The organism is Serratia sp. (in: enterobacteria) (assembly GCF_051654945.1).
In the GTDB taxonomy this organism is placed as follows: domain Bacteria; phylum Pseudomonadota; class Gammaproteobacteria; order Enterobacterales; family Enterobacteriaceae; genus Chania.
In genome coordinates this window covers 57,672-173,014 of the sequence record NZ_JBOFZA010000023.1, presented here as the reverse complement: position 1 = coordinate 173,014, position 115,343 = coordinate 57,672, and the positions used below count along the sequence as shown (strand labels likewise).

The window sequence follows — 115,343 nt, the reverse complement described above, 5'->3', positions numbered from 1 at the left end:
AAATATTCCCGTCCCGAGGTCAACAGGTTTTCCTGTTAATTATTTGATTTAAAAAGAATATATTTTACGCCGCCACGAGGAATGGTCGTTTCGTGAAGAAAGCGTCAGGCCATTGTAAGGAAATTGACAGGAATGTAAATGCAAATGATAACTCATATCATTTGTATATTTATTGGCTAATGGCTTGAAACCAGAAGGAAAGCAGGGGTATTGCCCGGCGCAGCGCAGAGGTGCGCCGGGGTGATCAGCGTTTCTGGATGTAGGTGATCGCCAGTGCCAATGCCAGCACCAGTCCTTTAATGATATCCATCGCGTAGTAGGGCACCGAGAGCATCACCAAGCCGTTTTGCAACACGCCCAGGATGATGGCTCCAACCAAGGTACCCAGCGCGTTAGGTTTGCCGGAGCCAGCCAGCGAGAAGCCGATATAGGCTGCCGCCACCGCATCCATCAGGTAACCGCCACCGGCGTTGACCTGCGAGGAGCCAATACGTGACGCCAGCAAAATACCGCCAAGGCCCGCCAGCAGGGAGGAAAGCACGTAAGCGGTCACCCTGTAACGTACCGTGCGGATACCGGAAAGCCGAGCGGCCTCCGGGTTACCGCCAATGGCATACATTCGGCGGCCGTGCTTGGTCAGCGACAGGAAAAGCTGCATGATCACCGTTACCGCCAGCATAATCAGCACAATCACCGGCACCTGGCCCAGCGTGGAGAATACTTCAGGGATCACGCCTTCGGCCATATCCCCGTTCGGCAGCACCATATTCTGGGTGATGGAGCCACCGTAGCTGTAGGTCATGGCGACGCCCTGGATCACGAACAGGCTGGCGAGCGTGGCCAACATATCGGGGATCTTCAGCACCACGATCAAAAAGGCATTGAACAGGCCGACCAGCGTACACAGCAGCAGGGTCAACACGATGGCACCGGTGGTACCGAAGCCGTACCAGGCAAACAGCGAGATCACCAACGCGTTGGCCAGCGACGCCGTTGAGCCAACGGAGAGATCGAAACCGCCTACCGAAAGCGAGATCGATACGCCAATGGCAATCACCGTCACGATGGCGATCGAACGCAGAATATTGATGATGTTGTTGGGATCAAGGAAGTTGTCGGAGGCCAGACCAAACAGCGCGATCAGGGCGACAACGGTGAGCAACATCCCCCATTTATACAAAAACTCAAACAGTTGGTGACGCCAGGGCAGCGCGTTTTTCAGGGATAATTCTTTACTCACGCAGGAGTTCCTCCGGTGGAATACAGTAACAGGGTTTCTTCATCGATATCGGCGGCGTTCAACTCCGCCACTACGCGGCCATCCCACAGCACGCAAATGCGATCGCACAGGCCCACCAGTTCGGAAAACTCGCCGGAGGCATAGATAATGCCTTTGCCATCACGTGCCAGGCCGTCGATCAGCCGGAACAGATCCTGCTTGGCCTTGATATCTACGCCTTTGGTGGGTTCGTCAAAGATCAGCACGTCGGCGTTGCCCCGCAACCATTTGCCGATCGCCACTTTTTGCTGATTGCCGCCAGACAGGCGAGCCAGCTTTTGCTGTGGGCCGGAAGCCCGCACGCCAAGCCGTTGCATGATCTCTAACGCCCAGCGCAGTTCCTGGCGGCGGCTGAACAGACTCCAGCGGGAGAAGCTGTCATCGGCGCTGACGCTCAGGTTCATCGGGATGGCTTCGTGGATAAAAATGCCTTCCTTGCGGCGCTCTTCCGGCACCAGCGCCAAACCTTGTTCAACCGAGAGATGCGGGGAATGCGGTGCCCAAGGTTTGCCGTGCAACTCTCCTTGCGTCAACTTGCTGGGGGTTGCGCCGAACAGCGCCTTGCATAGCTCGGTCTTGCCCGCGCCTGCCAACCCGGCAATGCCAAGGATCTCCCCTTGATGCAAAGTTAAAGAGACATCGCGCAGCTTATGGCGGTCGTGCAATCCCTTTACCCGCAGCAACGGGCGCAAGCCGTGCTGTGGGCGGGGCGGAGGAAAGATGTCGTCCAGCGTATGGCCCAGCATTTTCTCGACGATCTGCTCACCGCTCAGGCCTTGCATGCTGCCTTCACCGGCATGGCGGCCATCGCGCAGCACCGTCAAATGATCGCAGACGGTTTTCAATTCATGAATGCGGTGGGAAATAAACACGATGCCGATACCCTCGGCGCGCAGGCGGCGCACGATATTGAACAGACGCTCGCTCTCATGGCTGTCTAGCGGGGCAGTCGGTTCATCCAGCACCAGAAAACGGCAGCGATGTGATAGCGCCCGCGCCAGCAACACCTGTTGTTTCTCCGCCAGCGTACAGGCTTCCAGCCGTTGGCGCGGGTTGATATTCAGCCCAAGCTGCTGCAATAGTTCAGCCGCCTGGCGATGCAATTTCCGCCAGTTCAGCAGATGGCCTGGTTCGTTCAGCCAATCCAGCATGATGTTTTCCGCCACGGACAGGGTGGGGATTAGCGCGACATCCACCTCTTGTTGCACCACCTGGATCCCGTGCTGGCGGGCCTGTAACGGCGAGTGGATATCGACCTTCTGACCGTCGATAAAAATATCGCCTTGGTAATGGTTATGCGCGCCGGACAGAATGCCCATCAGCGTGGATTTGCCTGCGCCGTTGGCCCCCACCAGCGCATGGGTCGAACCACCATGCAGGGTGAAATCGACGTTTTGCAGCGCGTTGAACCCGGCAAAGGCGATGGAGATATTGCGCATCTCCAGGCGTGAAGCGGTGTTGGTTGGCATAATATGGTCGAAGACGCTGCGCCCCTTATCTTTCAAATCGCGGCATAGTGGCGGCAACGTGAAATTCATTTGGATGTATAGACGGCTAAAGAAACTCTTTTGTAACACGAAATGCCATTTTTGCAACATGCAAAATGGTATAGCTCAGATAAAAACTGGATCACCGCCCTTACTGCTGGTCAGTCCCCCTCCCAAAGGAAGAGAGGACTGACCGTGCTACAAGTTGCCACCTGTGCCCGCTTGCGGCTCCAGGCAAGCTCCCTCTCCCGCAAACCACGGTTTATAGTGGGAGAGGGCTGGGGTGAGGGGGGATTGGTAACCTAGAATCCTAAACGGTCGCGCAGGGCGTAATAGGCGGCACCCAGAGCGGTAAATGGCACCTGCAAATGACGGCCACCGAAGAAGGGCAGATGGGGGAGTTTGGCAAAAGCATCAAAGCGTTCCGCGTCACCGCGCAGCACTTCGGCAATCAGTTTGCCCGCCAGATGCGTCAGGGTTACGCCGTGGCCGCTGTCGCCTTGCAGGTAATAGACGTTGTTTTCCAGCCTGCCGAACTGCGGCATACGCGAGAGGGTCAGCAGGAAATTGCCGGTCCAGCGGTAATCAATGCGCACCTTTTTCAACTGTGGGAAGGTCTTGAGCATCAAAGGGCGGATCCTGGCGTCGATATCCGCCGGATCCTGTGCGCCATAGATCACACCGCCGCCGTATAGCAGGCGATTGTCAGCCGTCAGGCGGAAGTAATCCAGCAGGTAGTTACAGTCTTCAACGCAGTAATTATCCGGTAACAGGGCAAGGGCCATATCCGCAGATAAAGGCTCGGTGGTGATGATTTGCGAGCCGCAAGGCATGCTCATTCGGCTGAGACGGGGTTCCAGCTTGTCCCCCAGATAGGCGTTGCCTGCCAGGATCACCAGACTGGCGCTGACGCTACCCAGAGCCGTGTGCAGCAAGGCAGGCTGACCATGATCGATATGGGTGACTGCCGATTGTTCAAACAACCGCCCACCGTGACGGCGTATTGCTTCGGCCTCGCCCAGCGCCAGATTTAACGGATGGAGATGACCACCCTGGCGATCCAGCAGCCCACCGACATAGCGTTCGCTGGCAACGGTGCGGCGCATGGTTTCCCCATCCAGCAGTTCCAGCTGTTGGTGGCCATAACGCTGCCAATGCGCCATTTTCTCTGTTAATGAGTTGAATTGTTTGCTGGTTAACGCGGCAGAAACCGCGCCGGGCCGATAGTCGCAGGCGATGGCGTAGCGATCGATACGCTGGCGAATGATCTCCGCGCCTTCAAACATCATGTTGCCGAGCATTGCTGCGGTCTGCTGGCCGTAGCGGGTCTCAATCACATCAATATCGCGGCTGTAGGAGTTGACCACCTGCCCACCGTTGCGCCCACTGGCCCCCCAGCCGATGCGGGCGGCTTCCAGCACCACCACGTCGTAACCGGCCTCGATCAGATGTAAGGCGCTGGAAAGGCCGCTAAAACCGCCGCCGACGATACAGACGTCGCAGCGGATAGCCTCGTTCAACTGGGGATAAGGAGCGTGGGGGTTGGCGCTGGCGGCATAATAGCTGGCAACATGTTCCATCATCACTCCTCCGGCCAATCTTGTCAGAAGGTAGTTGGGGTGTGCGCGCTGACGATCTTGCAAACGCGCGTTGAGGTATTATTGAAACTGTGGGGCATGCCGGTATTGATGGCATAGCTCTGGCCCGCGGTCAGCAGATAGGTTTGGCCGTTGACCGTCAGCATAATTTCCCCTTCGAGCAGCGTACCGATCTCTTCGCCCTGATGCTTGATCTTCTCGCCGGTAGTGGTACCTGGTTGATAGGTCTCCAGCATCATGGCCAGGCTGCGGGTAGGGCTGCCGTTATGCACCAGCTTCATCGAAACGCCCTGGCTGCCGATCTCGATCAGATCCTCTGGTTCGATCACCACTTTGGGTTCATCAGGCCGTTCAGGTTCAGCAAAAAATTCAGACAATGATAGCCCATAGACCTTCAGCAGTTTCTGTAGCGTACTAATGGCAGGGCTGACTTTGTCCTGCTCAATGGTGCTGATGGCACTGTGGGTTAATCCGGACAGTTCGGCGACCCTGCGCTGTGACAGACCCAGATGCTGACGGATCTGCGACAGGCGCTTGCCTGGTGCCAAGCTGACTTCGCTCATAGCGGTAGTTCCTTCTGGTAGGAGCGACAGGTTGGGATCACACCCGGAGCCGGGTACCTGTCTGAGTGATATCGAAACCACATGATATCGGTAGTTGGGTAGTGATTGGAAAATATATTGCCCATGTTTCCCCCTGTTGTGGCGGAAGAAATTCGCTACCAGCAAAGCGCAAACAACGCCTTTTCGGTCAATATTTTATCAATTTAGCAGCCCGTGGCGAATAATCAAACGCCATTGTAACATTTGCAAACTATTTCTGTTAAAGCTATGTTTCATATTATGGATGTTATTTTGAGCGCCCAGCGGCGGCGCAGTCTACAGAGAAATCAAACCATGTGTTGAGTCAATCGGCAAGCGGATGCGAAGGCATTCCCAAGAGCATAACGGCGGGTGATGTATGCAAACCAATAGCGCAGTAGTAGAAGATTTTGCACAGCATAATGAAGAAAGGCGAAGTAGCGCGTTCCAAAGTGAGGTCGCTCACTATCTGGAACGCCATCCTGCCACGCAGTATATCGATATCCTTCTCACCGATCTTAATGGTTCCTTCCGCGGCAAACGTATTCCGGTCTCTGGATTGAAAAAAGTTGAAAAAGGCTGCTATTTCCCCGCCTCGGTATTCGCTATGGATATTTTGGGCAACGTGGTCGAGGAGGCCGGATTGGGCCAGGAGTTGGGCGAGCCGGATCGGATCTGCATGCCGGTGCTGGGAACGCTGACGCCTTCGGCGGCCGATCCTGAACACATTGGTCAGGTGCTGCTGACCATGCTGGATGAAGATGGTACTCCCTTTGACGTTGAACCCCGCAATGTGCTGAACCGAGTATGGCAAGCATTGCGCCAGCGTGGATTATTCCCGGTGGTAGCGGTAGAGCTGGAGTTTTATCTCATTGATCGACAGCGAGACTCGGCAGGTTATCTGCAACCACCGTGCGCACCGGGTACTCAAGAGCGCAACGTACAGAGTCAGGTCTATTCGCTGGATAACCTCAACCATTTTGCCGGGGTACTAAACGACATCGACACGCTGGCACAGATGCAAGGACTGCCGGCGGATGGTGCGGTGGCGGAGGCTTCCCCCGGCCAGTTCGAAGTCAACCTGAATCACACCGATAACGTGCTGCAAGCCTGCGATCATGCTCTGGCGCTGAAAAGGTTGGTGCGTCAGGTGGCAGAACAGCATCAGATGCATGCCACCTTTATGGCGAAGCCTTATGAGGATTATGCGGGTAGCGGCATGCACGTCCATCTCAGTGTCGTAGACAGCGCGGGGAAAAACCTGTTTGCCGAAGCGGATGGCGAAGACTCGGCGCTGCTCAAGCGGGCATTGGCGGGGATGATCACCTTGATGCCCGCATCGATGGCGCTGTTGGCGCCCAACGTCAATGCGTTCCGCCGCTTCCAGCCGGGGATGTATGTGCCGATCCAGGCGTCCTGGGGGCATAACAACCGTACCGTGGCGTTACGTATTCCTTGCGGTGATGCGCAGAACCACCGCGTGGAGTACCGCGTTGCCGGTGCCGATGCCAACCCTTATCTGGTAGTGGCGACGATCCTGGCGGGGATGCTGTACGGGCTGGATACCGAATTGCCGCTGCCTGAACCGGTGACGGGTAACGGACTGGAGCAGGAGGGGCTACCATTGCCAATCCGCCAAAGCGATGCCCTGTACGAATTCGAGCATCAACACGAACTGACGCACTACCTCGGTGAGCGCTTTTCACAGGTTTATCATGCCTGCAAAATGGGCGAACTGATGCAGTTTGAACGCCTGGTGACGGAAACCGAGATTGACTGGATGCTGAAAAATGCCTGATATCTGTACCCCTGATGGCGAGTAAGGGCGTTTTTCCTGATATTCAGCAAAAGAATTTGTATTAGAAGGTTTCAGGATCTTGTCTTTCTGCGATCTTATGGCAAAATACGCGAAATGCAGATAGCCGACGTTTTAACGCGTCGGTTATTTTTTTTTGCATTAGTTTTACCCAATGTGCGTTTCATACATCAAGCGAGGCCGGACATCGAGCCGGATAGATAAATAGGTTCGTCGCGATCAACCAAAACTTTATGGTCGTGACTCATGAGGATAAGAACGATGGGGCAATTTTTCACCTTGGCACCGGTGCCCGCCGGTTTCCGTTGCGGTCGCAGCGATTATGGAGCAACCCAGGCTTTTGCGCCTAGTTATCCAGCTTCCCTCATCCCCCTTTTAGAATTCAGTCGCACGTTGCGAAGTTTCCCCGCAACCTTAAGTCTTGGCGTGTCTATTATCCGCAAGACTGAAGGTAAGGGGGGGCTGCGCGATGTCCGATAACATCATCACCGCCGCACCAACCGGCCAACGCGCCCAACTGCGTAAAACACTGACTTTAGTCCCGGTCGTCATGATGGGTCTGGCCTATTTGCAGCCAATGACCATCTTTGACACCTTTGGCATCGTCTCCGGCCTGACCGATGGTCACGTCGCGACCGCGTACGCCTTTGCTCTGCTGGCGATCCTGTTTACCGCCCTGAGCTATGGCAAGCTGGTGAAGAAATTCCCTTCCGCCGGTTCTGCCTATACTTATGCCCAGAAAGCCATCAGCCCGCATGTCGGCTTTATGGTGGGTTGGTCATCACTGCTGGACTATCTGTTCATGCCGATGATCAACATCCTGCTGGCAAAAATCTACCTGGAAGCGATTTTCCCAGGGGTGCCTTCGTGGATCTTCGTCGCCGCTTTGGTGGGGCTGATGACGGCATTCAACCTGCGTGGCATCAAGCTGGTAGCCAACCTGAACTCCATCATCGTGGTGGTGCAGGTCGCGATCATGATCGTGTTCCTGGGCCTGGTGATTAACGGGATTTCCCATGGTGAAGGTGCCGGTACGTTGGTGAGCAGCCGTCCGTTCTGGTCTGACAACGCGCACGTGGTGCCGATGATCACCGGTGCGACTATCCTGTGCTTCTCGTTCCTCGGCTTTGACGGTATCAGCTCGCTGTCCGAAGAAACCAAAGATGCAGAAAACGTGATCCCGAAAGCCATCTTCCTGACGGCCTTGATCGGCGGCGTGATCTTTATCGTGGTGTCGTACTTCGTACAGCTGTACTTCCCGGATATCTCGCGCTTCAAGGATCCTGACGCCTCACAGCCAGAAATCATGCTGTATGTGGCTGGCAAGTTCTTCCAGTCGGTGATCCTGGTGTTCTCCTGCGTAACCGTACTGGCTTCCGGTATGGCATCTCACGCGGGGGTTTCACGCCTGATGTACGTCATGGGCCGTGATGGCGTGTTCCCGGAGCGTTTCTTCGGTTATGTGCATCCGAAATGGCGTACCCCGGCGCTGAACGTGTTGCTGGTTGGCGTGATTGCGCTGTCTGCCGTGTCGTTCGATCTGGTCACGGCTACCGCGCTGATCAACTTTGGCGCGCTGATTGCGTTTACCTTCGTTAACCTGTCGGTGATCTCGCAGTTCTACATCCGCGAAAAACGTAACCGTACGCTGAAAGACAACTTCAACTACCTGATCCTGCCGGTGATGGGGGCGCTGACCGTCGGTGCACTGTGGGTCAACCTGGAAGTCAGCTCGATGACGCTGGGCCTGGTCTGGGCGGCGATCGGCCTGCTGTATCTGACGTTTGTCACCCGCAGCTTCAGCCTGCCGGTGCCACAGGCAAGCGAAGACGTGGCTTAAACAACTCGTCCACCCCGCGATATCAAAAAGGGTTCCAGCATGCTGGAACCCTTTTTGTTTGCTTGAAAAGTACATGGGGTGAACTATGTGCGGTTTCCCCTCCCCAAGGAGCTGTCTCTTGATCAGGAGATCTGATCAAGAGACAGCTCCTTGGGGAGGGGGGGCTGTGCGGTGTCTTGGTCAAGAGGTGAAGTCGATTTTTGGCATGGTTCAGGCTGGAGTAGAATGGCAACAGGGTTGAGGCCCGGCGCAGGAGCTAAGTCGTGGCACATTCGGTCCCCTCTCCTTGGGGAGAGGGTTAGGGTGAGGGGGCAAATAGCACAGTCTTACCCGACCAACTGCTTCCCATAGTCAAACAACGCCTTCAGCAGCGCCATCTTCTCTTTATCCCCTTCATGCAGGTTATAGAGTGACTCTAACTGCAAGATATAGCTTTGCACCCGCTCGGCACTCAGTACCTCCTGGCGGTGCTGCAACCAGCGGCGCTGCTCGGCATCATCCAACGTATTCGGATAATTACGGGCGCGGTAGCGGAACAGCAGCTCTTTCATCCGGCCATCGCTGAAGGTCAAATCCAGCGCGGGCAGATTATGCGGCTTGGTTTGCTGAATGATCTTCATGGCGGCCTTGTCGGCATCGCTGAAGAAACCGTCGTACAGTTTGGCATCCACATCATCGAGCGGGGTGAACGGTGCGGCTTCGGCAAAGATTGCCACCACTTTTTCTCGGATCTCCGGATGTTGGCGCAGTACCTTCAGATTCTCCAGGCAGGCCTGACGGTCGATACCCAGCCGTTCTGCGTTTTCTGGCAACAGCGTCTTGGCCGGAGCCAGCACCGGGCATTTGTTGATATGCACCAGCTTGAGCGGCACTGGAGCCTGATCGGCAGCCAGTTGATCGCGGCGCGTGTAGAGACGTTCACGCAACTCATCGGCATTCAGCTCCAGCAACGGGGTAATATCCCCCGCTAGATCGCACATAATCACCGCGTTTTTATTGTCTGGGTGCCAGGCCAGCGGCGAAACCCAACTGGTGTTACCGCGTGCCGCACCGAACATGCCAGAAACGTGCATTAACGGCGTCATTTCCGCGATGTCGATCAGCGCGTTGAGTTTGTGCTTGTTGCGGTGCTGCAACAGGTAATCAAACAGCCTTGGCTGCGCCTGTTTGACCAGCTTGGCCATGGCGATGGTGGCATGCACATCGGACATCGCATCGTGCGCGTGTTCGTGTTCCACGCCGTTGGCGCGCGTCAGGTGTTCCAGACGGAAACTGGGGAAGCCGTCTTCGTTTTCTGGCCAGATGATGCCTTCAGGACGCAGGGCGTAGCAGGCGCGCATCACGTCCAGCAGATCCCAGCGCGAATTACCGTTTTGCCAACTGTAAGCATACGGATCGTAGAAACTGCGGTAAAAGATGTTGCGGCTGACTTCATCGTCAAAGCGGATATTGTTGTAACCCAGAATGCAGGTACCAGGGACGCTGAATGCTTGGTGGATGCGGCGGGCAAACTCGGCCTCGTTAACGCCTTTGGCGAGCGCCTCCTGCGGCGTGATGCTGGTGATCATCACCGCCTCGGGATCGGGCAGGTAGTCATCGGCTGGCGCACAGTAAAACACCTGCGGTTCTTCGATAATGTTGAAATCCATATCGGTACGCACCCCGGCAAACTGCGCGGGGCGGTCCATTGACGGGCTTTTGCCGAAGGTTTCGTAGTCGTGGATGTAGAATGTGGCCGGTGCCTTGCTGCTCAAAATCGCATCTCTTGTTGGCGTAGGGAATTGCCCTATTGTAACGGCGTGATAACCGATGCCAAGTATTGCTTGAGGCTAAACGCGAAATTGCGTGGCGCTACGCAGTGCGATAGAAGTTCAGCCGTTGCTGAAAGTAGCCGCGCAGATGTGTGGGGACGTGCACTTCGGCGCTTTCCCATTCAGAGGCGAAGCCGTAACGTTCGCTATAAATAATTCTCAGTGCCAGCAAATCGGTTTGGATCCTTTCACGTTCTTGCTGGGGTAGGCCATCCAGTGGTTGCGACATGTCTTTCTCCCTATTCGATAGCGCATAATAAAAGGCTGATGAGAATTTGTCGCTACCTCATTCAGGGCAGAGCGATCAGAGCGCCTGTGCCAGTGCGGGTTGGTGCTTGGCCGGGAGGGGGCTCATCGCCTGTTCTTGCTGGCCAGGTTCGCGCTGACGATCCTGGGATTTATCATAGCTATTGATAGCGCTAATCAAGGTCAGCCAGAAGAACGCGCAAACGGTTAATACGGCCAACCAGACTTTTTGGTTATAGCTCATGATAGCTCCTGAAAAAAGTATGTCGGATAACTCTGATTAATTAAAACAGGGATAACATAAATGCTATTTAAACAAACGGAATAAAAGGTGCGATAAGTTGTTACCAAATTTCCGCTAATGTTTCAGGGTATTCCTTAAGATTATATTAATAAGACTAACGCGGCATGCAGTGAGTTTCTATTTAATCCTGGTTTATAAATATGGGCATACACTCCACATCATTCAATGCCAATATGGGTGTCAAAAATGAAAACGCTACTGTTGACTGGTGCTACCGGCTTTCTCGGTGGAGCGGTGCTCGAAAAGTTACTCACTGAAAACCAAAACGTTAATTACCTCTTGTTGGTGCGTGCGGCAGATCCCCAGCAGGGTTTACATCGCATTATAACCAATATGGAAAAGTTCAGTATTGATAAAAATATTCTCAATAAACTGACGGTAGACAATATTTTACTGGGCGATTTAAGTGAACCAGAATATTTCTTGTCCGATGCCCGTATTAACACGGTGACGCATGTCGTTAACTGCGCTGCGGTGGCATCCTTTGGTAATAACCCGCTTATTTGGAAGGTTAACGTTGAAGGCACTCTGGCGTTTGCACAGCGAATGGCGCAGGTGGCTGGATTAAAACGGTTCCTGCATGTGGGCACGGCAATGTCTTGTGCCCCGCAGATGGGCTCGCTGGTGGCGGAAAGCGCCGAATTTGAGGAAACCGCCGAGCATTTGGTGGAGTACACCCGCTCCAAATCAACCATAGAACAACTGATGCGGCAAACCTGCCCGCAGTTGCCGCTGGTGATTGCCCGGCCCTCGATCGTGGTGGGGCATACTCAGTTGGGGTGCAAACCGTCCAGCAGCATATTCTGGGTGTTCAGCATGGCGCTGATGCTGCGTAAGTTTATGTGTTCCTTGCAGGATAGTATTGATGTGATCCCGGTGGATTATTGTGCCGATGCGCTAGTGATGCTGCTCAACCGCGAGAGCCTGGATAATGATGTTTATCATATCTCGGCGGGTGAGGAGAGCAGCGTCAGCTTTGCGGACATCGATTATGCTATTGCCGCCGCGCTGGAGGAGCCACCGGTAGGCGATCGTTATGCCCAGGTCAGCTATGAAGCCCTGTTGCAAATGCGCCGACAGCTAAAAGATATCTTCGGGCCGTGTAATGAACGCCTGATGCTGAAAGCCATGCGTCTTTACGGTTCCTTTGCCATGCTGAACGTGCGTTTTAGCAATGAAAAGATCCTCAAGCTGGGGATGCCAAAACCTCCACGCTTTACCGACTATATTGGCCGCTGTGTGCAATCGACCCGTGGGCTGTCGATACCGCAGCAAATGGAGGTGGATTTCAAATAGCGGTTGGCAATCGGCTGGTACTTCCGGGCGCTGCATGCAGCGCCCAACTAGCCTGACCCGGGATGTTACCAGGAGGAGGAAGACCAGAATACGCGGCCCAGCACCACCAACTGGTCTTTGCGCTGTGGATAGCTGAGCTGTTCATCCTGATACTCTTCCCGATTCAGAGAACGGATGACCACGCCACCGTCGGGCTGTTCGATCAGGATCTTGACCCGTAGCAGATTGCCGTGGCGGATCGCATAGGTTTTGCCTTCGCGGATGCGGGTATCCACGGTGTTGATCCCCACCACATCGCCATCCTGTAAGCGTGGCTCCATGCTGGAGCCGGAGATGCGGATAATGCGTGCTGCATTCACCGGCACCCCCATCTTGTGCAGATAATAGCGGCGGAAGATGAGCGAAAACTCTTCGCTATCGACAATTTCGTAACAGCCGTCACCGGCGGAGAAATCGATATCCAGCAACGGGATCTCCACAAACTCTTCCTTGTCCTGCTCGGTATCTTCCCACACCACGGGTTTGAGCCGTGCCGGTTGGAAGTCAGAGCCGGGTGCCACGTTGGCAAACGGCTGTTCCAGCGATTTCTCCTGGAACACATCGAACCAGCCTTTGGGCAAGCCTAGCTTGGCCTCGATGCGTCTGGCGAGGTTATCGCCCAGGTTACGCGAGGATTTTTCCCCGGTGATCTGGCTGAGCGTTGGCGCAGAGGAACCCACCAGCATGGCGAACTCATTCTGGTTGGTGCCTTGGCGGGCATAGCGCGCCATGAGATCGCGCAGGTTGTTGCGCCTGATTTCTTTGGTTTCCATCGGCAGATGGTCTCACTCTTTAGCAAAAAGGTAAATCCTCTGGCGCTGAAATCTTTAGCGCCAATTTAAACCTGCCTGCAACCGGCAGACATCTTTCTACCGCTTATGTTGTACGCCAGCCGGGCTTTTCCACTAAAATAAGGGTTTTACAGCTGGGTCGGTGGGCACAAGCGTGCGTCTAGGCAAAAAAATTTCTTCATTTGAACAACTGATCTACCGTAATTATCGTGTGGTCCACGGAGTGCGGATCGGCTTGGCCTTTATCCTGACCTTCCTGCTGGTCCGCTTGCTGGCTGTGCCGGAAGGGACCTGGCCGTTGATCACGCTGGTGGTGGTGATGGGGCCGATCTCGTTTTGGGGTAACGTGCTGCAACGGGCACTGGAGCGCATTGCCGGCACGGTATTTGGTGCCGCCTCTGGCCTGATTGCGCTCTATCTGGAGCTGTATTCACTGCCGGTGATGCTGGCGTGGTGTGGCGTGGTGATGTTTGTCTGCGGCTATCTGACGCTGGGTAAGCGGCCCTACATGGCGTTGTTGATCGGCATTACGCTGGCGGTGGTCTGTGGTGCCGGGCCGGGCGATATGTCTACCGCACTGTGGCGCAGCGGCGACGTTATTTTTGGTTCGTTGCTGGCGCTGCTGTTTACCAGCATTTATCCGCAGCGAGCCTATATACTGTGGCGTATGCAAATGGCGGATTGCTTGCAGACGGTGGGGAAGGTCTACGGTGCCTATCTTTCGCCTAATATGGTGGAACGGCCACGGCTGGAGCCGCGGCTCAAAAGCTTGTTGGCCGATGTGGTGAAGTTGCGCGGGCTGATCGCTCCCGCCAGCAAAGAGACTCGTATAGCCAAACCGGTCTTTGAGGCGATACAGACCCTGAGCCGCAATCTGGTGTGTACGCTGGAACTGCTGGCCGATGCCTACTGGGCCTCGCGTGAAACCCATTTTCTCATGCTCAATGCCAAAACCCTGCGCAGTTCGCAACTGCTGACGCAACGCGCCATCGAATCGTTGGCCAATATCATGCGAGATGGTGAACCTCTGCATGCACAGGTCGTTGCCGGAGAGTTGGGGGATATCTCCGCAGAGCTGAAGGCGCTCATGCAGGAGGCCAGTGCCACACAGCCCAGTGAAGCCCCGATCTATGGTTATGTCTGGCTGAGTATGGAACTGGCGCAGCAGTTGGAAGAACTGGGCGATCTGCTCAAGGTCTGTACGGCTAACGGGCACGAATAGTGGCTCAGATCATGAAGCAGGCGCATCGGGATAGGGTCAAGGCGCTAAAGTGGGTAAGATAGGGCAATGACAGTTGTGTCTGACGGCCACAACCCTGTATCTTGGTATCATGATGGCCGTAAGCAAATGAATCTGTGTATTACTAAAGCAAGGGTATAAAGATGGAAAATGCAACTAAGCCGAGTTTCCAGGACGTACTGGAGTTTGTGCGTATGTTCCGCCGTAAAAACAAGTTACAGCGTGAAATTGTCGACAACGAAAAGAAAATTCGTGACAACCAGAAGCGTGTGCTGCTGCTCGACAACCTGAGCGAGTACATCAAGCCGGGTATGAGCATTGAAGACATTCAGGGCATCATCGCCAACATGCGCGGTGACTATGAAGATCGCGTTGATGATTACATCATCAAAAATGCCGATCTGTCGAAAGAGCGTCGCGAGCTGTCCAAAAAGCTGAAAGCGATGGGCGAAGTGAAGTAATTCGCGTCAAGCAGGGCTGGGGGATTTCCCGGCCCTGCCTCTTTTCAGAGGCTCAGCGCCTCGCATTTGCCAGCAATAATAACGATATTTTACCGTGCTATAGCAAATCCGTTTAAAGCCGCTACGCTAATGTAATAAATAGAATTTGCCCTAGAGATTGCAAGCTCTGGTTTGCAAGACGACGGGTATCAGATTTCTTTGCCAGCAGAGGCTGTCACCATGGCAGAACAGCAACTCAGCACATTACTCAACTTGGACGAGACGCTTCATCCTCCCCGTATCCTGGCATCTGGGGATTGGGTGCTGGCACATTATCGCCTGTTGGAACCCGCCGTTGGGCAACTGCAAACTCGCCTGCCTGCTGATGTGGTATTCGATCTCAGTCAACTGGGCAGTCTGGATACGGCTGGAGCCACCTTGCTGGTCAACCTGCTGGGTGAGCAACGGGTGGCCGAACTCCAACAGTTAGCTCCCACGCTTCCTGTGGAACGCCGTGTATTGTTGGAAACCGTTGGCCGTGCCTTGCAAGGATATGCGCCTCCACCGGCAGAAAAACCGCCCGGTCTGGCGACTGAACTGTTGGGGAACATCGGCAAGTCGATGGAGGATTTCTGGCATCACATGGTTGCCCTGTTGGGGTTTATCGGCCTGACGCTGCAAACCCTGTTTGCCAATCTCCTTCGCCCAACGCGTTGGCGGATCACCTCGCTGGTGGCCAACCTCCAGCAAATCGGCCTGAACGCTGTGCCGATCATTATGCTGCTGACCTTCCTGGTGGGGGCCGTCATCGCTTTCCTGGGGTCAACCGTCCTGTCGACCTTCGGTGCCAGTATTTTTACCGTGCAACTGGTGGTGTTTTCCTTCCTGCGTGAGTTCGCGGTGCTGCTGACGGCTATCCTGATGGCGGGCCGTACCGCCAGCGCCTTCACCGCCGAAATTGGCCTGATGAAAGCCAATGAGGAAATCGACGCTATTCAGGCGATGGGGCTGAACCCGGTCGAACTGCTGGTGCTACCGCGCGTGTTGGCGCTGCTGTTGGCTCTGCCGATGCTGACCTTTATCGGCATGATCAGCGGCATCTTTGGCGGCATGGTCGTCTGCGCCCTGACGCTGGATATCTCACCGACCATGTTTTTAACCATTACGCAGAGCAGCGGCGGTTTCCAGAACTTCCTGGTGGGGATGAGCAAGGCCCCGGTGTTTGCGTTCCTGATCGCCATTATCGGCTGCCTGGAAGGGTTCAAAGTGACCGGTAGCGCCGAGTCGGTAGGGGCACATACCACCGCCAGCGTCGTACATTCAATCTTTGTGGTGATCCTGCTGGATGCGGTTGCTGCACTGTTCTTTATGGAGATGGGCGTGTGAGCCAGGCGACACCCGAAGCCATTATTCGCATCCGTCAATTGCGCAACTGCTTTGGCACCCAATGCGTGCATGAAAATCTCGATCTGGACGTGCGCCGTGGGGAGATCCTGGGCGTCGTCGGTGGTTCGGGCACGGGCAAATCCGTGCTGTTGCGCAGCATCGTGGGTTTGCGCCGCCCAACCGCTGGCCAGATCCACGTTTTTGGCGAAGATCTGATGGCGCTGTCCGGTACGCGCCGCTCGGTGCTGGAAAGACGCTTTGGCGTGCTGTTTCAGAGTGGAGCCCTGTTCAGCTCGCTGACGGTGACGGAAAACGTGGCTTTACCCCTGATAGAATATGCAGGCTTGCCGCGCCGTGATGCCGAGCAGTTGGCGCAGGTCAAACTGGCGCTGGCCGGTCTGCCTGCCAGTGCCGGCAACAAGTATCCGGCTTCGCTTTCTGGCGGTATGGTCAAGCGTGCCGCGTTGGCCAGGGCGTTGGCGTTGGATCCGGAGATCGTATTTCTGGACGAGCCGACCGCCGGGCTGGATCCCATCGGTGCCGCCGCCTTTGACAGCCTGATCCGCACACTGCGCGATGCCTTGGGGTTGACGGTGTTTCTGGTCACTCACGATCTCGATACGCTGTATACGATCTGTGACCGTGTGGCGGTACTTTCGCAGAAGAAGGTGCTGGTGGTGGATACGCTGGAGGTGGTAGCCGCCACTGACGATGCGTGGATCCATGAGTATTTCCATGGCCCGCGTGGGCGGGCGGCACAGCAGGCCGTAACGAATATCCCAGAGAGGCAATAACAAATGGAAACCCGTGCGCATCATGTCTTGATTGGTTTATTTACTCTCATTATTTTCACCGCCGTGCTGCTGTTCAGCCTGTGGCTCACCAAATCGGGCACCGATCGTCAGTTCAAGCAGTACGATATCGTGTTCAATGAAGCCGTCAGCGGCCTTTCGCAGGGCAGCACGGTGAATTACAGCGGGATCCGCGTGGGCGAAGTGACACTGCTGCGGTTGGATCCCAACGTACCGACCAAGGTCTGGGCGCGCATTCGGGTCGCGGCCTCTGCGCCGATCCGTGAGGATACGCAGGCCCGTCTGGCGATCGCTGGCATTACCGGTACGTCTAATATCCAGCTCAGCGGTGGTAGTGAAAGCAGCCCGATGCTGACCGGCGTGGATGGCGAAATCCCGGTGATTATCGCTACGCCATCGCCGCTGACGCAGTTGCTCTCCAACGGCGAAGATGTGATGAGCAATGTCAACCAGGTGCTGGTGCGATTGAATCAACTGATGACGCCAGATAATCAGCAGCGGTTAGTGAATACGCTGGATAATCTGGAACAGATCACCTCCACCGTGGCCGGGCAGCGTGAAGATATCCGCACCATCTTGCAGCAGTTGGCGCTGGTGACCAAGCAAAGCAATGACACGCTTGCACAGACTAACCGCCTGGTACGCAATGCCAATATATTACTGGATGGGCAGGGCAAGCAACTGGTCAGCAATGCCGCCAATACCATGGCCTCGCTTGAGAAAACCAGTGCGCTACTCAATAAGCTGATCGGCGAGAACCAACAGTCACTCAACAGCGGCATCCAGGGATTCAACGATCTTGGCCCGGCGGTGGATGAACTGCGCAGAACCTTACTGACCTTACGCGGTGCCATGAGCCGCCTGGAAGAGAACCCGTCCGCCTTGCTCAGGGGCCGTGAACGTACCAAGGAGTTTACCCCGAAATGATTAAGTTAAAACTTCGCCAAACGTTACGGTTGCTGGCGTTGGTTGCCGTGATACCGCTGACCGCCTGCACCATTTTGCCGCAAAGCCCGGTACAACAAGTGTATCTGCTGCCTGCTCAGCCAACGGCCATGCCCGGGGGACAGACGTTAGATCGGTCATTACGCATCGTTCAGCCTAATTCCAACCAGTTTTTGAACGGCACGCGCATTGCCGTGCAGCCACAGGGCTCGGAGATCACCTCGTTCAGCGGTTCACGCTGGAGCGATCCGGCCCCGTTGTTGCTGCGTAATCGCCTGATCCAGGAGTTTCGTACCAATGGCCATTTCCGTTCGGTGAGCAGTGACGATGACAATCTGCAGGCGGATCTTGAGTTGGGCGGTGATTTGCCGTCATTCCAGGGGGTGTATAACGGTGACCAAGGTGAAGTGGTGATCCAGTTTGATGCTCGTCTGGTGCGTACCTCAGACCGTCGAGTGATTGCCAACCGCAGCTTTGTGATCCGTGAGCCTATCCATGGCAAATCGATGAATAACGTGGTGCAGGCCTTTGGCCTGGCCAGCGATAAGCTGGCGGCACAGACGCTGGCCTGGACGCACCAGCAGGCGGCGAATTAGGACCCATCGGCCATGGCCTTTAACCACTGAATAAAGGCATTGATTTTGGGCCATTGCCGATCCGAGAGTGTGGAAATGTAGTAGCGTTGGGCGCATTGCATTTCCATGCCGGGGAAGGGAACGATCAGTTCATTATTCTCCAGGCGCTTGCTCACCAACTTTTTACGGCCCATGGCAATTCCAACGTGGTTCATGGCTGCGATCACCGCCAGATCGGAGCGATCAAATCCCATGCCGCGCTGGCCTTCGGCAAATTCCAGCTCAAAGTGCTTGGCCCAGGTATTCCATTCCCCGATATCCGAGTCGTAACTCCATGCCTGACGATCGTGCAATAGCGTGCAGCGCCGCAGGTTGGCGGGGTTGCCAAACAGCTCATGGCGCTCGGCGTACTCCGGGCTGCATACGGGCACTATCGACTCATCCATCAAATGCTCACAGGTAAGTTTCTCCGGCGTTTTGTCATCAAAATAGATCGCCAGATCGATCCCCGCCCCGTGAAAGTTCACCATTTCGTTGCCGGTGAGAATATTCAGGCTGATGGCCGGATATTGGCGATCAAAGTCCGCCAGCTTGGGCACTAGCCAGCACTGCGCAATCGACGGGCGTGAGTAAATGGTCAGGGTGCCGGACAGCTCCTGGCTTTTAATCTCCAGGATTTCCTGATTGAGATAGCTGAGTGATGATTTCAACACCCAAAACAGCCGCTCGCCTTCTGGCGTCAGTTCTATCCGGCGATGAAAGCGTTGGAACAGCTTAAAGCCTAACTCGGCTTCCAGGTTGTTGATCCGATGGCTGACGGCGCTGGGGGTGATCGCCAACTCTTCGGCAGCCAGCACGAAGGAACCTTGCCGCGCGGCAATCTCGAAGGTATGGAGCTTGGCCAACTGATAGCCATTCAGGTGCCTGTTGCGGGCGAGTTGGTGCTTTTCATCGTACATGGTTGTCACCGGTGAATCAGTAGGAGCGCCGCATACTGCGCCCGTTATATAGCATCAATGAATATCACGAAATCGCGGCTTAAAGATGAATCAATCTGAGGCAAAAGGCTAAATAGTGCCAAATGTTGACCTAAATCACCTGATTGATTGAATCTGGTTCATGTGAAAGGCCGTTTTGATCGTTTGTCAGCGCTGGGGCGTTGGTTTCCAATAGAGATGAAATTCATCCTGGAAGGACGCTGAACATGGACTCGCAGATCTGGGTAGTCGCTACGTTATTAAGCAGCATTTTTATCATTATTCTCACGATCGTAAAATTCAAGATCCACCCGTTCCTGGCGCTGCTGCTGGCCAGTTTTTATGTGGGTGCCCTGATGGGTATGAACCCGCTGGAAATGGTGAATGCCATTGAAGGCGGCATCGGCGGGACCTTGGGCTTCCTGGCGGCGGTGATTGGTTTGGGCACCATCCTGGGCAACATGATGGAAGTGTCCGGCGCGGCCGAACGCATCGGCATCACCTTGCAAAAGTGCCGTTGGTTGTCGGCTGACGTGATCATGGTGCTGGTGGGGCTGGTCTGCGGCATTACGCTGTTTGTTGAAGTGGGCGTGGTATTGCTGATCCCGCTGGCTTTCTCGATTGCCAAAAAAACCAATACCTCATTGCTGAAGCTGGCGATCCCGCTGTGTACCGCGCTGATGGCTGTGCACTGTGTCGTTCCTCCTCATCCGGCGGCGCTGTTTGTGACCAACAAACTGGGTGCCGATGTGGGCTCGGTGATTGTTTATGGTCTGATTGTCGGGCTGGCCGCTTCGCTGATCGGCGGGCCGCTGTTCCTCAAGCTGGTGGGCAAACGTCTGCCGTTCAAACCGGTGCCAGCCGAATTCTCCTCCGTACAGGTGCGTAACGAACAGGACTTGCCTTCGCTGGGCGCGACGCTGTTTACCGTGCTGTTACCGATCATCCTGATGCTGGTTAAAACCGCTGCCGAACTCTACATGGCCAAAGACAGCGCGTTGTATACCTTCCTTGAGTTTATCGGCAATCCGATCACTGCGATGTTTATTGCCGCCTTCGTTGCCTACTACGTGCTGGGTCTACGCCGCAATATGAGCATGGGGGCATTGCTGACCAGAACGGAAAACGGCTTCTCTTCCATTGCCAACATCCTGCTGATTATCGGCGCGGGTGGTGCATTCAACGGCATTTTAAAAGCCAGCGGGCTGGCGGATACGTTGGCGGTGATCCTGTCGAATATGGATATGCACCCGATTTTGCTGGCCTGGCTGGTGGCTATCTGCCTGCATGCGGCGGTGGGATCGGCCACCGTTGCCATGATGGGGGCGACGGCAATTGTTGCGCCGGTGCTGCCGCATTATCCCGGTGTCAGCCCTGAAATCATCGCGCTGGCCATCGGCTCGGGTGCCATTGGTTGCACCATCGTGACCGACTCCCTGTTCTGGCTGGTAAAACAATACTGCGGGGCGACGCTCAGCGAGATGTTTAAGTATTATACCTCGGCCACCTTTATCGCTTCGCTGATTGCGCTGGGGACCACGTTCCTGCTTTCTTATGTGATCTGACCAAAAAGAGATGATTTATGAATACGTTAGAAATTGAAAATCTGGTAGTGAAATTTCCTTTGGTGCAACGACTGATCGATTTGGAGGCAGTGACCTGGTTTAACCCTGATACAACCACGCTGGCGGAAGGCTTGCCTTACGTGGGTTTGACGCAGAGTGATGTCAACGATGCCGAAGCGCGTTTGCAACGTTTTGCGCCGTATCTGTGCCTGGCGTTCCCGGAAACGCAGCCAACCAACGGCATTATCGAGTCTGAGGTAGTGGCGATCCCGGCAATGCAGGGCGCACTGGAGCAACGCTATGAGCAGGCTATTGCGGGCAAAATGTGGTTGAAAAAAGACAGCCATTTGCCGATTTCCGGCTCCATCAAGGCCCGCGGTGGCATCTATGAAGTGCTGACCCATGCGGAAAAGCTGGCCATTGAGGCCGGTATGCTGTCGGTGGACGATGATTACAGCATCCTGTTTAGCGACAGGTTCCGCCAGTTCTTCAGCCAGTACAGCATTGCGGTAGGTTCAACCGGTAACCTGGGGATGTCGATTGGCATCATGAGCGCCAAGCTGGGGTTTAGCGTGAGCGTGCATATGTCTGCCGATGCCCGCGCCTGGAAAAAACGCAAGCTGCGTGAGCATGGCGTTAACGTGGTGGAGTACGCACAGGATTATGGCGTGGCGGTGGCGCAAGGGCGTAAACAGGCGGAGTCTGACCCGCGTTGCTTCTTTATCGATGACGAGAACTCTCAAACCCTGTTCCTGGGCTATGCGGTGGCCGGTGGTCGCCTGAAACGCCAGTTTGCACAGATGAATATCCGCGTCGATCAAGAGCATCCGTTATTTGTCTATTTGCCTTGTGGTGTTGGCGGTGGGCCTGGCGGCGTGGCATTTGGTTTGAAGCTGGCTTTTGGCGACCACGTTCACTGTATTTTTGCCGAGCCGACGCACTCACCTTGCATGCTGCTGGGGATACATACCGGGCTGCATGACCATATTGCGGTGCAGGATTTGGGGATTGATAACGTCACGGCGGCGGATGGTTTGGCCGTCGGCAGGGCTTCCGGGTTTGTCGGGCGAGCGATGGAACGCCTGCTGGATGGTTTCTACACCCTGAGCGATCAGGAAATGTACGACCTGCTTGGCTTGCTCGCTCGTGAAGAGGGAATTCAGTTGGAGCCTTCTGCGCTGGCTGGCATGGCGGGGCCGGCTCGAGTCTGCGCCGATCAACACTATCTGGACAGCCAGCAGATTGATGTCCAACGGATCGGTAATGCGACCCATTTGGTTTGGGCAACCGGTGGTGGCATGGTACCTGAAGAGGAAATGGCCAAGTATCTCGCTGCGGCCAAGCTGTAGTCGGCCCCTCACCCTAACCCTCTCCCACAGGGAGAGGGGACCGTTCGAGTTCGTGATTAGTGATAGATAATCACCTGATCACGGTCGATGGTGAGGGATAACAGGACCAACAACGACACCCATTCAGCTCCCTCTCCCTGTGGGTTGGGGGGGATATATCTAAACAAGAGTAACAAATCGTTGCCATAGTTTGACCTCGATCAGGGTATCGCCTTGACGCACTCTGCATAATGAGAATTACTCCCATTATAAGAATGCCTATCATGACCATGCGTATTATTGGACGGATCCTGTTTCTCTGCGCCGGATGGTTTCTTCTCAGCTCTGCTGCCTTGGCAGCCACAGACTACCAACAGCTGAGCGACGACATTCAGTCGCGCCTGGATAAAACCTCGCAGTTCTACCAGCAACAACAGATTGCTGAAGCCCGCAGCGAAGTACAGATGGCCTATTTTGAGGTGTTCGAAAACCTCGAAGGCCCGATCCGCATTAACATTTCCGCGCAAAAAAGTTATCAGATGGAAGCCGCCTTTGGCGAAATCCGCAAGATGATTGGCGACGGCAAGCCGCAGGCCGAGATTGACGCCAAAATCGCCTGGCTGAAAAACGAGTTAAACGGCGTATTGCCGGTGCTGAGTGGTGGGCACAAACTCACGGCGGAACAGCAGCACGGTGCCTACGACAACGAACAAATCGCCCCCTACTGGCAGCAGAGCTTTAAAACCATCGATGACCTGCTGGCCGAAGCCGTTGGCCTGTATCAAAGCAAGAGCTACGGCGAAGCCAGTAAAAAGGTGCAGCAGGCGCAGTATGACGGCTTTAAAAACTCCGAGATGGAAACCTCACTGCGGCAGAATCGCTCCTCACAGCAGGCCGGTGATATTAATCGCCAGTTCTCTGAGCTGATCAAACTGAGCGGCGAGCCGGAGCAGATGAACGAGGTCGGCTACCGTGTTACCGCCTTACTGCAAGATCTTGAAGACCTGTTGCCCGGGTTGCCAACCACTCGTGAAGACCAGATCGTGGCTGCCACGTCTCAGGGCGATGATGCCTCGGCGGATGCCGACTGGCAGCAAGTGACCAACGATATTGATAAAGCGGTGAATGCCGCCCTTGCACAATATGCCAGCGGCGATGCCAAAGGCGCGATGATGGCGATCCAGGATGCTTACTTCGACCTGTTCGAAGCCAGCGGCATGGAGAACAAGATCGGTTCGCGTGATTCGGCGTTTAAAACCCGCATCGAAGGCTATTTCACGCGCATGGTCAGCCAGATTAAGGCCGGGCAGCCGCTTGATACGGTGAAGGCGCAGTCGCAGTCCCTGCAAACCGATTTGGCGACGGCGGTGGAGATGCTGGGCACCGGCGGCCAGACCAACTGGAGCCTGCTGATTTACAGCCTGTTAATCATTGTGCGCGAAGGGTTGGAAGCCTTGCTGATCGTTGCGGCTATCGTGGCGTATCTGGTGAAGAATAATCATCGCGACAAACTGCCGCTCATCCGTCAGTCGGTGTATGTCGCGTTACTGGCCAGCGTAGTGACCGCAGTGATCTTCCAGTGGCTGTTCTCTAACTCCGGTGCCAGCCGTGAACTGCTGGAAGGGTTCACCATGCTGATCGCGGTGGTGATGCTGTTCTCCATGAGCTACTGGCTGCTGTCAAAAGTGGAAGCCAGGCAGTGGAAAGCCTATCTGGAAGGCAAGCTTTCGCACTCATTGAGCAGCGGCTCGATGATTGGTCTGTGGCTGACCAGCTTCCTGGCGGTTTACCGTGAAGGAGCAGAAACCGTCCTGTTCTACTTTGCTCTGATGGGGGATTCCAGCTCGATGGAGGGGCACTTGTCCATCTTGGGCGGGTTCCTGATCGGCTGTGTGATGTTGCTGATCGCTTACCTGATCATGCGCTATAGCGTCGTCAGGTTACCTCTCAAACCGTTCTTTATGTTTACCGGCAGCTTTATGTACCTGATGGCCTTTGTGTTTGCGGGCAAGGGCGTACTGGAGCTGATCGAAGGCAAGCTGTTCGAACCTACCTTGCTGTCAGGCGTGCCAGAAATTTCCTGGCTGGGTATTTACCCCTATGTCGAAACGCTGATACCGCAGGCGATCCTGCTGATTGCCGCCGTGTTTGCGCTGTGGGTTATGAAGCGGGGAACCGAAGCAACAACAAGTCGGGGATAACGCCCCGCAGTATCTCTGGGATGATTTTTTAATCGGATTGATTATTTAGCGAGGATGATAACAACATGGCTATGAACAAAACATTAATCAGTAGCGCCTTGATCGCCGGGATCTTCACCGCACCTGCGGCATTTGCCTTCAAAGAGTATCCTGCTGGCGAGCCGGTAAAAATGAACGAGCTGGAAATCGCCGCCGTTTATTTACAACCGATCGATATGGACCCGCGTGGGATGGGCCTGCCAGCGGCTAAAGCCGACATCCACCTCGAAGCAGATATCCATTCGGTTGAGGGGAATAAAAACGGCTTTGGGGCCGGTGAGTGGATGCCTTACCTGACGATTGCCTACACCCTGACCAACACCGATACCGGTGAGAAGCAGGAAGGCACCTTTATGCCAATGGTCGCCAGCGATGGCCCGCACTACGGTGCCAACATCAAGATGATGGGCGTGGGCAACTACAAGGTGACCTATCATATCGACCCGCCATCCAAAGCCGGTCTGCATCGCCATACCGACAGCGACACTGGCGTTGGCCGCTGGTGGAAACCTTTCGATGTCAGCTTCGACTTTAAATATGTCGGCCTGAACTGATTTAGCGGTAAAGGTATCACCACTACCAGGCCGGGCAAACCTCCAAGGTTCCCCGGCCGTTGGCGTTTAAATCCCCACGCCAGGCGACGTTCTCCGTTGGTTACCATGATTGGACAAGCTCATCATTAACGGATAACGGTGAATAAAAAAATTGCCGCTCAGGCAGAGCTTGTCAGTGAGCGGGGTGCACGGTAATCATGAGCTATTTTCTTATTTCGGTACTGCAATCTTTCCTGCCTGTTGCCCTGCTGCTAGGGCTAAGCTGGACGGCACGCAAAACTCCCCTGGTGCGCCCGATGGTGTTGCTGAGCCTGATCGGTTTTTTTGGCGGCACCTTTTCTGCGGCTCACCTGCCTGATTCACAGCAATGGGGCTTGTGGTTTACCGGCCTGCAAATCGCGCTGATCCTGCTGTTCCTGCTCAACCAGTTCAGTGCCGGTTCGCGCTCGGGATATGTCTGGCAATTTATCCTGGTGCTGGTGGCCGCGCTGCGTTGGGGCAAAACCCCGAATCTGGGAGCGATCACCGCCACCGACGTCGTTAACACCGAGCTGTTGCTCAACATCAGTGCGGTGATTGCTGGCATCATTGTCGTGGCGTTTGCCGGGGCGCTGTTGGCGGCCTGCGTACGTCAGGTGCGCATTCTGCGCTGGCCGCTACTGCTGTTATTGGCATTGCTGCTGCTGGCACCGCTCTCTGGCGAACTGATGCTGGCATTGATGAAGCTTCAGGTGCTGGAACTGACCAAATCGTTGTTGAGCTATGTGGCCAAGGTCACCAATGCCAACGGTTTGATTAATTATTTCTGCGCCGGATTGCTGTTGCTGACGGCTCTGATTTATTTGCTGAAAGTCGTCGTGCCGCGCCGTCAGGCTCAGGCGGAACAGCGGCCCATCGAACATCGTAAGGCCGTCGCCCACTATCAAAACTCGCGGCGTGTGCTGGTGATGACCCTGCTGCTGGCGGCAATCGCTGCCGGTTCCCAACTTTACTGGGACAAGATTGCCTCCCAGCCCCCACGTTTATCCGCAGCTTTGCCGGTAACGTTAAATGCCGATGGGCTGGTGCATATTCCGATCGAACAGGTCAAAGATGGCAAGTTACATCGTTTCGTCTGGGTGGCTGACGACGGTAAAGCCGTGCGTTTCTTTGTGATCAACCGCTACCCAGACAAACTGCGTCTGGGGGTGGTGTTTGATGCCTGCCTGCTGTGTGGCGATCAGGGCTACGTGATGGAAGGCAATCAGGTGATCTGCGTGGCCTGCGATGTACGCATCTTTATTCCGTCGATCGGCAAGCCCGGTGGCTGTAACCCGGTGCCGATCGAGGAGTGGGAAATGACCGCCACGGATTTGGTCATCAGCAAAAAATCGCTGGAATCCGGCCTTAACTATTTCAGCACCATTATTACGCTGGAAGTCACCGACCCGGTTGATGGCAGCAAACTGACCAACACCAAGGCGGAGCACCGTTACAACTACGCGGGTAAAACCTACTTCTTCTCCAACGCGGCCAACTATGAAGCCTTCCGCGACACGCCAGAGAAGTTCATCAAGGAAGGGGAATAACCATGTTATGGCGCATGCTGCAACAGTCGTGGTATCGCAATATCCGCAAAAAGTCGCTGGCGGTGATCACCATTTTTCTGGCGGCGGGCCTGGTTTCTGCCCTGCTGGCGGTCTCGATCGATATTGGCGACAAGATGGCCCGGGAGATGAAATCCTATGGCGCCAACATCCTGATCGAACCGGCCGGGCAGGCAACGTTGCCCTCGCTGTTCGGTGAGAAAAACAACCCGCTGGCCGGCCAGGATTTTCTCGACGAGGCTGAACTGCCGAATATCAAAGACATCTTCTGGCGCAATAACATCATCGGTTTTGCCCCGTTACTGAGCGGTGAGGTTAGCGTACAGCAACGAGTGGTGCCGGTGTTGGGCACCTTCTTTGAGCAAAAGGTCGACGTGCCGGATGAGGAAAATTATCAGACCGGCCAGAAGATTATCAGCCCGTATTGGCAGGTGACCGGCCAGTGGCCAGATGAAAGCGGTACGGCCAATCAGGCGTTGGTTGGCCAACAGCTGGCTCAGCAAAGCGGCTGGAAGATTGGCGACACCATTAACGTCAAAGGCCCAGGCGCGGGGTTGGACGTGACGATCAGCGGCATTCTGGCCAGCGGCGGCGACGAAGAGCAGCAACTGGTGCTGCCATTGGCGCAGGTGCAGAGCCTTCTGGGGTTGAAAGGCAAGGTGCAGGCTATTCGCGTCTCTGCCCTGACGGTGCCGGAGAACGAGCTATCGCGCAAGGCCAGGGCCGATCTGGAATCCCTGGATGCGGAAGAGTATGACCTGTGGTATTGCACCGCGTACGTCTCGTCTATCGCTCATCAGTTGGAAGAGGCGATATCCGGCTCTGGCGTGCGCCCGATCTGGCAGGTGGCCGCCTCAGAAGGGATTGTGATCGAGAAGATCCAACTGCTGTTAGCGGTAGTGACGCTGGCCGCGCTATTGGCCTCCGCCATGGGCATCGCTTCGTTGATGACCAGCAATATTATGGAGCGCACCAAAGAGATTGGCCTGATGAAAGCGCTGGGAGCCAGACAGTGGCAGATCATGATGCTGTTTTACCTGGAGGCGGCAATGAGCGGCGTTATTGGTGGCCTGCTCGGCTGCATTGCCGGTTGGGGATTGGCCAAGGGGATAGGTTTAATGCTGTTCGGAGCACCGCTGAGCTTTGCCTGGATTGTGGTGCCTTGCGTGCTGGTGCTGTCGGTGCTGATTGCGCTGGTGGGGACGTGGTTCCCGGCCCGCCGTATTGCCCATCTCTATCCGGTGGAGGTGCTGTATGGCCGTTAATTCCTCACAAAGTATGTTCTGGCGGCTGGTGTTCCGAGCGCTGCGCTTACGGATGCAACGGGTGGCGGTGGTGTTTGCCGCATTGGCGGTAGGGGCGGCGATCGTTACCGCAATGTCGGCGGTGTATTTTGATATCAACGCCAAAATGAGCCAGGAGCTACGTACCTTCGGCGCCAACTTTTACGTTGGGCCGGGGATGGGCAACTCCATGCAGGAGAAGAGTTATCAGCAGATTGTCGATAATGCCCCTCAAGGGTTGGTGACGGCCAACAGCCCGTATTTGTACGGCATGGCGCGAACCGAGCTGGAAAAGGTGGTAGTGATGGGCGTGTGGTTCGAATCGCTCAAACAGATCGTTCCTTACTGGCAGGTGACCGGCAACTGGATTGGCGTCAGCTTTGACGATCGCAATGCGATGATCGGCTATAAGCTGGCCAACCGCCTTGAACTCAAGGTGGGGGACTCGGTGGTGCTGGTGGATGGGGATCAGAAGAAAAAATTGCAGATCAAAGGCATCGTCGAAGCCGGTGACGCCACGGATAACGTGCTGATTATCAACCTGCCGTTGGCCCAAAGCTGGCTGCATCAGCCGGATCTGATCAGCCATGCCTTGTTCAGCGTTAACAATGAACGCGGGCAGGTCGAGCAATTTGCCGAGCAGTTGCAAAAAAGCTATCCCGACCTGGAAATCCGCCCGATCCGCAAGGTGTCGGCTTCCGAAGGCCAGGTGCTGGACAAGATCAAAGGGCTGATGGGGCTGGTATCGGTGGTGATTCTGGTGCTATCAACGCTGTGCGTAAATACCACCCTGATGGCGATCGTCAGTGAGCGCTCACGAGAGTTTGCCCTACAAAAGGCGCTAGGAGCCAAAAGCAGCGATATCGTGCGGCAGATTATGGCCGAAACCTTGATTATCGCGCTGTTCGCCGTGGTGGTCGGCATTATTGCCGGCTATATCCTGGCTCAGGTTCTGGGGCATACCGTGTTCTCTGCCTCCATCGGGCTGCGGGCGCAGGTTATCCCACTGACGGTCATTCTTTCATTGCTGGTTGCCCTGATTGCAGCCGCACTGCCAACCTATCGCGCCGTGAATATTGAGCCGGCTAAAGTGTTAAAAGGAGAGTAACGGTGACTCAACAGCAACCGACGAACGATCAGCAACTCTCACCCTGGGTGATTGAGACCCGCCATCTCTACAAGCGCTTTGGTCAGGTGGTGGCACTGGAGGATATCAATCTCAAGATCAAGCGCGGGGAATTTGTCGCCATTATGGGGGCTTCGGGTTCCGGCAAAACGACGCTGATGAATATCCTGACCTGCCTGGATACCGTCAGTGACGGCCAGGTGCTGCTGGACGGTGTAGACGCCGCCGGGCTGGATGAAGAAGGGCGCAGAGCCTTCCGCTCTGACAAAATTGGTCTGGTGTTCCAGCAGTTCCACCTGATCCCGTTCCTGACCGCGTTGGAGAACGTGATGCTGGCCCAGCATTATCATAGCGTGGTGGATGAAGTAGCCGCTCGCAAGGTGTTGGATCAGGTTGGCTTGGGCCACCGTTTCGATCACCTGCCGAGCCAGCTTTCCGGTGGTGAGCAGCAGCGGGTCTGTATCGCCCGGGCGTTGGTTAATGAGCCTCCGGTGATCTTTGCCGATGAACCGACTGGCAACCTGGATGAGCAAAACGAACAGATGGTCTTGGGCCTGCTAACCGAGCTGCACAAGCTGGGGCGTACCATCGTGATGGTCACCCACAACCCGGAACTGGGTAAGTTTGCCGATCGCATCGTGCGTTTGCAGCACGGCAAGTATCAGGGTGAGGAGCTTAACGCACAGGATGAGGTGGAGCATGTTAGCTAATGCCAGCAAGATCGGCGGTATCCTGTTAATCGGTGCCGCGTTACTGCTTAGCGGCTGTAAAGAAGAGAAGGCCGAAATCGGCGCTGCGGCCCCTGCGCTGGCCGCCTACGACTTGCAGGGCAATCAGGTGGCGTTGAGTCAGTGGCAAGGCAAGCATATCTTCCTGAACTTCTGGGCCTCGAATTGCGGGGGCTGCCTGGCCGAAATGCCCGCGCTGGAGAAGCTGAGCAAAGAGTTTGGCGACAGCATGGTGGTGGTGGGCATCAACACCGATAAGGATGAGATGAATATCCAGGCGCTGTTGGATGAGCGACAGGTGTCATTCCCTAACGTGCGTGACCAACTGGCAATCACCCAGGAGCGGTATCAGGTGATCGGCACGCCAACCGCCTACCTGATCGATCCGCAGGGCAAGCTGATTGGCCAGTATGTGGGCATGCTGAAAGAACCCGATCTTAAGACGATCTTTGAACAGACCAGACAGAAAGGCTGATTGCTTGCCATTATTTCCCCCTCACCCCAACCCTCTCCCGCAGGGCGAGGGAGCTGTCTGGCGTCGTTGGCAGGTAATGTGATTAAGGTCAGGCGCAGGAGCTAAGTTGTGGCACATTCAGTCCCCTCTCCTGGGGGAGAGGGTTAGGGTGAGGGCGATGAACTCTTCACTTTCGGCAATGACCAAGCATAAAACGGTAGAGTAATTAATTGATGCACAAGCAACGCATAGCGCTACTAGTGACGTTATTGGTAGGTGCCGGTCCGGCGATGGCCCAGACCCCAGACGTGATCTATAAAAACAGCTGCGCCTCCTGCCATGGCCGCTATGGTGAAAAGAACGCGCTGGGTAAAGCCCGGCCCCTAAAAGACTTAAGTCAGCAGGACATCGCAGAAGGTCTGCGGGCGCGCAAGGCGGGCGAAATCGTGGGGGCAGGCAATAAGGCTAAGGCTCGTCTCAGCGACGAGGATATCGCTGCGTTGTCGGCCTATGTGGTGACGCTGAAGAAGTGAAAAGGGCAACAACTCGCTGCCTTTTCGCCCCTTCCAGCAGGAAGGGGATGGTTGGTGCAAGTTTCCGGGGCTTGGCTTATAAAATAACGATCACTCACACTGCCCATGGTTGATTTTGGTCAGAGGGCGGTTGATATCAAATATTTTCAAATGGATATTTTTAGCCCCCATCGCCTCGGCCCGTTTAACATGATGTTCGGCATAGTGTTCGGCAAACGCCCGGCTCTCGAAAAAGTAAATCCCACCCGCCTCGCCGGTAAGCGCATTCTCAGTCCAGATCTTTGAGATGAAGCCCGGTTCCTGGTTGATGCTTTCGGCTAGCGTTACCGCATTTTTCGACAGGGTTGCGCCAAGCTGGTCGGCGGGAAAACTAAAATCAATCTGTAAAATGACACTCATGTCGTTATCCTTTTCTGGTGGATGTTGTTATTGGGCGCCGGGCTATTCCGTGCTGCGTTCTGCATCCTGAGGTAATAGAGCATTGAGACGGTTGAGCAGTGTCTCGGCAGTCACGTAACCCGTGGCGAGCAGAGATATTTCCCCATGCTGTTCCAACAACAGGGTGGGGAAAGCGCGAACCCCCCATTGGCGGCAGTGCGCAAAATCCTGATTTACCGCCTCTCTGGCATGTTGTGAGTTAAAGGTTTGGCAAAACTCGCCGAAGGGCAGGCCAACCTGCTCGCAGATATCACGATAAAACGCCTCGGTTTTGGGATCTTGACCATGGACATAGAACTTATATTGGGTGGCTGCCAGAAACGCCAAGGCCGCTGAGGGAGGCCAACCCCGCTCTGCCAGGAGCTGAGAAGCAGTTACTACCGCCCGGCAGGCCGGTTCAGTATCGTAATTGAATTGCGCTTGTTCCAGTAGGCTGAAGCCAAACGGCTGGCCGGTTGTCGCCTGGATGTGGCTCCATTCCTGCCTTAAGAAGGTTTTGAATGCCGGGTTCCAAGCATCACCACCGCCAGCGCGCAAGCCGCCCATAGTCATCGCAAAATGCAGGCAATGCAGATCGCAAAACTCAGCCAGTTGCTTCACCGCAGGTGAAATGCCCCAGCACCAGGAGCACATCGGATCGCCGACGTAGCGAATGATGACATTGCTGGAAGCGGTTGGCTGCCGTTGTGCAGCAGAGGACTCATCAGGCAGCAGACAACTGCCGGTTACGGGATCGCATTGCATCATGATGAAAACTCCAGGCTCCGTTGTGATCGCGATCCCTATGATATTTGACAGCGAAAATTAATAAATAGACTATAAAAGCTAACTCTGTTCAATATTTGCGAACAAATGGACAAACTTGCAGCCATGGCCACTTTTGTCAAAGTGGTTGAAACCGGGAGTTTCACCCGCGCGGCGATCGCCATGGGGCTTCCCAAAGCGCGGATCTCCCAGCGTATTAGCGATCTTGAGCGCGTCCTGAGCGTGCGTCTGTTACATCGAACCACCCGGGCGTTAAGCATGACGGAGGATGGCAGCGCCTATTTTGAACGCTGCCAGCAAATTCTTGCGGAAATTGATGCGTTGGAAGGAGGGCTCGTTGGTGGGGTGGCCACGCCGAGCGGTAAGATCCGTATTGAGGCTTTGGCCTCGATTGCACGCTGGATCCTTGCGCCCAGGTTGCATGACTTTCAGGCACGGTTTCCGGGGATCGTAGTGCGGCTTGGCAGCAGCGATCGCATCAGTAATTTATTCGAAGAAGGTATCGATTGTGCTATCCGCGGCGGGGTCTTGGAAGATTCAACGCTGGTGGCCAGGCATGTTTGCGATGTGCAGATGGGGCTTTATGCTTCAGCCGCTTACCTCGGCTCGGTGCCATCTATCCTGCATCCTGAAGATCTTCAGCATCATCGATGGATTGGGGGTTTTGCTACTCAGCGCGGCACGCAACTTAGCTGGCATCTGCAATCCGTAAACCAGAATGTTGCGGTAGCAGGCAACAGCAGTTTGCTGGTCGAGGATCCCGATGTGGCAATTAGTGCCTGTCTCAGCGGAGCGGGCATTTGTTCCGGGGCGCCCTTTGCGGTGGAGAATTATGTGAAGAGTGGCCTCTTGCAGCCAGTCCTGCCCGAATGGCACTTTGCGCCACGGCCCATTCATATTATTTACCCCACGGGTAAGCATTTGTCGGTGCGGGTGAGAAGCTTTGTGGATTGGTCGTTTGAGCTGATGAAAACCCATCCACTGTTGGCGATAACGCCTTTAGAGCTGGCAAAATCACAACGATCTTAGCGGGGATAAAGCGGTGGATGGCATTGTTGCACATCCACCGCATAATCAAACATCAGTGAACTTTTTTACCATCCACAATGATGTGGTGCGTGCTACGTGCCTTCGGATGGATGAAGAAATGTCCTTCCTGAGCCGTTTCCGTGTTGATTGGCACCAGCGTGATGTTCTTCGCTCCAGCGGCTTTATTATGCACAGCGTAAATAATGAAGGGGATAACCAGCACCACCAGGAAGCAAACGACCAGTAAACCGGCATAGACGTCGTTAGCTTCTCCACCCGGTAGCCCCGAAGGAGGGAAGAAGGAGACAACAAAGGCGACCAACGAGGTCAGCAACCCAATGACCGCCACTGCAATTTTAACTCCGTTACCCCCCGGAATATTAAAGGTGCGCTTGTTATTCGGCTGTTTGCGGATCAGCTGGATATAAGCCAGGAATAACAGGAAATAGCTGCAAAGATAAATCACCACCGTCAGTGCCAGCGCAATCAGAAACGACATGTTATTGCCACCGCCGGTATTGGTCAGCACAATCAGTGCCACCGAAGTGATGATTAGCTGCGAAATAACCAGTACCACCGGCACGCCGTTTTTGTTCATTTTAGCAAAGCGGGCAGGCAGGATCCCTTGTTGTGCCGTCACCAACATCCCGCGAGATGGGCCAACTATCCATGCTGCGATCTCAGCCAGTACGCCCAGGAGCAGCAGTGCCGCGATCGCGCGGATAGCCCATTCAAAACCCGTACCCAGGTGATTGATCAGCACCGTAAAGGTTTGCATCACGCCGGCGGAGAGGTTGATTTGCTCATGGGGTATCACAGAGGCAATGGACAGCCCGCCGACTGAACTCAGGCAAATTGCCGCGAACATCAAAAGCAGCATGGCGAGTGGATAATCGCGACCCGGATTTTTCATTTCATTGACGTGGGTGGCAGACGCTTCTACCCCCATATAGCTCAGTATGAAGGCCACAAACACCACTAAGGTGCTCATACTGGTGAAGTCAGGGAAGAAGGTTGCGGCACTTATTTCAATCGCAATAGGCGCACCAGAGCGCAGATAACTGACGGCCAGGATCACCAGAATTGCCGCCGGCAGCAGAATACCGGCAAAAAAACCAATCTTGGCGATGCGCGCGGTATTTTTGGTGCCACCGAACTGAGTCAAGGCCAGGCCCCATAAAATAATCAGCGCGGCGACGGTTTTAACCAGTGGATCGTTGTTCAGCGCCGGCCAGGCAAGAATGTAGGACAGTGCCCCCAACACAAAGTAGAGCATAGGAATAAAGCCTATCGCGATTTGCAAATAGCCAAACGAAATAGCAGCAAAACCCCATCTCTCACCAAGAGTTTTAGAAACCCAGGTAAATACTCCTCCCTCTTCCCAACCTTCGACCGTCGCCATTTCGGCGGCACACAACCCAACCGGAATGAACCAAAGAAAGCCGCCAACAATCAGGAAAAAGATCAGTGAAAAACCAGAGGTTGCAAACGTTGGGTATTCGTAAACCGCCATTACCATTGATGCCGTTATAGCAAAAAAACCCAACAGCGTGAGTTGTTTTGGGGCGGTTAGTGTCTGTGTAGTAGCCATAACAATTCTCCTGGGACAAGCGAAGGTGCTGCCAGTTAATTCTTTATGGATGGAGTGACGTTTAAGGGTCACTCCATTAATAAGCCAGATTCGGATCAGCCGTGGTTAAATCCGGCCGCTTCATCTTCCGAAAGTGGGTTAACGACCGGATGACTTTCGAAATGCTCGAGTGCGCGTTTCAAGTCATCAAGCAGCAGACTGCCCAGGTCAAAACTCACCCCATGACGTACCAGGATGCGCTGGATAACCAGATCCTCCCGATTGGCCGGCATGGAGTACGCAGGTACCTGCCAGCCGCGAGAGCGTAATTTGTCGGCCAGGTCATACAGCGTGTAGCCACCGATGTTGGCACCTTCTTTCAGTTTCCAGGCCAGCGCCGGAATGCCCTTGCTGCTGTCGCCATCAAACAGGATTTCAAACGGACCAAGCTTACCGATCTCGTCTGCAAGATATTGGGCTGTGGCATAACAGGCATTATGAACTTTGGCGTAGCCTTCACGGCCAAGGCGCAAGAAGTTGTAGTATTGAGCGATGATCTGCCCGCCCGGGCGCGAGAAGTTCAGCGCAAAGGTAGGCATATTGCCGCCAAGATAGTTGACGTTGAAAATAAGCTCTTCGGGCAAGTCCGCCGCTTCACGCCATACCACCCAGCCCGCTCCCAGCGGGGCAAGACCAAATTTGTGGCCTGAGGTATTGATGGATTTTACGCGGGGCAAGCTGAAGTCCCATGCCAGATCAGGGGCACAGAATGGGGCGAGAAAGCCGCCGCTGGCACCGTCGACATGAATAGGAATGTCTAGCCCGGTATCTTGCTGGAGCTTATCGAGCGCGTCGCTGACCGCTTTCACCGGCTCATACTGGCAGGTAAAGGTCACGCCCAACGTGGGCACTACACCGATGGTATTTTCATCGACCCGTTTCAGTACCTCTTCCGGAGTCATGATCAGGCGCTCGCCTTCCAGCGGGATCTCTCGCAGTTCCACGTCGAAGTAACGTGCGAATTTATGCCAGCAAATTTGCACAGGCCCGCAGATCATATTGGGCTTATCGGTTGACAGGCCCTGCGCAGCACGCTTTTTGCGCCATTGCCATTTCAACGCCAACCCGCCCAGCATCGCCGCTTCCGACGAACCGATGGTGGAACAACCCAGCGTCGTGCCCGGTGACGGTGATTTCCACAGGTCGGCCAGCATACGTACGCAGCGAGCTTCAATTTCGGCCGTTTGCGGGTACTCGTCTTTATCAATCATATTCTTGTCGATAGAGAGATCCATCAAATCACGAATTTCTTCATCAACCCAGGTCTGGCAAAATGTCGCCAGGTTTTGTCGTGAGTTACCATCCAGCATTAACTCATCGCGAATGGCGCTAAATACGTGGCGAGGATTCCGTTCTTCGGCAGGAAATTCCGATTTTGGCAAGGATAGGGCTAGATCTATAGAGGAATAAACATCATCATTTTCATTGCTGTTATTTAATTGACTATTTTTGCTCATAACAACCCTCATAATATTTATTTTTCAATACGCTAGGCGGGATCATGCCAAACCGCCATCCTGTGCTCTGCAAACGCTTTTGGCCATGATTTCAAGTCTAGGACAGGATGCCGTAAAAATAAAATGCATTCTAAAACAAGCTGTTTGTTAATAAAGGGGGTGGCGTTGTTTTTATTTATGTAATTGAAAATAAACAACAAATTTGATTGATGAATTTTTTTGATGGTTGAGGGAAGGGCGTTGGTATCGACGTTACTCTCGCGGAATTAATCATTATTAATGAGAATTTCCTTTTTAATAGCAAGAAATAGCTTTTAATTTTGCTGGCTAGCGGTTTGTTCATCGGCATATGAAATTATTGTAAATTAACGTATTGTAAGGATTTCGTTCTACAATTACTCTAAACCAGACCTGCAGTTACCCGCTAAATCGGTTTGATTTTGATTAGGAGTGATGTTTTATGCAGTTAAACCCGATAAACCCGCCTGTCTGCGAACATTCTGAGGCTTGCCTATGCCATAGCCCGGCATTTTTACGTATTAATACGGTGCTCACCCGCCAGGCAGCGAAAGCTCCGCCGATAACGGCAGCAGCGGTCGCAGCGGCAATACCGGCAGGGCAATCACCGCATTCCAATGCAACTACCAGCACCGCACAGCTTAAAGCCTTTATCAACGTACGGATTTTTGATGGTGTTTCAGACCAGTTGCGCGAGGGATTGCAGGTTATCGTTGAAGGCCACAAAATCAAATCAATCGAACCCGCGGATACGCCTCTGCCGCCAGAGGCAACCCTGATAGATGGCAATGGCGGCGTGTTGATGCCCGGTCTGATTGACGCGCACTGGCATGCCATTATGGCGCGCCCATCCATGATGACGGCGATGACCGCCGATTTTAACTATATCCAGGCACTGGCGATTGCCGAAGCACAGGCAACGCTGTTGCGTGGGTTTACCACGGTGCGTGATATGGGTGGGCCAGTGTTTGGCTTGAAACGCGCGATTGATGAGCAGATTACGGTGGGGCCGCGCATTTACCCGTCTGGGGCGTTCATTTCCCAGACCGGTGGCCACGGGGATTTTCGCATGCTTAGCGAAGTACCGCGCGCACCTGGCGACTCCCTGAGCTATATCGAGCGGGTGGGAATCACCGCCATTGCCGATGGTGCCGATCAGGTATTGCTGCGCGCCAGAGAACAATTGATGAGGGGCGCTTCCCAGATCAAATTTATGGCCGGCGGTGGCGTCGCTTCGCTCTATGATGGCATCGACGTGACCGAAGGTTCCGTACCCGAAATCCAGGCTGCGGTGACCGCTGCGGAAAATTGGGGGACCTACGTCACCGTTCATGCCTACACGGCCCGTGCCGTTACCATGGCCATCAAGGGCGGAGTGAAATGTATCGAACATGGCCAGCTGGTGGATGAGCAGACCGTCGAGTTAATGGCGCAACAAAATCTTTGGTGGTGCCTGCAACCCTTCCTGGATGATGAAGACGCCGTACCGATGGCCAATCCGGCGTCACGCGCCAAGCAGCTGGTGATGTCCGCCGGAACCGATAACGCCTACCAACTGGCGAAAAAGCACCGGATTAAAACCGCCTGGGGAACCGATACTCTGTTCGATGCCCGGCTTGCTACGCGCCAGGGGGCTCAACTCGCCAAGCTGATCCGCTGGTACACGCCGCTCGAAATTCTCAAGATGGCAACCAGCGTGAATGCTGAACTCTGTGCGCTCTCTGGACCGCGCAATCCCTACCCCGAGAAATTGGGGGTGGTAGAGGCAGGGGCTTTGGCGGATATGATTATTGTCGATGGCGATCCGCTTACGGATATTCAACTGATCGCCCAGCCCGAAGAAGCGTTCCGCATGATCATGAAAAATGGGCAAATTTATAAAAATACGCTGGACAACAGTGCAGCTTAGCATCGCACCGCATTGCGGCTTTGGGGGATAATATGGCAAGCGCAAACACCTTGGGTCAGCGCGGGTGGCCTGCTTTTTTTCGTGTAGGAAACAGGCGTTACGGGGCGTTGGCTTTACTACTGGCAAGCACCTTTGGCCTCATCGGCTGTCGTGACTTTGGTGCCCCAGCCTTCTCTCTGTTCGGCTCCTATTTCCCTGCCTGGCTAGCCTGCGCGGGGATTGGCATTGTTGCCGCGATAGCGGCTCGGGTGCTGCTGATTTTGGCGGGAATTGACGAAGTCCTGCCATGGCGATTATTCGTCTATACGTGCCTGGCGCTCGCCGTAGCATTTATGTCATCGCTGTTATTCTAAGTGCGCTAAAAAATGAACAGGTTAAAACAACAAGGCAATAAACGTCGGATAGCGATTGTCATCGCGGGAGTTATCGTTATTGCTGCCGCGATTTCAGGGTGGCTAACGTTACGTCAACACTCGTTAAATCCTATGTCGGAGGACACGGTCATCGGTGCCAGCGTGGTGAATGTCAGCAGCTCCGTACCTGGGCGTATTCAATCCATTAATGTGACAGAGAACGGCAAGGTGCAGCAGGGTGAGGTGATGTTCACCCTCGATCCCACGATTTACCGTTTGCGGGTCGAGCAGGCGCGGGCGGAATTGCAGATGGCGCAAGCTGCCTGGGACACCCAGCATCGCACGATGATTGCAGAACAGTCGAACGCGGCGATCACCGATGAACAGGTAAACCGCGCGCGGGCCAACCTCAAGCTGGCAACTCAGACGCTGGCGCGCATTCAACCGCTGCTGGGCAAGGGCTATGTCACCGCCCAACAGGTTGACGATGCCCAGACTGCCAAACACGATGCGGAAATCAGCCTGAAACAGGCGCTGAAGCAAACCGTCGCGTCGCAGGCATTAATCAGCAGTGCTGCCGAGTCTGAGGCTCTGCTCAGTGCACGCCGCGCCGCATTGGCCATCGCCGAACAAGAGCTGGCCAATACCCAGATACGCGCGCCGCACAATGGTCTGGTAGTGGGGCTGAATGTTTCGGCGGGGGAATTTGTGGTGCCGGATCAGGCGGTATTTACACTGATTAATAGTGACCATTGGCACGCTTCAGCATTCTTTCGCGAGACTGAGCTGACACACATCAGGCCGGGGGATTGCGCCACGGTGTATGTTATGGCCGATCGCCAGCGTGCGCTTCAGGGCAGAGTGGAGGGTATTGGCTGGGGGATAAGCTCCGAGGATCAGTTTAACATTCCACGTAATCTGCCTTATGTCCCGAAATCACTGAACTGGGTGCGGGTCGAACAGCGTTTCCCGGTGCGGATCAGCCTTAAGGATCCGCCGGCAGAGTTGATGCGTATTGGTGCCAGCGCGGTGGCGATTGTACGAGATGACCATGGCTGCTGACAGTACCTGGGGCAGAATGCTGCATCAGGTAAAGCGTGATTTGGCCTATTTCCCTGGCCGATTGGCGTTGGCCTGGCGGGTCGGTGCTCTGTGCGCATTAATGACGCTGGTGGCTATGCTGTACGGCATTCCCGAATCAGCGATCAGCTGCTATCTGATCTTGTTCGTGATGAAGCCAGATGCCGCCGAAAGTATGGCGATGGGCATTGCGGTAACCCTGCTGGTTTCCGTAGTGGTGGGGCTGATCTTGCTGATCCTGCCCTACACGCTGGAGTCTGCGCCGTTGCGCATGGCGGTGCTGGTGCTTAGCTCTTTCGCTTTTCTCTGGCTAGGCTCGGCGAGCAAGCTCGGGCCAGTGGGCAGCATTATCGCGTTGGTGATCGCTTTTATCATGTCGTTGCTTGGCGATGCTCCGAATGGCGAGTTGGCGGTACGTGCGGTGCTGTATGCCTGGCTGATGGCTGCGTCACCGATGCTGCTGTTGGTGGCTTTTAATCTCTTTATCGGGCGGCCACCCTGGAAACTGTTACGCGCGAGCCTGGCTGAACGTTTAGAGGTTGCCGGTGCGGCATTACGTCAGCCGGATGCCGTCAACCTGCGTAAAGTGGAGGAGTTAATCCGGGAAGGGCAGAGCGAACATCAGCAGCGCGCGATGCTAGTGCGCATTTTCCATCTGCGCTCTGCCGCAGAAGCTGCCTGGTTAACCGCTGCCGTCAACGGGAGCTATCGGTTGCTGTTGGTCATTTCAGCCCTCAATAAAACCGCACCGGTGTTAACTCTCCCTGAACAGGCAGACTGGTGCAGTAGTGCCGCCCAGGCTATTTCCGCAGGCCGGGTGGTTGAAGCCCCAGCGTTTAGTCGGAATGGGGAAAATGACGCAATCAATCGCGCGCTGGTGCAACTCGCTACGCCAGATAGCGCGGTAGACAGCAACGCGCCAAAAGCTGCGTTTTTTGCCTCCGATGCCTTTACCAATCCTGTCCATCAGCAATTTGCCTTAAAGACCACGGCGGCCAGCGTGATCTGTTATCTCGTCTATACCGCACTGGACTGGCAAGATATTCATACCGCCATGATCACCTGTTATGTTGCCGCACTCGGTACGGCGGGGGAGACGGTACACAAATTGACGCTGCGCATAGTGGGCTGCCTGATCGGCGCATTAATGGGCGTGCTTTCGCTGATTTTTATTGTCCCGTCGCTGACCGATATTGGCCAGTTAATGGCGCTGGTCTTCGGCGCGTTGCTGCTCAGTGCCTGGGTATCGAGTGGAAATGAGCGCATTGCCTATGCGGGAATACAAATCGGGCTGGCATTTTTACTGACCGTGCTACATGGCTTCAGTCCGAGTACCGATTTGGGCGTCGCGCTCGACAGGGTGCTCGGGATCCTGCTGGGGAATCTGGTGGTGTATTTGATATTCACTTATCTGTGGCCCGTCGCCATTGCCGATTTTGTCCGCACTCGTATCCGTAGCCTGCTCGCAGGGCTAAGCAGTCTGGCAGCGCTGTCGCCAGCGGACCCGCCAGCAGCGATAAGGCAGGCGGCAGCGGTTGAAGAAGAACTCACTCAGGTGCGGGAGGCGCTAAGGCTGGTGCCTTTTGAGCCAAGGTCGCTACGCCCGTCGCCTGAAGAATACCGGCGTTTGCAGGACATCCTTGGTGAAATGGAAAACCTCTGCCCGGCGCTGTTTTTACCCGTTGAAAAGTCCTCCTCCGATATGGAGCGACTTAGCCGACTCTCGTCGGGTGGGAGGGGGGATAACCCCTCAGTACTTATAGCCGGTCATCACGATTTGTCACCGCAAGCAGCGTTAGCCGTTGAACGTGAGATCCAACAAAGCATCAGGCGACTTGAGGAACTTTTAGGATGAAGCCGCGTACCAAGATTTTCAGGCTAACCACGCTTGGCACCGTGGCGGTGCTGTTTTTATTAGCTGGCTGTGCCACGGACTCGTTGGAGTTGGCTCCGGTGAACCCTTCGTCTCCCTGGTCACCAGACGGCATCCGCAGTAATGAATTTGTGGTTCCGGCCAACCCGGCGGTGGCGGAACTCCCTGCGCCACCTGCGATCAACCAGCAGCAGACCTACCAGTTACCTGAGCTTATCAACATCGCCCAGATGCAAAACCCCGATACCCGCATTGCCTGGCAGCAGGCGCGGCAGGCAGCGCTGGGCGTAGGCATGGCCGAAGCGACTTTTTTACCGATGATTTCAGCCAGCGTGATCGGCGGTTATCAAAGCACGCGAACGCCGTTACCCTATGATATCGGCGACCAACACGATCTGGATACCTCCGGCAGTGCCGTAGTGCCTGCACTGGCATTGCAGTGGTTGATCTTCGATTTTGGCCAGCGTAATGCCTTGCAACAGGCGGCCAAGCACACATCCTATGCCGCCAATGTGGCGTTTAACGGTATGCATCAAAAGATTATCTATGATGTCACCCGCAGCTATTACCAATATGGTGCCGCGCAATCACGCCGCAAAATAGCGCAGGAGACGCTGCGTAATAGCCAGAAAATCCTCGATGCAGCGCTGGCTCGTAACAAAAATGGCGTCGCGACAACGGTGGAAGTGGCACAGGCACGCCAGCAGGTCGCGCAGTCGGAACTGAATCGCGTTGTGGCGCAGGGTACGGAACGTGATGCATGGCAGGCCTTGCTGGCAGCCATGGGTATCTCTGCCTCATCACAAATCAAAGTTGGTTATGCAGAGGATAAATCCCTGCCGCAGACGGCCAGCGCGCCAACTCAGCAGATGATTAAGCTGGCGCTGTCCCAGCGGCCAGACGTGCTGGCAACCTATGCCACGGCTCAGGCCGCCACCGCAGGTATCAAGGCGGCAGAGGCGGACTTTTTGCCCAAAGTCTATCTTGCCAGCGCGATCGCGGGTGGTGATGGGCGCTTTGATATGCAGGGGTTGCCGCCGATTGGTCCGCAAACCTCTTCCTCCAGTATTATCCTGGGCGTTAGCGTACCGCTTTACGATGGCGGATTACGGGCCGCCCGCGTAAAAGAGGCCGAATCACGTGCCGCCGTGGCAAACGAGACCTTCCAAAAGACGCAGGAGGCGGCGGTTCGGGAAATCATAGTGGCTGCCGATACGTTGCAATCCGCGTTAGAAGCCAACCAGGCAGCACTGAACCTGGTAAAAACGGCGTTTATTACCTACGACGCCGCGCTGGAGTCTTATCGCAACGGGGTAGGGACCATCACTGTGGCCAATGAGGCGGCCAATGGCTTGCTCTATGCGCAACAGATGAGTACCGATGCCCATGCCGCTGCATTGATTGCGGCGGCTAATCTGGCTTTTGTGATGGGCAGGATGACTCATGTTGAGTCGGAGTGATACTGGAGAAAACCGATCGCCCTTGAAAAATGTGATGTCCTTGTACTTGGTACCGTTCATCTGTGTGTCACACGGAATAGGTTTCACATTTTCATTGCAGATCTCCAGGTAGTAAAAAGTATTATGCTGTTTCCCTCTTTAGCAGATATTCACGCAATATCTTGCGATCTGAGCTGTCAGCACCTATTACAAGCTACCCGTTATTGAGGCGACGCTGTTTATCGGTAGTAGTGAAAGGGCTAATGAAGTGGAGATCGGCTAGCCTGAGGTACGTAGCGCCGAGGCAGCGGTTAAGCTTAGCCGTTCTCACTAAGGCGTTCAGGAGATGTTTCAGTGCAGAGTATGGCCGTGCTTTTACGGTACGAACACCAGATGCAGGCTAATCCGAGCAAACAAGCGGAAATAATGACAAATCGGCTGTTGATCAACTGCGAAATCGCTCCCCCCAACAGGGCTGCCGGTGGCATGATCCCCCAGGTGATGAAGCGAAAGCTGGCGTTGATCCGGCCAAGCAGGAATTCAGGGCTAACCAATTGCCGGAGGCTGATGATATTGACTACGCCGATAGATGAACCCCAACCAGCGCAAAACAGAAATACGCCGAGTAACAGCTGATTTTGTGGTGTTGCTGGCGCCACGGTGCAAATAGCCAAAGTGAAAAAGCTGTAGATTATCCCTCCCACCATGATGCTTCGCCCGTACCCCAGCCGTTCACTGGCCTTGCCGGCACAAAGCGCGCCGATCAATCCACCAAGCCCCTGTAGCCCAAGAATCAAGCCGACCTGTGTGGTGGCAAAGCCCAGCGTGCGGGTGAGATAAACCATGATTTGCGGAGTTGCAGCGCAGGCGTAGATATTCCACATCGCACCGATGATCACCAGACGACGTAACGGTGGTGAATGGAAAAGGGTGTTGATACCTAGCTTGATTTGGCTGAGGCTTGACGGATAACCACCTTCAGGAAGCATCGGTTTATTTTTGGGTACGGTCAGGATCATGCCAGTGCCAACTAGAAACAGCAGGCTGTTCAATGACAAGGTCCCGAGAATGCCGATAATTTTTAACAGTACGCCACCTACTGCGGGCCCGACCAACTCTGCCGCACCGGCAATGGCCGCCAGAGCGCCGTTGCCTTTGGCAATCAGCCTTCCAGGTACCAGTGCAGGGATATATGTCCAGTAAGCCACTTCAAAATAGACATTTGCTGCACCGATGATAAAAACCATTGCCGCAAGGATCATCACTGACAATGCGCCAGACCATACGATAAACATGATTGCCAGCAGCAACATGACCCGCAGAGAATTAGCGAAAAACAGAATAGACCGGCGCTCCCACTTATCTGCACAAACGCCGGCGATCAGGCTGAAGAGAATAAAAGGCAAACGTTCACTGGCGGCGAGTAAACCTATCTCAAACGGTGTCGCATCAAGAAAGGTTATGGCGATGAGTGGTATGACGATAATGACTATCGCCGTGCCCAACTGAGTCGCAATATCACCCATACAGAAGCGTACGAATGCTGGATAATGAAAAATAGAATCCCGTATCGTCATAACGGCTTCCTTAACTCGCCTGTGTTGATGCAGTAGGCCTTATGCAAAGTATTTTGCTGTTTCCAATCCAATCAACGCATCTATTTCGTTTAGGAAATCATGCCCTTTTTTAGCGACTGCCAGCGGGGTTTCAGCAAGAATAATCACATGCCCCATAATGCTAAAGTTGCCTTCGTAGCGCCCAATCTCTTTGCCAGCAGAGATATTCAACGTATTGTGCGGTATCTCGTAGCGAGCCAGTAGTGTATTGAGCTGTTCTGGTCGGAAGGCGGAGGAGATGGTGCCGCCATGTCTGGCCGCTACAGCAAGAGTAATCCCCGCATGGGTAAAATCATCGTCGTTTACTTTGAGCGGTTCCCCCAGATGCAGACGGATCAAATATTCGAAAGGGTCGTGGCCTGTCTGGATCTGATACATGATTGGCGACACGCTACCCATCATTCGGGCATTGATTTCCACCAGGACCGGGCCATTGTCGGTTAACAGTAACTCAACGTGATACAAACCAATCTGAATGTTCAGGGCTGAAAATACGGCCTGTAGATAAACCTTCATCTCTTCACGCGTTTGTTTCGGCAAGCCGGAAGGCATTACCGCCGCCAGTTCCAACAGGTCGTAATAATGTGCACGGTAACGAGTGGTGGTGGCGTAAAACATGACCTTGCCTTCACGCACGATCACCTCCGCGGAGTGCAGGGTGCCGGTGACGTATTCTTCGATGATATATTCATGGGACACTACGCTGTCAATCAGGGCGCTGTTGGTTCGGTCAGTCTTTAGGGTAGCGACATAATGATCGAAATCACCCTGCGTGCGGCAAATAGCGGAAAATTGTTTGGCAAAGCCACGGATGGGTTTTACTACAAACGGCAACTTGATTTTTTTTGGCCCTTGTAACAGTTCATCTTCATTTAACACCTCAAAATCTGGCGAACGGATACCGTTGTTCTTTAAAATGGTACGCAAGCGATCCTTGAATATCGCGTTGCCCAGACCTTGTGGGCTAGGATAGCGCGTTCCCCATTTTTCAGCCGCACAGGCGGCCGCCATGATGCCTGTCTCCGCCGAACTGATCACCGTGTCGAATGGGGTCTCTTTCACCAAGCGTTCAATCACGGGGAAAAGATGCTCGTTTTCCAAGGTATCTACTTCGATATAACGATCGACATCCCCTAACTGATTAGCCAGTTTTGCTGGGTCTTTCGACATGATACTGACGAAGCTGGAAGACTTGGTGGGATGAATAAAGGTGACCTGATGGCCGAGGCGCTTAGCGCTGCGAAAGGCGTTCAGACCGGTCGGCGTGCTGTCGATAAAGATAACGTGAGCCATAAGCATTTCTCCTTGGAATAAAAAACAGGGGCTAATTTGGCAAACCGCAGATCATCAGATTGATAAAGAACAGCACGCTTAGCGCTGTGATGCAGAAAGTCGTGCTGGGCATGCGAATAGGAACGCAGGCGATTTGCAAAATAGAAATAATGGCTGCAATGAGCAGCACCAGACCGCCGGGTAAATAACCGGCCGTATGCAGCAATAGCATATTGGTGATAATAAAAGCGGCATAAGGTGTTTGCAGACCATAAGCACTCTCATCCCCCAATCCTGCCTGCAGAGTAAAGTGCGACAGGCGTACGCAGCCAAACAGAACTATGGATGCCGAAATAACGCCAGCCAACAGGGGGGTATTGGCAAATTGCTGAAACAGCAATATTGCGCTGACCACGTTGAAATTCAGCATATCGGCCAACGTATCGAACTGTTTGCCAAATGCTCGTTTCTCCTGCTGATGAGCATAAAAACGACGAGCCAGATAGCCATCAAGGTGATCGAGCAAAATCGCGATAAACACCAACAGGATTGCCCATCCCGAACGCTGGATGAAAATCAGCATCAACGCTACGATCCCTGCCAACACATTGATAGCGGTTACCAGATTCGCGCCATCCAGATATTTACCGGGCATCAGCCAATGGTGTGGTGTGGACATCATGGCAATTCCAACTTATGAGTTAATGTGGAGTGGTGGCCGTGGGCTAATCGCTTAAGCGCGGTGTGGAACGTCGGTTCATCACAACACAGAACGGCCCTGATATGGTCGGCGCAGCTTTGCCCGTAAATAATGCCGGGGACCGTAGCAACTTGCGCAACCCGCAATAAGTAATCTGCGACGCTCTCGCCCACGGTGGCAAAACGTTGCTGCTGCGCCAGCGGTAAACGCTGGTACAACCCTCGAACGCAGGGAAACAAGAACATTCCCCCCATTGGTGAACGTGGCCAATTGAACCCCTGTGACGGTGTTAACTGCTGCTTTGCCTGGCGTATGCGTGAGTGAAGCATTTTCTTCCTGTCCGCCAGCCAATCGTCAGCCTGCGCATCCTGAAGTATGCGCAGGGCAATCTGTTCATATTGGCGGTTAACGCCAAGCACCAGATAGTCGTGTATTTTGCTGGCCGTGGCGATAAATTCGGCGCTTCCGACCAACCAACCGATGCGCAGGCCGGGAATGCCGAATTTTTTGGAAAAGCTGTTGGCCAGAACCGTCCTGCTCGCCTGTGGATCAAAGCTGCGTGCAGGATAATGCGGACGCTCAAACGTCATACTGTCATAGACCTCATCGTGAATAAGCCAGGCACCGCAGCGTTCTGCGCATTGCATTAGCCCTCGCCACTCATCAGCCGACAGCACATATCCCGATGGATTTTCCGGGGAATTGACAATCACCGCTTTTGCCCCGCCGAGTTGGTGTCGGAATACGGGGTCGCTGTCAATCAAACTGGTGAATTCTGCATTGCCAACCGGGCGCGAAAAACGCCGAGGTTGACGCCCGAGAGCTAGCAGAGTGCGTTCATATAACATATAAGAGGGATCGGTGATCGCCAGCGTATCACCGGGATCCGAGCAGCACAGAATCGCCAGTGCGACGGCTTCAACGCCACCATGAGTGATTAAAACTTCGGTTGTAGGATTAACCTTGAGGTTATAACGGCGCAGGTACCAATCAGCAATTGCTTGACGTAGTGCCAGGGATCCCAACGAGTGCTCATAACGTTTCGCTGAAGAAAGAAATGCTTCCTGGGTCAAATCGATCTGGGCAATCTCTGCCAGCAAATGGGCTGGCGGGCCAAATGCCGGTTCGCCGATACTCATATTAATGATATCCGGATTGTCACGCGCGGCCTGCGAGATAGCTTTAGACGCGTAAACGCCGATGTTGGACAACGTGCTGTTCAGCCGTGCTGCTTTCACCTGATTTAATGCGTTAGAGTCGCTCATGAGGTTAATATCTCCTCGGCCAGGCGGGCAGCACGTTGTAGGTCGTTTGGATTGTCCACTTCGATCCAGGGGCGGCCAGCAGCGTCAACGTAGGCTGTGGGAAAACGCGAGAATGCTCGTTCGAAAATGTTATAAAGCTGCATTTCCCCCTCAAACGTCAGGACACTCAGCGCATCGACGATAAACTGCCGTGCCGCCTCGCCTAATTTTACGCAGCAGATAAATTCACCGATAGCACCATCGCCTGGTTGGTTTTTTGCTGTTCCGTGCTCAATAAACAACAGATGTTCAACTTTGCCATTTGGCGCAATAACCAGCGTATCGATACTGGGATTTTTGCTATCGGAGTCCAGCGCAATGCAAATTTCGGCTGAATTGTCTTTTATTTGCTGCAGTAGCGACGGTGGGATAAGTAAGTCGCCTTCATAGTAAATCACCGGTCCGGGTTGCTGACTGAGGGCTAGCCAGGCGCTCCAGTCCAGATTACGGGATTTGAACTGTGGGTTGTGTGAAACAATAAAATGGCTGCTACGCAATGATTCAAACAGGATCTGTGCGACTTCTGTGGCACCGTGCCCCAGAATAAACGTTTTATGTCCTATACCAGCGCGCTTAAAGGATTCGAGTTGATAATCCACAATTCGCCGTTTCCCCAGCATCAGACAGGCTTTATGCCGTGATGTGGTCAGTGGCAGTAGCCTGCTGCTTGAACCCGCCATTAAACATGCAAGACGCATTTTAAATCTCCTTGTGTCAGTCAGCCTCCGGGTGGCAGGCTGGATGTTAATCAGCGCGCTCCAGACCGGTTGACCAGCTTGCGCCTTGTGCATGGTTAACCACGACCGCTTCACCGTGATAAGCCTCATCACGAGAGAAGGTACCGGTGTAACAGCCATCAATGATGATTGGGCCAATGCACACCATTCTTGGATTGTTGTGTTGATGTGGCAGGGTATAAGTCCATATATCATCAACAAGCCGCTGCAGGACAAAGCAGCCGCCTTCTGTTAGCTGATGTTCCAGTTGCGCACGCCATTGCAGAGTCGACATTTGTCTGCCAAACATCACCTGGTAACCGCACAGGCCCAACCCTGGTTTTAATACCAGATCGTCCTGCTCACGTATTGCTCTGGCCAAGTTGCCTGGCGTTAAAATAAAGGTGGAGGGAATGTGGGCATCGATCAGCATGCGTTCATGTCCGGTGAACAGTTGGGCATAATCGGGATCGGTGAGAAAGGCCAGGTTTGCTTTGTTGTCGTAAACCGCACAACTGGCTGGTGCGCTGAACAGGTCTATCTGGCCCTGGTTTTCCGCTGCGATCAACTCTGCAATAAACGCGTTGTCGATGTTGTATTGCAGTTGTTCGGCGTATACCAGGTCGGTAAAAACGATGTCGATTTTTACGCCAAAAGCGTAGACACCTGTTGGGGTAAAATGGACGTCCGCCGGTTTGCCGGTCAACAGTCGAAAACCTCCCCGTCGGGCCATGTGACCGAAGTCAGGCCAGCCAAAATTGTCTTCCGGTATCTCGTCCGGGTCGTCCAGTAATTCCAACAATACCGGCTGGCGATCGTCCGCCAGTGGTGTGCGGTGGCGGTGCAATGCTTCGGCCCAAAGGCGGCCCATATCTGGTGCATAGAGCACAATCCCTGCATCTAGCAACCGCTGGTTGAGAGGATCCTCCCGCAAGGCAGTAACATAACGGTCGCAAATGCCTAGCCCGCCGAGTGAAGGGGTCACGTTCATTTCAACCAATTTGAAACCTTCGTGGGTCAGCAACGCGTCTGGCCTGGCAAAGAGCCGCGCGCGCTCTAATAGCGGTGGCGTGCAGAAAGTCAGGATGTCTTCACGTTGTTGCGGTGTTAGGCATTGCGCAGCAAGAAAGCTCGAATAATCCCCGCCGAACAGGCGCTCCGGCAGGCTGAAAACCATGGACAAAAGCCGCGCAGCGTCGGTACCTATGTTTGTCAGATGGCCGGGTGGGAATACCGCCGGTGGGAAGGTGGCACGCCAGTCGCCGGGGTGTATCTTAAACAGTGCCTGGGAAAATGCGTCAGCGGGCTCGCCACCCTTCTGCATGGAGTAAAAGTCTATAATCTGTTGATCAAGAATATTTTTAAGCATCTTTCCCCCCTGGAACCAATCATGAAAGACGAGCCATTGCCAGATGGAAAACCTGCTCGTTGGCGCAGTTGGTTAATCGCAGATATTGCCGACTTTCAGCGCCGTAAACGATCCCCGGTACCGTGGCGATTTGCTGTTCCACCAGAAGGTATTCCGCGACGGCGCTACCGGCATCAGGTGATAAGTCACGCCAGTAGTCGGGTAAGGCCGAATAGAGTTCGGAAACGTCAGGGAACAGGAACATTCCCCCCATGGGTCTGCGTGGCCAATGGAAGCCCCGAGTCTCGACTAATACTGAAAGCGCGAGTTGGTTACGGCTGGCAAGAATGTCCTGCTGCTGTTGTATCCAGCCGTCTACCGTCGGGGTGCTCAGCAGCCTTTCGGCGATAGGTTCGCCAAGAATACTCACGCCCAGGCATAGGCTCTCGTGAACTTTGCTGGCGGCTTCAATCACCTTGGCTGGCCCAATCAACCAGCCTGTGCGCAGGCCGGGAATGCCAAACTTTTTGGAGCAACTGTTAATCAGCACGCTGTGCTCGCGTAGGGCCGGAATACACCAGGCGTTAAGGTGACGGCGGGTGAATGCCAGAGTGTCGTACACTTCATCATGAATGACCCAGCGGTCATCTTTCTGGCAATCATTGGCGAGTGCTTGCCAGTCTGCCTCACTCATAACATAGCCGGTGGGGTTTTCTGGGGAGTTGATCAGTACCGCACGCGCTGAGTCGTGATTATTTGCAGCTAGTGCCGCCACATATTCGTTTCCGCCTTCTGGACGGGGCAACGGATGGCATTTACGATTCAACAAATGAATAGCTCGTTGATAAAGGGTGTACGCTGGTGCCGCCAGCAGGACGCCATCGCCTGGGTTGGTCACCGCTTGCAACGCAAGATTGAGAGCTTCAATCCCTCCATGAGTTACCATTATTTCGCTTTCTGGATCGATATTGATAGCGTAACGGCGCAAATACCACGCCGCTATTGCTCTGCGCAGCGACAGCGAGCCGCGTGAGTGTTCATAGCGCTTGACCGCATCCAAAAACCGTTCTTTGTTAAGATCCTCTCGACAGATCACGTCAACCAACTCAGCGGGCGGACCAAAATCGGGCTCCCCCATGCTGAGATTCAGGATTGCAGGGTTCGCCTTGGCTCGCTGAGCGATCGTCTTTGACGAAAGAGGATCCAGGTGTTCCAAATATGCATTGATGGCAGGCATGGTATCCCTCTTAATCCTGACCCATTGATCGTGGGTCTTCGGCAATAAGGTTACGCATCAGCTGAATCAAACGATCGTAATTCAACATCAGCGTAGCCAGGGTTACGGCGATCAACATACCGGTTTGCCATTCGCCACTGACCAGTGATTGCATCACGAAGGCCAATACCGGTATCAACGAATTCATAAAGGTAAACACGGTGACGCCTACCCACTGCAGGCAGGTTTGCGACAAAAAAGAAGGTAAAACCATATTGGCGACAATGAGGATCAACAGATTGCTTAGGGTTTCCGGGGAAACCCACAACGAGGCGAACTCTTCATGTGCGATCAGGTAAGCTGCGCTGCAGGCCAGAAGCAGATAACAGCGCAAAGAGACGACGGAGACAGGACCCAATTCACTCTGCTTGCTGAAGTGCAGTGAACTGATGTAGTAGAAGTACATCATGGCACCCGCTAACATTGACGTGTAAAGCACCAGCAGCGGGAAGGTGGAGAGAGCGTGAATACACAGGATCACTATCAGGATGAACAGTGACTTCAGCCAGCGCCTTTCCCGTAGGCAACTACACAGTGCTGAAGAAAGGAAAAATACGCCGATGAAGAAATCGGCTGAAGCGTGCGTCACGCTGTAATAAGAGAATATCCAGTTCAATACAAAGGCGACGGAAAGTGCCAGCCACATACGCCAATGACGGCACAGCGCACTGTGATTGCGCCGCAGGCGGCGGAATTCCCACAGGTTAAAGACTATGCAGGCCGCCAGAGCCATATAGAACAGGCTGATTTCAATGGGTATACCGCCCCCGACATGACTTAAAAATACCTGTGAAGCGGAGGTGAGTGCGATATACAGCAAAGTCAGTAATTGCCCACGAGCCAATAGTACCGAGGTTTTCTCATGAGACGGGGAGGGAGAGTTTATCTGCATGCTAGTCCACCTCCAGTGGGTATAGGGCTGAGTACAGCGGCAGAGATTGGCAACCTAAGCGCGCCTTAATTTTGCCATTGGTCCTACCTACTTCAATCCGGCTGATTCCTTGCGAGAATGCATATTGCACGCAGGCCGCAACCATGACGGTGTAAGGGCTGAAGTTCGCAGGCTGATAGTTAACGCCGCCAGCCCAAAGATGCAGACACTGCGGGTCGTTCAGGCAAATAACGGCAGCCACTAACTGGCCTTCATATTCAACCTGAACCACAGTAATCAACTCGCCGCAAGTTTTAAGGAAATGGAGAAACGTCGGTATTGGGTAATAGTGTGGCGTGCCGTTTCGGGAACTGGTGGCGTGGCAAAGTTTGACAGCAGCGGTAAGGTCGGCGTCTCGACCTGAAAGCACGCGGTAGCTGCCGCCATCGTGATCAAATTTACGCAACTGGCGATTCATTTCCTGTCGGCCACCGCGGGGAAGGGCTGCCAGATAGTCATTGAACCGATCAAACGGCATCAGATCGATAAAGAAACGCTCATGCATGAAATGACAACGATAACCCGCCAGCTCTGCAGCTTGTAATGAAGGTCCTGCGCTGAGGTTGAGCAGGCCGCAGCCCGGAATACCTAGCTGGTGGGCTAGCGCAATGAGTTCGGTCATCAAACGTTGCGCCACGTCCTCTGAACCCGGCCGATGCAGGATTTGTGTATCGTAGCAATGGGCAATGTGCCCCAATAGCCCACCGATGGGGGCGGTAAAATGAAAGCCGGTGCTTTTCGCCAGCGTACCAAAGGGGTCGGGCTGCGATTGTTGATAGACCACTAACAAAGCGTCAAGCCGTGCTCCTTGCCATGCGGCCAAGTAATGAGTGGCTAAAATCGGCAGCATGGGGTGACATTCGGCTGCCGTCAGCAGGTCAGGGTGATAAAAGGCTGGCTGTCCGCAGTTAACCCATAAGTCGGCATAGGCTTGGGCGTTAATATCCGCCAATTGTTGATAGCAAGACAGGTGATAATTCATAATATTGGCCTTTGCGAAAGGGTATGCGGGGATGAGTTTACGGGGGCGGCCTGTTGGGTAAATTCAGCAAATGCCGCCAGCAAGTCGTCGATATCCTGGATGCTGAGTTCCCCCATAACCCCAATGCGGAATGAATTTAACGCCCAGTGCTTGGTGGGGTAAATCACCATTCCACGCTGGAATAAAAAGTCGTTCAGCTTGTCAATTTCGCAACGTATTCCCGAACTTGGCGCCAACGTCACAATTAACGGGGCACTGAACTGTGGTTGAATTATTGGGCTGAAATTCAAACGCGCCATACCGTTGAGCAGGTGCAGCATACGCTGACAATACAAACGGTAACGCGATTGCCTTCCGCCCCGTTGACGGTATTCGTCAATAGCTTGTTTCAGCGCCAGCATAATCTGTAGCGGCGGTGTGAAGCGCCACTGCCCATCATCATCCAGCGCTTTGGCCTGTGCCCGGAGATCGAGACTGAGCGTGCGCGGAGTTATGTTGGTTGCAAGCAAAAGTTTTCGCACCAACACGAAGGCGATACCAGGTAGTCCATGCAGGCACTTATTGGCCGAAAGCGCGACGGCGGAAAGCGATGGTGCGCTGTAATCCAACGGCAATACGCCAAAGGTACTGATGGCGTCAATCAGCAACTGGCAGCCATACCTGCTGGCGAGCTGTGTCAGGCCATCAATATCATTGAGCACGCCAAGCGCTGTTTCGAAATGAACGGCGGCGATGTGGGTAACCCAAGGTGTCTGCTTCAGAGTCTGCTCGACCTTTGCGAGGTCAAAACCTTGATCTGGCGGCAGTGTCAGTACCGAATGCGGAATATGGTGGATACGGCAGATCTCCACCATCCGTGCACTGTAGACACCATTTTCGATAATCAACAATTGCTCATTTACCGCAGACAGAGAACAAAGCATTGCTTCGACGGCAAAAGTGCCGCTGCCAGATAACGGCACTGCGCTCCAACTCTCGTCACATCCCGCGATATCCACTATGTCTTCACGCAACTGGGTGCTTAGATGGGTAGCGACCGGGCTGCGTGAGCCCACATCTCTGCCAGCGGCCTCGCGCACTTGCTGCGAAGTATTCAGTGGGCCGGGAGTGAATAAACGAAATTGTTGTGATTGCATCGTTGTCACCGTTCAACGGAATTGGGCACGGTGCTGGCATTGGTTTGCCGGCTACTATGCAGAGTTGGGGTGGAAACGTGAAAGATGGGATTGTCCGGTGTGGCCCATTTACTACGGTAGTAGCTGTGGTAAAAATCACCTTCGCTAGCCAGATTGAAAGTAAAGAACAGGATGCGCCGGGTTGAAGACGAACGGTTTTCACTGGAACGATGGGGAATATAGGAGTCGAATAGGATTATGTCGCCGGGAGCGGCATCTATCCTCTGCCAGCGCATGTCTGCGCAGAGGCTATCGTCGATATCACCGTTACGCGGCCCTCCCTGATAGCTTGGTAACAGGGGCAAAAGCCCGCGAGGGGTCTCCACCAATGGTGCGTCTTTTGGTGTAAGGTTCCAATGGGTGGCGATTTCCAGTGCGCCATTTTCTTCTACTGCGGCATCAAGCAGTACGGCTGCGGTAACCTGGTAATTTGAGGCGAAATGACGATAGGCAGTAATATCCTGATGGGGCGTGAACGCGCCACCGCCGGGATGTTTAAAATTGCATTTATCTTTGAACAGGTTGACGGGGTGGCCGAGATGCTGTTCTATCAATTGCGCCAGACAGGGCACTAGCTCTTGTGCGAAATAAGGTGAACAGCCAGCAAGGTACTCGATACGACACAATTGTTCGGCATTACCCGCTTCAGTGACCACTACCAGACCCGGTGCGCTATCGGTTTGGGTCGATAGTGCGTGTTGGCTGATCTCGGTCAGTGCAGATTCAATACGGCTGAGATTGAGGCTGGTTAGCGATTTTTCCAGATGGACAAAGCCTTTCTGTTGAAAATGGTTACATGAAATGTTCATCACTTTCTCCTTATCCGTTTGACGGCCACTCAGCTGTGGCCGCGGTGTATACAGGGTTACACCATGCGTTTCATAGCAAGTTTAAAAACGTCGTCCGGCGTGCATAGCACCAGTCGGATGTGGTTATTGCCCTGTGGGCCATAAACTGAGCCAGGGACAACGGCTACGTCGCGCTCTTCCAGAAGGTAACTCGCCACTGCGTTGCCGATATGCTGGCCCGGTTGGCGATATTTTTCAGGCATCTGTTGATAGACGCCGCTAACCTCAGGGAACAGGAACATGGCACCGAGCGGTTTACGTGGCCAGCGGTAGCCACGATCTTCCGTAAGAGTGCTTAGCGCTGTGTGACAGCGCTGAGCGAGGGTGGAGGACATTTCCTCCAGCCAGGCAAATTTGCCGCCATCACTAAGTAAACGGTGTGCAATGCCTTCGTATTGGATATTGACGCCGAGATACAGGTAATCATGCGCTTTGGCCGCCTGTTCGATAACCTGGGGGGGCGCTATCATCCAGCCGATGCGCAGGCCTGGTAGACCGAATTTTTTTGAAAAACTATTGATAATAATTGAGTTTTTCTCCAGAGAGGCGATGGCGCGTGCCGGTTGGTGCGGGCGTTCAAAATGCATGGCGTCGTAAACTTCGTCATGAATGATCCAGCAACCGCTACGGGCGGCATGCTCTCCAATTACTGCCCAATCTTCTGGGCTGGCGATGTAGCCGGTCGGATTTTCCGGGGAGTTGACAATCATCGCCTTCACTTCCTCCAGCACGCCATCCTGCGCCAACATTTCAACATATTCATGGTTGCCAGCAGGGCGCGCTATTCGCAGCGGGGTGCGTTCTAACGTCTTCAGCGTGCGGGCATAGAGCATATAGGAGGGATCGCTGATGGCGACTTTATCCTGTGCCGATGTTGTGACCAGCAGGGCCAGGGTGATGGCTTCCACGCCACCATGAGTCACCATGATTTCGCGTTCAGGATCGAAATGCAGACCGTAACGATCGCGATACCAGGCGGCAATAGCCTGACGTAGCGCCAGGCTTCCTCGTGGATCTTCGTAGCGTTTGGAAGCGTTCATAAATGCCGATAATGAAAGATCTTGCTGTTCTATCGCCTTCAACAGATGCTCCGGCGGACCGAAAAACGGCTCGCCAAAACTCAGGTTGGCAATGGAAGGATCGGCCTTCGCTTTCAGCGAAATGGCTTTTGAGGCATAAATATCCATGCCCGTCAGAACAGCGTTTAGGACGTACGGTTGGGTAGTATCATGAATGTTCATGAGTCCGTTCTCAGTGGTAGGAATTAAGTGAGAAATACGACCTTCCTGCGGAGGCTGCACGTTATTGGCCATGATATTTTTGCATGGTGAAGCGGCGGCTATCGTTTTCAGATGGGACTGCAGGCGGCGTGCGACGTGATACGGCGATAACGTCGGGCGGCCCAATGGCGACATCGAACCGATGCTGATAGGAACATGTAACAGCCGGGGACCAGAAATACCCGTTTGGCGCAGTGCGTGGGCGAGGCTGTCCAAATCGTTGCAATGTTGGGCGTCGGCATAGCCTGCCGCATAGGCCATGCCGGCAAAATCTACACTAGGGGACACGGTAGGCTGGCCCCCCGTTGAGTCATAGCTGCCGTTATCCAAAATAATATGTATCAGGTTGTCGGGCTTGCTGGCGCCAATACCGGCAAAATTACCCAAATGCATCAACGCAGCCCCATCCCCGTCGATTACATAGACCGGCAGATTGGCGCAGCCTAAGGCAATGCCGTGAGAAATTGCGCTGGCAAAACCCATGGAGCCGACGCAATAAAAATGTTCAGGGCGGTCAGATAACGTAAACAGCTCCCGGCTGGTTTTGCCGGTAGTAGCGATGAACACACTATCGGGTTTAGCATGAGTCAGCAGCGTTGAGAGTACTTCCTCACGACGTGGGGACATCGGTTGCTGTGCATGCGTTACAGGCGTCGGGGATTGGGCAGCACAAAATTGATTGCCGGTCAGAAGCAATGCATAAGGTCGCTGTTCCGACTGGATATAGTTGCAGGCATGCCTCAGGCTTGCTAACGCTGCGGTTTCATCGTCGGGCAATACGGTCCACTCGACCTCAGCCAGGCCCAGCAACTCAGGCGTGATCTCGCCCATCAACCGATGCTGTGGTTCATCTTTGGTGCCGGGCTGACCGCGCCAGGTCACTAACAGTAAGACGGGTATCGAGAACGGCTCGTTAAGCGATGTCAGTGGGTTTATCAGATTACCTAACCCGGAGTTCTGACACAGGACAACCGCCGTTTTATTGGCAAGCCAAAGCCCAGAGGCCAGAGACAGCGCCTCACCTTCGTTTGAGGTCACTATGTAATGAGTTTCATCCCGAGCAATAACTTCATTGATCAGAGAGGATAAATAAGAGCAGGGAACACCGGTAAAATAGTGTGTCCCTCGTTCAATCAATGCACTGACAAAATTACGGACGTTAATCATTTAATCATCTCCTCGCGGAGTAATAGAAAAACCGGCTAACTAAAGGGGGAGGTATTTTTGCTCCGCCAGTTGTACCTCGTATTCATTGGTGAGTTTGAAAACATCATCCAAAGAGGCAATTTCCCGTTCAATCTGTGCAACGCTATTATGTTGGCGAATATTTCGGGTAATAGCGCGCATCGCGGCGATGGAAGCACGCAGGCTATGATTGGCCCAGATGATTGTAGACACACCGGCTGCACGGAACGCATCGGTAGCAGTGTTATAATACTTCGTCGGTACGATAACGATCGGGCAATCACTTTTCCACTGGTGGCAAAAATCCATGATTTCCGCACCATCTGATTGTCTAGAGTGAATTAATATCGCGTCGGCACCTGCAATGGCGTAGGCATCGGCGCGTTTCAGCGCTTCTGCCATGGGGCAACCGCTGATGAGTGCTTCCACACGAGCAATCACGCAGAAATCACTGTCCAACTGGCTGTCTTTCGCTGCTTTTATTTTGCCGCAAAATTCATTGATTGAAGTTAGATCCTGACCCGCGCCAATAAAGGAGTTTATTTTAGGAAATAGCTTATCTTCCAGACATACTCCGGCGACGCCTCGCTGAGACAGCTTTTTAACCAAACGGCGGACATTATTAAAATTGCCAAAGCCAGTATCCCCATCCAATAAAATAGGGATGGCGGTGTTATCCACCATAAAATCAACAACGTCCATCACCTGAGTCCAGGAAGCTTCATTTCTGTCGCTAAGGCCCATCGAGGCTGAAATAGATAGCCCTGAAGCCCACAATGCTTCAAAACCACTTTCTTCGGCTATTTTGGCGCTCATGGCATTATGAGCCTCCATCAGGAAAGAAAGTTCTTTATTTTGCAGAATGCTTTTTAAAGCTGATGTTTTTTTCATAGCGTTACCTCAATTAGCATTGATATACAGTGATGGCTCAATGGCTGTTCATAGCGGTAGCGTCAGGTACGAATAAAAATAATCAAAACAGGCGTAAGGGCAAATGATGACTCTTGTCATAATCAATGGCGATGAGGGTCATCAGAGCTACCTGAAATCGCTGAGTAACCGTGTATTGAGGAGGCAAGGCTGAGGTAAGGTGAGATTGATTCAGCCTCTGCCTCGGTATGGAGCATTGCTGGCATAGTGGGATGACGGCTAAAAAATGCGTCCAAATCCTCTGTTCGCAACAGGCTTGCTAGATACCTATCCCTGTTGGACCGTAGTTGGCCCTGCGCCTGTTTAGTGTTCAGCAAATCTAAACTATCCATCGCTTGCCTCCATGATTCTGCTGATATAAAAACTAATTTAAAATAGGACGTTTTTTCAACAAAAATTTCACAAAAATGCTTATATTTTTATTATTTAATTGATTTTATTAAATATTTATTTAATTGCATTGTCTTTGTTTATGTGATTTAGATCTGTTTTTATAGCGAAAGGTTCAGATTTGGTACTCGTAAATTATTGTTGATTTATTAAGTATACGATTGGGAGGCACAGATAGGTCACAGCATGAAGATGTCAAAATGCAATAGCATGAGTTCGATGTAGGTGGGAGTTTTAGTATGATGTTTTCGGACTTGAGGATGGATTTAGTTTTTGCCTAAGTGATCAGTGACGGTTGGCTGGCCACTCTAACATCGAACTGAAACAACCCAGTTCAAATTGGCAATCTTTCTTGACGCGAAGAAGGGATTAAAAATAATTGTGAGTTTTTCAAACTAACTAATTGAATATAATCAGTATAAATATTCACAAAGAGGCATGAAAATATAAATATGGCTCCTCTGACTGGACTCGAACCAGTGACATACGGATTAACAGTCCGCCGTTCTACCGACTGAACTACAGAGGAATCGTGTGAACGGGGCGAATAATAGCGAGGCATTTAGAGTTTGTCAAAGCACTAAAGTGAGGAAAAAGTGCGTTTGCTGCCAGATTGAGCAGGTTGGCTCGTTTTTCGGCACTTTGCTCTGATAGTCAACGGATGCCGTATGCAACACCTTTGCAAGATGAGCACTTAAGGAATGCCAGTGGTCCTGATTGCAGTGATGCCCCTGCCTAGTGCGGCAAGCTGCCAAACTCATGATGCTTTAGCGGTAGGCCATCTGGCTATTGTCAACTTTTGCCTGCAATGACAGAACGTTAAGTCGTTCAATCATTAAATGATATCAGTAAAGTCTTGCTCATCGAATATAAACTAACCAGGAAAGAACTTAGTACCATCTGGATGGGGACCACTGAACAAGGCGAAAATATTTGCCTATTTTTCACCAATTTGTGATCGCTATTGGTTTTTTTAGTTCATCATGTTTTTAGCGCGGCAGTGCTTAAAAAAATTGAAATTAATCAATATAATATGCTGTCTCCGTGAGTTCTGGCCGATTTTTTTTAAGATTAATCTATGTTACTCTAGCGGGCAATCTATGCTGAGAGGGGTATTCAGGCCAGCACGGCGCTTGTCAATGCTTGCTTTATTACTCTATGCTACGCCAAGCCATTTTTGTCACGGTAAACCACGCCGTTCCTTTGTTTCCCGGAGTTTTTTAGCAATGAAAAAAACAATCGCAATAGCCACATTGTGTGTGTTGCTGGCAGGGTGCCAGACTGCGAAAACCAAACCGACAACCGCCGCCGGTGTACCTGCTCCAGCACCGGTCGCACCTAGCGCTACCGTTACGCAGCCAGCTCAACCGATGGCTTCCGTCGGTACCGATGACATTATGTACCCATGCATGAAAGAGCTGAACGCTCTGCAACAGGTTAGCCCGCGGCTGTATCAAACCCGCAGCACGGAACTGAACGATATCGTGGCGCAGGCCAAGCTTTATATGCGTATTCGTGACAACGTCAGCACCGAAATCCATCAAATCATGGATGCCGCCTATCAATTCCGCATTGCCAAAACCTGTAACCGCATCAGCACCGACCTGACCAATGCCTTGATCGAGCGTGTGACTGGCGCCTAACGCGCATACCCCGTATTCAGATGTTCCGGGAATACATGGTGTTGTACCAAAAACGCTCTCTTAGGGAGCGTTTTTGTTTTCTGCCCATCCAAAATGCACTCCAGTTGCACCAGCAAGGTGCGCCAGCAATTCTCCTCGTTCTTTTCTAACGCTTGTTGCCCGCTAAAACCAGTGAGCCTCCTCATTTTTACGGCTGAGAGCGCCAGCAAATCGGCTCTATTTTTGTATGCGCCGTCACAATGGCTAGATTTTTGCTTGGATAAACGCGGGTAAATCGGTTGCGCTCTCGCGCAAATTATTTTCCCCGACTACACATAAAGTGACTGCTCCACGTCATTTACCCGTCATCCTGCAACTACCGCCGTTATTGGCCGCAATTTGCAATCTGCCGGGTCTACGGTCTTTCGCTAAAACAGTGCTGAGGAATGCAAAATGTCATTGAGAGTGATAAAAACCCCGCTTGCTGCTCTGCTTATTGGTTGTTTTAGTACAGCTTTTTCTGCTCATGCCGATATCGTGATCGGCGTGGCCGGGCCATTCTCTGGCCCCAATGCCACCTATGGGGATCAATACTGGCGTGGGGCCTCGCAGGCTGCTGCGGATATCAACGCGGCCGGGGGGATTAAAGGGGAAAAAATCAAGCTGGTGCAAGGCGATGATGCTTGCGAACCCAAGCAGGCGGTATCGGTCGCCAACCGGCTGGTCGATCAGGATCACGTCGCGGCCGTGGTCGGGCACTTCTGCTCGTCCTCAACCATGCCCGCCTCCGAGGTGTATGACGAGGCCGGGATTATCGCCATCACTCCCGGTTCCACTAACCCGCAAATTACCGAACGCGGCATGAATAATATGTTCCGCATGTGTGGCCGCGACGATCAGCAAGGGGTGATTGCCACCAACTACATGCTCGATACCCTGAAGGCGAAAAAGATTGCCGTTATCCACGATAAGGATACCTATGGCCAGGGGCTGGCAGACGCCGCCAGGGCAGAGATGAACAAACGTGGTGTGAAGGAAGTGATGTACGAAGGGCTGTCACGCGGTGAGAAAGACTTTAACGCTCTGGTGACCAAGATCGCCTCGGTTAATCCAGACGTGGTGTACTTCGGCGGTTGCCATCCAGAGGCGGGTCCGCTGGTGCGCCAGATGCGTGAGCAGGGCGTCCAGGCCAAGTTCTTCTCCGGTGACTGTATTGTTACCGAGGAGCTGGTAACGGCGGCCGGTGGGCCACAATACACCAAGGGAGTGCTGATGACTTTCGGTAACGATCCCCGTCAGATCCCAGAGGGGAAAGCGGTGATCGCCAAGTTCCGCGCCAGCGGGTTTGAACCGGAAGGCTACACGCTGTACTCCTACGCATCGATCCAGGCTATCGCTGCCGCGTTTAATGCCACCGGGGGTAAAGACAGCGCCAAGGCCAGCGAATGGCTGAAGTCTCACGATGTGGATACCGTGATGGGTAAGAAAGCCTGGGATAAAAAAGGTGACCTGAAAGTATCAGACTACGTGGTCTACCAATGGGATGACAAAGGCAAATATCACCAGCTGTGATGTAAAGATCAGCGGATCCGAGCGTGTGGCGGATCCGTTCCTTAATCCCCTTTGGGCCGCGTGGTGCTGAACTTGCGGCCCGCCCATCAGGTGAGATTGCTTATTATGGATGTATTCTTCCTGCAACAGCTGATTAACGGCCTGACCCTTGGCGCGGTGTATGGCCTGATCGCCATCGGCTACACCATGGTGTACGGCATCATTGGCATGATCAACTTCGCTCACGGCGAGGTGTATATGATTTCTGCCTATCTGTGCGCGATTGGCCTGGCGCTACTCTCTTTCTTTGGCTTGCACTCTTTTCCACTGTTGATTCTGGGCACATTGGTTTTCACCATCGTGGTCACCAGCGTTTATGGTTGGGTGATCGAACGCATTGCTTATAAACCGCTGCGTAACTCCACTCGTCTGGCTCCGCTGATTTCCGCCATCGGCATGTCGCTGATCCTGCAAAACTATGCACAGATCAGCCAAGGGCCGCGCCAGCAGGGGATCCCAACCTTGCTGGACGGCGTTTTTCGTCTCAACTTTGATGGCGGGACGATCCAGATCACCTACACCAAGGTGTTTATTCTGGTGGCCGCGCTAGTGGGCATGGCGGTACTCACCTACGTGATCCAACGCACTCGGCTGGGACGTATCTGCCGGGCGACCCAACAGGATCGCAAGATGGCGTCGATACTCGGCATCAATACCGATCGGGTGATCTCGCTGGTGTTTGTGATTGGTGCGGCGATGGCCGGGCTGGCCGGGGTGCTGGTCACCATGAACTACGGCACCTTCGATTTTTACGTGGGCTTTATTATCGGCGTCAAAGCCTTCACCGCAGCGGTGCTGGGCGGCATTGGCTCATTGCCTGGCGCGATGCTCGGTGGTTTGTTGCTTGGGGTAGCAGAGGCACAGTTTGCCGGCATGGTGAACTCGGATTACAAGGACGTATTTTCATTCGGTCTGCTGGTGGTGATCCTGATTTTCCGCCCTCAGGGCCTGCTGGGGCGGCCAATGGTCGCTAAGGTGTGAGGGAAACTATGTCTCAATCCACAGTTTATCAAGGGCTGAGTATTAAACGCAGCCTGTTGGATGCCGTGCTTGCGGGCCTGATCGCGCTGATTGTATTTGGCCCGATCGTCGGCATCGTGCTGGACGGTTACAGTTTCAACTTTGAGCCACGCCGCCTGGTGTGGATTATTGCGGTCGTCATGGTGGGGCGCTTGCTGCTTAGCCTGTTTTTGCAAACGCAGCTGGGGCGCAAGGTGTCGGCGCGCTTTGAAGGCGGCAATGACGGCGTTTATGTTCGGCCAGTCGGTGCCAGAACCAGTCTACGATGGATCCTGCCGCTGTTGGCGGTATTGGCACTGCTGTTCCCGTTTATCGCGACCAAATACCTGCTGACCGTGGCGATCCTCGGCTTGATATATGTGCTGTTAGGGCTGGGCCTAAACATTGTGGTGGGGCTGGCCGGGTTGCTCGATCTGGGTTACGTGGCGTTTTATGCCATTGGTGCTTATGGTCTGGCGCTTGGCTATCAATATCTCGGTCTGGGTTTCTGGGCGATGTTGCCGCTGGGGGCGCTAATGGCGGCGCTGGCCGGTGCGTTGCTGGGGTTCCCGGTGTTGCGTATGCACGGTGACTATCTGGCGATTGTCACTCTGGGCTTTGGTGAGATCATTCGCCTGGTGCTGAATAACTGGGTGTCGTTGACCGGTGGGCCAAACGGCGTTTCGGTTCCTGCGCCGACCCTGTTCGGCCTGGAGTTTGGCCGCCGGGCCAAGGAAGGGGGCATACCGATCCACGAGTTTCTCGGCATTACCTACAACCCCAACCTGAAGTTTATCTTTATCTACGCCGTATTGTGCCTGGTGGTGTTGCTGGTGCTGTTCGTTAAACACCGTTTGACACATATGCCAATAGGGCGAGCGTGGGAAGCGCTGCGTGAAGATGAAATTGCCTGCCGTTCGCTCGGGCTGAACCATGTGTTGGTCAAACTCTCGGCGTTTATGATGGGGGCTTCTACCGCGGGTATTGCCGGGGTGTTCTTTGCCACCTACCAAGGGTTCGTCAATCCGACCTCGTTTACCTTCTTCGAATCGGCGCTGATCCTGGCGATCGTAGTGTTGGGGGGCATGGGATCGACCATCGGCGTCGTGCTGGCCGCTTTTGTGCTGACGGTGGCCCCGGAACTGCTGCGTAGCTTTGCCGAATATCGGGTATTGCTGTTTGGCGTGCTGATGGTGTTGATGATGATCTGGCGGCCACGCGGTCTGGTGCGTATCAGCCGTACCAGCTTTACGCCACGCAAGGGGGTTGCACCATGAGTGATGCCATTTTGCGCGTTGAACATTTGATGATGCACTTCGGTGGCATCAAGGCGCTGAACGATGTGAACCTGGAAGTGGAGCGTGGATCGATCACTGCGTTGATCGGCCCGAACGGCGCGGGGAAAACCACGGTGTTCAACTGCCTGACGGGGTTTTACCGCGCCAGCGGTGGGGCGATCCTGCTCAATACTCATAAACGGCCCATTGATGTGATCCGTATCCTCGGGCAGAAATTCCGCGCAGGGGATTGGATTAACCCCGCACAGCTGGGGTCGCGCCTGTACTACAAGATGTTTGGTGGCACCCACCTGGTGAACCGTGCCGGGCTGGCCCGCACCTTCCAGAATATCCGCCTGTTCCGTGAAATGTCGGTGGTGGAGAACCTGCTGGTAGCGCAACACCGGTTGAGTAACCGCAACCTGATTTCCGGAGTGCTCAATACGCCGGCCTATCGGCGGGCAGAGAATGAAGCGCTGGATCGGGCATTTTACTGGCTGGAAGTGGTCGAATTGGTGGACTGCGCCAACCGGCTGGCGGGGGAGATGTCCTATGGCCAGCAGCGGCGGCTGGAGATTGCCCGTGCGATGTGTACCACCCCGGAAATGATCTGCCTGGACGAACCTGCCGCCGGGCTAAACCCGGTAGAAACCGCCACGCTGAGCCGGATCATCCGTTTTCTGCGCCAGCACCATGACATTACGGTACTGCTGATCGAACATGATATGGGCATGGTGATGGAGATTTCCGACCGGGTGATCGTGCTGGATCACGGCAACGTGATCGCCGAGGGCACACCACAGGAGATCCAACACAATGACAGCGTGATCGCCGCTTATCTGGGCGCAGACGAAGAGGAGCTGGCGGGATGAGTGAGGTAATGCTGGAGTTTCGTGAGGTCGATGTACATTACGGCCCGATCCAGGCGCTGCAACAGGTTTCATTGCAGGTCAGGCAAGGGGAAACGGTGGCGTTGATTGGGGCCAACGGGGCAGGGAAATCCACCTTGCTGATGTCGATCTTTGGTCAACCTCGTATCAGCGGCGGGCAGATCCTGTTTCAGGGGACCGATATCAGTCAACGTTCGACGCATTTTGTGGCCAGTAGCGGCATTGCGCAGGCCCCGGAGGGGCGGCGGATTTTCCCGGACATGACCGTAGAGGAAAATTTGCTGATGGGCACCATCACTCTCGGCAACCAGTATGCCGCCGAGGATATGCAACGTATGTATGAGCTGTTTCCACGCCTGAAAGAGCGGCGTAACCAGCGGGCGATGACCATGTCCGGCGGTGAGCAGCAAATGCTGGCGATAGCCCGCGCGCTGATGAGCCGGCCCAAGCTGCTGCTGTTGGATGAGCCGAGTCTGGGATTGGCGCCGATCATCGTCAAACAGATCTTCAGCATCCTGCGCGAGCTGACCAAAAGTGGCATGACGATTTTCCTGGTGGAGCAAAATGCCAACCATGCGTTGAAGCTGTCCGATCGCGGCTATGTGATGGTCAATGGGCAAATCCGCCTGAGCGGCAGCGGTGCGGAACTGCTGAGCAATCAGGAGGTGAGAAAGGCGTATTTGGGGGGAGCATAAAGAATATCCTTAGTCCCCTGTATTCAAATTAAATCAACATACGTAGGGGCCGAACATGTTCGGCCCTGACTAATCCACTGAATACTCTGACGGGCGCAGCATCAAGCGCTCCTTCTCGGTGAGACCGACGAAGGCTTGTCAGCAGCCTAAGACTCCTTTTTGGTTAACGATGCTACAGCCTCTATTCGACAGCCCGCCAATGCGGCCAACTGCGGAGCAGGTGTTGCACATCGCACCCGCCATAAAGCCGGATCACGCCTTTCCTGCCCCTGGGCAAAGCCCACAATGTGACTCAAGAGAATTCTGTTCAAAATTGTGACCTCATGCTCATAAAACCAACTTGTCGGTTGTATTCTCACCACTACGGCTTATTGTATTTATATTGTATACAATATGAATACATAGGAGGGGCAATGCGTATTATCGACACCCACAACCACATTTGGCACTGCAAAGGCGAACATTTCAGCTGGATCACGGAGGATCTGGCCATCATTCGCCGTGATTTCCTGATCGGCGACCTGCTGGCGGTGCTTGATGAGCACCAGGTTGCCGGGGGCATGCTGGTACAGGCCGTACCGACGCTGGCCGAAAGCGAATGGCTGCTGGAAATGGCAGAACAGACCGACAAGATCCAAGGGGTGATTGGCTGGGCCGATATCACCAAAGGGAGAGCGGTAACCGCCGATTTACGGCGGCTGAAGGGGAAATCCAGCCGTCTGAAGGGCATTCGCTATATGTCGCAAGGGCTACCTGGCGAACATCTGGTGACACCGGAGTTTATTGAAGGCGTTCGCTGCGTTGGGGAGCAGGGCTTGGTGTACGAACTGCTGATCACCGCGCCGCAACTGGATGATGCCGCTCGGCTGATCGCCGCCTGCCCAGACGTGGTCTTCGTGATCGAGCACATGGCCAAACCGGCAATCAGGGCAGGGGAAATCGAGCCGTGGCGCAGCAGGCTGCAGCAGCTTGGTCAGCGATACCCCAACGTTTTTTGCAAGCTGTCTGGCATGACCACCGAAGCGGATTATCAGCGTTGGAGCGGTTTGGCACAGGCTTACCAGGAAACGGAGCCTTACATCGCCGCGGTATTTTCTGCCTTTGGTGAAGACCGAGTGATGTTTGGTTCCGACTGGCCGGTGTCACTGCTGGCCCTGCCTTACGCAGGCGTACTCGCGCTATGCCAGCGTTATCTGCAAGACAACCCGGCGATATCAGCCGACAAGCTTTTTCATCTCGTGGCCAAAAATGTTTACTCATTAAAATAACAGGGGGCACTAATGGAAGTCGTTAAATACATCTTGGGGTTTGGCCCGGCAGTGGTCATACCCATGATCATGTTTCTGTTTGCGGTGATCTTTGGAGCCAAACTGGCGGATGCCGCCAAGAATGCCATGACGGTTGGCATTGGCTTTCTGGGGTTGTCGCTGCTGATCGGTTTTATGGTCAGCTCGCTGAGCAGTTCCACGGAGGCGATGGTCAAAAACCTGAATCTCCATTACGAAGTGCTGGACCTGGGGTGGCCGTTGATCAGCGCGTTCAGCCTGGCTGCACTCTCGCTGCCCGTGGTGTACGCGCTGTGCTTTATCACCAACCTGATCATGATCTCGACCAACACCACCAAGACGTTGAACGTGGATTTCTGGAACTACTGGCACTTTGTGTTTGCCGGGATCATCGTTGAACAGGTCACGGGTTCATTCTGGATTGGCATCTTTGCCAGTTGGATCACCTTTGTCATCACCCTTAAGATTGCTGATTACATCGCCCCACATGTGCAAAAATTCTGTGACACCCCAAATGTCACCATTACTCAAGCCGAAATCGTGGCCTGGGCGCCGCTGGCATTCCTGATGGATCGCATCATCGATCGTATCCCGGTGATCAATAAGATCGACCTCAACCTGAGCAAGATAGAAGCAAAGTTGGGGTTCTTCGGTAGTCCTCTGGCGATGGGGGCGATCCTGGGGGTAATTATCGGCATGCTGGGGGCGTTGCCTTTCAGTGAAATCATTAAAAGCGGGATGAACTTTGCCGCCGTAATGGTGCTATTGCCCACCATGGCTGGTGTATTGGTGAGCGGCCTGGTACCTATTACCGAGATTGCTTCCGAATGGGTTAAAAAACGTTTTCCGAGTAAATCCCTTTATTTCGGTATCAGTGGTGAAATTGCCTTTAAAAACCCGGCAGTGTTATCGGTAGGTATTTTGATGGTGCCACTGACCATTCTGATTAGCACTATTTTACCGTTTAATACCATGATGCCGTTCGCCGATATTCCCTATCTGCCGATCTTTGTGGTGTTTGGCACCGTGGCCTGTAATGGCAATATGTTCCGCGGGCTGATTAACGGTATCGTGATTGTCTGCGGCATCCTGTGGTTTGGCTCCGATTTGGCGGTGGTGTCGCAAGCGCTGGCAGAACAGGCGCATCTGAACGTACCGAAGGAGATGATGGCTTCATCGATCGACGGCGGTTCGCATGCCATCTCCTACATTTTCTACAAGATGTTTGAAATCTTTAATACCCTCAATCCGTTGGTGTTATGCGGTTTGGCGCTCGTCACCACAGGACTGATTATTATTGTGCTGCGATTGATTTTCAATATTAAACATCAGTCAGCCGAAGCCGTCACGCTGGCGGAAAATAAACAGGATTAATTAGTAACTCTATTATTGGAGAACATCATGATCACCATGAATACGATAAAAAGCGTAGGCCTAAGCGTTCCCAGTTTGACCTTTGGTGCCGCCAGCCTGGCCAACTTGTTTAAATCATTGAGCAATACCGAAGCAATGGCGATTGTCGATAAAGCCATCCAGGTCGGCTGGCGCTATTTCGATACCGCGCCTCACTATGGCAGCGGCCTTGCCGAATTACGCCTGGGGATGGGGTTGCGCGGTTTGGCGCGCGGCGAATATGTGCTATCCACCAAAGTAGGGCGTCTGCTGCAATCGAGAAAACAGCAACCGGGCCTGGAAGCCGGGGAATTTTTCTTTGATGAGAACCCCTTCAACCGCCACGCTGATTATTCCTATGCGGGCATCATGCGCTCCTATGAGGATTCCATACAGCGCCTCGGAACTCGCTATATCGACATTCTGTATGTGCATGATATTGGCACCTATACCTACGGTCAGACACCGCTGGAGCGTAAACACTTCAAAGATTTCTGTGACTCCGGACAAACAGCGTTGGACGAGCTGAAACGTAATGGGGATATCAAAGCCTGGGGCGTGGGAGCCAATGAAGAAGCGATCCTGATGGAGGTGATGGATCACGCCGCACCAGACATTTTTATGCTGGCCAACCGTTATAACCTGCTGGAAACGGATCGGCAGGCGTTCTTTGCCAAATGTGAGCAACACGGTGTCTCGGTCGCCATTGCCGCCCCTTTTGCCACCGGCGTATTGGTCGCCAAGGATAAATCTTCTTCTCTCTATGAATACGGGGCGGTACCGCCTGCCGTGATCGAAAAAATCAACCATATCGAAGCCGTGTGCAACAAACACCATGTGCCGCTTGGCGCAGCGGCCTTGCAGTTCCCGTTAAGAAACAAAAACGTCGTCACGGTCACCTGCGGCGTGCAGTCCGTCGAACAGGCGGTGACTAACTATGAATGGGCTAACTTGGCGATCCCTGCGGCATTGTGGGATGAGTTGGCCGGTTTAGGCATTAAATAATCACTGTGTGCGTTGCGCCCAGGAAACCGCTTTTACATTGAGGATGCTATGAAAATTATTAAAGCCGAAATCTTTATGGTGGATTTAAAGCCAAAGGTTAAACGCGTGGACGCGATCCAGTCTTTTGTCTCGCAGGAAACGCCGATCGTTCGGTTAACGACAGCAAGCGGCGCGGTGGGTGAAGGCTACACCTATACCATTGGCACCGGCGGATCTTCGGTGGTTGCGCTGTTACGCGATCACCTGCTACCTGCGCTGATCGGGCGCGATGCGACAATGATTGAGGCCATCTGGGAATCCTTGTTGTTCTCTACCCATGCGACATCGGTTGGGGCTATTACTTCGCTGGCTCTGGCGGCTATCGATACCGCCCTGTGGGATCTGAAGTGCAAACAGATGAACCTGCCATTGTACAAAGTGGCTGGTGGTGCCAAAGCCCGCATGAAGTTGTATACCACGGAAGGGGGGTGGCTACATTTGAGCACTCAGGAGTTGGTTGATGATGCGCTGGCCGTCCAGGCGCAGGGCTTTTGCGGTTCGAAAATCAAGATTGGCTCGGAAAGCCCGGTACGAGATATCGAACGCTTGGAGGCGGTGCGTAAGGCGGTGGGAAATGAGTATGTGATCATGACCGATTGCAACCAGTCGTTTAAATTTTCGGAGGGTAAGCAACGGGCCGCGTTACTGGAGCATGTGAACCTGTCATGGATTGAGGAGCCTTTCCTGGCGCAAGACGTCGATTCGCATAAAAAACTGTGCGAATCGACGACCATTCCCGTCGCCGTAGGGGAATCGATCTATTCGATCCAGCATTTCAAAGAGTACCTGCAAAATAACGCCGCCGATATCATCCAGGTCGATGTGGCTCGTATCGGTGGTATTACCCCTTGGCTGAAAGTGGCGCATATGGCCGAGTGCTTCAATAAAATCGTCTGCCCGCACTTCTTGATGGAACTGCATATCTCGCTGTGCTGCGCCATCACCAATAGCCGCTGGCTGGAATATATTCCGCAGTTGGACAGCATCACGCTCAGTATAGTTAACATCACCGAGGGCTTCGCCTATCCACCGGAAACGCCCGGGCTGGGAATTCAGTGGGATTGGCAGAAAATAAATCAGCAGACATTGGTGCACCACATTATTGAATAGCTGTTGTGTACGACGGTAGGGCGCAGATTGCCGCGCCTTCAACCATTTTTAAGGGAGAGTTTGGTTATGGCTAACACGATTTTTAACGGTGCCTGGTGTCCGTCGATTACGCCTTTCGACGCGCAGGGGAAGATCGACCTACCGGCATTAAGCCAGCATTTTCAGCGCCTGGCTGCGGCACAAACCAGCGTCATCCTGCTGATGGGCAGCATTGGTGAGTTCACCTCGCTGACGATGGTTGAACGCCTGATGCTGATCCGTGAGGCGCGCAGCATGTCACCTTTACCGATGGTGGCGAATATTTCCACCACCTGCATGAGCGATATGTTCAGCCTGGCGGAAGAGGCGTACGCCTGCGGCTATCAGGCAGTGATGATCCTGCCGCATTATTATTTTCAGCAGACCCGGCAGCAGTTGCTGGCGTATTACCGTGAGCTGGGTCAACGGTTAAGCGGCCAGTGGTTTGCCTATAACTTCCCGGCTCGCACCGGCTGCGATCTGGATGCTGAATTAGTGACACAGTTGGCGGCGGAGTTCCCCAACTTTGCCGGGATCAAAGATACCGTCGATTGCCTTTCCCATACGCGAGCCATCATTCAGGCCGTTGCCCCGGTTCGGCCCGATTTTGCCGTGCTCTCGGGTTTTGACGAGTATCTGATCCCCAACCTGTTGGCCGGCGGTGGCGGGGTTATTTCTGGCTTAAATAACATCTGCCCTGAGTTATTTGTACAGGCCATTGAGGCTTGGCGGGGAAATGATGTGAGCCAGCTCAATAATATTCAACGGGAGATCGGTCAATTTTCGGCCATTTATACCATTGGCAATGATTTTGTGACCACGATAAAAACGACGGTAGCACGCAAGTATCAATACAGTACGCCAACATCACGCAACTTCGCCGGGCAATTGAATGAGGCGGAATGCGCGGCGATTGATCGGTTGTTTGATATTAAATAATAAACAACTGCCGGCGATCGCCGAAGATGTTGGCATCGCGCATTACTTTGGTAGGGGCATATCTATTTACCCCGAAGAATAAACTTGATACGTCGGGCAAAAATCCCAAGGAGCATGAAATGGCTTACAGAATGATTTTAAACGAGACCTCGTATTTTGGGGCCGGTTCGATTAGCTGCATTGTTGATGAAGTGAAAAAACGGGGCTTCCAAAAAGCCCTGATAGTGACCGACGGCGATCTGATCCGTTTCAAGGTTGCCACCAAGGTATTCGATATTCTGGAAAGCGCCGGGCTACCTTATAGCGTCTTTGATCAGGTGATCCCCAACCCGACCATCGAAGTCGTGCAGCAGGGTGTCGAAGCCTTCAGGCAGTCCGGGGCTGATTATCTGATCGCCATCGGTGGTGGCTCGCCACAGGATACCTGCAAAGCGGTTGGCATCATCATCAATAACCCAGAATTTGCCGATGTGCGCAGCCTGGAAGGGGGCGCTGCGACCAAAAATGCCGCCGTGCCGATGATCGCCATCCCAACGACCGCCGGTACCGCAGCAGAAGTGACCATTAACTACGTCATTACCGATGTGCAAAACCGCCGTAAGTTTGTTTGTTATGATCCGCACGATATTCCGATTGTGGCGATTATCGATGCCGAAATGATGGCCAGCATGCCTGCGAGTCTGAAGGCGGCTACCGGCGTTGATGCGCTGACACATGCAATCGAAGGCTATATCACCAAAGGCGCATGGGAACTTACCGATATGCTGCATCTGAAGGCCATCGAAATTATTGGCCGTTCGCTGCGTGCTTCGGTGCAGGGCAATGCCGAAGGGGCTGAAGGCATGGCGCTGGGGCAATATATTGCCGGTATGGGGTTCTCTAACGTCGGGCTGGGATTGGTACACGGTATGGCGCATCCATTGGGGGCGTTCTACGGTACGCCACACGGGGTAGCCAATGCGGTGCTGCTGCCGCATATCATGGCATACAACGCCGAATTCACCGGTGAGAAATACCGCGATATAGCCGTTGCGTTAGGCAACCAACAGGCGGCAACCTTGCCTATTGCTCAGGCCCGGCAGGCAGCGATTGATGCCGTCGCTCAGCTGAATCTGGACGTCAACATTCCGGCCAGGCTGCGTGACATTGGGATGAAAGAACAAGATATCGATGCCTTGGCCGCTGCCGCTATCGCTGATGTTTGCACCGGTGGCAATCCACGCGACACCAACCTCGAAGAGATCAAGGCACTGTATCGCCAAATTTACTAAGCCGGCATGAATGAGCCGTGGCCGGTGGTAACACGGGCCACGGAATTATGGGTTATTTAAAGCTGGAGAACAGACGGTTATAAGAGTTGCCGACATGTAAGGCGATCGCTTCCCGGGTTTGTTCGATATCGCGGGCAATGATGGCATCACAAATTTTAAGGTGCTCGGCGGAAGAGTCGATAATTGACTCATTCTTCATCTTGTCGGAGCGCAGCATGCGTAGCCGATCATAAATAAATGACAGCGTTTTGGTCACAATGGCGTTATGGCAATCCGACAACAACTGCTCATGCAGTTCATTATCGGCCTCTAGCAGCAGAGTTTGGTTTTTATCGCGGAACCCGGCAGCGATTTTATCCCTGATCGCCCTATAGCGCTGCGGATCCTGATTGTCCCATGACAAGTTCAGCACCATGATCTCAATGTCTTTGCGGATCTGAAAAATATCACGGATCTCACTGAGCGTAATGGGCTTGATCATTTTGGTTTTGTTTTTGGATGGTTCGATCCAGCCTTCAGTCATCAAGCGAAAGATGGCCTCCCTCAGCGGAGTGCGGCTGACGCTCAGTTCCTGACATAACTCATTCTCAGATACGGCACCCACCAATTCATTGGCGATGATCTTGGCCTTCAACTGATGATAAGTCTTTTCACTGATGTTCATAGATTGGGTTCAACGATGGCAAATATCGTGATTAATTCCCTACAAAGTATCTGCTTGGCACTATGAAATCAATGGGTAACAGCGGGGCCGAACGCGGGCATCGGCTCCGTACGGCTCCCTCATCCTGCGAGGGATGAGCGGGTTTGACTTCCTTACCTGATATTGGCTCTGTAGTGCTCCTTAGCCCTTTGGGAGAGGATTGGGGTAAGGGCAACCACTGTTGAAAAAAACAGCGCCATAAAAGTGTGATGCAGGTCGCATTCTAGTTAGGGGTTGGTTAAAATAGCGCTACTGCCAGCCCCTGTTCCGGAACACCTTACGATGGATGAAATCAGCACTTCCCGCTCGACCGCCTGGATGCGTGTAGTCGTCTTGGCCATTTCGGCCTTTATCTTCAATACCACCGAATTTATCCCGGTTGGGTTATTGAGTGATATTGCCCAAAGCTTTGAGATGCAAACCGAGCAGGTGGGGCTGATCATTACCATTTATGCCTGGATTGTCGCGACGGCGTCGCTGATTTGTATGCTGCTGACCAGCAAGATCGAACGGCGTAAGCTGCTGATCTGGGTATTTATCCTGTTTATTGCCAGCCATGTGCTGACTGCGGTGTCCTGGAACTTTACCACGCTGGTGATCTCGCGTGCGGGTGTGGCTTTGGCGCACTCGGTATTTTGGTCGATCACCGCGTCATTGGCGATCCGTGTCGCTCCGGCGGGTAAGAAGGCACAGGCACTGAGTATGTTGGCGGGAGGAACCGCGCTGGCCATGGTGCTGGGCTTACCGTTAGGCCGGGTAGTGGGGCAGTTGCTGGGCTGGCGGATGACGTTTATTGGCATTGCCGTGTGCGCCACCCTGGCGTTGGTGATGCTGTGGCGCTTGCTGCCGGTGCTGAAAAGCGAGCATTCCGGTTCACTGGCCAGCGTTCCCCTGCTGTTTAAACGCCCGGAGTTGGTCTGCCTGTATATGTTGACCATCATCGTGGTGACGGCACACTTTACCGCTTACAGCTACATTGAGCCGTTTATCCAGACCGTGGCCGGACTTTCTGCTAACTTCACTACCTTGATGCTATTGCTGTTTGGCGCGGCGGGTATTATCGGTAGCCTGTTGTTCAGCCGCTATAGCGAGCGTTTTCCGTCGGGCTTCTTTATGGGCGCGATTGGTCTATTGGCCATCAGCCTGCTATTGCTGTTGCCCGCTTCTGGTAATGAAACGACCCTGACGTTGCTGTGCGTGATTTGGGGCATGGCCATCATGGCGATTGGCCTTTCCATGCAGGCAAAGGTGTTGAGCCTGGCACCGGATGCGACCGATGTCTCGATGGCGATCTTCTCCGGTTTGTATAACTTTGGCATTGGCGCAGGGGCGTTGCTGGGCAATCAGGTCAGCCTGCATCTGGGGATGCCAAACATTGGCTTTGTCGGTGCGCCGTTGGCACTGATTGCTCTCGGCTGGTGTATCTTGAGTTTCTACCGTAGCGAACGTTTCCAGCAGCATCGGGCTTGAGAACTGCACAAAGGGGCGCTGCATGCGGCGCCCGCTGCCATATTCCCACGTTAATCAACACTCTCCTTTGGTGCCGCCAGCTGTTTCAGCCATCCCAGGCTCCCGCTTAAATCTTCCTGCTGGTTTTTGGCAGTTGCTCTAGCCCTGTGACAATCAGAGTCAGCAGGCCTCTCCTGACTGCTCATGGCACGGCTTGAAGCCAGATCTACCCTCTCAAAAACCTCGCCAAAGTAATTTTACTGCTGCGATTGATTCACTCAGCCAAGTTTTTGCTGAGTGACCTTTCGTGGATTAAGAATGTTCTTACTTTCGATTCGGTGAGAAGTGTTTTCATCTAGGACTATTCTGCATCATCTAAGTAAATTCTTAAATGACATTAACCTCAATCAACCTTAGTTTCCTATCCTACCCAATAGAGCCAATTGGCATTTTTAAATTAAATTCTGGAGAAAACACATTAATTTTAGAATTAAAATCTATTTATTCGAATTTAGATGGTTAATGATTCTATTTTGATTTTTAAGGGTTAAGATAATTCTCGTCAAAGCACAGGCTAGCCAGCAGATGTACCTCGTTCATTTGCTCGGGATTGCCGGCTGGACATGACTAGATCTATCGGAGTTTTCTGGTGGTCGGAAGAAACATCCACCACTCATGGAAAGAAAAGCCGTAGTAACAACAGCGTTTTTGGTGCCTGAGAACATAGGTTTACTCATTCGCCATCAACAACACATGGAAGGTAAGGACGAATATGAAAATGAAAAATATTGCAATTTTGGTATCAGGTCTGGTTTTGTCTACCGCAGCGCTGGCAGATAACACCATTAAATTCCAGGGCGAAGTTGCCGATCAAACTTGTGATATCAGCATCAACGGTAATGCCTCTACGCCACTGATCCTGTTACCTACAGTACCCACTACGTCACTGGCAACCAGCGGTGCTACCGCCGGGCAAACGCCATTTACTATCGGCCTGACCGGTTGCACCGCGTCTGCCAGCAGCACGGCGATCAAAACCATCTTTGTTGGCAACAACCTGACAGCCACTGGCCGCATGGGTAACACCGGTACTGCGGGTAGTGTTGCTTTACAGTTGGTTGACCCAGCAGCGCCAACCGTGCCATTGGATCTGACCGGTCAAACCGGTGCTACAGGTCTGTCACTGGCGGCCAACGCCACTTCTGCGAGCTATGACTTTGCTGTGGAATATTACTCGGAGGGCACCGCCACTCCAGGTTCTGTTCTGGGTAGCGTGCAGTACTCTGTTTCTTACCAATAACAGATAGAACCACCTTTCTTCAAGCTGGCCTAATGGCAACATTGGCCAGCTTATTTGCCCTCAGTTGAGCCAGATTACCCTTCTGTAAGAGCAGGCACTGGAACTGTAGGCAAGTTTTGAGAATGGTGCCTACCAAAATCAATCAATCAATTTTGTTATCCCTGTCCTACCAGTGGCTTTCCTGAACAGGGAAGAGCGTTGTGATGGCAACAAGTGAGGATGTTTAGCGTGAAAACCCAGTGGTCAAATCCTTTCATTGGCACTTTAGCTGTCCTGTTTTTATTACTGGCGGAGCCGGTAATGGCCAGCGTAGTGATGCTCAATACCCGGGTGATTTATCCTGCGGATGCACCCTCGCAGACCGTACAACTGACCAATAATGACACCATTCCCTATGTCGTACAGATGTGGTCGGACATTAACAACCCAACCTCTACTCCAGATAATGCCGATGGGCCTTTTGTGGTGGTGCCTGCACTGTTCCGCGTTGAGCCAAAAACCGGCCAGTCGGTTCGCCTGATGTTTACCGGTAAGGATTTGCCGCAAGATCGTGAATCCGTGTTCTATCTCAATAGCGTACAAATTCCGCCGAAAAACATCGCGGGCGCGGCACAGAACCAGATGACGGTGGTGCTGCGTAACCGGGTCAAAATCTTCTATCGCCCAAAAGGGATTGTGGGGGGGGCCGAAAAAGTTGCCGAGCAAATTCGTTTCTCACTAAAGCAGCAGGGTGGGCAATGGGTGCTGACGGCCAATAACGATTCTGGTTACTACGCCTCGTTTATCAAGGCTGCGGTGATGGTGGGTGATAAAGAAGTGCCCTTCAAGGTCGATATGGTGCCGCCAAAATCTCAGGCTAGCTGGACATTGGAAAAAGGGGCTGTATCGCCAGCCGGAGCGCGCAAGGTCACCTTTACCCTGATCAATGATTACGGTGGTCACAGCCGTGCGGAGGCCGCACTGAACTGATTGGGTATATCTGATTTTGGGACATTTGGTCCCCGCAGCAAACAGACCAGGGAGTGATTAAGATAGCCATGGACGCAAAAATAACACCTCTTCGGCACCATCCCGCTGTCTGCCAGGCAATGGCAGACTCAAAAAATTGCACACGCGTCAATCGCTTAAAACCTCTGGCGCTGTTTCTGTGGCTGGTACTGCCGCAGGCTTTTGCTGCCGACAGCGCCAGCACGTTTGAGTTTGATGACAGCATGTTAGTGGGCAGTGCCAAAGAGCAAAACAGTATTGCGCGCTTTAACCAAGCCAACACCGTTGAACCCGGTACATATCAGGTCGATTTATTTATCAATGGCGTGTTTCTGTCCCGCCAATCGCTGGAATTTGCTGCCGGGGAGCGTGGCCAGGTGTCTGCCTGCCTGACGCGTGAGTTGCTGCTGGGGGCCGGTATTATGGCCGACAGCATCAAGGAACAAAAAGGGGATGCCGCACAGTGCCTGGATCTGGATCAACAGGTTGCAGGGGCTTCCAGCCGCTTCGACTTTGCGCGTCTACGCCTTGATTTGTACGTACCGCAAGCGTTGATGCAGCGTATGGCTCGCGGTGCAGTATCTGCGGGCGATTTGTCCGTGGGTGAAACGGTTGCCTTCGCGAACTATGACACTAACTACTACCGTACGCAGGCTTCCGGCAATACCACGGAATCAACCTACCTGGGGCTTAACTCAGGCCTTAACCTTGGCCTGTGGCAGTTTCGTCAACAGTCGACCTTTACCCGCTTTACCAGCGATGCCAGCCCAAGCAACAGCCAGTGGAACTCGGTGCGCAATTATGTCCAGCGCCCGCTGCCGTCGATCGGCAGCCAGTTGACGTTGGGTGACAGTTTTACCTCCGGCAAGCTGTTCAGCAGCCTGGGGTTCCGTGGTGTGCAGTTGGAAACCGATGACCGCATGCTGCCTGAGTCACAACGAGGCTATGCACCCACCATCCGTGGCGTGGCAGCCACGACGGCCAAAGTCAGCGTCAGCCAGTCTGGCGTGCAGATTTATCAAACCACGGTGGCACCCGGTGCCTTCGTGATTGACGATTTATACCCGACCAGCTACCAGGGCGATCTGGTAGTGGAAGTTCAGGAAGCCGATGGCCGCGTCTCGTCATTTACCGTACCGTTTTCTGCCGTTTCCGATTCCATGCGGCCTGGACAATCACGTGTGAGTTTCTCCGCGGGCCAGGTACGCAATATCGGCAACAGCAATGCGGCATTTAGCGACCTGACCTATCAAGCTGGTCTGACCAACTCCATCACGGCCAACTCGGGTGTACGTATATCCGATGGCTACCAGGCACTGCTGGGCGGGGCGGTCTTTTCCAGCCCGCTAGGTGCGCTTGGGGTCAATGCCACCTATTCACGTGCCGATATGTGGGATACCACCGTGGATGGCTGGCGGGTGGGGGCAACCTACAGCCGTACCTTCACGCCAACATCGACGACGCTGGCTTTGGCCGGTTATCGCTATTCAACCGAAGGTTATCGCGACTTGGGTGATGTATTAGGCGTACGTGAAGCGAGTAATGACAACAACGTCTGGTTATCCAACTCCTACCAACAGAGTAACCAGTTTGTCGCCACCGTCAGCCAGGGGCTGGGGGAATATGGCCAACTTTACTTCTCCGGCTCCACCAGCACCTATCGCGGTGGGCGTGGGCGAGATACTCAATACCAGTTGGCTTATTCGCACAACTATAACAGCGTGAGCTACAACCTGTCGCTTGGCCGCCAACAGACCGGGCGTACCCCAACTGGCGTGGTATCGCAAGGGGATGTTAACAACGGCATGACGCAGAATATCGTCATGTTCTCTGTTTCCGTTCCGTGGGGCGGTGGCCCGCGTGCACCGATTATTACGGCGGGCGTCACCCATCAAACGGGCAACGACGGCAACAGCAATTACCAGGCCGGGATGGCAGGGACGCTGGGTGAAGATCAAACGCTGAGCTATGCGGTTAACGGTGCGTTCAACTCCGGTGGTGAAGGGGGCAGCCTGGGGGCCAATATGACCAAACAGCTACCGGTAGTGACTCTTGGCGGCAGCTTCTCGCAGGGGAAAAATTACACCCAGGGTGGCGCAAGTGCTCGTGGAGCAGCGGTTATACACAGCGGCGGCGTAACCTTGGGGCCTTATCTTGGCGACACCTTTGCGCTGGTAGAGGCCAAAGGGGTAGCAGGTGCGGAAGTGATGAACGGCATGGGGGCGAAAATTAACGACTTCGGTTATGCCGTCGTCCCTTCGCTGGTGCCATACCGTTACAACGATATCAGCCTGGATGCCAAGGGGATTAAAGATCAGAGTGCTGAGCTGACCGAAAACCAGCAACGCATCGCCCCTTATGCCGGCTCTGCGGTGAAGGTGCGTTTCAAAACGCTGGAAGGATATGCGTTGCTGATTAAACTGCCCACCTCGTCCGACAACGCTCTGCCTCTGGGAAGCAACGTTTATGACGCCAATAACGTCGTCGTCGGTCTGGTTGGCCAGGGGAATCAGATTTACGCACGTGCCGCGGGTAAGCAAGGGAAATTGCGTGTGAAATGGGGTGAAAGTGCCGCTGAACAATGCACGCTGAACTATGATTTACGAGGGCAGGATATGAAGCAGTCACTCTATCGCCTGGCGTTGCCATGCAAATGACTTTCAGCGCAAAGCGAGGGATAACTATGCGTAACACGCTTACAGCCACAGTATTGATGCTCACCGGCATGTCGTTGGCTGCGCCAGCCTGGGCGACTTGCTACCGTATAACGACCACCACCACCAATGCCAACTCGAGTTATTTTACCGAGCCGGGCAAAGGAATCGGAGCCAGTTGGAGTGGTGCTACCGACACGTCCGGTTCAGCTGGCACGTTACCGACAGTGGTCAACCTCAATAACAGCACCTTTCAACCTGATGGAACACTGATTGCCAGTGGTACCGTCAGTATTTTGGATGCAGGTGCCCAGGCGTACAGCGCTGACCAGATCCTGTTTCGCTGTACGGCCGATGAGGCCGGCAAGCTGTACGAATTTTATGCCACTAACGGTGATGCCACCTATGCGGGTAATAAAGAGGTCGGTTCTGCCTACGGCCTGCCCGAGTCATACCAGACCTATGCCAACGGAATGGCGCTGCGCGCCACCAATATGGTGACAGGGGAATATTATTCCCGTTACTGGAAGTCTCGTCCGCTGACCAATCTGGATACCGACTCGCAGGGGTGGATCCTGGTCAAGGCCAAAAACTTCAGCGACACCAAAGTCGAATTATTCCGCCTGAGCAGTTCGTCAGGCCCACAGACGGGCACGGGCATTTATCCCCAGTCGCAACCGGCCACCTATATCGCGTTTAAGGGGGGATCGTTCTCTCCTTTATTAACTGACGGTGCGGACTCCGCTACCCAGTACAGCGGCTGGTATTCTCACTGGCCTGGTGCGGTGAACTTGTATAACCGCATCTATATTCGCCGTTCAGCCACCTGTGCGGTGACTAACGTTACGCCAACGGTGCGTTTCCCGCTCATCACGGTTTCGGAGCTGCGGGCAGGCGTTACGCGGCAAATGCCAATCACTATCCAGTTCAATTGCCAGACAGGCGCACCGGCCAGCACCGGCGTAACGGCGATCGCCAGTGGTACAGCAGCTAACCAGACTGCCATGGGGATCCTGGTGAACCCGGCCAACGCGGCGGCGGCGGTCGCTGCCGGGCTTGGTACTGCGGGTTCGGGTGTCAGCTTTCTACTTTCGGATGGCTATGGCACCGATCCATCGGTTGCTACTGGCGTGGGGATCCAGATCTCGCGAAACAATGGTACGGTGATGAACCTGCTCAGTACGCTGAGCGGTTCGGTACTGGGTGGTAATGCGGCTGGCTGGTATCCGGTGTTGGACGATGCAGTTCCAGGCTCCGTGGTGAGTGGGGTGACCAGCTACACCAAAACCCTAAATGCTACGCTGAAGGCGTTGCCTGGCAAAACGGTGACGGCGGGCAAGGTTAACGCGACTGCGCAGGTCATTATTCAGGTGCAATGATGCGAAAAATTATCGGCTGGTCCGTGACATTTTGGCTGCTGCTGTGTACAACGGCACCGGCCGGAATGATTATCGAGTCTTCGCGCGTGGTATTTTCTGCTGCGGATCGCGAACAGTCTCTGTTGATGGCGAACGGCAACGATTATCCGGTGATTGTACAGACCTGGATTGATGATGGCGCGCCGGATGGAACGCCGGAAACCGCCGGAGAAGTACCGGTAATGCCGTTACCCGGGATATTCCGCCTGGAACCCGGTGAGCAGAAAAACCTGCGTTTGCTGGCGACTCAGACCAAACAGCCGCAGGATCGCGAATCGCTCTATTGGCTGAATATTTATGAGATCCCACCCACCGATGCGCATTTGCCTCCGGGCGTCTCGGCGGTCAAAGTGGCGGTGCGTTTGCAACTGAAGATGTTCTACCGGCCCCAGCATCTGAAACTGGATGTCGATAAATTGACGGAGCAGCAGCAGTTCACCCTGATCCGGCAACCGGGCAGTTTGAAGCTGAAAATCGATAATGCTTCCCCTTATTACGCCACCTTCAGCGGTGCCAAGCTGAGCGGTGGGGGACAATCAAGGGACCTGAATATCGGTATGCTGGCGCCTTTCAGTCAGAGAACCCTGGACGTCAGTGGTGATGCCAATTGGCAACCAGACAGCATCAGTTACCTGTTGATCAACGATGATGGTAACGGAGTGGTGGGCAAGAAAAGTTTGCAACGCAATTAATTACCCTATGCCCTTGATGGTCGTTCCCCCCGAATCAAGGGCGCTCCTTCCTTAAACGATTTAACTATATCGATAGCCCCCGCAGATACTTCCCAATCCAGACCGGTTATTACTCCGTGAAATAATAAAAATAACGTATTTAGTCGCCGCAATGCATTAATTAAAGCAATGGCTTTTATGCTTGAGGAGAGGATATGCCCATTCCTGAGTGAACGGATTTGATGACCTTTTTTGGGGCTTTTGTTGAATGTGCTGCCAACCGCTTCTACGCTAAAAATAGATTCTTTAAGACAAGGAAAAGCTTTTGGGGGTGAAATCCCTATTATCAACCCGATGGTTGTGCTGTATAGCGTCAATATGGAGGTTGCACCTATGCTAAAAGTAAAAGTGTTTGGAGAGAGCGACTTGTTGTTAAGCCAAGTGGCCGATACGCTAAAGTCGCTGCATGAAAAAATCTTCTTGACTCCCCCTGGTATGACGCCTGATGAAGTGATCGAATCTTATATTAATTCGCCGGCAGAAGTCAGGAAAGTGGTTATCTACTATGATGATGGTAAGCCCGTAGGTTTTCTGTGTATGCAACGCTACTCGATTGCTATTGATAGCGAACGGGTGAATGTGTTTCGTAGTCAGGCCGGGTTATTGGAAAAATATAGAAAGTACAATGTCGTTAACTTTCGCTATATGAGATTTATATTCTCTGAGGTGCTGTTCAATCCCGGTAAATCCTATTTTTTCGCGGTATGTATTCACCCCTCCAGCTATCGTGCAATTGTGCGTAATGCTGCTTCACAGAATATTTGGCCAACACAGGGAAACTTGGCCAGCAACATCGCAATGAAGAAATTGTGTGCCAAAATTTGCTGCTTCTTTGATTTGGAGGCCCACCACCGTGACGGTGTATTTATCCATAACGACGGCCTTGGCCCAACACGCGGAGCCAACGAGTGTCAGGATAATATCAATGATGACGCCGCTTTTTTTCTGCGTAAAAACAGGGGGTATATCCACGGTGATGGTATAGCAGTGATCGCCAAAGTCTGCATTGGCGATATGTTGTTGCGCGCGTTAAATCAACTGCTCCGCAAGGCAAATCGCAAGATGCACGCCAGTCGGTAGCCACGCTGTAGCCTGCAAGGCTGTAGGTATATACTGTCAGCCTGTTGCAGGCAACTATCGCTGTTACCCTTGCGCCATCCTATGAGGAGTTTGATTATGTCCAGTACTCACCTGTCAGGTACCTTTACGCTCGGTACGCATACCGTCAAGCGGCTCGGCTATGGCGCTATGCAGCTCGCCGGGCCGGGCGTTTTCGGCCCTCCCAAGGATCCTGAAACGGCCATCGCCGTGCTACATGAAGCGATCGAAAGTGGGGTAAACCACATCGATACCAGCGATTTTTATGGCCCGCATTACACCAATAAAATCATTCGCCAGGCATTGCATCCTTATCCAGACGATCTGGTTATTGTGACCAAGATTGGCGCACGGCGTAATGAGCAAGGCGCATGGTTGCCCGCGTTTTCACCGGCAGAACTGACCCAGGCCGTTCACGACAACCTGCGCAATCTGGGGGTAGAAGTACTCGATGTGGTCAATCTGCGCTGTATGTTCGATGCGCATGGTCCTGCGGAAGGTTCGCTGGAAGAGCCGCTTTCCGTGCTGGCAGGGCTACAGCAGCAGGGATTGGTACGCCATATTGGCTTGAGCAATGTCACCTCGGCTCAGGTTGAGCAAGGGCGTAAGATTTGTGAAATCGTCTGCGTTCAGAATAACTACAACCTGGCCCATCGGGACGACGACGCACTGATCGACGAACTGGCTGGCAAGGGCATTGCCTATGTACCGTTCTTCCCGCTGGGGGGCTTTACGCCGTTGCAGTCCACGACGCTGTCGCAAGTTGCACAGCAGGTAGGGGCTTCACCTCTGCAGGTCGCTCTTGCCTGGTTGCTGCAGCGTTCGCCCAACATTCTGTTGATCCCTGGCACGTCCTCACTGGCGCACCTGAAAGAGAACCTGGCCGTCGCTCAAATCAAGCTGTCGAGCGATGCGATTGCCAAACTGAACGCGATGTAGGGCCATTCCCAAAGCTTCACCCGGTTCCCCATGTAGGGGCGCAGCACAATGCTGCGCCCATTAAGCTACACTGCCGCTCCTATCTTTAATATATTAACAAACGTGATTTTCTCTATATGGAAAACAAAACTTTCCTTGAGGTATGTCCATACAATAATTTTATTGTTAATGTATTAACGAATTTTGCACGGATAAGGTGCTATCGCTGATAAGGAGCCGTTATGCCGCCAGCCTTTACTAACCGACCGCCACGTTGGCTGATCCCACTGCTGGGATCGCTGGTGGCTTTTGGCCCACTGTCGATTGATATGTATTTGCCTGCCTTACCCGCGATGGGGCAACAGCTGCATGCCACACAGGGGCAGATGCAACACTCGTTAGGTTCGTTCTTCGCCGGGTTCTGCATCGGCATGTTGTTATATGGGCCGCTCAGCGATCGTCTGGGACGGAGAAAGCTGTTGTTAAGTGGCATGCTGTTGTTTGTGATTGCCAGCGCGCTATGTACGCAGGTCACGCAAGTTGAGCAACTGGTGGCACTGCGGGCATTGCAGGCATTTGGTAGCGGGGCAGCCGTGGTAATGGCACGTGCTATTGCCAGGGATATTTATACTGCCGATGAGTTGCCTCGCGTCTTGTCGCTAATGACGCTGGTGACGATGGTTGCCCCGTTGCTGGCCCCGTTGTTGGGCGGTGCTTTGCTGACCATTTTCGATTGGCAGGCCATCTTCATGCTGTTGGCGGTGGTGGGCTGTGTCAGCGGGTTATTGGTGTTTTGGGTACTGCCAGAGACGCTAAAAACTCAGCCTGGGCAGTCAGGTAATATCCTCAAGGCATTTCACAATTATTGCCTGCTGGTGCGGGATCGGGAGGCAATGGGGATTATCGCCACCCTGGCGTTTTCCTTCGCAGGCATGTTTGCCTTTATCAGCGGCTCCCCCTTTGTTTATATCAGCTACTTTCACGTGCCCGCGCAGTATTACGGATTGCTGTTTGGCTGTAACGTCATTGGCATGATCGCCGTGCTGCTGCTGAACGTACGGATGCTGAAGGTTTACAGTCTGCCACGCTTATTGATGATACAAAGCAGTGCCCAGGTGCTGTTCGGCGTGTTGCTACTGCTGTTTCATCAGCAGAGCCTATCCGTCCTGGTTATTCTGGTGGTGTTGTTTATGTCGCTGGTCAACGCGATTGGCACCAACTGTCTGTCGCTATTGTTGCAACAGCGCGGCCAACAGGCAGGGAGTGCCAGCGCTCTGGCGATCTCGTTGCAGTTCGGTATGGGCGCGCTGGCAAGCCTGGCCGTTTCCTGGTTGCAGGATGACACGCCGTTTGCCATGACGTTGGTGATGGCCGTCTGTGCGGCGTTAGGTTGGCTAGGGCAGCGGATGTCTGTGGCGCGGATTGGTTCGCAGGTGCAGCAGAGTGGTTCTGAATAACTGAAAGGCCTCATTCGCATTCCGTTGTCGGCAATGCGAATGAGGTTTGGTGGCTTAATCTCACTGACTGTTGGCAATAATGCCGCGCAACAACTTCTTCAAAATGCCTACTTCATCTGCCGTGAAGGCGGACAGCACCTGTTCCTGTTGTTTGGCGGCGATATCTCTCAACACGCTAGCCTGACGTTCGCCAGCTTCGGTCAGGTGATGGCCGCTCTCGGTGCTGGATACCAAACCTTTGCGACACAAGGCTTCCTGTGCCTCTTCGATCTCCCGGATTGGCATTGCCATTTCCGTTAGCAGGCAGGCTTTATCCAGGCAGGCATCGCTGTCCAACACCAGCAGCATTCTGGCCTCGCTGGCCCGCAACCCGGTGGAGAGCTGCTTGGGTTGGTAACTGCTTTGATAGCTGCGCAGTGCCTGGGTGAGCAAGTAGAAGACGTTATTATTCAGGCGCTCCTGCCGGGCGCTGGGCACCGCGTTTTGTGCAACGCGCTCTGCCACCTGTGGGTAAGGCAGCACCATGGAATAGGCTCCCTGGTGATAGACCAGAGGAGCACGGCCCAGATCGTCAAACGCCACCACTTTGCCAATCAGGATCCAGTGGTCACCGCCGTCGACCTGTTGATATTTTTCACACTGAAAGCGTGCGGCACAATGTTCGAGCAAAGGTGCGCTGCCCGCACCGGTCCCAATCTCGATCCCGGCAAATTTATCCTCGCTGGGGCGAGCGAAGCGATTGGATATATCCATCTGGTCGGCGGCCAGCACATTAATGGCGAAGTGGCTGGCCTGCTCGAAGATCGCGTAGCTGCCGGAGCGTTTATCAATGCTCCACAAGACCAACGGCGGATCCAGTGACACCGAGTTGAAACTGTTAGCAGTGACACCCACCCGGGTGCCATCTGCCGTTGCTGCTGTCACTACCGTCACGCCGGTAGCGAAGTTACCCAGCGCACGGCGAAAGGCGCGGGGATCCAGAGCAGGTTCTGTGTGATGTGTCATTAAATAGGTTCTCCTGCTCGTTACACCATGGTCGGATCGGGTTCTAACCCCATCAGTTCGCGCCCCAGGATCTGCGCACAGACATCGTAATCGGTATAGGCGTGTGCCCCGGTCATATGAGCATCGCGGAACAAACGCTGGATTTCATTGCTTTCCATCCAACTGGTAGCCCCTGCGGCGCTGAACAAACGATCGACCGACTCGATACACATTTTGACCGCATAGGCCTGGTTGGTGCGCCAGAACGTCAATGTCTGATGAGTGGGATATTGGTGCTGGCGGCCGTGTTCGGCATGTTCTTGCCAGGTTTTTTCCAAAAAGGCGCGGGCGGCGGCAACCTGATGGGTCGATTCTGCCAGGCGCATCAGCGCCGGGGTTGCCGTACCCACGCTGGCGCCGGTATAGGCCCGCACGCGGTTTTGCGTTTTCTCTTTGAAGGCGACCAGCATACGTTCCGCCACACCCAGGCTGATGGCGGCAAAACCGCAGGCAAAATAGGGGCGATAAGGCGAATAGAAGATATTGCTGTCTGGGTAGAGGCCGTAACCGGATGAGCGCCCGTGCATCATGTCTTGAGCCGCTTCAATCCGATGGTTGGGAACGAAGGCATTGTTGATGATCAGCGTTTTGGAACCGCTGCCGCGCATCCCTACGGCAAACCAGTCATCCCGAATTTCATAGTCGCTACGTGGGATCACGCCGAAGCTGTAGAGTAACTCGCCATCGGCGTTTTTGCGGCGGAAGCCGACAATCGCCCATTCTGCATGGTCGCAGCCGCTGCTCCAACCCATTTCGCCGCTCAGATAGACTCCGCCTTCGGCTTCCTCAATACGGCCAAACGGGGCAATGCTGCTGCTGGCAGTGGCGTCTGGATTATCTCCCCAGATCTCTTGCTGTAGTTTAGGGGAAAACATGGCGATCTGATGGCTGTGGGTACAAAGCAGGCTGAAGGCCCAGGCCGTTCCGCCGCAGGCTCCGGCCAGTGCGGCGACACAATCGGTGAACTCCGGCAAGGAGATTTCCAAGCCACCGAATTTTTTCGGTTGGAAGACCCGGTGCATACCTATGCTTTTTAACAAACGGATATTCTCTTCCGGTACTTTTCGTTCGCTTTCTGCCTGGGCGGCATTGGCAGCGATAAGTGGCAGAATCGGCAGTAATTTTTCCAGCATCGGGTTGCTAGTTTTCATCAGTAAGTTCCCTCTGTAGGGTGGGCGTGCGATGAGTATGCGGCAAGGTGATTTTAAAGGAATGTAACATTCAGGTAAAAAATTGTACTTTTCATGTTAAATGTTAAGGGTGTGATCTGGGGACGGGTTCTGGGTTTGATGATGCGGATTTGTTGCCGGCAACCGGAGGCGTTTTAATGTTTATGCCCGACATGCTGGTACGCTTATGTAAACGACGTGTCATTATGGCCGTAAGAAGGGGTCACCTCTGATGAGAGGACAGGTACATTGCTCCTGGTATGAAGTAGCAAATTAAAGCAGCAGGCTTTTCGCACAGCAGAGTGAATCGCTATTGAAGCAGGCAACAATCATCTGAGTTTTACCTGAAAGCTGTGACAAGTGATTTTGTCGCGATCAATAAATACGGCTCAACGCAGCAGCATTGCCTGGGCAGGGCGTAAGGTCAAGATCCGTATACGCGATGAGGAGCTTACCGCTTTGGTGGAGTTTTTGCTGACCTGGAAGAAGTGACTGGAGGAGCAAACGGGATAGCGGCCATTGCGGGTTCTATCAAACGTGTGAGCGCAGTACGTGAGACTCCATCACGGGCTTGAAATGAGATAGTCTGCGTTAGCCCCAAAAAATAGGAAGCGAGCACTGTAACATCGGTATCCGCGGGGAGATCCCCCTCCATCACACCTTGCTCAAGCCGGGTACGGATCATCGCCAATGTGTCGCGACGAGCATTTTTAAGGTATGTCCATACCTCATGGTTTTCAGGGAAATTATTCACTACGCCTAACACGATAAGACACCCTCCAGATTCATTGGATGTAGCGATATCAATGGTGCATTTGAGCATGGCTTTCAGCCCTGCGCGCGCCGTCTTGGCGGTATTGAGTGCATGTGCTGATTTGCACCCTACAGTCTCAATATACAGATCAACGGCCTCGCAGAATGCCGCTTTCTTATTGCCGAAAGCCGCATAAAAACTGGGTGGATTGATCCCCATCGCTGTCGTGAGGTCAACCAATTGCGCTCCCTCATAGCCTTTAGACCAGAACACCTCCATTGCACGTTTGAGCGCTTGCCCTCGATCAAAACTCAGAGGTCTTCCTCTTACCGACATGCCCTTTACCTCACTTTATTTCTGTAGTGGCGCTAACATAATTCACTTGATTGACTTTGGCAAGGGTGTTAGTTTTCTGTAATCGTTATTACAGAAATAGATAATAATCTCATAATGCATCGTCTTTTCGTGATCCATAAAATTAACAACGGCTAGCCGCACTGCGCTGGAATCGCTCTTTGACCGTGTGGACGCCAATACAACCGCAACGCCATCAAATGGAGTGCTCGGTATGCGTAAACAGACAAGGAGGGCAGGTTCTAGCGCTTCTCGCTTCCGGGCGATAAGAGGGGCCGTACAGATCGCATTCGATACGCCGGAATTGATTGCATCAGGTACCTCGGCATTAATTACCCAACTCATTACCCGCAATGGTTTGCGCCATTCAGACCTGATTAGTTTCATTTTTACCGTTACCCCGGATCTGAGCAGCGAACTTCCCCCTCTCGCTGCACAGGAAGCGGGTTGGGGAGGGGTTCCCATGTTATGTGCTGCGGAGCTACCCACCCAGATAATGATCCCCAGAGTGATCCGTTTGCTCGTTCATGTGAATTGGCGCAGACGTCACGGTGAACCACACCATATTTATCTGCCTGGTACGACAGCTGTCCGACCAATGCAGACCCCTCGGGTTATTTAAGCCGTCCTTAAACCGACCACGATGCTTTCTCAAGGAGAAATGTTGATGGATCAAAATAATCGCAGATCGCAACCGATAGACTTCATGGCGCTACAACAGGTGTTGGTTCAGGTTGAGCAACTGATAGGCGAGGAGAATTTAACCTATAATAAATCAACGGTTTCATTAGCCTTGGCGCCGCAACGTAATGTCAGTCAATTCAGATCGCGCACTATTCATGCCGTCATCCGCCCCCATGCTGTGGAACAGGTTCAGCAGATTGTTCGCCTGTTTAATCAATTTAAAACACATATCGGCCTCCACACGATAAGCACAGGGAAAAACTGGGGGTTAGGGTCTGCGCAACCCGCCACTGATGGTGTCGTGGTGATGGATCTTGGACATTTGAAAAGCCAACGAGCCCTCGATTGTTCGTCAGGATGGGCAGTGATTGAGCCTGGTGTTACACAGTTTGAACTGTTTCAGGCACTGATTGGGACAGAGCGAATCCTCAATGTCACAGCCTCATCAGGGCATACCAGCGTTGTTGGCAATGCGCTTGATCGTGGGGTTGGGCTGCAACGTCAACGGACTGAAGATATTGCTGGTTTAGAAGTGGTACTCCCGAATGGTGAGTTGATTCATGTGGGTTGGTGGCCGGAAGCCTCAAAGAAAGCAGCGGTTAATCCTCATGGATTAGGCCCTTCATTACTTCCGCTGTTTGTACAATCAAACCTTGGGATTGTGACGGCGGCGGTGGTCAAATTATTACCTCGGCCAGAAGCGCAATGTGTATTGAGATTGAGTTTTCCACAGGAAAATATTCATCAGGCAATTTCGGTATTGCGGCGCTGGGTGGCGCAGGATCTTGTCTCCGGCGTGCTTAAAATTTATGACGCCGTTTCTACTGAGTCTTATGGTGGTAATCCAGGGCAACATCTGGTGTTGATATGTGTTTCTGGTACCGCGCTGCGGGTGAAAGCTATCGCGCAGGTACTGCTTGATGAAGTCGCTGAAAGTAAGCAATTCACCCAAGTGACCCGGTCAGATGCTGCGCCTGCGGCATCTAACGACTTCGTGTTACAGGTTGTCGAACATGCCTATGGGGGTGATCCTTCCTATAACGAACAGATGCTGAAATCTGCAGTTGGCCAAGATGCTGAACGGGTTGATCCTGCTGGCAGCGGCTGGCTCTTCTTCCTCCCTTTTATTCCCTTCAATAGCGATGCCATTGTTAAGGCTTTTGCGCTGATTGACATCATCTACGCAAAAACCGGCATACGTGCGGGAACGACGGTTAATGCGCTTTCCGCCGACCTTATCGACTTGGTGGTATCGCTACGTTTTGGCCCCAATCTGGAAGAGATTGCGCAAGCTCATCAAGCGTTGGATCTGGCATATGAGTTATTTACCGAGGCTGGATTCTATCCTTATCGATTGGATATCGACCATACACATTGGAAAGGCCTGCTAGAACGCGATCTTTCCGCACATCAGTTGGTACTCAGCATCAAGCAAATGCTTGACCCGAATTCAATTATCGCACCGGGTCGCTATGCCTAGCCGGCTGTGACCTATCAGGAGTAAAAACACTATGATCGCTATCACTACGGGGGCACCGTATCCCTCAGAAATCCCATCGACTGCTGATGGCATCCTCGATCGTGCCCGGCAGATCGTTCCTCTCTTACGTGAGCATTCTGCATCAATTGAAGAACAGCGCTGTTTGCCCAACAACGTTGTGGATCTACTACGAAATTCAGGCGTTTTTCGTGCGGCTATGCCAACAGCCTGGGGTGGGCCTGAGCTGAATTCAGTGCAACAAACAGAACTGGTTGAAATTATCGCGACGGGTGATGTGTCTGCCGCTTGGTGCAGCATGATTGGAATGGACTCCGGCATCTATTCGGGATTCTTCCCGGAAGAGATTGCTCGCCAGATCTATCCGTCATTGGACATGGCTAATTCAGGTTGGATCCATCCTCATGGCCGCGCAGAAAGGGTGCCAGGTGGTTTCAATATCAGCGGCCAATGGCGCTTTGGCAGTGGTGTTACGCATTGCGATGTCTTGGTGGCGGGCTGTTTTGTCTATAGGGATGGCGTGCTGGAGCCAGATGCGCAGACAGGGGAAGCAAAACAGTGGCGTGTGATGGTGGCTAAGCCTGCAGATTTTCACATTAATGACACCTGGTTTACCACAGGACTCGCTGGTAGCGGCAGCTTGGACTATTCGGCGACGCAATTGTTTATTCCTGATGAACGTAGCTTCTCTTTTTCCAGGCCATATAAACAGGGGCCTCTGCATTGCAGCCCAGACGCGATACTGCGAAAAATGTCAGGTGTCCCGCTGGGGATGGCTCGGGCTTGTCTGGATTATGTGCGTAGTCAGGTCGCTGAACGGATCGATAGGGAAACGGGCATCCCTTGGGTTGATGACGTCCGGGTGCAATCGGCGATATCCCGTGCAGAAATGGATCTGGCTGCTGCGCGCAGTAGCGTTTACACCAGTCTGGATACGCAGTGGCAAAAGTTGGCAAACCAGGAAGTCTTTTCTCTGGATGATCGTGTGACCACCGCATTAGCCCGTTACAACGCATTTCGTACCAGCCGAAATATCGTACTGACCCTGTATGACTTGATGGGGGGGGCTTCCGTTTACAAACGTTCGCCAATGGATCGATGGTTACGTGATTCGGCGACCATGTGTCAGCATGCGGTTGCCCAGGACTCTATTTTGCAATTGGCTGGCAATGTGCTGGTCGGGGGGCAGTCAACCAGTCCATTTTTCTGAGTTGAGTCGCCACGTTAGCCTGTTAAAAAGTACAAATGGAGAGCTTGAAATGCCTAAGCGACTAAAAATTGTGCTGTTCTCTGAAGTGAATTCGAAGCTGGGTTCGCCTTTTCTTCGGATCCTTTCCGCCCATCCCATGATTGAGCTGGTTGCCGTAGTCACGTCCCCGCAAAACAGCCTTTGCGGTTACTTTCTCAACGATCCTTTGAAGGTAGATATAGAGGTTGAAGCCAGAGCGATGGGTCTTCCCGTGCTGCGTCCTGAGCGGGTGAGCGCTGCTGCTGTTGTCGTGCAGTTGACGGAATTAGACCCTGATTATTTTATTGTGGCTAATTTTCAACAAATATTGAGCCCCGAGCTTTTGGCAATACCCCGCATTGCCCCGATTAATTTTCATCCCAGCCCGCTACCACGTTATGCAGGCCTTGCGCCTTTCTACTGGGTGGTTCGTAACGGTGAACGTCACAGTGCTATAAGCGTCATCAGGATGGAGGAAGGGCTTGATACCGGGCCAATCATCATGCAGCGGCAAATTACGCTATCCGGCCTGGAAACGGGTCTCAGTTTACGCAGTATCCAAGAGCAGCAAAATGTTCTGATGTTGCTGGATCTCATTCCCTTGTTATCAACCGGTGCTGTGACTTATGCCCCACAGGATATAAGTAAACGAACCTATTGTGGGCGTCCATGTGAACAGGATTATTTACTCGACTTCACTTTGGATGCCAAGACACTGTATTGCCATACACAGGCAGGATATCGGCATCCTGGCGCGCATTTTTTCTTGCCGGATGGCTCTCGCGTTGTTGTGTTATCGCTGGCACTTTGCCCCGATAAAAAGCGAGTCAAACTGCAAACACCCGGCAGCATTTGCCATACGGCAGAAGGCACTTTCGTTGCTGCATCAGATGAGTGGCTGCAATTACTTACCATCGACATTAAGGGTATTGAAACCAATGTCACCTCCAGCAACTTACCCGCCACACTCATAGCGGCATAAATGCAGTTCGCTACTGTGGGTTAATCCAACACGACGCAAAAGAGGTCAATGATGACAGCAACCGAGAGAAATCCAGGTGACAAATTCGCTTCTGATATAAGGCAAACCTACTTACCGGCCGGTTCTGGGCCGAAAGTGTGGATGAGCGGTGACGAATACCAGATCCTTCTTGATGCTCAAAGCAGTGGTAACACCATGACGTTGATTGATGCATTCATTCCCCCAGGGAGTGGTCCCCCCATGCATCAGCATGACAACGTGGACGAGCTTTTTTTTGTACAGGCCGGTGAGCTCGACATTATGGTCGATGAAGCCGTACATCATGTGAAAGCGGGGGGGCGTGTATTTGTCAAACGCGGTGTTCCACATGCTTTTACCAATCGTTCGACTCAGGCCGCCCGTATGCTGATTTTCTATACCCCGGGTGGCATAGAAGAGTTCTTCTTGGCGGCAGGCCGGCCAGTAATTGAGGGCGTTGCTCCGCCTGTAGCCACCGAGGATAGCCTGGCGAGAGAAATCAAGATTGCCTCTGATCATCAAACTCATCAGGAAATGCCAGTCGAGGGGGGAGGTGACCGCTTACTTTATCGTGGAGAGGGGAATATACATGGATGACCTGAAACCTATTCTCACTATTTCCACTTATAAAAAGCAAGACTCACTACCCGTAGCTATCTACATACTGTGCCTGGGCATATTCGCCATGGTGACCAGTGAGTTCCAGGTCTCTGGGATGATCCCCGTCATGGCTGACGATCTGGGGGTTACGATATCCCAAATTGGCTATCTCGTTTCCATTTATGCTTTCGCCATGGCTTTTGGTGGCCCACTGCTAGCTATCGGATTACTGAAGATCGCGCCAAAAACGGCCTTGCTCATGCTTTACCTGCTCTTCATCAGCGGTGAGGTTTTGGGGGCACTTGCTGCAAGTTATGAGGCATTGATCATCGCCAGATTGATCACCGGTGCGGCATCGGGCGCTTTCTTTGGTGTTGCTTTGGCGATCTGCGTGCAACTGGTTACCGAATCACAACGAGGATGGGCAGTTTCTATCGTGCTGGCCGGGATTATGGTCGGTACGGTGTTGGGGCTACCTATGGCCAACCTGATTGGCACACATTTGGGCTGGCGTGAAAGCTTCTGGACCGTTAGTGCCCTGGCGGCAATGGCTGGCATTGTGAGTATTGTCTTGATTCCCTCAATTCCGAAGACTGCCGCGCTAAGCTTGCGAGGCGAATTGGGAGCCTTGAAAAACCCCAAGCTCTGGGCTGCTTTTGCGACCAGTTTGTTGATCATTGGCGCCACTTTTGCGGCATTTACCTATTTCACTCCCATCTTGAAAGAGATCACTGGATACAGCAATGCGGCAGTAGCGAGCTTATTATTTGCCTATGGGGTAGCGACGGTCGTCGGCAACCTGGTTGTTGGCAAACTGGCAGGGCGTCATACGATCTCAACATTATCCATCGGGTTGATCGCGCTGGCGATATTTCTGGTGTTGTTTGCCCTGTTCGCAGACAGCAAATTGATAGCAGCACTTGCGTTGATGGGGATCGGCCTGGTTGGCGTCACGATGAACCCCGCGATGGTTTCACGCGTAATGCATACTGCGAACGGCAGACCCTTGGTCAATACGTTACACACCTCCGTCATCACGCTGGGTATTGTCGTCGGTTCTTTTCTCGGCGGTCTGTGCATCAGCTTTGGTTTCAGTTTGCGATCGCCGCTTTGGATTGGGTTTTTGATGGCCATCGTTGGTTTGATGACGTTACTCCCAGATATTCGCCTGTTGCGTAGGGCAAATGCTGAGAAGCAAAAATACGATTAACCCCCATATAAGGAGCTTCACATGTCTACTCTCTTTGGAAAAGTTGCATTGGTCACGGGGGGAAGCAGAGGAATAGGCGCTGATATTGCCCGGCGTCTGGCCCGCGATGGTGCCGAGGTTATCATCACCTTTGTGCACGATGCTCAAGCTGCAGCTAAGGTGCTTGCCGATGTTCATCAATACGGTAGACGGGGGGAGTCGATTCAGGCTGATATTGCAGATGCTTCGACAATTGCCCCGGTTATTGAGCAGGTGATCACACGTTTCGGTGGTCTTGATATTCTGGTCAATAATGCCGGTTACATGGATATCAGCGGGACTCCATTGCAAGATATTCCCCTGGAAACCGTCAATCAGACCATCATGGTAAACATCAGGGGGGCGTTCCTGTTTGCACAACATGCCTCAACTCATTTGCGCTCAGGGGGACGGATCATAAATATTGGGAGTTGCGTTGGTCGCCGCGTTCCGGGAGACGGGTTGACGTTATATGCAATGAGTAAATCGGCCATCATAGGACTCACCAAAGGGCTAGCACGTGATCTTGGTTCCAAAGGTATCACGGTAAATCAGATATCGCCGGGGCCAATCAACACGGATATGAATCCTGTCGATGGTCCCAATGCCGAATTCTGGCGCAATCAGACATCCTTGGGTCGTTATGGAACAACCAACGAGATTGCAGCGGTTGCCAGCTTTTTAGCCAGTTCAGACGCTGCTTTTATCACGGGTGCAGAAATAGCTGTGGATGGAGGAACCAATAGTTAGTGAGTTGCCCCGTACACCCTCGCCCAAATCGGACAAGGGTTTACGGGGCGTCATTTCCTTGGGAATACTCCCAAAAATTTATCATGACGATGCAATTGCCATACCGCTTAAACAGGCTAACTGCTTGAGCAACAATGTGTTTGATACGGACCTCCCGTGCATACCGTTGCGCGGTGCGTTGTTCAGTGAAAGAAATAGGTGGACAACAACCAACTGAACCCTATGATTCGCCCAGAATCTGGTGAGGGCTTGCGAACCCAGCAGACGTAAAAAGGTTAATACAATGATCCCATGCGTAGTGGGGCCTGTAGTGATATTGGGATAAGTAAAGCAAAGGAAGTTTGACGGCTATGATTTTTGATGTGATTAGGCATGTTCGGGAGAGCGTCGGTGATGAACTACTCATTGCCATCGGTAGTGGGCTAACGATTCTCATTTCTTCAGTGATTGCCATTGCGAAACGTTTGTGGAAACTTAACTTCATAAAGGTGGATGCTAAAAAGAGATGTAAGATACTAACGAAAATTGGTGCGTTGCAACATGACGAAGGCAATCCACAATCTGCTAATATTATAAAAACGATCCACGAAAGTATCGGGATATATATTCCTTGGAAATACAGTGAGTACGTTTTTGAATATGCAAGAGAGAAAGGCATACGCGACAATGATGCCAGCTTAAATATCTTTCTGAAAAGTCCTCGTTACATGGATATTGATAAAGATGTGTTCAAACTAAGCAAGGCGAAATATTGGCAGCGGATGTTTTCAATCTGGTTTATGACAATCATGTTGACCATTGTATTTCTTGGGCTTTCTTTATTTTCTCTGAAGCTTGCCTCTATTGACGCGGTAAGTCATGGTGGTATGTATAAAACCTACAAGAATGCCTCTATTATTTCATTTGGTATTTGGGTGGCCTTTTACATTGGGTTCGTCATTGAGTCCGGGCGTTTATTGAATGTTAAACGTTTCTATAACGCATTCGCGCCATGGTTGCAGCAAAGACTTACCGAAGAAAAGGATCCGGAGCCGCAGCAAGTCATTGCGATTATATCCGAGATCGAAAGGCCACGGCCAGTCATGGAAAAAGAGCCTGCCAGAGCCATGAAACCCTGGCCAATGAAGTTTTAATGTAAGCCCCGGCGCTGCGCGTTTTGGCAGCGTTTGGCAATACGCGAGTTTGACCGTCGTGCTACATTTTAACTCTTTAGCTGACTGCGGTTCAGATCTGACTCCCTCTTCCTCAACAAGTGTTTATGTCCAAATTGGGAGAGGGGTGAGGTGAGCTTTAACTGACAAATCCAGACGGCAATATTGCCAATTCGAAAAGCAAAAAGCCCGCTTAAGTTTCCTTAAGCGGGCTTCTCTAAATTTGGCTCCTCTGACTGGACTCGAAATATTTTCTAATTAATTGATTACAAGATAGTTATCTTTGTATCGTCCAGATAAAGCCCCCAATTAAGCCCCTCTTTGCAGTTGGTTGCAACATTTGTGAGGTGATTCGCAATTGCTGCGCCACCATTGGATCGCTGTCTTATCTTCCAGTGTTGTAGGTCGCGGTTCCTGAGCTACAGACCATTTTTTCCCTTGTGGGGCAACAGTATTGAGCCAATCTGAACTGAACACCCTATTCAATATTTTGCTGGCAATTTATTAATTTTCATTAACTTGCCTTCCTCTATCTCGATATACCCTCCTGTTTTCAGATTCGACAAAATGCGCATTATGCCACTACGCGAAAGATTGGTTTTATATCTGATATAGCGTTCAGCAGTCATGCGTAGTCTTACCTCATCGGGTTCGACCATTAACTCCATCAACTGATAACGCATGATTTCATAGGCGGAAGGGGCGCTCAGTTGAATTGAAGACTGTATCAATTTAAATACTACCGCATTCAGATGCCTTGCCAGTGTTTCCCACAACGCTTTCTGGCGGATAACCTCATAAACAGTGTTCAGAGTGAGTGGAGTGATTTTGCAGGGGGTCAAAGGCTGCAGCCTAAACTGTCGGGTTGAATCATCATCATTATCGGCAATGCCAAGAATTGTCGCCGCTTGCATGGCGACCAGTAATTTTTCATCGGCCTCACGATAAAATCCCACAATCCCTTCATGGATCAAATAGCACATAGCTACACCTTCCACGACAAAAGGAAGGACAGTCCCTTCGGTGAAAACCTGGGGGTTGGCTTGTCCCTCCAGACTCTGCAGTAACTTACTGATATACGGAGAGGGCAGATTGATGGGTTTTATGTGTAACTCGCTTACATTCATAGCTATCTTCCTCGGTAGTTGATAGCTATAAAGCTTAGTACTTTAATGGCAAATGGTTGATCTCAAGTAAGATACCTTTACTCATTGCAATATAGCCCCCGGTACGCAGCTCCGAAAGTATACGCATGATCCCGCTGCGCGAAAGATAGGAGCGGCTTTTGATATAGTTAGTGGCTGTTGTGTTAAGCCTGAAAGCCTCAGATTCCTGCATCAGTTCAACCAGTTGAAAACGTATGATGTCGTAAGCTGACATCTGGCTAATGAGCGCGCAGTGGTCGTAAATTCGCCCGGTCGTATAGATAACGAGCTGAGTAAGACTTTCCCAAAGATTTTTTTCCGCGACAATCGCGTTGGCCTCTTCCAGCCCGAGGCAGCCAATTTTGCTCTCTTCCAGCGCGCGAATGTACATATGCGACTCGGTGGAGTACTGGTTACTGATACCAAACACAAAGGGGGTGGATTCAGAATTCAGCATCATGCCGTCGCCACGGCGATGAAGCGCAACACTCCCTTCCAGCAACACAAAGCACTGCTTTACTCCATCGACAGTATATTGAATTGTCGCTCCTTTTTCCTTCAGCATTGTATGTGTGTGTGGGAGAAATTCAGTGACGAGTTTATTGATATGGTTTATGGGCTTATGCCCACTTTCGGGAATGCCAAAATGTGGGCGATCAACGGAAATACGTCTGTTCATTGTGCCTCGCTGTCATCCATGCAGACATTAATCGTTCGGATTATTGCTCCGTTATCATGCAAATAAAATACAAACTTAAGTCTAATCTTAGACCGATTTTTTATGTTGAAAATCAGGGATTCTTGTTGTATTGATTTACTTTAAAACTCCTTGACTTGGCGTTTTTATTGTTTCTTTTATCATTAAAAACAATGGGTAAGAAGTTGGTCTTTATGGGTCTACAAGTAGACCGTGAAACTGTTTGAGTTTTAAATGTGTGGTCTATATATTTTGTCCCCAGCAAGATGACGTCTTTTAAAGTAATGGCCGGCGTGTCTACTCAGTATTGAGTAGCTTGCACTTCATGGTTTATGAAAATGGTCGTTATATTGCCAATGCCTTCGATTTTCGAAGGAAATTATACCTAATAAATTTTGTTTCTAATAATGGATGCAACAAGGTTTATATGACAATTGTCATAGGTTTCTCCAAATAGTAATTAAGGAAAATGAAATGAAAAAGAATCTGATCGCTGTTGCCGTTGCCGTTGCTGCTGTTGCTGCACTGTCTGTTTCTAACGCTATCGCTGGCGGTGCTGGCCAGATCAACTTCACCGGTGCTATCACCGATGATGCTTGCACCATCGTGAACACTGTTAGCAACCCGCTGGACGTTAAACTCGGCACCTACGGTAGCAACGAGTTCAAAGCGGCTGGTGACACCACGGCAAAGATGGGTTTCAAAATTGCCCTGACTGATTGCCCGGCTTCTGCCAAACAGGCGGCTGTTAACTTTGACGGTACCTCTGACAGCACCAACGCAGCCCTGTTGAAATTGACTCAGGATTCTGGCGTGGCGACTGGCGTTGGCATCCAGTTGTATGACGACGCAGGTACTGAAATCGCCCTGCACACAGCATCTAAAGTTTACCCGCTGGTAACTGGCGACAACAACCTGCCGTTCAACGCGGCATACAAATCTACTGCTGCAACCGTGACCGCAGGTCCAGCTAACGGCGTAGCCAACTTCTCTATCATTTACAACTAAGTGGCCCTTGTCCCGGCTGTGTCAGCCGGGACGTGCCCTCAGGCTGGCTTCGGCCAGCTTTTTTTTCGGAGTACCTTTCGACATGAATATTTGTTTTAAACCCCTTCTACTTTCCCTGTTATTCGTTGCATCCCTCGCGCAGGCTGCCGACGTTGGTGGCATCACCGTAGGTGGAACACGTCTGATTTATGACGGGTCAAAGAAGGAGGCTTCACTGAACGTCACTAACTCGGACACCGGTCCTTACCTTATTCAGTCTTGGGCGGATACCCAAAACGGTGGCGCTGAGAAAGCCCCCTTTATTGTCACACCGCCACTGTTCCGACTGGACGGTAACGAGCAGAACCTGTTGCGTATCGTGCGCACCGGCGGAAACCTTCCAGAAGACCGAGAGTCGCTGTACTGGCTGAACATCAAGTCGATCCCGACAGGGACCAAAAAAGACAACGCTAACACCCTGCAGATTGCGGTGAAGACCCGTATCAAGCTGATTTATCGCCCACTGGGACTGATGAAAAAGACCCCGGAAGAACTGACTAAAAACCTGACCTGGAGTCAGAGCGGTTCGAAACTGACCGTCACCAACCCGACGGCGTACTACATGAACTTCCAGCAGGTAAAAGTGGGTGGGCGTGAGCTGAAAGGGGTGACCTTTGTCGCTCCGATGAGCAGCGCGACGTTTGATGCCCAGGGCGCTTCCGGCTCGGTGACGTGGAAACTGATCACCGACTACGGCGGCACGGGTGCTGAGCACTCACCGGGTCATTAATGGCATTGTTTTTATAAAGACTGATAGCACAGCCGACCAGGACGTGCTGGCGTAAATCTCAGGCAATGGAGCTTTAAGGATGAGTCATAACAATAAAGAAGATCGCCCGCGGTTGCGCTTAAGCCGGGTGGCGTATTTTGTTGCCGCCCAGTTGGCTTTGCCGTTTGGGATGATGGCTGATGGGTATGCGAGGGATTATTTTAACCCCGCGCTGCTGGAACTGGGTACCCCAGGTCAGAAGGCAGTCGACCTCTCAGCATTTGAAGACCAGGGTGGTCAGATGCCTGGTACTTATCGTGTGGACGTTTTTCTGAATAACCAGAAGATGGAAACCCGCGACGTGGAGTTCCGCATGGGCAAGGATGCCGCAGGTCATGACAAGCTGTTGCCGTGTCTGCCGGTTGATGTGCTCGATAGTTGGGGGGTTATTACCAAAGCCTACCCAGCGGTGGGGGCACCGGGCAGCGCCTGCGCCAATATCATGGCCATTCCGCAGGCGAGTAGCGATTTTCGCTTTAACCGCCAGCAACTATTGCTGAGCTTCCCGCAGTCGTCGGTGAACAACGCCGCACGCGGCTGGGTGGACCCGAAATCCTGGGACGAAGGGATCCCTGCGTTACTGCTCAACTATAGCGCCAGTGGTTCGAACAACTATGCGAAAAGCGGCAGCGGTTACGACAGCAGCAGCCAGTATGTGAACCTGCGTCCGGGTCTCAACATCGGCTCGTGGCGTCTACGCAACTACACCACTTGGACTCGCTCCACCAACGGCGGCCCGGGCGGTAAAACAGAGAATAACTGGGACACGGTCTACACCTATGCCCAGCGCGACATTATTGCGCTGAAAAGCCAGTTGACCACCGGTGACAGCTCTACCCCATCGGACGTGTTTGACAGCATCTCCTATCGCGGTGTGCAACTGGCGTCGGACGACGACATGCTGCCGGACTCGCTGAAAGGCTATGCGCCAGTGGTGCGCGGGATTGCCAGAACCAATGCTCAGGTGACTATTCGCCAGAACGGCTACGTGATTTATCAGACGTCGGTTTCACCGGGGGCGTTTGAAATTACCGATATGTATCCGACCGGCGGTTCCGGTGACCTGAATGTCACCATCAAGGAATCTGACGGCAGCGAGCAGCAACTGGTTATTCCGTTTGCCTCACTGCCAGTGCTGCAGCGTGAAGGTCGCTTCAAGTACAGCATCACCAGTGGTGTCTATCGCTCCTATGACAGCAGCGTGGATAAGACCCCGCTAACGGAAGCGACGGCGATTTACGGTTTGCCGAAGGGCTTTACCGTCTATGGCGGCGGACAGTTCGCCAGCAAGTACCAGTCGCTGGCCGTGGGCCTTGGCAAGAACATGGGGGATATCGGTGCGGTGTCGGTGGATGTGACCCAGGCGTGGTCAACCATGCAGGACAAGCCGAAAGAGAGCGGACAGTCCTGGCGCATGCGCTACAGCAAAAACTTTGCCGAAACCGGAACCAACTTTGCAATTGCGGGCTACCGCTATGCAACGAGTGGCTACTGGGGCATGCAAGAGGTTCTGGATACCTACCGCGATACCAACTACACGCCGCTCACCGAGCGCCGTCGCAACCGTGCTGAGCTGACGATGTCACAGTCGTTGGGCAGTCTGGGCGGCAGCATGTCGTTGAGCGCGGTACGGGAAGATTACTACAACACCGAAAAGACGCTGCAGTCTTATGGGGTGGGGTATAACAACTCGTACAACAGCATCAGCTACGGGATTAACTACAGCTACAACCGTAACTCCAGCAGTAACGGTAATGGCGGCAAGCAATACGATGAGGACCAACTGTTGTCGGTGAACGTCAGCGTGCCGTTCAGCATCTTCGACAAAGGCTCGACGACCTACGCGAACTATATGGTCAATACCAGTAAACAGGGTAACACCACCAATAACGTGACGGTGGGCGGTACGCTGCTGGATCAGAACAACCTGAGCTGGAGCGCGCAGCAAGGTTATGGTTCACAGGGCCAGGGCAACAGCGGCGGTGTCAATGCCGATTGGCGTTCAACCTATGGAGAAGTGAACGGTGGCTACAGCTACGACCAGAACGGCCAGCGCCTGAACTATGGTGTGCAGGGCGGCATTATTGCGCACGAGAACGGTATTACGCTGGGGCAACCGCTGGGTGAGACCAACATCTTGGTAGCGGCACCGGATGCAAAAAGTGTGGCAGTACAGGGCCAGACTGGCGTGAAGACGGATTTCCGGGGTTACGCGGTGGTGCCTTACGCCAGCCCGTACCGTAAGAACGACGTCACTCTAGACACTGAGTCCTTCGGCGATGACACCGAGGTATCGATTACCACCCAGACGGTGGTACCAACCCGTGGCGCAGTGGTCAGAGCGAAATATCAGGCCAGCGTAGGTTATCGCGTACTGATGAACCTGATGCGTGCAGGTGGTGCCCCGGTGCCATTTGGTGCGGTGGTGACGAATACGGCCAACAAGAATACCGAAGGCTTTATCGTCGGCGACCAGGGCCAGGTGTATCTGACCGGTCTTGCCCAGAGCGGCACCTTGTTAGTGAAATGGGGCACCGGTTCAGATGAACAGTGCCGGGTGGACTACAGCCTGCCGGGTAATCCGCAGGGAATTACCAATATTAATGGGCAGTGTCGTTAAGGCATTGCCTGCTGTAATTCAGGAGTAAAAGGAATGAAATTTAAGTTGATAGCATATGCTGTTGATCGCATGACGCATAAATGGCAATGGCCAGTAAAACTAGTATTGGTATTGATTTGCGGGCTTGCATGGGGCAATCAGGCCTATGCCTGTAATCCAGTAAACATTAATGTGTCTGCCCCAAAAAGCCTTAACATAAATCCGAGTCTTCCAGTAGGGAGCACTCTCGGAACTATTAATGTGACTTTCGGGAACTTTGATTTATCTGGTGGCTGCAGAGATTCGATTGTAGAAGATTTTTATAACGTACTCTGGGAGTTTTTAGGGACAGGGGTTGCAAATGGTAACTTATACCCAACAACAATTCCTGGTTTATCCTATCGAGGTAAATACACCTACATGTATTCGATTGGGATGGGGGGATACTGGCCGACAAGTGGTATGATACCTGTAGGAGGCACAAGTGTGCCATCCAGTTCTATTGTGATAGAGTTTGTCAAAACCGGCAGTATGGCTGCAGGAGGTAGCTTCGGACCTCAGGTTCTCATGACATGGAAGATGGCTTCGCTTCCCGTAGCACAATTCAGTCTTGCAACTACTATTATCATTAAACCTACAGCCAATGCCTGCACTATCACTCAGTCGGCAATTCAGGTGAATTTGGACCCAGTATCCGTCAGCAAATTTACATCTGCGGGGGTAACGGCAAATGATAAAGCATTTACCATCCCGATTAACTGTACTTCTCCGGCGAATATTGCGTTGTCATTTGACGGTACATTAAAGGACGCCAGTAAAGGGGTGTTCCAGAATACAAATAGTAGTAATGCAGAGAATATCGGCATTCAGCTTCTGGATTCCAGTGGTAGCCCGGTGACTACGACGGTGGGTCAATATGCAAATGTGGGCCAAATAACCGGGCCATATAATTACCCGATGACTGCGCGCTACTACAGTTTGACGTCAGATGTACCAACTGGTGATGTGAGTGCGATTGCCTACGCCACTATTATTTATAACTAATTTTTTATATTGATATAACGAAATATAGCCCTCTGCCAAATGGTAGGGGCTGACTACACCCTTAATTCAGCAGAATGGAGTTTTAAAATGAATATGTTTACCAAAGGAATGATTGCGGTACTGGTTGCGGGTTCCTGCTCACTGGCTGCTCACGCGGCAGACACCACCATCACCATTAACGGTAAAGTCGTCGCGGCGGCCTGTACCGTTGCCAACGGTGGCAGCCAGACCGTCACAATGCCGGATGACTTGGCTTCTGGCCTGACGACTCTTGGTGATACTGGTACAGGGAAAAGCTTTGATGTCTTGCTGACCAACTGCCCGGCAGGCACCACTTCTGTCACTGCAGCCTTCAGCGGCACAGCGGATGCCACCACCGCGTCAAAATACGCTAACGCCGGTACGGCGACCAAAGTTGCCGTCCAGCTGCAAAACCGTTCTGGTACCGTGGCAGACAAAGGTAACGGCAGCACCATGACCGTTGACGTAGATGCCAGCAAAAATGCCACCTTTGATCTGTTTGCCAAACCGTACAGCAACGGCGGAACGACGCCGGGCACCATCACCACCGTTGTGCTGATGAACTTCACTTACAACTGATATCAGCACAACCTGGCAGGAGAGCCATCATGTTAAAACGCCATCTTCTCAACATGTTGCTTCCCGCCCTTGCTGTCCTGCCGGGCACGCAGGCGGGGGCCGCTGATAACAGCAGTCTGAATATCAACGGCAATGTGATTGCGGCCGCCTGCACCGTGGGTTCCGACCTGGTTGCAGGTCAGGCAGTGTCGCTTGGCACGCTGGGTCGCACAAAGTTTCAGGTCAGTGGCGATGCCGATTCAACATGGCATAACTTCTCACTGGAGCTGACCAACTGTCCGGTAGGCACGACTAGCAGTACGGTGACCTTTAGCGGTACGCCGGACGCCACCGACGCCACGCTGTTAGCCAACACTGAGGCACAGGCCACGGCAGCCACCAATATGGCGGTGCAGATGTCGAAGCAGAGTGATAATTCAGCGATTCTGTCCAACGGAAGCACCATGACGGTAAATGTGGACACCACGACAGGCACGGCGTCGTTCCCGCTGGCGGCTAGAATGAAGACCCCGACAGGAAATGTGCAGGCGGGTAAAGTCTCTTCCACCGTGCTTGTAGATTTTACCTACCAGTAAATATATTCCCCCGCCGGTTATTATTCCGGCGGGGCTTTTCGAAAAATTCTTTTAAAATTACTCTCATGCGGTTAAGTCATTCCGATAATATTCCTGGAGTGTTCTGGTGGGTAATTTTTCTCAGGTATGTATTATGATAAATGTATTAATAAATGATAATGACGCACTTTTTCGCCAGGGGATGAAACAATATCTGACGGAGCTGTTTTCTATCGAGTTCGATAAGCAAGTGAATTTCTCGATGGATTTTAGCGATGAAACTGTGAGCGAGGCTGATGTTATCGTGATGGAGCTTTGTAAGGGAGAAAATTACACTTGCACTCCTGAGTTACGGTCGAGGAAAAAAAGCATTATTATCGGGATTGTCGATAGTGAATTTGAAATGAAAAAATCACTAACTCGTTGTACTACCGACATTATTTTCATTCAGCGCTGTGAGCCATTAAGCGTTATACATCAGAAGGTTATCAATTTATGGAAGTTGTATAACCAACCTGGCGGGAAATTGCATTGTGGCAGTTGTTGTTCCTGCCCACATCTGGAGCTGTCGCCGCACCAGGTAAAAATTATGGCCAGGATTTATAATGAGAAAACCGTTCATCAGATAGCGAAGGAATTAAACGTCAGTTATAAAACCATTGCTTCTCACAAATATGTTGTTATGAATAAATTTAATCTTTCCAATGATTATGAATTGATTAATTTCTTGAGTAAATTGAAAGAAAAAACTATCCATCCAAACTATTTTAGAGAGTATTTAAATAGATTTAGTGGAAAGAACGGAACTTACGCTGACGTCATCCTCACCCAGGGACTCTAGGTCCGCTTAATGCTCTTGGCTGACTGCCAGATTGAGCAACCAGAAATCCAACTTTTCTGCCAGTCTATTTTAAATGGGGTAACACTCAGAACCTGAGCCTTTTCTGCCAAGGGGCGAGCCATCCCGCAAACTTATAATATCAAACATAACGTTGGGATAAGCAGTGCCGCGGGCACATTCCGGGATGGGGTGTGAACTGCTGAGGTACCCTAGAGAACAAAAAGCCCGCTTAAGGAAACTTAAGCGGGCTTTTCTAAATATGGCTCCTCTGACTGGACTCGAACCAGTGACATACGGATTAACAGTCCGCCGTTCTACCGACTGAACTACAGAGGAATCGTGTGAACGAGCGGAATCATAGCGGGGTGCCGGGGGGAAGTCAAAGGGGATTACGCATTCTGCGTTCGTTTGCTTACAGAACGCGCAACCCGTTGAGGTTTTGGCAGATTTATCTCACGGCTGAGCGTTTTAAACGCAACCGATAGTGATAATGCCCGGCGGTCAGCAGGAAGTCCTCATTCACGCTTGGGCTCCAGGAGTCGTCACCGCCGACGCCCATATGCTGGGCATCCAGCTGTAGCCAGGTGCCGGGTTCTGGTTGCAGCAAATGTACATGGCTGCAATTCATCAGTTGTTGCAAGCCATAACGGCTGAGTGAGAAGTGGAAATGCCCGTCGGCTTGCAGATCGCCATACTGCACCCGCTGGGTATCGCAGCGCAGGCCGTTTTCCCCAGGGAAGATATAGGGAGTATGCAGTTGTTCCAGCGGTCTGGTCCATAGCCCATGCTGGGCAGCAAGTTTGCGATCCGGGTAGTTTTCGTGTGGCCCCAGACCCAACCATTGTGCCTGTGGGTGCACCTCGGCCAGTTGGCAGCTCAGGCCAATACGGGCTGGCGGGGGCAGGGCGTCGGCCACCGTGACATCCACCTCAACCTGTACGCTGCCGTAGCAATCGAACAGCCACTGTTTACGGCTGTGCAACAGCACCTGCTGGTTAAAGCTGAACGTATGCTCGGTGACCACTCGCACGCCGTCGCTTAACGCATCGGCATAAATCTGCGTGCAGTGCTCCTCCAGTTGATACATGCCTGCCAACTTCCAGCGTTCCACCCAGGCGTTAGGATCGATGCGCTCCACTTCGCTGATGCCGATATCGTTATCCAGCGGCGCACGAATAAAGTTATCGCGCAGTGCCGACAGCAGGGTCGCTTTTCCGTCTTGCCACCACTGGCTTAGCCAACCGCTGGCACGTTCGAACTGCCAGCGCTGGTTGCCGTGGACAATCTCAATTTGCTGCTCGTTCTGAGCTAATTGCGGAGCAACGCCGCTGCTGGCTGGTGGTGTCAGGTGCAGCGTGCGTGGCAACCGCCATTGATCCCAGGCGCAACGATGATGTTCCTCTGACCACTCCGTGGCGTGTGGTTGCACCACTTCCACGTTCAGCCATAGCTCGCCTGGGCGATGGATCATCGGCAACTTGTCCAGCAGAACCACCGTGGTGCTGCCTTGTGGCGGCAGATTGAGCATCAGGCTACCGCTGGCGCGTTCTACACCGTCCAGTTCCAGCCGCCAGTTAAGCTGCTCATTGTCGGTTGCCCGGAACAGGTATTCGCTGGTGATGGTCAGTGCCAGCTGTTGGGCGTCAAACTGGAACTGGAAAAACTGCTGCGCGCGTTGGGCTTCAAACAGTGCCGGGTGTGGGCTGCGATCGGGGAACACCAGCCCATTGAGGCAAAATTGGCGGTCGTTCGGCGTATCGCCAAAGTCGCCGCCGTAGGCCCAGTAGGCTTGGCCGTTGTCATCGGTGCGGGTCAGCGCCTGATCGACCCAATCCCAGACAAAGCCGCCTTGCAGGCGCGGGTGTTTGCGAAAAGCCTGCCAGTAGCGATCGAAGCCACCAAAGCTGTTGCCCATCGCATGCGCGTACTCACACAGGATCAGCGGACGGTGTTCATCGGGCAGACCGATCCACTTCTTGATCGACCATTTGGGCACCGCCGGGAAAGGCTGATCCTGATCGACGCGGGCATACATGGGGCAGACAATATCCGTAGCCGCCGAGTTGGCTCCACCGCCCTCATATTGCACCGGTCTGGTAGGGTCCTGGCTTTTCACCCAACGGTACAGCGCATCATGGTTGCAGCCGTGGCCGGATTCGTTACCCAACGACCAGATGATGATGCAGGCATGGTTGCGATCGCGTTGCACCATGCGCGTAACGCGCTCGCTCATGGCGGGCAGCCAGAGCGGATCGTTGGAAAGGCGATTCATCGGCTGCATGCCGTGGGTTTCAATATTGGCTTCGTCGACTACATACAGGCCGTAGCGATCGCACAGTTTGTACCACAGCGGATGGTTCGGGTAATGGGAACAGCGCACCGCGTTGAAATTATGCTGCTTCATCAGCAGGATATCCTGACGCATGGTGGCTTCATCCATCACCTGGCCGTGTTCTGGATGATGCTCGTGGCGGTTGGTACCCCGGATCAGCAAGGGCTGGCCGTTGAGCTTCAGCAAACCGTTGCTGATGGTGACCTGGCGGAAACCGACGTCATAGGCTTCCGCCTCGATCAGTTCACCGGATTGGGAAAGTAGCAGGATCACCGCACGATACAGTTCTGGCGTCTCCGCGCTCCATAATGCCGGTTTTTCTACTGGCAAACGCAGCGTGGTGCGATCGTCATAAGCGCCGCGCTCATCGATAATCTCACTGCCAAAGGCCTGTGTCTGTTCGGCAATCAAGACATCGTTACGCCACAGTTGCACCTGCACCCGATGTTGTTGCGGCTGATTGGTCTGTACCTCAACCACCAGTTCTCCACGGTGGAAACTGTCGCTCAGTGGCGTGGTGATATGGATATCGCTCAGGTGCGCAGTGGGTTTATGCAGCAGGCTGACGTCACGGAAAATGCCGCTCATCCGCCACATATCCTGATCTTCCAGATAGCTGCCGTCGCACCAGCGCAGCACCATCACCGCCAGCCGGTTTTCCCCGGGTTGCAGCACCGCGCTGAGATCGAATTCGGCAGGCAGGCGGCTGTCTTGCGAATAGCCGATAAACTCGCCGTTACACCACAGATAAAACGCCGAGTTGACGCCATCGAAAATAATGCGGGTTTGTCCACCGGCCAACCACTCGGCATCAACGGTAAAGCGGCTGGAATAGCAGCCGGTCGGATTCTCTTCCGGCACCAGCGGCGGATTAACCGGGATCGGGTATTTGACGTTGGTGTAGATTGGGGCGTCATAACCCGCCAACTGCCAGTTTGCAGGTACCGCTAACGAGTTTGCATCCGGCAGATCCTGTTCCAGCCAGTGTTCAGGTACCGCCTGTGGGCGCGAAAAATAGCTGAATTGCCACTCGCCGTTGAGCGATTGCTGGCTTGCACTGGTAACGTCTTCACGGGCCGCAACAGCATCACGCCAACTGACAAAGGGGGGATGTGCTGGCAGGCGTTGGTAATGGGTGCAGGCAGGATTTTGCCAATCGCGGCGGGCGAGGATCTCTGCCAGGGTAACACGGGAGTTAGCATGCATGGTGGGCGTTTCCTGAGCCGGTTCAAGCCAAAGGGGTAAGCGTTTACATGGCTGACAGCATTACTCGGCGGAGCGCGTTTGCAAAGTGAGAAAACAGCAGAAGCCGAGCGCGATCACATTGGCGTGACAAATGCGGCGATGGGCTACGGGAAAAACCCCCACCCGAAAGACCGGGCGGGGTGGCAAGCTTACTCGTCGGCCAGCACGAACATGCCGAACGGATGGATTTGCAGGAAATAGCTGTCGCCCGGTTCTGGCTGCAACTGTGTGGCGTTGACCTGTAACAGCAGCGACTGATCGTGCCAGTTCACCAGCACTTCATACTGTGGCCCCATATACGCCACTTTGCTGATGGTGCAACGCTGGCTGGCTTCCCCTTGCTGGCTGAGGGTGATGGCTTCCGGACGTACGCCAACGGTGCATTGCTGCAAACCGGGGGCAAAGCCCTGCGGGCGCGGCACCGGGTAGCCAAAGATCTCTACGCCGCTGCTGGTCACCTTGGCCGGGAAGATGTTGGCATCGCCCATAAATCCGGCCATAAAGCGTGAGGCCGGGTAGCGGTACAGCGTCTGCGGCGCGCCAATCTGCATGATTTCTCCTTTGTTCATCACCAGCACGGTGTCTGAAACCGCAAAGGCTTCACTCTGATCGTGGGTAACGTATAGCGAAGTGATATTGAACTGCTGCTGCAACTCGCGGATCTTCTCGCGCATGCTGCGGCGCAGGTTGGCATCCAGGTTGCTCAACGGCTCATCGAACAGCAACACTTTGGGTTTCAGGATCAGCGCACGTGCCAGGGCCACACGTTGCTGCTGGCCGCCGGAGATCTGATCGACATAGCGCTCCTCGAAGCCTTCCAGATCGACCAGCATCAGGGCTTCACGCACCCGATCGCGGATCTCCGCCTTGGGCCTGCCCAGCATCTTCAGGCCATAGCCGATGTTATCTCCCAGCGACATATGCGGGAACAGCGCGTAGGACTGAAATACCATACAGATGTCCCGCTGCTGAATGGAGCGATCGGTCACGTCCTCGCCGTCGATAAAGATCTGCCCGCCGCTGGGCTTTTCCAGCCCGGCGACCAGGCGCAGGACCGTAGTTTTACCGCAGCCGGAAGGGCCAAGCAGCGTCACCATATCTCCGCGTGGGATAGCCAGGCTCAGGTTTTCAATCACGGTGTTGTTGCCAAACCGCTTGGCGACGTTTTTCAGTTCAACGAAGTGCTTTTTAGTTTGTAGTTCAGACATGTTGTTCATCCTTCTCCGCCGGGTATCAGGCCGCATTTCGGGCTTTGGAACGCGCGACCCGCGCTTCGCCAACCAGGAAATCAAACAGGAAAATAATCGCCAGCATCACCACGATCAGGATCGAACCGTAGGCGATGGCTACACCGTACTCGCCGTCCTCAACCCGATTCAGGATGTAGGACGTTGCGACACGTGTATCAGGCGTCACCAGGAAAACAATGGCGCTGACGGTGGTCATGGCGCGCACAAAGCTGTAGACCAACGCCGAGAGGATCGCCGGGCGCAGCAAAGGCAGCAGGATATACACAATGGTGCGAAGCGAACCGGCACGCAGGCTGAGGGAGGCCTCATCCAGTGACTTGTCCAACTGCCCCAAACCGGCGATACCCGCGCGGATCCCCACCGGCACGTTACGCATCACCATCGAAATGATGACGATGGCCGCCGTGCCGGTCAGGTAAACCGGCGCGCTGTTAAACGCCAGGATGTAGGAAACACCGGCCACGGTGCCAGGCACTGCGAAGCACAGCATGGTGCTGAACTCGATCACTTTTTTGCCCTGGAACTGCTGGCGCACCACGATGTAGGCAATCAGCAGACCGAAGATGGCGGTGATCGGTGCCGCAATCCCGGCGTACAGTAAGGTATCGAGCAGGGAAGGCCAGGCGCCGTCGCTGAATCCTTGACCGAACAGCTTGCTGAAGTTGTCCAGCGTCAGCGTGTAGTCCACGCCCCAGTTAACGGTAAAGCTGCCGTAGAAAATGCTGCCGTACAGCAGGATATTGAAGGCGATCCACACATACAGCATCAGTGAGACGCCCCACACCAGCGTTACCGGTAGCGGCTGTACGTCGCCGTGGTTGGATTTGCCGGAAATGGTCACGTAGGAACGTTTGCCGATCCACATGTACTGCACGCAGAACACCAACAGTGAGAACATCAACAGCACGACGCCCAGCGTACTGGCCGCCTGATAATCAAGCTGTGCACCGGTAATGTAGAAGTAGATCTGCGTAGCCAATACGTCGAAGTTGCCGCCGAGGACCAACGGGTTACTGAAGTCCGCCAGCGATTGCACAATCACGATCAGGAACGAGTTAGCCAATGCCGGTTTCAGTAGCGGCATAAACACCTGGGTGAAGGTCTGGAAACGGTTGGCGCGCAACGTGTAGGACGCTTCTTCCAGCGACGGATGGATGGTCTTGATGGCCCCATCGAGGATCATGAATGACATCGGCGTAAAGGCCAGCACCTGGGCCAGCCAGATCCCGGTAAAGCCGTAGAGCCAGTTGGTGTTGGTCAGGCCAAACCAGGTCACCATCAGCTCGGTGATGTAGCCGGAACGGCCCATCATCAGCGTAACCCCCAGACCCACCACGAAGGGGGGCGTCACGATCGGCAGGATCGAGAAGATACGGCCAATCACGGCCGAACGGCGGGCAATACGCGTGGTATAAATCGCCAGCACCATACCAAAGAAGGTACAGCCAATGCCTACGGCGACCGACAGCAGGAAGGAGTTCCAGATCACCTGCAGGATGTGCGCCTGCCCGAGCGTTTGCATAAACGCCAGCGGGGCGAAGGCACCGCTCTCATCGGTGAACATCGGGATAAAGATGGCGATGCTGGGGTAAATGATAAACAGCACGATCAGGGCGATCACCGCGACCAGTGAACCGAGCACGAAACGATCGCCACCCAGCCACTCCAGCCTTGAAAGTGCCAGGGTGATCACCGCGCCCATGGCCAACAGCAGCGGCAGGGTAGCGAACCCCATCCCGGTGCCGGTCGCGGCGGCGCTGATAAACACCAAAAACCCACAGGCCAGAGCATAACCGGCATCAAACAGGTGGCGGCCACGTTGTTCGCGGCCAGTAGCAATTGGTGGGCGCACAAGCAGCAGCAGCGGGGCGGCAAACCACAGCACGGCCAAGCCTGCATGCGACCATCCGTAGGCCGCCAGCAGCTCTTCGCGGGTCGCTTCCAGCAGCCCGTAATCCAGACTGTAAGACGGTAGCAGGGCGAAACCGGCCAGCGCCACCAGCAACCAGTAGAAAATGGGATCCCGCCCCTGCGCGCTGCGCAAGGTAATGGTTTCAGACATGGTATTCCCCGGAGTTGACTAAATTGAAGCGGGCGCTAGGTTCACGCCCGAAAGAGACGGGATGGGATCAATGGCCCATCTTCACGTCGTTAACCCACTTGGTGATCAGCTTTTTACGCATGTCGGAAGCCCCGTAGGTATCCATGTCGTAGTCGATCAGTTTCAACTGATCCAGCTTCAGCGAGTTAGGGGAGGTCTCTGCCGTGGTGTTGGTCAGGATCTGGTAAGACTGGCCTTTCTTCCAGGACAGCTCTTGCGCTTCTTTAGATAGTGCCCAATCCACGAACAGCTTGGCGTTCTCCATATTGCGGGCGTTTTTGAGAATGCTGATGCCGCCGATTTCATAGCCGGAACCTTCGCATGGGGAAACCAGCGTTAACGGAGCGCCTTTCTCTTTTTCCAGCGAATAGTCGTGCAGGAAGCCGATGCCGATAGTGGTTTCACCGCGAGCGGCGTTACGGGCCGGGGCGATACCGGACTTGGTGTACTGTGAGATGTTGCCGTTCAGCTGTTTCAGGTAATCAAAGGCGGCTTCTTCGCCCCACAGCTGCGCAAAGGTGGCCAGTGCGGTGTAGGCGGTGCCGGAGCTTTGCGGATCGGCGATCTGGATCTCCCCTTTGTAGATCGGGTTGGTCAAATCCTTCCAGCACTTGGGCTCAGGCAGGTTTTTCTCTTTCAGGCGGTCGGTGTTGACGCCAAAGCCGAGAATGCCGATATACACCGCCGAGGAGTAGTTGCCTTTACGTTTGGCCGGATCGCGGAACTGCGGCATGATTTGCTCCAGGTTGGGTGACGCGTACGCCTCCAGCAAATCCATTTCACCCGCCTGCGATTGCGGATCCAGCGTGCCGCCATACCACACGTCGGCCTGCGGGTTTTTCTTCTCCGCGTCTACCTTGGCCAGGGTGCTGCCAGAGCCGTTGCGGATAAAGCTGGTCTTGACGTCGTACTTTTCTCCGAACACTTTGGCTTCTTCTTCGCACATGGCGTTGGTGGCGCTGCAATAGATCACCAGACGGCCTTTGGCCTGCACGGTTCCGGCCAGGGCAGTCAGCGCCAGCGTGGTGGCCAGCAGGGTATTGAGAGGTGTCAATTTCATAGAGTCATCCTTTTTTGTTGTTGTCTTTGTAGGGTAAAGCAAACCAATTTCTTCTCTGATAATGGGGAACAGCACCGGAGCTCCCTCCTCACCACCGTATAAAAGTTACGCTTATTGTTGCCGTAGTTGCCCGGCCATCAGCAGCGGCATCAACAGCAGGCCGACGCAGGTGGCGGCCAGTGCCAGCAGGGCAAAGAAGCCATACCAGCCGTAAAGCTGTAACACCTGAGCTAACGGCCAACCCGCCAGCGCGGCCCCCAGATAGGCGAACAGGCCGAGAAACCCGGTGACGGTACCGGCCGCATCCTTATGGCAGTGCTCCGTGGCGGCCAGCCCGATCAGCATCTGCGGCCCAAACACAAAAAAGCCGAGGCCGAAAAAGCAGGCTGAAAGCAAGCCGTAATGGTGCAACGGGGCCAGCCACAGCGCAGTCGTCGTCAAAAACAGCCCGATGGAGAACAGCAGGATCATCGGTGCTCGCAGGCCGCGAAACAGCAGGTCCGATCCCCAACCGGCAAACAGCGCGCCAAACAATCCACCCAGTTCAAACAGTGACAACGTGGCGTTGGCCTTCATCAGGTTGACGCCGTGGCTTTCCGCCAGCCAGATGTTGCCCCAATCGTTCAGCGCGATGCGTATCAGGTACACCAGGATGTAGGACACGCCGAGCAACCAGATGGTCGGATTGCGCAAAATGGTGTCATACAATATCCGCCGCATCGGCATTGCCGGGCTTTGTTGCTCCTGCCACAGCTCCAGCGGATCGCGGCGCCAGCGGCCTACGCTGGGTAATCCTTGCTGCTGCGGTTTGCCGCACAGTTGCCAGCATAGCCACAGCCCGATCAGCATCCCGATGGCTCCCGGCAGTAACAGGGCTGCCTGCCAACCGTAGTGCGAAGCCATATAGCCGGACAGTAACGGTACGG

General features: G+C 53.3%; 98 protein-coding genes and 2 tRNA genes (1 of these 100 only partly in view). 61 read left to right on the top strand and 39 right to left on the bottom strand.

All coding sequences use genetic code 11. The features are described 5' to 3' along the window. Positions 1-244: 244 nt before the first annotated feature. From ACRDCA_RS01200 to puuR, 4 genes are all read right to left on the bottom strand, one after another. The gene (locus tag ACRDCA_RS01200) at positions 245-1,240 is read right to left on the bottom strand and encodes an ABC transporter permease (RefSeq protein ID WP_438687946.1); all 996 of its coding nucleotides are present in this window, start codon (positions 1,238-1,240) and stop codon (positions 245-247) included. Next, entirely contained in the window at positions 1,237-2,748 is a 1,512-nt protein-coding gene (locus tag ACRDCA_RS01195) for a sugar ABC transporter ATP-binding protein (RefSeq protein WP_438688000.1), read from the bottom strand. Before ACRDCA_RS01195 ends, ACRDCA_RS01200 begins: the two co-directional genes overlap by 4 nt. Positions 2,749-3,068: 320 nt before the next feature. Then, positions 3,069-4,349, bottom strand: coding sequence for an NAD(P)/FAD-dependent oxidoreductase (locus ACRDCA_RS01190; RefSeq protein ID WP_438687945.1), 1,281 nt, complete (start codon positions 4,347-4,349; stop codon positions 3,069-3,071). Positions 4,350-4,369: 20 nt separating this feature from the next. Beyond that, positions 4,370-4,927, bottom strand: coding sequence for an HTH-type transcriptional regulator PuuR (gene puuR, locus ACRDCA_RS01185; protein ID WP_438687944.1), 558 nt, complete (start codon positions 4,925-4,927; stop codon positions 4,370-4,372). Between the two features lie 397 nt (positions 4,928-5,324). Between puuR and ACRDCA_RS01180 the strand changes: the two genes are divergently transcribed. Together ACRDCA_RS01180 and ACRDCA_RS01175 are read left to right on the top strand one after the other, a co-directional pair. Beyond that, positions 5,325-6,743 (top strand): glutamine synthetase family protein, encoded by a 1,419-nt coding sequence (locus tag ACRDCA_RS01180; protein ID WP_438687943.1) that lies wholly within the window; start codon positions 5,325-5,327, stop codon positions 6,741-6,743. 487 nt (positions 6,744-7,230) lie between these two features. Next, a complete protein-coding gene (locus ACRDCA_RS01175; protein ID WP_438687942.1) occupies positions 7,231-8,601 on the top strand; it encodes an APC family permease in 1,371 nt (456 codons plus the stop codon). A gap of 326 nt (positions 8,602-8,927) precedes the next feature. Here ACRDCA_RS01175 and sbcB read toward each other — a convergent pair whose 3' ends face one another. The 3 genes from sbcB to ACRDCA_RS01160 all read right to left on the bottom strand — a co-directional run bounded on the left by sbcB (position 8,928) and on the right by ACRDCA_RS01160 (position 10,902). Beyond that, positions 8,928-10,355, bottom strand: coding sequence for an exodeoxyribonuclease I (sbcB, locus tag ACRDCA_RS01170; protein ID WP_438687941.1), 1,428 nt, complete (start codon positions 10,353-10,355; stop codon positions 8,928-8,930). 97 nt (positions 10,356-10,452) lie between these two features. After that, on the bottom strand, positions 10,453-10,641 hold the full coding sequence (locus ACRDCA_RS01165; RefSeq protein ID WP_438687940.1) for a DNA polymerase III subunit theta: 189 nt from the start codon (positions 10,639-10,641) through the stop codon (positions 10,453-10,455). A gap of 75 nt (positions 10,642-10,716) precedes the next feature. Next, positions 10,717-10,902, bottom strand: a complete 186-nt coding sequence (locus ACRDCA_RS01160; protein ID WP_438687939.1) for a hypothetical protein — start codon at positions 10,900-10,902, stop codon at positions 10,717-10,719. A 246-nt stretch (positions 10,903-11,148) separates the two neighbouring features. On the opposite strand from ACRDCA_RS01160, the gene ACRDCA_RS01155 reads away from it, so the two are divergent. Then, on the top strand, positions 11,149-12,258 hold the full coding sequence (locus ACRDCA_RS01155) for an SDR family oxidoreductase (RefSeq protein ID WP_438687938.1): 1,110 nt from the start codon (positions 11,149-11,151) through the stop codon (positions 12,256-12,258). Between the two features lie 65 nt (positions 12,259-12,323). On the opposite strand, the gene ACRDCA_RS01150 is transcribed toward ACRDCA_RS01155, so the two are convergent. After that, positions 12,324-13,070, bottom strand: coding sequence for a S24 family peptidase (locus tag ACRDCA_RS01150; protein ID WP_438687937.1), 747 nt, complete (start codon positions 13,068-13,070; stop codon positions 12,324-12,326). Positions 13,071-13,242: 172 nt separating this feature from the next. Between ACRDCA_RS01150 and ACRDCA_RS01145 the strand changes: the two genes are divergently transcribed. The 6 genes from ACRDCA_RS01145 (at position 13,243) to ACRDCA_RS01120 (ending at position 18,507) form a co-directional block, all read left to right on the top strand. Next, positions 13,243-14,310: an FUSC family protein gene (locus tag ACRDCA_RS01145; RefSeq protein WP_438687936.1), complete on the top strand. Its 1,068-nt coding sequence runs from the start codon at positions 13,243-13,245 to the stop codon at positions 14,308-14,310. Between the two features lie 161 nt (positions 14,311-14,471). Beyond that, entirely contained in the window at positions 14,472-14,789 is a 318-nt protein-coding gene (gene tmaR, locus ACRDCA_RS01140; protein ID WP_438687935.1) for a PTS system regulator TmaR, read from the top strand. Positions 14,790-15,008: 219 nt separating this feature from the next. Further along, on the top strand, positions 15,009-16,154 hold the full coding sequence (locus tag ACRDCA_RS01135; RefSeq protein ID WP_438687934.1) for an MlaE family ABC transporter permease: 1,146 nt from the start codon (positions 15,009-15,011) through the stop codon (positions 16,152-16,154). After that, a complete protein-coding gene (locus ACRDCA_RS01130; protein ID WP_438687933.1) occupies positions 16,151-16,948 on the top strand; it encodes an ABC transporter ATP-binding protein in 798 nt (265 codons plus the stop codon). The genes ACRDCA_RS01135 and ACRDCA_RS01130 overlap by 4 nt, the downstream gene beginning before the upstream one ends. Before the next feature lie 3 nt (positions 16,949-16,951). Next, entirely contained in the window at positions 16,952-17,893 is a 942-nt protein-coding gene (locus ACRDCA_RS01125) for an MlaD family protein (RefSeq protein ID WP_438687932.1), read from the top strand. Beyond that, complete coding sequence (locus tag ACRDCA_RS01120) at positions 17,890-18,507, top strand: ABC-type transport auxiliary lipoprotein family protein (RefSeq protein WP_438687931.1); 618 nt, start codon at positions 17,890-17,892, stop codon at positions 18,505-18,507. Before ACRDCA_RS01125 ends, ACRDCA_RS01120 begins: the two co-directional genes overlap by 4 nt. Here ACRDCA_RS01120 and dsdC read toward each other — a convergent pair. Beyond that, positions 18,504-19,445, bottom strand: coding sequence for a DNA-binding transcriptional regulator DsdC (gene dsdC / locus ACRDCA_RS01115; protein WP_438687930.1), 942 nt, complete (start codon positions 19,443-19,445; stop codon positions 18,504-18,506). The genes ACRDCA_RS01120 and dsdC overlap by 4 nt on opposite strands. A 245-nt stretch (positions 19,446-19,690) precedes the next feature. Here dsdC and dsdX point away from each other — a divergent pair, with 245 nt between their 5' ends. From dsdX to ACRDCA_RS01065, 10 genes are all read left to right on the top strand, one after another. Next, a complete protein-coding gene (dsdX, locus tag ACRDCA_RS01110) occupies positions 19,691-21,028 on the top strand; it encodes a D-serine transporter DsdX (RefSeq protein WP_438687929.1) in 1,338 nt (445 codons plus the stop codon). Between the two features lie 17 nt (positions 21,029-21,045). Further along, positions 21,046-22,377, top strand: coding sequence for a D-serine ammonia-lyase (locus ACRDCA_RS01105; RefSeq protein WP_438687928.1), 1,332 nt, complete (start codon positions 21,046-21,048; stop codon positions 22,375-22,377). 269 nt (positions 22,378-22,646) lie between these two features. Then, on the top strand, positions 22,647-24,557 hold the full coding sequence (locus tag ACRDCA_RS01100) for an FTR1 family iron permease (RefSeq protein WP_438687999.1): 1,911 nt from the start codon (positions 22,647-22,649) through the stop codon (positions 24,555-24,557). Positions 24,558-24,622: 65 nt separating this feature from the next. Beyond that, positions 24,623-25,150, top strand: coding sequence for an iron transporter (locus ACRDCA_RS01095; RefSeq protein WP_438687927.1), 528 nt, complete (start codon positions 24,623-24,625; stop codon positions 25,148-25,150). 197 nt (positions 25,151-25,347) lie between these two features. After that, positions 25,348-26,718: a Fe-S-containing protein gene (locus ACRDCA_RS01090; protein WP_438687926.1), complete on the top strand. Its 1,371-nt coding sequence runs from the start codon at positions 25,348-25,350 to the stop codon at positions 26,716-26,718. Positions 26,719-26,720: 2 nt separating this feature from the next. After that, a complete protein-coding gene (locus ACRDCA_RS01085) occupies positions 26,721-28,001 on the top strand; it encodes an ABC transporter permease (RefSeq protein WP_438687925.1) in 1,281 nt (426 codons plus the stop codon). Positions 28,002-28,014: 13 nt separating this feature from the next. Beyond that, positions 28,015-29,127 carry an ABC transporter permease gene (locus ACRDCA_RS01080; protein ID WP_438687998.1) on the top strand — a complete coding sequence of 371 codons (1,113 nt, stop codon included), beginning with the start codon at positions 28,015-28,017 and terminating at the stop codon, positions 29,125-29,127. A gap of 2 nt (positions 29,128-29,129) precedes the next feature. Beyond that, positions 29,130-29,855 (top strand): ABC transporter ATP-binding protein, encoded by a 726-nt coding sequence (locus tag ACRDCA_RS01075; protein WP_438687924.1) that lies wholly within the window; start codon positions 29,130-29,132, stop codon positions 29,853-29,855. Further along, positions 29,845-30,348, top strand: coding sequence for a TlpA family protein disulfide reductase (locus ACRDCA_RS01070; RefSeq protein WP_438687923.1), 504 nt, complete (start codon positions 29,845-29,847; stop codon positions 30,346-30,348). The genes ACRDCA_RS01075 and ACRDCA_RS01070 overlap by 11 nt, the downstream gene beginning before the upstream one ends. 212 nt (positions 30,349-30,560) lie before the next feature. Next, the gene (locus ACRDCA_RS01065) at positions 30,561-30,860 is read left to right on the top strand and encodes a c-type cytochrome (protein ID WP_438687922.1); all 300 of its coding nucleotides are present in this window, start codon (positions 30,561-30,563) and stop codon (positions 30,858-30,860) included. A gap of 90 nt (positions 30,861-30,950) precedes the next feature. On the opposite strand, the gene ACRDCA_RS01060 is transcribed toward ACRDCA_RS01065, so the two are convergent. Both ACRDCA_RS01060 and ACRDCA_RS01055 read right to left on the bottom strand, forming a co-directional pair. Continuing rightward, positions 30,951-31,259, bottom strand: coding sequence for a monooxygenase (locus tag ACRDCA_RS01060; protein ID WP_438687921.1), 309 nt, complete (start codon positions 31,257-31,259; stop codon positions 30,951-30,953). Positions 31,260-31,301: 42 nt separating this feature from the next. After that, positions 31,302-32,045 (bottom strand): DsbA family protein, encoded by a 744-nt coding sequence (locus ACRDCA_RS01055; RefSeq protein WP_438687920.1) that lies wholly within the window; start codon positions 32,043-32,045, stop codon positions 31,302-31,304. Between the two features lie 105 nt (positions 32,046-32,150). Here ACRDCA_RS01055 and ACRDCA_RS01050 point away from each other — a divergent pair, with 105 nt between their 5' ends. Continuing rightward, entirely contained in the window at positions 32,151-33,092 is a 942-nt protein-coding gene (locus ACRDCA_RS01050) for a LysR family transcriptional regulator (RefSeq protein WP_438687919.1), read from the top strand. Between the two features lie 52 nt (positions 33,093-33,144). Here ACRDCA_RS01050 and gadC read toward each other — a convergent pair whose 3' ends face one another. Next, on the bottom strand, positions 33,145-34,683 hold the full coding sequence (gene gadC, locus ACRDCA_RS01045; RefSeq protein ID WP_438687918.1) for a glutamate:gamma-aminobutyrate antiporter: 1,539 nt from the start codon (positions 34,681-34,683) through the stop codon (positions 33,145-33,147). 95 nt (positions 34,684-34,778) lie between these two features. Next, positions 34,779-36,179: a glutamate decarboxylase gene (locus ACRDCA_RS01040; RefSeq protein ID WP_438687917.1), complete on the bottom strand. Its 1,401-nt coding sequence runs from the start codon at positions 36,177-36,179 to the stop codon at positions 34,779-34,781. Positions 36,180-36,639: 460 nt separating this feature from the next. Here ACRDCA_RS01040 and ACRDCA_RS01035 point away from each other — a divergent pair, with 460 nt between their 5' ends. The 5 genes from ACRDCA_RS01035 to ACRDCA_RS01015 are packed head-to-tail and all read left to right on the top strand — an operon-like array spanning position 36,640 to position 42,872. Then, positions 36,640-38,106 (top strand): amidohydrolase family protein, encoded by a 1,467-nt coding sequence (locus ACRDCA_RS01035; RefSeq protein ID WP_438687916.1) that lies wholly within the window; start codon positions 36,640-36,642, stop codon positions 38,104-38,106. Positions 38,107-38,138: 32 nt separating this feature from the next. Further along, positions 38,139-38,459 (top strand): YtcA family lipoprotein, encoded by a 321-nt coding sequence (locus ACRDCA_RS01030; protein WP_438687915.1) that lies wholly within the window; start codon positions 38,139-38,141, stop codon positions 38,457-38,459. 12 nt (positions 38,460-38,471) lie between these two features. Further along, complete coding sequence (gene mdtN / locus ACRDCA_RS01025; RefSeq protein ID WP_438687914.1) at positions 38,472-39,521, top strand: multidrug transporter subunit MdtN; 1,050 nt, start codon at positions 38,472-38,474, stop codon at positions 39,519-39,521. After that, positions 39,505-41,394 (top strand): FUSC family protein, encoded by a 1,890-nt coding sequence (locus ACRDCA_RS01020; RefSeq protein ID WP_438687913.1) that lies wholly within the window; start codon positions 39,505-39,507, stop codon positions 41,392-41,394. The genes mdtN and ACRDCA_RS01020 overlap by 17 nt, the downstream gene beginning before the upstream one ends. After that, entirely contained in the window at positions 41,391-42,872 is a 1,482-nt protein-coding gene (locus tag ACRDCA_RS01015; protein ID WP_438687912.1) for a TolC family protein, read from the top strand. Before ACRDCA_RS01020 ends, ACRDCA_RS01015 begins: the two co-directional genes overlap by 4 nt. 296 nt (positions 42,873-43,168) lie before the next feature. Here the strand turns inward: ACRDCA_RS01015 and ACRDCA_RS01010 are convergent, their stop codons facing one another. From ACRDCA_RS01010 to ACRDCA_RS00945, 14 genes are all read right to left on the bottom strand, one after another. Next, positions 43,169-44,428 carry an MFS transporter gene (locus ACRDCA_RS01010; protein WP_438687911.1) on the bottom strand — a complete coding sequence of 420 codons (1,260 nt, stop codon included), beginning with the start codon at positions 44,426-44,428 and terminating at the stop codon, positions 43,169-43,171. Positions 44,429-44,467: 39 nt separating this feature from the next. Further along, complete coding sequence (locus ACRDCA_RS01005) at positions 44,468-45,760, bottom strand: ATP-grasp domain-containing protein (protein ID WP_438687910.1); 1,293 nt, start codon at positions 45,758-45,760, stop codon at positions 44,468-44,470. Positions 45,761-45,791: 31 nt separating this feature from the next. Next, the gene (locus ACRDCA_RS01000; protein WP_438687909.1) at positions 45,792-46,421 is read right to left on the bottom strand and encodes a CDP-alcohol phosphatidyltransferase family protein; all 630 of its coding nucleotides are present in this window, start codon (positions 46,419-46,421) and stop codon (positions 45,792-45,794) included. Next, entirely contained in the window at positions 46,418-47,704 is a 1,287-nt protein-coding gene (locus ACRDCA_RS00995) for a pyridoxal phosphate-dependent aminotransferase (protein WP_438687908.1), read from the bottom strand. Before ACRDCA_RS00995 ends, ACRDCA_RS01000 begins: the two co-directional genes overlap by 4 nt. Then, positions 47,701-48,534, bottom strand: a complete 834-nt coding sequence (locus ACRDCA_RS00990; RefSeq protein ID WP_438687907.1) for a sugar phosphate nucleotidyltransferase — start codon at positions 48,532-48,534, stop codon at positions 47,701-47,703. Before ACRDCA_RS00990 ends, ACRDCA_RS00995 begins: the two co-directional genes overlap by 4 nt. Next, positions 48,488-49,828 carry a hypothetical protein gene (locus ACRDCA_RS00985; protein WP_438687906.1) on the bottom strand — a complete coding sequence of 447 codons (1,341 nt, stop codon included), beginning with the start codon at positions 49,826-49,828 and terminating at the stop codon, positions 48,488-48,490. The genes ACRDCA_RS00990 and ACRDCA_RS00985 overlap by 47 nt, the downstream gene beginning before the upstream one ends. A gap of 19 nt (positions 49,829-49,847) precedes the next feature. Continuing rightward, a complete protein-coding gene (locus tag ACRDCA_RS00980) occupies positions 49,848-51,044 on the bottom strand; it encodes a pyridoxal phosphate-dependent aminotransferase (RefSeq protein ID WP_438687905.1) in 1,197 nt (398 codons plus the stop codon). Between the two features lie 10 nt (positions 51,045-51,054). Then, a complete protein-coding gene (locus ACRDCA_RS00975; protein WP_438687904.1) occupies positions 51,055-51,975 on the bottom strand; it encodes a hypothetical protein in 921 nt (306 codons plus the stop codon). 1 nt (position 51,976) lies between these two features. Continuing rightward, entirely contained in the window at positions 51,977-52,996 is a 1,020-nt protein-coding gene (locus tag ACRDCA_RS00970; RefSeq protein ID WP_438687903.1) for a GNAT family N-acetyltransferase, read from the bottom strand. Further along, on the bottom strand, positions 52,993-54,132 hold the full coding sequence (locus tag ACRDCA_RS00965) for a 2-aminoethylphosphonate--pyruvate transaminase (protein ID WP_438687902.1): 1,140 nt from the start codon (positions 54,130-54,132) through the stop codon (positions 52,993-52,995). Before ACRDCA_RS00965 ends, ACRDCA_RS00970 begins: the two co-directional genes overlap by 4 nt. A 5-nt stretch (positions 54,133-54,137) precedes the next feature. Further along, complete coding sequence (locus tag ACRDCA_RS00960; RefSeq protein ID WP_438687901.1) at positions 54,138-54,980, bottom strand: phytanoyl-CoA dioxygenase family protein; 843 nt, start codon at positions 54,978-54,980, stop codon at positions 54,138-54,140. Positions 54,981-55,036: 56 nt separating this feature from the next. Further along, entirely contained in the window at positions 55,037-57,466 is a 2,430-nt protein-coding gene (gene aepY / locus ACRDCA_RS00955; RefSeq protein ID WP_438687900.1) for a phosphonopyruvate decarboxylase, read from the bottom strand. A 39-nt stretch (positions 57,467-57,505) separates the two neighbouring features. After that, a complete protein-coding gene (gene aepX, locus ACRDCA_RS00950; RefSeq protein WP_438687899.1) occupies positions 57,506-58,375 on the bottom strand; it encodes a phosphoenolpyruvate mutase in 870 nt (289 codons plus the stop codon). 882 nt (positions 58,376-59,257) lie between these two features. Further along, positions 59,258-59,333, bottom strand: a tRNA-Asn gene (locus ACRDCA_RS00945). A 697-nt stretch (positions 59,334-60,030) separates the two neighbouring features. Here ACRDCA_RS00945 and ACRDCA_RS00940 point away from each other — a divergent pair. The 12 genes from ACRDCA_RS00940 (at position 60,031) to fucO (ending at position 72,958) form a co-directional block, all read left to right on the top strand. Continuing rightward, positions 60,031-60,447: a hypothetical protein gene (locus tag ACRDCA_RS00940; RefSeq protein WP_438687898.1), complete on the top strand. Its 417-nt coding sequence runs from the start codon at positions 60,031-60,033 to the stop codon at positions 60,445-60,447. A gap of 432 nt (positions 60,448-60,879) precedes the next feature. Further along, positions 60,880-61,998, top strand: coding sequence for a branched-chain amino acid ABC transporter substrate-binding protein (locus ACRDCA_RS00935; RefSeq protein ID WP_438687897.1), 1,119 nt, complete (start codon positions 60,880-60,882; stop codon positions 61,996-61,998). 105 nt (positions 61,999-62,103) lie between these two features. Further along, positions 62,104-63,018 (top strand): ABC transporter permease subunit, encoded by a 915-nt coding sequence (locus tag ACRDCA_RS00930; protein ID WP_438687896.1) that lies wholly within the window; start codon positions 62,104-62,106, stop codon positions 63,016-63,018. A gap of 8 nt (positions 63,019-63,026) precedes the next feature. Continuing rightward, complete coding sequence (gene livM, locus ACRDCA_RS00925; protein ID WP_438687895.1) at positions 63,027-64,313, top strand: high-affinity branched-chain amino acid ABC transporter permease LivM; 1,287 nt, start codon at positions 63,027-63,029, stop codon at positions 64,311-64,313. Then, the gene (locus ACRDCA_RS00920) at positions 64,310-65,185 is read left to right on the top strand and encodes an ABC transporter ATP-binding protein (RefSeq protein ID WP_438687894.1); all 876 of its coding nucleotides are present in this window, start codon (positions 64,310-64,312) and stop codon (positions 65,183-65,185) included. The genes livM and ACRDCA_RS00920 overlap by 4 nt, the downstream gene beginning before the upstream one ends. Beyond that, positions 65,182-65,898 carry an ABC transporter ATP-binding protein gene (locus ACRDCA_RS00915; protein WP_438687893.1) on the top strand — a complete coding sequence of 239 codons (717 nt, stop codon included), beginning with the start codon at positions 65,182-65,184 and terminating at the stop codon, positions 65,896-65,898. The genes ACRDCA_RS00920 and ACRDCA_RS00915 overlap by 4 nt, the downstream gene beginning before the upstream one ends. A 413-nt stretch (positions 65,899-66,311) precedes the next feature. After that, positions 66,312-67,166 (top strand): amidohydrolase family protein, encoded by an 855-nt coding sequence (locus ACRDCA_RS00910; protein WP_438687892.1) that lies wholly within the window; start codon positions 66,312-66,314, stop codon positions 67,164-67,166. Positions 67,167-67,178: 12 nt separating this feature from the next. Beyond that, complete coding sequence (locus ACRDCA_RS00905; RefSeq protein WP_438687891.1) at positions 67,179-68,558, top strand: PTS transporter subunit IIC; 1,380 nt, start codon at positions 67,179-67,181, stop codon at positions 68,556-68,558. A gap of 27 nt (positions 68,559-68,585) precedes the next feature. Beyond that, complete coding sequence (locus ACRDCA_RS00900; RefSeq protein ID WP_438687890.1) at positions 68,586-69,581, top strand: aldo/keto reductase; 996 nt, start codon at positions 68,586-68,588, stop codon at positions 69,579-69,581. Positions 69,582-69,629: 48 nt separating this feature from the next. Beyond that, the gene (locus ACRDCA_RS00895; protein WP_438687889.1) at positions 69,630-70,730 is read left to right on the top strand and encodes a mandelate racemase/muconate lactonizing enzyme family protein; all 1,101 of its coding nucleotides are present in this window, start codon (positions 69,630-69,632) and stop codon (positions 70,728-70,730) included. A gap of 66 nt (positions 70,731-70,796) precedes the next feature. Continuing rightward, entirely contained in the window at positions 70,797-71,687 is an 891-nt protein-coding gene (locus ACRDCA_RS00890; RefSeq protein ID WP_438687888.1) for a dihydrodipicolinate synthase family protein, read from the top strand. Positions 71,688-71,806: 119 nt separating this feature from the next. Beyond that, the gene (gene fucO, locus ACRDCA_RS00885) at positions 71,807-72,958 is read left to right on the top strand and encodes a lactaldehyde reductase (protein ID WP_438687887.1); all 1,152 of its coding nucleotides are present in this window, start codon (positions 71,807-71,809) and stop codon (positions 72,956-72,958) included. A gap of 52 nt (positions 72,959-73,010) precedes the next feature. Here the strand turns inward: fucO and ACRDCA_RS00880 are convergent, their stop codons facing one another. Next, on the bottom strand, positions 73,011-73,622 hold the full coding sequence (locus ACRDCA_RS00880) for a GntR family transcriptional regulator (RefSeq protein WP_438687886.1): 612 nt from the start codon (positions 73,620-73,622) through the stop codon (positions 73,011-73,013). Between the two features lie 321 nt (positions 73,623-73,943). On the opposite strand from ACRDCA_RS00880, the gene ACRDCA_RS00875 reads away from it, so the two are divergent. The 9 genes from ACRDCA_RS00875 to ACRDCA_RS00835 all read left to right on the top strand — a co-directional run bounded on the left by ACRDCA_RS00875 (position 73,944) and on the right by ACRDCA_RS00835 (position 85,673). Next, the gene (locus tag ACRDCA_RS00875) at positions 73,944-75,131 is read left to right on the top strand and encodes a sugar transporter (protein ID WP_438687885.1); all 1,188 of its coding nucleotides are present in this window, start codon (positions 73,944-73,946) and stop codon (positions 75,129-75,131) included. A gap of 751 nt (positions 75,132-75,882) precedes the next feature. Then, a complete protein-coding gene (locus tag ACRDCA_RS00870) occupies positions 75,883-76,410 on the top strand; it encodes a fimbrial protein (RefSeq protein WP_438687884.1) in 528 nt (175 codons plus the stop codon). Positions 76,411-76,638: 228 nt separating this feature from the next. Next, positions 76,639-77,379, top strand: a complete 741-nt coding sequence (locus ACRDCA_RS00865) for a fimbrial biogenesis chaperone (protein WP_438687883.1) — start codon at positions 76,639-76,641, stop codon at positions 77,377-77,379. A gap of 119 nt (positions 77,380-77,498) precedes the next feature. Beyond that, positions 77,499-80,054, top strand: coding sequence for a fimbria/pilus outer membrane usher protein (locus tag ACRDCA_RS00860; protein ID WP_438687882.1), 2,556 nt, complete (start codon positions 77,499-77,501; stop codon positions 80,052-80,054). 26 nt (positions 80,055-80,080) lie between these two features. Beyond that, positions 80,081-81,430, top strand: coding sequence for a fimbrial protein (locus tag ACRDCA_RS00855; RefSeq protein ID WP_438687881.1), 1,350 nt, complete (start codon positions 80,081-80,083; stop codon positions 81,428-81,430). After that, positions 81,427-82,161 (top strand): fimbrial biogenesis chaperone, encoded by a 735-nt coding sequence (locus ACRDCA_RS00850; protein ID WP_438687880.1) that lies wholly within the window; start codon positions 81,427-81,429, stop codon positions 82,159-82,161. Before ACRDCA_RS00855 ends, ACRDCA_RS00850 begins: the two co-directional genes overlap by 4 nt. A 243-nt stretch (positions 82,162-82,404) precedes the next feature. Then, positions 82,405-83,280, top strand: coding sequence for a hypothetical protein (locus ACRDCA_RS00845; RefSeq protein ID WP_438687879.1), 876 nt, complete (start codon positions 82,405-82,407; stop codon positions 83,278-83,280). A 96-nt stretch (positions 83,281-83,376) separates the two neighbouring features. Then, on the top strand, positions 83,377-84,237 hold the full coding sequence (locus ACRDCA_RS00840; RefSeq protein ID WP_438687878.1) for an aldo/keto reductase family oxidoreductase: 861 nt from the start codon (positions 83,377-83,379) through the stop codon (positions 84,235-84,237). Positions 84,238-84,458: 221 nt separating this feature from the next. Beyond that, positions 84,459-85,673 (top strand): Bcr/CflA family multidrug efflux MFS transporter, encoded by a 1,215-nt coding sequence (locus tag ACRDCA_RS00835; protein ID WP_438687877.1) that lies wholly within the window; start codon positions 84,459-84,461, stop codon positions 85,671-85,673. Between the two features lie 60 nt (positions 85,674-85,733). Here the strand turns inward: ACRDCA_RS00835 and ACRDCA_RS00830 are convergent, their stop codons facing one another. The 3 genes from ACRDCA_RS00830 to ACRDCA_RS00820 form a co-directional block, all read right to left on the bottom strand. Then, positions 85,734-86,678: a p-hydroxyphenylacetate 3-hydroxylase reductase component gene (locus ACRDCA_RS00830; protein WP_438687876.1), complete on the bottom strand. Its 945-nt coding sequence runs from the start codon at positions 86,676-86,678 to the stop codon at positions 85,734-85,736. Between the two features lie 20 nt (positions 86,679-86,698). Continuing rightward, positions 86,699-87,868 (bottom strand): p-hydroxyphenylacetate 3-hydroxylase oxygenase component, encoded by a 1,170-nt coding sequence (locus ACRDCA_RS00825; RefSeq protein ID WP_438687875.1) that lies wholly within the window; start codon positions 87,866-87,868, stop codon positions 86,699-86,701. A gap of 469 nt (positions 87,869-88,337) precedes the next feature. Next, positions 88,338-88,976 carry a TetR/AcrR family transcriptional regulator gene (locus ACRDCA_RS00820; RefSeq protein WP_438687874.1) on the bottom strand — a complete coding sequence of 213 codons (639 nt, stop codon included), beginning with the start codon at positions 88,974-88,976 and terminating at the stop codon, positions 88,338-88,340. A gap of 232 nt (positions 88,977-89,208) precedes the next feature. Here ACRDCA_RS00820 and aroH point away from each other — a divergent pair, with 232 nt between their 5' ends. From aroH to ACRDCA_RS00780, 8 genes are all read left to right on the top strand, one after another. After that, positions 89,209-89,616, top strand: a complete 408-nt coding sequence (aroH, locus tag ACRDCA_RS00815; RefSeq protein ID WP_438687873.1) for a chorismate mutase — start codon at positions 89,209-89,211, stop codon at positions 89,614-89,616. 45 nt (positions 89,617-89,661) lie between these two features. Then, entirely contained in the window at positions 89,662-91,158 is a 1,497-nt protein-coding gene (locus tag ACRDCA_RS00810) for an FAD-binding oxidoreductase (protein ID WP_438687872.1), read from the top strand. Between the two features lie 31 nt (positions 91,159-91,189). Next, entirely contained in the window at positions 91,190-92,386 is a 1,197-nt protein-coding gene (locus tag ACRDCA_RS00805; RefSeq protein WP_438687871.1) for an acyl-CoA dehydrogenase family protein, read from the top strand. A 49-nt stretch (positions 92,387-92,435) separates the two neighbouring features. Continuing rightward, the gene (locus ACRDCA_RS00800) at positions 92,436-93,386 is read left to right on the top strand and encodes a methionyl-tRNA formyltransferase (RefSeq protein ID WP_438687870.1); all 951 of its coding nucleotides are present in this window, start codon (positions 92,436-92,438) and stop codon (positions 93,384-93,386) included. A 48-nt stretch (positions 93,387-93,434) separates the two neighbouring features. Then, the gene (locus ACRDCA_RS00795) at positions 93,435-94,001 is read left to right on the top strand and encodes a cupin domain-containing protein (RefSeq protein ID WP_438687869.1); all 567 of its coding nucleotides are present in this window, start codon (positions 93,435-93,437) and stop codon (positions 93,999-94,001) included. Beyond that, positions 93,994-95,214, top strand: coding sequence for an MFS transporter (locus ACRDCA_RS00790; RefSeq protein WP_438687868.1), 1,221 nt, complete (start codon positions 93,994-93,996; stop codon positions 95,212-95,214). The genes ACRDCA_RS00795 and ACRDCA_RS00790 overlap by 8 nt, the downstream gene beginning before the upstream one ends. Before the next feature lie 21 nt (positions 95,215-95,235). Then, a complete protein-coding gene (locus ACRDCA_RS00785) occupies positions 95,236-95,982 on the top strand; it encodes an SDR family NAD(P)-dependent oxidoreductase (protein ID WP_438687867.1) in 747 nt (248 codons plus the stop codon). A gap of 350 nt (positions 95,983-96,332) precedes the next feature. Further along, positions 96,333-97,115, top strand: coding sequence for a hypothetical protein (locus ACRDCA_RS00780; protein WP_438687866.1), 783 nt, complete (start codon positions 96,333-96,335; stop codon positions 97,113-97,115). Positions 97,116-97,615: 500 nt separating this feature from the next. Here the strand turns inward: ACRDCA_RS00780 and ACRDCA_RS00775 are convergent, their stop codons facing one another. Together ACRDCA_RS00775 and ACRDCA_RS00770 are read right to left on the bottom strand one after the other, a co-directional pair. Further along, positions 97,616-98,260: a helix-turn-helix domain-containing protein gene (locus ACRDCA_RS00775; RefSeq protein ID WP_438687865.1), complete on the bottom strand. Its 645-nt coding sequence runs from the start codon at positions 98,258-98,260 to the stop codon at positions 97,616-97,618. Between the two features lie 34 nt (positions 98,261-98,294). Then, complete coding sequence (locus ACRDCA_RS00770) at positions 98,295-98,957, bottom strand: helix-turn-helix domain-containing protein (RefSeq protein WP_438687864.1); 663 nt, start codon at positions 98,955-98,957, stop codon at positions 98,295-98,297. A gap of 492 nt (positions 98,958-99,449) precedes the next feature. On the opposite strand from ACRDCA_RS00770, the gene ACRDCA_RS00765 reads away from it, so the two are divergent. The 7 genes from ACRDCA_RS00765 to ACRDCA_RS00735 all read left to right on the top strand — a co-directional run bounded on the left by ACRDCA_RS00765 (position 99,450) and on the right by ACRDCA_RS00735 (position 106,429). Next, positions 99,450-99,983 carry a fimbrial protein gene (locus ACRDCA_RS00765; RefSeq protein ID WP_438687863.1) on the top strand — a complete coding sequence of 178 codons (534 nt, stop codon included), beginning with the start codon at positions 99,450-99,452 and terminating at the stop codon, positions 99,981-99,983. A gap of 82 nt (positions 99,984-100,065) precedes the next feature. Beyond that, positions 100,066-100,752 (top strand): fimbrial biogenesis chaperone, encoded by a 687-nt coding sequence (locus ACRDCA_RS00760; protein WP_438687862.1) that lies wholly within the window; start codon positions 100,066-100,068, stop codon positions 100,750-100,752. Between the two features lie 79 nt (positions 100,753-100,831). Next, positions 100,832-103,411 (top strand): fimbria/pilus outer membrane usher protein, encoded by a 2,580-nt coding sequence (locus ACRDCA_RS00755; protein ID WP_438687861.1) that lies wholly within the window; start codon positions 100,832-100,834, stop codon positions 103,409-103,411. 33 nt (positions 103,412-103,444) lie between these two features. After that, positions 103,445-104,434, top strand: a complete 990-nt coding sequence (locus ACRDCA_RS00750; protein WP_438687860.1) for a fimbrial protein — start codon at positions 103,445-103,447, stop codon at positions 104,432-104,434. 87 nt (positions 104,435-104,521) lie between these two features. Beyond that, on the top strand, positions 104,522-105,034 hold the full coding sequence (locus ACRDCA_RS00745) for a fimbrial protein (RefSeq protein ID WP_438687859.1): 513 nt from the start codon (positions 104,522-104,524) through the stop codon (positions 105,032-105,034). A gap of 53 nt (positions 105,035-105,087) precedes the next feature. After that, positions 105,088-105,609, top strand: coding sequence for a fimbrial protein (locus ACRDCA_RS00740; protein ID WP_438687858.1), 522 nt, complete (start codon positions 105,088-105,090; stop codon positions 105,607-105,609). Positions 105,610-105,715: 106 nt separating this feature from the next. Beyond that, positions 105,716-106,429 (top strand): helix-turn-helix transcriptional regulator, encoded by a 714-nt coding sequence (locus tag ACRDCA_RS00735; RefSeq protein WP_438687857.1) that lies wholly within the window; start codon positions 105,716-105,718, stop codon positions 106,427-106,429. 260 nt (positions 106,430-106,689) lie between these two features. Here ACRDCA_RS00735 and ACRDCA_RS00730 read toward each other — a convergent pair. The 6 genes from ACRDCA_RS00730 to uhpC all read right to left on the bottom strand — a co-directional run. After that, positions 106,690-106,765, bottom strand: a tRNA-Asn gene (locus ACRDCA_RS00730). Between the two features lie 112 nt (positions 106,766-106,877). Further along, positions 106,878-109,967, bottom strand: coding sequence for a beta-galactosidase (locus tag ACRDCA_RS00725; protein ID WP_438687856.1), 3,090 nt, complete (start codon positions 109,965-109,967; stop codon positions 106,878-106,880). Positions 109,968-110,155: 188 nt separating this feature from the next. Further along, positions 110,156-111,214 carry a ferric ABC transporter ATP-binding protein gene (gene fbpC / locus ACRDCA_RS00720; RefSeq protein ID WP_438687855.1) on the bottom strand — a complete coding sequence of 353 codons (1,059 nt, stop codon included), beginning with the start codon at positions 111,212-111,214 and terminating at the stop codon, positions 110,156-110,158. A gap of 25 nt (positions 111,215-111,239) precedes the next feature. Continuing rightward, a complete protein-coding gene (locus tag ACRDCA_RS00715) occupies positions 111,240-113,318 on the bottom strand; it encodes an ABC transporter permease (RefSeq protein WP_438687854.1) in 2,079 nt (692 codons plus the stop codon). 67 nt (positions 113,319-113,385) lie between these two features. Then, a complete protein-coding gene (locus tag ACRDCA_RS00710; protein ID WP_438687853.1) occupies positions 113,386-114,417 on the bottom strand; it encodes an ABC transporter substrate-binding protein in 1,032 nt (343 codons plus the stop codon). Positions 114,418-114,528: 111 nt separating this feature from the next. Further along, positions 114,529-115,343: the 3' portion of an MFS transporter family glucose-6-phosphate receptor UhpC gene (uhpC, locus tag ACRDCA_RS00705; RefSeq protein WP_438687852.1), read on the bottom strand. Its footprint extends 478 nt past the window's final position; the window shows 815 of its 1,293 coding nt (coding positions 479-1,293); its start codon lies beyond the right edge, outside the window; the stop codon is at positions 114,529-114,531.

Excerpts from the sequence above, each read along its gene's own strand:
- ACRDCA_RS01020 (WP_438687913.1), top strand. The coding sequence starts at position 39,505 with ATGACCATGGCTGCTGACAGTACCTGGGGCAGAATGCTGCATCAGGTA.
- ACRDCA_RS00860 (WP_438687882.1), top strand. The coding sequence starts at position 77,499 with ATGGCAGACTCAAAAAATTGCACACGCGTCAATCGCTTAAAACCTCTG.
- ACRDCA_RS00970 (WP_438687903.1), bottom strand. The coding sequence starts at position 52,996 with ATGAATTATCACCTGTCTTGCTATCAACAATTGGCGGATATTAACGCC.
- ACRDCA_RS01175 (WP_438687942.1), top strand. The coding sequence starts at position 7,231 with ATGTCCGATAACATCATCACCGCCGCACCAACCGGCCAACGCGCCCAA.
- ACRDCA_RS00795 (WP_438687869.1), top strand. The coding sequence starts at position 93,435 with ATGATGACAGCAACCGAGAGAAATCCAGGTGACAAATTCGCTTCTGAT.
- ACRDCA_RS00915 (WP_438687893.1), top strand. The coding sequence starts at position 65,182 with ATGAGTGAGGTAATGCTGGAGTTTCGTGAGGTCGATGTACATTACGGC.
- ACRDCA_RS01195 (WP_438688000.1), bottom strand. The coding sequence starts at position 2,748 with ATGCCAACCAACACCGCTTCACGCCTGGAGATGCGCAATATCTCCATC.
- ACRDCA_RS01090 (WP_438687926.1), top strand. The coding sequence starts at position 25,348 with ATGAGCTATTTTCTTATTTCGGTACTGCAATCTTTCCTGCCTGTTGCC.
- aepX (WP_438687899.1), bottom strand. The coding sequence starts at position 58,375 with ATGAAAAAAACATCAGCTTTAAAAAGCATTCTGCAAAATAAAGAACTT.
- ACRDCA_RS00775 (WP_438687865.1), bottom strand. The coding sequence starts at position 98,260 with ATGAATGTAAGCGAGTTACACATAAAACCCATCAATCTGCCCTCTCCG.
- ACRDCA_RS00755 (WP_438687861.1), top strand. The coding sequence starts at position 100,832 with ATGAGTCATAACAATAAAGAAGATCGCCCGCGGTTGCGCTTAAGCCGG.
- ACRDCA_RS00850 (WP_438687880.1), top strand. The coding sequence starts at position 81,427 with ATGATGCGAAAAATTATCGGCTGGTCCGTGACATTTTGGCTGCTGCTG.
- ACRDCA_RS00805 (WP_438687871.1), top strand. The coding sequence starts at position 91,190 with ATGATCGCTATCACTACGGGGGCACCGTATCCCTCAGAAATCCCATCG.
- ACRDCA_RS01180 (WP_438687943.1), top strand. The coding sequence starts at position 5,325 with ATGCAAACCAATAGCGCAGTAGTAGAAGATTTTGCACAGCATAATGAA.
- ACRDCA_RS01010 (WP_438687911.1), bottom strand. The coding sequence starts at position 44,428 with ATGACGATACGGGATTCTATTTTTCATTATCCAGCATTCGTACGCTTC.
- ACRDCA_RS01160 (WP_438687939.1), bottom strand. The coding sequence starts at position 10,902 with ATGAGCTATAACCAAAAAGTCTGGTTGGCCGTATTAACCGTTTGCGCG.
- livM (WP_438687895.1), top strand. The coding sequence starts at position 63,027 with ATGTCTCAATCCACAGTTTATCAAGGGCTGAGTATTAAACGCAGCCTG.
- ACRDCA_RS01065 (WP_438687922.1), top strand. The coding sequence starts at position 30,561 with ATGCACAAGCAACGCATAGCGCTACTAGTGACGTTATTGGTAGGTGCC.
- ACRDCA_RS00790 (WP_438687868.1), top strand. The coding sequence starts at position 93,994 with ATGGATGACCTGAAACCTATTCTCACTATTTCCACTTATAAAAAGCAA.
- ACRDCA_RS01100 (WP_438687999.1), top strand. The coding sequence starts at position 22,647 with ATGCGTATTATTGGACGGATCCTGTTTCTCTGCGCCGGATGGTTTCTT.
- ACRDCA_RS00940 (WP_438687898.1), top strand. The coding sequence starts at position 60,031 with ATGAAAAAAACAATCGCAATAGCCACATTGTGTGTGTTGCTGGCAGGG.
- gadC (WP_438687918.1), bottom strand. The coding sequence starts at position 34,683 with ATGGCTACTACACAGACACTAACCGCCCCAAAACAACTCACGCTGTTG.
- ACRDCA_RS00765 (WP_438687863.1), top strand. The coding sequence starts at position 99,450 with ATGAAAAAGAATCTGATCGCTGTTGCCGTTGCCGTTGCTGCTGTTGCT.
- ACRDCA_RS01125 (WP_438687932.1), top strand. The coding sequence starts at position 16,952 with ATGGAAACCCGTGCGCATCATGTCTTGATTGGTTTATTTACTCTCATT.
- ACRDCA_RS00960 (WP_438687901.1), bottom strand. The coding sequence starts at position 54,980 with ATGAACATTTCATGTAACCATTTTCAACAGAAAGGCTTTGTCCATCTG.
- fbpC (WP_438687855.1), bottom strand. The coding sequence starts at position 111,214 with ATGTCTGAACTACAAACTAAAAAGCACTTCGTTGAACTGAAAAACGTC.
- ACRDCA_RS00710 (WP_438687853.1), bottom strand. The coding sequence starts at position 114,417 with ATGAAATTGACACCTCTCAATACCCTGCTGGCCACCACGCTGGCGCTG.
- ACRDCA_RS00740 (WP_438687858.1), top strand. The coding sequence starts at position 105,088 with ATGTTGCTTCCCGCCCTTGCTGTCCTGCCGGGCACGCAGGCGGGGGCC.
- ACRDCA_RS00895 (WP_438687889.1), top strand. The coding sequence starts at position 69,630 with ATGAAAATTATTAAAGCCGAAATCTTTATGGTGGATTTAAAGCCAAAG.
- ACRDCA_RS00875 (WP_438687885.1), top strand. The coding sequence starts at position 73,944 with ATGGATGAAATCAGCACTTCCCGCTCGACCGCCTGGATGCGTGTAGTC.
- dsdC (WP_438687930.1), bottom strand. The coding sequence starts at position 19,445 with ATGTACGATGAAAAGCACCAACTCGCCCGCAACAGGCACCTGAATGGC.
- ACRDCA_RS00855 (WP_438687881.1), top strand. The coding sequence starts at position 80,081 with ATGCGTAACACGCTTACAGCCACAGTATTGATGCTCACCGGCATGTCG.
- ACRDCA_RS00745 (WP_438687859.1), top strand. The coding sequence starts at position 104,522 with ATGAATATGTTTACCAAAGGAATGATTGCGGTACTGGTTGCGGGTTCC.
- ACRDCA_RS01070 (WP_438687923.1), top strand. The coding sequence starts at position 29,845 with ATGTTAGCTAATGCCAGCAAGATCGGCGGTATCCTGTTAATCGGTGCC.
- puuR (WP_438687944.1), bottom strand. The coding sequence starts at position 4,927 with ATGAGCGAAGTCAGCTTGGCACCAGGCAAGCGCCTGTCGCAGATCCGT.
- ACRDCA_RS00820 (WP_438687874.1), bottom strand. The coding sequence starts at position 88,976 with ATGTCGGTAAGAGGAAGACCTCTGAGTTTTGATCGAGGGCAAGCGCTC.
- ACRDCA_RS00800 (WP_438687870.1), top strand. The coding sequence starts at position 92,436 with ATGCCTAAGCGACTAAAAATTGTGCTGTTCTCTGAAGTGAATTCGAAG.
- ACRDCA_RS01095 (WP_438687927.1), top strand. The coding sequence starts at position 24,623 with ATGGCTATGAACAAAACATTAATCAGTAGCGCCTTGATCGCCGGGATC.
- ACRDCA_RS01030 (WP_438687915.1), top strand. The coding sequence starts at position 38,139 with ATGGCAAGCGCAAACACCTTGGGTCAGCGCGGGTGGCCTGCTTTTTTT.
- ACRDCA_RS00760 (WP_438687862.1), top strand. The coding sequence starts at position 100,066 with ATGAATATTTGTTTTAAACCCCTTCTACTTTCCCTGTTATTCGTTGCA.
- ACRDCA_RS00870 (WP_438687884.1), top strand. The coding sequence starts at position 75,883 with ATGAAAATGAAAAATATTGCAATTTTGGTATCAGGTCTGGTTTTGTCT.
- ACRDCA_RS01060 (WP_438687921.1), bottom strand. The coding sequence starts at position 31,259 with ATGAGTGTCATTTTACAGATTGATTTTAGTTTTCCCGCCGACCAGCTT.
- ACRDCA_RS00830 (WP_438687876.1), bottom strand. The coding sequence starts at position 86,678 with ATGACACATCACACAGAACCTGCTCTGGATCCCCGCGCCTTTCGCCGT.
- ACRDCA_RS00780 (WP_438687866.1), top strand. The coding sequence starts at position 96,333 with ATGATTTTTGATGTGATTAGGCATGTTCGGGAGAGCGTCGGTGATGAA.
- aepY (WP_438687900.1), bottom strand. The coding sequence starts at position 57,466 with ATGATTAACGTCCGTAATTTTGTCAGTGCATTGATTGAACGAGGGACA.
- ACRDCA_RS01055 (WP_438687920.1), bottom strand. The coding sequence starts at position 32,045 with ATGATGCAATGCGATCCCGTAACCGGCAGTTGTCTGCTGCCTGATGAG.
- ACRDCA_RS01120 (WP_438687931.1), top strand. The coding sequence starts at position 17,890 with ATGATTAAGTTAAAACTTCGCCAAACGTTACGGTTGCTGGCGTTGGTT.
- ACRDCA_RS00935 (WP_438687897.1), top strand. The coding sequence starts at position 60,880 with ATGTCATTGAGAGTGATAAAAACCCCGCTTGCTGCTCTGCTTATTGGT.
- ACRDCA_RS01050 (WP_438687919.1), top strand. The coding sequence starts at position 32,151 with ATGGACAAACTTGCAGCCATGGCCACTTTTGTCAAAGTGGTTGAAACC.
- ACRDCA_RS01135 (WP_438687934.1), top strand. The coding sequence starts at position 15,009 with ATGGCAGAACAGCAACTCAGCACATTACTCAACTTGGACGAGACGCTT.
- ACRDCA_RS01165 (WP_438687940.1), bottom strand. The coding sequence starts at position 10,641 with ATGTCGCAACCACTGGATGGCCTACCCCAGCAAGAACGTGAAAGGATC.
- ACRDCA_RS01035 (WP_438687916.1), top strand. The coding sequence starts at position 36,640 with ATGCAGTTAAACCCGATAAACCCGCCTGTCTGCGAACATTCTGAGGCT.
- ACRDCA_RS00910 (WP_438687892.1), top strand. The coding sequence starts at position 66,312 with ATGCGTATTATCGACACCCACAACCACATTTGGCACTGCAAAGGCGAA.
- ACRDCA_RS00825 (WP_438687875.1), bottom strand. The coding sequence starts at position 87,868 with ATGAAAACTAGCAACCCGATGCTGGAAAAATTACTGCCGATTCTGCCA.
- ACRDCA_RS00770 (WP_438687864.1), bottom strand. The coding sequence starts at position 98,957 with ATGAACAGACGTATTTCCGTTGATCGCCCACATTTTGGCATTCCCGAA.
- ACRDCA_RS00965 (WP_438687902.1), bottom strand. The coding sequence starts at position 54,132 with ATGCAATCACAACAATTTCGTTTATTCACTCCCGGCCCACTGAATACT.
- ACRDCA_RS00835 (WP_438687877.1), top strand. The coding sequence starts at position 84,459 with ATGCCGCCAGCCTTTACTAACCGACCGCCACGTTGGCTGATCCCACTG.
- ACRDCA_RS00975 (WP_438687904.1), bottom strand. The coding sequence starts at position 51,975 with ATGCAGATAAACTCTCCCTCCCCGTCTCATGAGAAAACCTCGGTACTA.
- ACRDCA_RS00930 (WP_438687896.1), top strand. The coding sequence starts at position 62,104 with ATGGATGTATTCTTCCTGCAACAGCTGATTAACGGCCTGACCCTTGGC.
- tmaR (WP_438687935.1), top strand. The coding sequence starts at position 14,472 with ATGGAAAATGCAACTAAGCCGAGTTTCCAGGACGTACTGGAGTTTGTG.
- ACRDCA_RS01155 (WP_438687938.1), top strand. The coding sequence starts at position 11,149 with ATGAAAACGCTACTGTTGACTGGTGCTACCGGCTTTCTCGGTGGAGCG.
- aroH (WP_438687873.1), top strand. The coding sequence starts at position 89,209 with ATGCGTAAACAGACAAGGAGGGCAGGTTCTAGCGCTTCTCGCTTCCGG.
- ACRDCA_RS01080 (WP_438687998.1), top strand. The coding sequence starts at position 28,015 with ATGTTCTGGCGGCTGGTGTTCCGAGCGCTGCGCTTACGGATGCAACGG.
- ACRDCA_RS00985 (WP_438687906.1), bottom strand. The coding sequence starts at position 49,828 with ATGCTTAAAAATATTCTTGATCAACAGATTATAGACTTTTACTCCATG.
- ACRDCA_RS00725 (WP_438687856.1), bottom strand. The coding sequence starts at position 109,967 with ATGCATGCTAACTCCCGTGTTACCCTGGCAGAGATCCTCGCCCGCCGC.
- ACRDCA_RS00995 (WP_438687908.1), bottom strand. The coding sequence starts at position 47,704 with ATGAGCGACTCTAACGCATTAAATCAGGTGAAAGCAGCACGGCTGAAC.
- ACRDCA_RS00750 (WP_438687860.1), top strand. The coding sequence starts at position 103,445 with ATGAAATTTAAGTTGATAGCATATGCTGTTGATCGCATGACGCATAAA.
- ACRDCA_RS00715 (WP_438687854.1), bottom strand. The coding sequence starts at position 113,318 with ATGTCTGAAACCATTACCTTGCGCAGCGCGCAGGGGCGGGATCCCATT.
- ACRDCA_RS00880 (WP_438687886.1), bottom strand. The coding sequence starts at position 73,622 with ATGAACATCAGTGAAAAGACTTATCATCAGTTGAAGGCCAAGATCATC.
- ACRDCA_RS00990 (WP_438687907.1), bottom strand. The coding sequence starts at position 48,534 with ATGCACAAGGCGCAAGCTGGTCAACCGGTCTGGAGCGCGCTGATTAAC.
- ACRDCA_RS01085 (WP_438687925.1), top strand. The coding sequence starts at position 26,721 with ATGTTATGGCGCATGCTGCAACAGTCGTGGTATCGCAATATCCGCAAA.
- ACRDCA_RS00905 (WP_438687891.1), top strand. The coding sequence starts at position 67,179 with ATGGAAGTCGTTAAATACATCTTGGGGTTTGGCCCGGCAGTGGTCATA.
- dsdX (WP_438687929.1), top strand. The coding sequence starts at position 19,691 with ATGGACTCGCAGATCTGGGTAGTCGCTACGTTATTAAGCAGCATTTTT.
- ACRDCA_RS00890 (WP_438687888.1), top strand. The coding sequence starts at position 70,797 with ATGGCTAACACGATTTTTAACGGTGCCTGGTGTCCGTCGATTACGCCT.
- ACRDCA_RS00810 (WP_438687872.1), top strand. The coding sequence starts at position 89,662 with ATGGATCAAAATAATCGCAGATCGCAACCGATAGACTTCATGGCGCTA.
- mdtN (WP_438687914.1), top strand. The coding sequence starts at position 38,472 with ATGAACAGGTTAAAACAACAAGGCAATAAACGTCGGATAGCGATTGTC.
- ACRDCA_RS00785 (WP_438687867.1), top strand. The coding sequence starts at position 95,236 with ATGTCTACTCTCTTTGGAAAAGTTGCATTGGTCACGGGGGGAAGCAGA.
- ACRDCA_RS01190 (WP_438687945.1), bottom strand. The coding sequence starts at position 4,349 with ATGATGGAACATGTTGCCAGCTATTATGCCGCCAGCGCCAACCCCCAC.
- ACRDCA_RS00840 (WP_438687878.1), top strand. The coding sequence starts at position 83,377 with ATGTCCAGTACTCACCTGTCAGGTACCTTTACGCTCGGTACGCATACC.
- fucO (WP_438687887.1), top strand. The coding sequence starts at position 71,807 with ATGGCTTACAGAATGATTTTAAACGAGACCTCGTATTTTGGGGCCGGT.
- ACRDCA_RS01150 (WP_438687937.1), bottom strand. The coding sequence starts at position 13,070 with ATGGAAACCAAAGAAATCAGGCGCAACAACCTGCGCGATCTCATGGCG.
- ACRDCA_RS01105 (WP_438687928.1), top strand. The coding sequence starts at position 21,046 with ATGAATACGTTAGAAATTGAAAATCTGGTAGTGAAATTTCCTTTGGTG.
- ACRDCA_RS01040 (WP_438687917.1), bottom strand. The coding sequence starts at position 36,179 with ATGAGCAAAAATAGTCAATTAAATAACAGCAATGAAAATGATGATGTT.
- ACRDCA_RS01015 (WP_438687912.1), top strand. The coding sequence starts at position 41,391 with ATGAAGCCGCGTACCAAGATTTTCAGGCTAACCACGCTTGGCACCGTG.
- ACRDCA_RS00900 (WP_438687890.1), top strand. The coding sequence starts at position 68,586 with ATGATCACCATGAATACGATAAAAAGCGTAGGCCTAAGCGTTCCCAGT.
- ACRDCA_RS01005 (WP_438687910.1), bottom strand. The coding sequence starts at position 45,760 with ATGGCTCACGTTATCTTTATCGACAGCACGCCGACCGGTCTGAACGCC.
- ACRDCA_RS00980 (WP_438687905.1), bottom strand. The coding sequence starts at position 51,044 with ATGCCTGCCATCAATGCATATTTGGAACACCTGGATCCTCTTTCGTCA.
- ACRDCA_RS00920 (WP_438687894.1), top strand. The coding sequence starts at position 64,310 with ATGAGTGATGCCATTTTGCGCGTTGAACATTTGATGATGCACTTCGGT.
- ACRDCA_RS01000 (WP_438687909.1), bottom strand. The coding sequence starts at position 46,421 with ATGATGTCCACACCACACCATTGGCTGATGCCCGGTAAATATCTGGAT.